This is a genomic window from Sphingomonas nostoxanthinifaciens (assembly GCF_019930585.1).
Lineage (GTDB): Bacteria > Pseudomonadota > Alphaproteobacteria > Sphingomonadales > Sphingomonadaceae > Sphingomonas_I > Sphingomonas_I nostoxanthinifaciens.
Genome location: NZ_CP082839.1, coordinates 681,452 through 796,266, shown reverse-complemented (window position 1 = coordinate 796,266; position 114,815 = coordinate 681,452). Strand labels below are relative to the sequence as shown.

101 protein-coding genes, 1 tRNA gene and 1 pseudogene (1 of these 103 cut by a window edge) are annotated in these 114,815 nt (G+C 66.1%); 52 read left to right on the top strand and 51 right to left on the bottom strand.

Annotation, left to right across the window (positions count from 1 at the left end; all coding sequences use genetic code 11):
• Positions 1-159 precede the first annotated feature (159 nt).
• Positions 160-1,044, bottom strand: a complete 885-nt coding sequence (locus K8P63_RS03610; RefSeq protein ID WP_223798512.1) for a LysR family transcriptional regulator — start codon at positions 1,042-1,044, stop codon at positions 160-162.
• 160 nt (positions 1,045-1,204) lie between these two features.
• Between K8P63_RS03610 and K8P63_RS03605 the strand changes: the two genes are divergently transcribed.
• Positions 1,205-1,882, top strand: coding sequence for a peroxiredoxin-like family protein (locus tag K8P63_RS03605; protein ID WP_223798511.1), 678 nt, complete (start codon positions 1,205-1,207; stop codon positions 1,880-1,882).
• Positions 1,883-1,953: 71 nt separating this feature from the next.
• Positions 1,954-3,069, top strand: coding sequence for an alkene reductase (locus K8P63_RS03600; RefSeq protein WP_223798510.1), 1,116 nt, complete (start codon positions 1,954-1,956; stop codon positions 3,067-3,069).
• Positions 3,070-3,708: 639 nt separating this feature from the next.
• On the opposite strand, the gene K8P63_RS03595 is transcribed toward K8P63_RS03600, so the two are convergent.
• The 3 genes from K8P63_RS03595 to K8P63_RS20925 form a co-directional block, all read right to left on the bottom strand.
• Positions 3,709-6,486: a sensor domain-containing protein gene (locus K8P63_RS03595; protein WP_223798509.1), complete on the bottom strand. Its 2,778-nt coding sequence runs from the start codon at positions 6,484-6,486 to the stop codon at positions 3,709-3,711.
• A 308-nt stretch (positions 6,487-6,794) separates the two neighbouring features.
• On the bottom strand, positions 6,795-9,653 hold the full coding sequence (locus K8P63_RS03590) for a PAS domain-containing sensor histidine kinase (RefSeq protein ID WP_223798508.1): 2,859 nt from the start codon (positions 9,651-9,653) through the stop codon (positions 6,795-6,797).
• A gap of 13 nt (positions 9,654-9,666) precedes the next feature.
• A complete protein-coding gene (locus K8P63_RS20925; protein WP_223798507.1) occupies positions 9,667-9,843 on the bottom strand; it encodes a type II toxin-antitoxin system ParD family antitoxin in 177 nt (58 codons plus the stop codon).
• Between the two features lie 284 nt (positions 9,844-10,127).
• Between K8P63_RS20925 and K8P63_RS03580 the strand changes: the two genes are divergently transcribed.
• Positions 10,128-12,770 (top strand): ATP-binding protein, encoded by a 2,643-nt coding sequence (locus K8P63_RS03580; protein ID WP_223798506.1) that lies wholly within the window; start codon positions 10,128-10,130, stop codon positions 12,768-12,770.
• On the opposite strand, the gene K8P63_RS03575 is transcribed toward K8P63_RS03580, so the two are convergent.
• Positions 12,767-13,117 (bottom strand): response regulator, encoded by a 351-nt coding sequence (locus K8P63_RS03575; protein ID WP_223798505.1) that lies wholly within the window; start codon positions 13,115-13,117, stop codon positions 12,767-12,769. The genes K8P63_RS03580 and K8P63_RS03575 overlap by 4 nt on opposite strands.
• A gap of 249 nt (positions 13,118-13,366) precedes the next feature.
• Between K8P63_RS03575 and K8P63_RS03570 the strand changes: the two genes are divergently transcribed.
• The 3 genes from K8P63_RS03570 (at position 13,367) to K8P63_RS03560 (ending at position 16,943) form a co-directional block, all read left to right on the top strand.
• Positions 13,367-14,128 (top strand): EAL domain-containing protein, encoded by a 762-nt coding sequence (locus tag K8P63_RS03570; protein WP_449618974.1) that lies wholly within the window; start codon positions 13,367-13,369, stop codon positions 14,126-14,128.
• Between the two features lie 258 nt (positions 14,129-14,386).
• Positions 14,387-16,075: a hypothetical protein gene (locus K8P63_RS03565; RefSeq protein ID WP_223798504.1), complete on the top strand. Its 1,689-nt coding sequence runs from the start codon at positions 14,387-14,389 to the stop codon at positions 16,073-16,075.
• A gap of 208 nt (positions 16,076-16,283) precedes the next feature.
• Entirely contained in the window at positions 16,284-16,943 is a 660-nt protein-coding gene (locus K8P63_RS03560; protein ID WP_223798503.1) for a nucleoside/nucleotide kinase family protein, read from the top strand.
• An 18-nt stretch (positions 16,944-16,961) separates the two neighbouring features.
• Here K8P63_RS03560 and K8P63_RS03555 read toward each other — a convergent pair whose 3' ends face one another.
• Positions 16,962-19,256 (bottom strand): tetratricopeptide repeat protein, encoded by a 2,295-nt coding sequence (locus K8P63_RS03555; protein WP_223798502.1) that lies wholly within the window; start codon positions 19,254-19,256, stop codon positions 16,962-16,964.
• On the opposite strand from K8P63_RS03555, the gene K8P63_RS03550 reads away from it, so the two are divergent.
• Both K8P63_RS03550 and K8P63_RS03545 read left to right on the top strand, forming a co-directional pair.
• Entirely contained in the window at positions 19,225-19,878 is a 654-nt protein-coding gene (locus K8P63_RS03550) for a GTP cyclohydrolase II (protein WP_317629344.1), read from the top strand. The two genes, K8P63_RS03555 and K8P63_RS03550, sit on opposite strands and share 32 nt — an antisense overlap.
• Positions 19,868-20,842: a hypothetical protein gene (locus tag K8P63_RS03545; RefSeq protein WP_223798501.1), complete on the top strand. Its 975-nt coding sequence runs from the start codon at positions 19,868-19,870 to the stop codon at positions 20,840-20,842. Before K8P63_RS03550 ends, K8P63_RS03545 begins: the two co-directional genes overlap by 11 nt.
• On the opposite strand, the gene K8P63_RS03540 is transcribed toward K8P63_RS03545, so the two are convergent.
• Together K8P63_RS03540 and K8P63_RS03535 are read right to left on the bottom strand one after the other, a co-directional pair.
• Complete coding sequence (locus tag K8P63_RS03540; protein ID WP_223798500.1) at positions 20,836-22,086, bottom strand: hypothetical protein; 1,251 nt, start codon at positions 22,084-22,086, stop codon at positions 20,836-20,838. The genes K8P63_RS03545 and K8P63_RS03540 overlap by 7 nt on opposite strands.
• Before the next feature lie 349 nt (positions 22,087-22,435).
• Positions 22,436-22,921, bottom strand: a complete 486-nt coding sequence (locus K8P63_RS03535; protein ID WP_223798499.1) for a hypothetical protein — start codon at positions 22,919-22,921, stop codon at positions 22,436-22,438.
• A gap of 166 nt (positions 22,922-23,087) precedes the next feature.
• Between K8P63_RS03535 and K8P63_RS03530 the strand changes: the two genes are divergently transcribed.
• Positions 23,088-23,387 carry a DUF1488 family protein gene (locus K8P63_RS03530; RefSeq protein WP_223798498.1) on the top strand — a complete coding sequence of 100 codons (300 nt, stop codon included), beginning with the start codon at positions 23,088-23,090 and terminating at the stop codon, positions 23,385-23,387.
• Here the strand turns inward: K8P63_RS03530 and K8P63_RS03525 are convergent.
• Both K8P63_RS03525 and K8P63_RS03520 read right to left on the bottom strand, forming a co-directional pair.
• Positions 23,384-23,587, bottom strand: coding sequence for a hypothetical protein (locus tag K8P63_RS03525; protein WP_223798497.1), 204 nt, complete (start codon positions 23,585-23,587; stop codon positions 23,384-23,386). The two genes, K8P63_RS03530 and K8P63_RS03525, sit on opposite strands and share 4 nt — an antisense overlap.
• 70 nt (positions 23,588-23,657) lie before the next feature.
• On the bottom strand, positions 23,658-24,215 hold the full coding sequence (locus tag K8P63_RS03520) for a MucR family transcriptional regulator (protein ID WP_223798496.1): 558 nt from the start codon (positions 24,213-24,215) through the stop codon (positions 23,658-23,660).
• A gap of 230 nt (positions 24,216-24,445) precedes the next feature.
• On the opposite strand from K8P63_RS03520, the gene K8P63_RS03515 reads away from it, so the two are divergent.
• The 3 genes from K8P63_RS03515 to K8P63_RS03505 are packed head-to-tail and all read left to right on the top strand — an operon-like array spanning position 24,446 to position 27,098.
• The gene (locus K8P63_RS03515; protein ID WP_223798495.1) at positions 24,446-24,985 is read left to right on the top strand and encodes a DUF3489 domain-containing protein; all 540 of its coding nucleotides are present in this window, start codon (positions 24,446-24,448) and stop codon (positions 24,983-24,985) included.
• Positions 24,961-25,437, top strand: a complete 477-nt coding sequence (locus K8P63_RS03510) for a DUF2924 domain-containing protein (RefSeq protein ID WP_223798494.1) — start codon at positions 24,961-24,963, stop codon at positions 25,435-25,437. The genes K8P63_RS03515 and K8P63_RS03510 overlap by 25 nt, the downstream gene beginning before the upstream one ends.
• Positions 25,434-27,098: a recombinase family protein gene (locus K8P63_RS03505; protein WP_223798493.1), complete on the top strand. Its 1,665-nt coding sequence runs from the start codon at positions 25,434-25,436 to the stop codon at positions 27,096-27,098. The genes K8P63_RS03510 and K8P63_RS03505 overlap by 4 nt, the downstream gene beginning before the upstream one ends.
• A gap of 252 nt (positions 27,099-27,350) precedes the next feature.
• Here K8P63_RS03505 and K8P63_RS03500 read toward each other — a convergent pair.
• Positions 27,351-27,426, bottom strand: a tRNA-Ile gene (locus K8P63_RS03500).
• Positions 27,427-27,522: 96 nt separating this feature from the next.
• On the opposite strand from K8P63_RS03500, the gene K8P63_RS03495 reads away from it, so the two are divergent.
• A complete protein-coding gene (locus tag K8P63_RS03495; RefSeq protein WP_223798492.1) occupies positions 27,523-28,023 on the top strand; it encodes an Lrp/AsnC family transcriptional regulator in 501 nt (166 codons plus the stop codon).
• 55 nt (positions 28,024-28,078) lie between these two features.
• On the opposite strand, the gene K8P63_RS03490 is transcribed toward K8P63_RS03495, so the two are convergent.
• On the bottom strand, positions 28,079-29,326 hold the full coding sequence (locus K8P63_RS03490; protein ID WP_223798491.1) for a hypothetical protein: 1,248 nt from the start codon (positions 29,324-29,326) through the stop codon (positions 28,079-28,081).
• 220 nt (positions 29,327-29,546) lie between these two features.
• On the opposite strand from K8P63_RS03490, the gene K8P63_RS03485 reads away from it, so the two are divergent.
• Positions 29,547-29,840, top strand: coding sequence for a hypothetical protein (locus K8P63_RS03485; RefSeq protein WP_223798490.1), 294 nt, complete (start codon positions 29,547-29,549; stop codon positions 29,838-29,840).
• Positions 29,841-29,892: 52 nt separating this feature from the next.
• On the opposite strand, the gene K8P63_RS03480 is transcribed toward K8P63_RS03485, so the two are convergent.
• Both K8P63_RS03480 and K8P63_RS03475 read right to left on the bottom strand, forming a co-directional pair.
• Positions 29,893-32,094, bottom strand: a complete 2,202-nt coding sequence (locus K8P63_RS03480) for a S9 family peptidase (protein WP_223798489.1) — start codon at positions 32,092-32,094, stop codon at positions 29,893-29,895.
• Between the two features lie 56 nt (positions 32,095-32,150).
• Complete coding sequence (locus K8P63_RS03475; protein WP_223798488.1) at positions 32,151-33,509, bottom strand: DUF418 domain-containing protein; 1,359 nt, start codon at positions 33,507-33,509, stop codon at positions 32,151-32,153.
• A gap of 176 nt (positions 33,510-33,685) precedes the next feature.
• Between K8P63_RS03475 and K8P63_RS03470 the strand changes: the two genes are divergently transcribed.
• Positions 33,686-34,474 carry an FkbM family methyltransferase gene (locus tag K8P63_RS03470; protein WP_223798487.1) on the top strand — a complete coding sequence of 263 codons (789 nt, stop codon included), beginning with the start codon at positions 33,686-33,688 and terminating at the stop codon, positions 34,472-34,474.
• Positions 34,475-34,519: 45 nt separating this feature from the next.
• Here the strand turns inward: K8P63_RS03470 and rplS are convergent, their stop codons facing one another.
• From rplS to K8P63_RS03400, 14 genes are all read right to left on the bottom strand, one after another.
• A complete protein-coding gene (gene rplS / locus K8P63_RS03465) occupies positions 34,520-34,900 on the bottom strand; it encodes a 50S ribosomal protein L19 (protein ID WP_223798486.1) in 381 nt (126 codons plus the stop codon).
• Between the two features lies 1 nt (position 34,901).
• Positions 34,902-35,633 carry a tRNA (guanosine(37)-N1)-methyltransferase TrmD gene (gene trmD / locus K8P63_RS03460; protein ID WP_223798485.1) on the bottom strand — a complete coding sequence of 244 codons (732 nt, stop codon included), beginning with the start codon at positions 35,631-35,633 and terminating at the stop codon, positions 34,902-34,904.
• Positions 35,630-35,908 (bottom strand): hypothetical protein, encoded by a 279-nt coding sequence (locus K8P63_RS03455; protein WP_223798484.1) that lies wholly within the window; start codon positions 35,906-35,908, stop codon positions 35,630-35,632. The genes trmD and K8P63_RS03455 overlap by 4 nt, the downstream gene beginning before the upstream one ends.
• Positions 35,905-36,285: a type II toxin-antitoxin system VapC family toxin gene (locus K8P63_RS03450; RefSeq protein ID WP_223798483.1), complete on the bottom strand. Its 381-nt coding sequence runs from the start codon at positions 36,283-36,285 to the stop codon at positions 35,905-35,907. Before K8P63_RS03450 ends, K8P63_RS03455 begins: the two co-directional genes overlap by 4 nt.
• The gene (locus K8P63_RS03445; RefSeq protein ID WP_223798482.1) at positions 36,286-36,573 is read right to left on the bottom strand and encodes an AbrB/MazE/SpoVT family DNA-binding domain-containing protein; all 288 of its coding nucleotides are present in this window, start codon (positions 36,571-36,573) and stop codon (positions 36,286-36,288) included.
• A 31-nt stretch (positions 36,574-36,604) separates the two neighbouring features.
• The gene (gene rimM / locus K8P63_RS03440; protein WP_223798481.1) at positions 36,605-37,180 is read right to left on the bottom strand and encodes a ribosome maturation factor RimM; all 576 of its coding nucleotides are present in this window, start codon (positions 37,178-37,180) and stop codon (positions 36,605-36,607) included.
• Between the two features lie 118 nt (positions 37,181-37,298).
• Complete coding sequence (gene rpsP / locus K8P63_RS03435) at positions 37,299-37,685, bottom strand: 30S ribosomal protein S16 (protein ID WP_223798480.1); 387 nt, start codon at positions 37,683-37,685, stop codon at positions 37,299-37,301.
• A gap of 65 nt (positions 37,686-37,750) precedes the next feature.
• Positions 37,751-39,226 carry a signal recognition particle protein gene (gene ffh / locus K8P63_RS03430; RefSeq protein WP_223798479.1) on the bottom strand — a complete coding sequence of 492 codons (1,476 nt, stop codon included), beginning with the start codon at positions 39,224-39,226 and terminating at the stop codon, positions 37,751-37,753.
• 178 nt (positions 39,227-39,404) lie between these two features.
• Complete coding sequence (locus tag K8P63_RS03425) at positions 39,405-40,787, bottom strand: carbohydrate porin (RefSeq protein ID WP_223798478.1); 1,383 nt, start codon at positions 40,785-40,787, stop codon at positions 39,405-39,407.
• A gap of 2 nt (positions 40,788-40,789) precedes the next feature.
• Entirely contained in the window at positions 40,790-43,192 is a 2,403-nt protein-coding gene (locus K8P63_RS03420) for a membrane-bound PQQ-dependent dehydrogenase, glucose/quinate/shikimate family (RefSeq protein ID WP_223798477.1), read from the bottom strand.
• A gap of 163 nt (positions 43,193-43,355) precedes the next feature.
• Positions 43,356-44,225: a LysR substrate-binding domain-containing protein gene (locus K8P63_RS03415; RefSeq protein WP_223798476.1), complete on the bottom strand. Its 870-nt coding sequence runs from the start codon at positions 44,223-44,225 to the stop codon at positions 43,356-43,358.
• A gap of 60 nt (positions 44,226-44,285) precedes the next feature.
• Entirely contained in the window at positions 44,286-44,822 is a 537-nt protein-coding gene (locus K8P63_RS03410; RefSeq protein WP_223798475.1) for an adenine phosphoribosyltransferase, read from the bottom strand.
• Positions 44,823-44,906: 84 nt separating this feature from the next.
• Positions 44,907-45,446, bottom strand: coding sequence for a 3'-5' exonuclease family protein (locus K8P63_RS03405; RefSeq protein WP_223798474.1), 540 nt, complete (start codon positions 45,444-45,446; stop codon positions 44,907-44,909).
• A gap of 27 nt (positions 45,447-45,473) precedes the next feature.
• A complete protein-coding gene (locus K8P63_RS03400; RefSeq protein WP_223798473.1) occupies positions 45,474-45,845 on the bottom strand; it encodes a response regulator in 372 nt (123 codons plus the stop codon).
• A gap of 151 nt (positions 45,846-45,996) precedes the next feature.
• Here K8P63_RS03400 and K8P63_RS03395 point away from each other — a divergent pair, with 151 nt between their 5' ends.
• From K8P63_RS03395 to K8P63_RS03380, 4 genes are all read left to right on the top strand, one after another.
• The gene (locus K8P63_RS03395; protein WP_223798472.1) at positions 45,997-46,344 is read left to right on the top strand and encodes a DUF2946 family protein; all 348 of its coding nucleotides are present in this window, start codon (positions 45,997-45,999) and stop codon (positions 46,342-46,344) included.
• Positions 46,345-46,413: 69 nt separating this feature from the next.
• Entirely contained in the window at positions 46,414-48,603 is a 2,190-nt protein-coding gene (locus K8P63_RS03390; protein ID WP_223798471.1) for a TonB-dependent receptor, read from the top strand.
• Positions 48,587-49,969: a PepSY-associated TM helix domain-containing protein gene (locus K8P63_RS03385; protein ID WP_223798470.1), complete on the top strand. Its 1,383-nt coding sequence runs from the start codon at positions 48,587-48,589 to the stop codon at positions 49,967-49,969. Before K8P63_RS03390 ends, K8P63_RS03385 begins: the two co-directional genes overlap by 17 nt.
• A gap of 150 nt (positions 49,970-50,119) precedes the next feature.
• Positions 50,120-52,465 (top strand): bifunctional diguanylate cyclase/phosphodiesterase, encoded by a 2,346-nt coding sequence (locus K8P63_RS03380; RefSeq protein ID WP_223798469.1) that lies wholly within the window; start codon positions 50,120-50,122, stop codon positions 52,463-52,465.
• Between the two features lie 18 nt (positions 52,466-52,483).
• On the opposite strand, the gene K8P63_RS03375 is transcribed toward K8P63_RS03380, so the two are convergent.
• Complete coding sequence (locus K8P63_RS03375; RefSeq protein WP_223798468.1) at positions 52,484-53,851, bottom strand: NAD-dependent succinate-semialdehyde dehydrogenase; 1,368 nt, start codon at positions 53,849-53,851, stop codon at positions 52,484-52,486.
• Positions 53,852-54,537: 686 nt separating this feature from the next.
• Positions 54,538-55,473 (bottom strand): serine O-acetyltransferase EpsC, encoded by a 936-nt coding sequence (gene epsC / locus K8P63_RS03370; RefSeq protein WP_223799708.1) that lies wholly within the window; start codon positions 55,471-55,473, stop codon positions 54,538-54,540.
• Positions 55,474-55,628: 155 nt separating this feature from the next.
• Between epsC and K8P63_RS03365 the strand changes: the two genes are divergently transcribed.
• Positions 55,629-57,809 (top strand): glycoside hydrolase family 3 C-terminal domain-containing protein, encoded by a 2,181-nt coding sequence (locus K8P63_RS03365; protein ID WP_223798467.1) that lies wholly within the window; start codon positions 55,629-55,631, stop codon positions 57,807-57,809.
• Between the two features lie 79 nt (positions 57,810-57,888).
• A complete protein-coding gene (locus K8P63_RS03360; protein ID WP_223798466.1) occupies positions 57,889-59,352 on the top strand; it encodes an MBL fold metallo-hydrolase in 1,464 nt (487 codons plus the stop codon).
• Positions 59,353-59,359: 7 nt separating this feature from the next.
• Here K8P63_RS03360 and K8P63_RS03355 read toward each other — a convergent pair whose 3' ends face one another.
• The gene (locus K8P63_RS03355; RefSeq protein ID WP_223798465.1) at positions 59,360-61,840 is read right to left on the bottom strand and encodes a glycoside hydrolase family 9 protein; all 2,481 of its coding nucleotides are present in this window, start codon (positions 61,838-61,840) and stop codon (positions 59,360-59,362) included.
• Positions 61,841-62,054: 214 nt separating this feature from the next.
• On the opposite strand from K8P63_RS03355, the gene K8P63_RS20715 reads away from it, so the two are divergent.
• Complete coding sequence (locus tag K8P63_RS20715) at positions 62,055-62,177, top strand: hypothetical protein (RefSeq protein ID WP_263282678.1); 123 nt, start codon at positions 62,055-62,057, stop codon at positions 62,175-62,177.
• On the top strand, positions 62,156-63,922 hold the full coding sequence (locus tag K8P63_RS03350) for a transglycosylase domain-containing protein (protein ID WP_317629343.1): 1,767 nt from the start codon (positions 62,156-62,158) through the stop codon (positions 63,920-63,922). The genes K8P63_RS20715 and K8P63_RS03350 overlap by 22 nt, the downstream gene beginning before the upstream one ends.
• 17 nt (positions 63,923-63,939) lie before the next feature.
• On the opposite strand, the gene K8P63_RS03345 is transcribed toward K8P63_RS03350, so the two are convergent.
• Both K8P63_RS03345 and K8P63_RS03340 read right to left on the bottom strand, forming a co-directional pair.
• Positions 63,940-64,953, bottom strand: a complete 1,014-nt coding sequence (locus tag K8P63_RS03345; protein ID WP_223798464.1) for an alpha/beta hydrolase — start codon at positions 64,951-64,953, stop codon at positions 63,940-63,942.
• A gap of 44 nt (positions 64,954-64,997) precedes the next feature.
• On the bottom strand, positions 64,998-65,648 hold the full coding sequence (locus tag K8P63_RS03340) for a DsbA family oxidoreductase (protein WP_223798463.1): 651 nt from the start codon (positions 65,646-65,648) through the stop codon (positions 64,998-65,000).
• A gap of 170 nt (positions 65,649-65,818) precedes the next feature.
• On the opposite strand from K8P63_RS03340, the gene K8P63_RS03335 reads away from it, so the two are divergent.
• On the top strand, positions 65,819-66,109 hold the full coding sequence (locus K8P63_RS03335; protein WP_223798462.1) for a hypothetical protein: 291 nt from the start codon (positions 65,819-65,821) through the stop codon (positions 66,107-66,109).
• A 72-nt stretch (positions 66,110-66,181) separates the two neighbouring features.
• Positions 66,182-67,651 (top strand): glycoside hydrolase family 30 protein, encoded by a 1,470-nt coding sequence (locus tag K8P63_RS03330; protein WP_223798461.1) that lies wholly within the window; start codon positions 66,182-66,184, stop codon positions 67,649-67,651.
• A gap of 50 nt (positions 67,652-67,701) precedes the next feature.
• Here K8P63_RS03330 and K8P63_RS03325 read toward each other — a convergent pair whose 3' ends face one another.
• Positions 67,702-68,556 (bottom strand): NAD(P)H-binding protein, encoded by an 855-nt coding sequence (locus K8P63_RS03325; protein ID WP_223798460.1) that lies wholly within the window; start codon positions 68,554-68,556, stop codon positions 67,702-67,704.
• A gap of 81 nt (positions 68,557-68,637) precedes the next feature.
• Between K8P63_RS03325 and K8P63_RS03320 the strand changes: the two genes are divergently transcribed.
• From K8P63_RS03320 to K8P63_RS03310, 3 genes are read left to right on the top strand one after another with little or no spacing between them, the layout of a single operon-like run.
• Positions 68,638-69,063, top strand: a complete 426-nt coding sequence (locus K8P63_RS03320; RefSeq protein ID WP_223798459.1) for a winged helix-turn-helix transcriptional regulator — start codon at positions 68,638-68,640, stop codon at positions 69,061-69,063.
• A 9-nt stretch (positions 69,064-69,072) separates the two neighbouring features.
• Positions 69,073-69,675, top strand: coding sequence for an arylesterase (locus K8P63_RS03315; protein ID WP_223798458.1), 603 nt, complete (start codon positions 69,073-69,075; stop codon positions 69,673-69,675).
• Between the two features lie 45 nt (positions 69,676-69,720).
• Positions 69,721-70,230: a helix-turn-helix domain-containing protein gene (locus K8P63_RS03310; RefSeq protein ID WP_223798457.1), complete on the top strand. Its 510-nt coding sequence runs from the start codon at positions 69,721-69,723 to the stop codon at positions 70,228-70,230.
• On the opposite strand, the gene K8P63_RS03305 is transcribed toward K8P63_RS03310, so the two are convergent.
• Positions 70,231-70,590 carry a hypothetical protein gene (locus K8P63_RS03305; RefSeq protein WP_223798456.1) on the bottom strand — a complete coding sequence of 120 codons (360 nt, stop codon included), beginning with the start codon at positions 70,588-70,590 and terminating at the stop codon, positions 70,231-70,233.
• Between the two features lie 118 nt (positions 70,591-70,708).
• Here K8P63_RS03305 and K8P63_RS03300 point away from each other — a divergent pair, with 118 nt between their 5' ends.
• Together K8P63_RS03300 and K8P63_RS03295 are read left to right on the top strand one after the other, a co-directional pair.
• Positions 70,709-71,230 carry an inorganic diphosphatase gene (locus K8P63_RS03300; protein ID WP_223798455.1) on the top strand — a complete coding sequence of 174 codons (522 nt, stop codon included), beginning with the start codon at positions 70,709-70,711 and terminating at the stop codon, positions 71,228-71,230.
• A gap of 83 nt (positions 71,231-71,313) precedes the next feature.
• Positions 71,314-71,517 (top strand): hypothetical protein, encoded by a 204-nt coding sequence (locus K8P63_RS03295; RefSeq protein WP_223798454.1) that lies wholly within the window; start codon positions 71,314-71,316, stop codon positions 71,515-71,517.
• A gap of 1 nt (position 71,518) precedes the next feature.
• Here the strand turns inward: K8P63_RS03295 and K8P63_RS03290 are convergent, their stop codons facing one another.
• Together K8P63_RS03290 and K8P63_RS03285 are read right to left on the bottom strand one after the other, a co-directional pair.
• Positions 71,519-72,835, bottom strand: coding sequence for a M28 family metallopeptidase (locus K8P63_RS03290; RefSeq protein WP_223799707.1), 1,317 nt, complete (start codon positions 72,833-72,835; stop codon positions 71,519-71,521).
• 49 nt (positions 72,836-72,884) lie between these two features.
• Positions 72,885-73,958, bottom strand: coding sequence for a threonine aldolase family protein (locus K8P63_RS03285; protein ID WP_223798453.1), 1,074 nt, complete (start codon positions 73,956-73,958; stop codon positions 72,885-72,887).
• A 172-nt stretch (positions 73,959-74,130) separates the two neighbouring features.
• On the opposite strand from K8P63_RS03285, the gene K8P63_RS03280 reads away from it, so the two are divergent.
• Together K8P63_RS03280 and K8P63_RS03275 are read left to right on the top strand one after the other, a co-directional pair.
• Positions 74,131-75,036, top strand: coding sequence for an ATP-grasp domain-containing protein (locus K8P63_RS03280; RefSeq protein WP_223798452.1), 906 nt, complete (start codon positions 74,131-74,133; stop codon positions 75,034-75,036).
• Complete coding sequence (locus K8P63_RS03275) at positions 75,036-76,052, top strand: LLM class flavin-dependent oxidoreductase (RefSeq protein ID WP_223798451.1); 1,017 nt, start codon at positions 75,036-75,038, stop codon at positions 76,050-76,052. The genes K8P63_RS03280 and K8P63_RS03275 overlap by 1 nt, the downstream gene beginning before the upstream one ends.
• A gap of 12 nt (positions 76,053-76,064) precedes the next feature.
• Here the strand turns inward: K8P63_RS03275 and K8P63_RS03270 are convergent, their stop codons facing one another.
• Complete coding sequence (locus K8P63_RS03270) at positions 76,065-77,264, bottom strand: alginate export family protein (protein WP_223798450.1); 1,200 nt, start codon at positions 77,262-77,264, stop codon at positions 76,065-76,067.
• Between the two features lie 57 nt (positions 77,265-77,321).
• The gene (locus K8P63_RS03265; RefSeq protein WP_223798449.1) at positions 77,322-78,698 is read right to left on the bottom strand and encodes a cation:proton antiporter; all 1,377 of its coding nucleotides are present in this window, start codon (positions 78,696-78,698) and stop codon (positions 77,322-77,324) included.
• A 207-nt stretch (positions 78,699-78,905) separates the two neighbouring features.
• On the opposite strand from K8P63_RS03265, the gene K8P63_RS03260 reads away from it, so the two are divergent.
• The 6 genes from K8P63_RS03260 (at position 78,906) to K8P63_RS03235 (ending at position 83,669) form a co-directional block, all read left to right on the top strand.
• Entirely contained in the window at positions 78,906-79,151 is a 246-nt protein-coding gene (locus tag K8P63_RS03260; RefSeq protein ID WP_223798448.1) for a type II toxin-antitoxin system Phd/YefM family antitoxin, read from the top strand.
• Entirely contained in the window at positions 79,151-79,648 is a 498-nt protein-coding gene (locus K8P63_RS03255) for a type II toxin-antitoxin system VapC family toxin (RefSeq protein WP_223798447.1), read from the top strand. Before K8P63_RS03260 ends, K8P63_RS03255 begins: the two co-directional genes overlap by 1 nt.
• On the top strand, positions 79,648-81,186 hold the full coding sequence (locus K8P63_RS03250) for a tryptophan halogenase family protein (protein ID WP_223798446.1): 1,539 nt from the start codon (positions 79,648-79,650) through the stop codon (positions 81,184-81,186). Before K8P63_RS03255 ends, K8P63_RS03250 begins: the two co-directional genes overlap by 1 nt.
• A 162-nt stretch (positions 81,187-81,348) precedes the next feature.
• Positions 81,349-82,488, top strand: a complete 1,140-nt coding sequence (locus tag K8P63_RS03245; protein ID WP_223799706.1) for a DUF2252 family protein — start codon at positions 81,349-81,351, stop codon at positions 82,486-82,488.
• A gap of 25 nt (positions 82,489-82,513) precedes the next feature.
• Positions 82,514-82,705, top strand: a complete 192-nt coding sequence (locus K8P63_RS03240) for a hypothetical protein (protein WP_223798445.1) — start codon at positions 82,514-82,516, stop codon at positions 82,703-82,705.
• A gap of 115 nt (positions 82,706-82,820) precedes the next feature.
• Positions 82,821-83,669 carry a PEPxxWA-CTERM sorting domain-containing protein gene (locus K8P63_RS03235; protein WP_223798444.1) on the top strand — a complete coding sequence of 283 codons (849 nt, stop codon included), beginning with the start codon at positions 82,821-82,823 and terminating at the stop codon, positions 83,667-83,669.
• 64 nt (positions 83,670-83,733) lie between these two features.
• Here the strand turns inward: K8P63_RS03235 and K8P63_RS03230 are convergent, their stop codons facing one another.
• Positions 83,734-83,988 carry a GCG_CRPN prefix-to-repeats domain-containing protein gene (locus tag K8P63_RS03230; protein ID WP_223798443.1) on the bottom strand — a complete coding sequence of 85 codons (255 nt, stop codon included), beginning with the start codon at positions 83,986-83,988 and terminating at the stop codon, positions 83,734-83,736.
• 146 nt (positions 83,989-84,134) lie between these two features.
• Positions 84,135-84,563: a hypothetical protein gene (locus tag K8P63_RS03225; protein ID WP_223798442.1), complete on the bottom strand. Its 429-nt coding sequence runs from the start codon at positions 84,561-84,563 to the stop codon at positions 84,135-84,137.
• Positions 84,564-84,978: 415 nt separating this feature from the next.
• Between K8P63_RS03225 and K8P63_RS03220 the strand changes: the two genes are divergently transcribed.
• Together K8P63_RS03220 and K8P63_RS03215 are read left to right on the top strand one after the other, a co-directional pair.
• Complete coding sequence (locus K8P63_RS03220; RefSeq protein ID WP_223798441.1) at positions 84,979-86,361, top strand: pyridoxal phosphate-dependent decarboxylase family protein; 1,383 nt, start codon at positions 84,979-84,981, stop codon at positions 86,359-86,361.
• Between the two features lie 11 nt (positions 86,362-86,372).
• Positions 86,373-87,611, top strand: a complete 1,239-nt coding sequence (locus K8P63_RS03215) for an ATP-grasp domain-containing protein (RefSeq protein ID WP_223798440.1) — start codon at positions 86,373-86,375, stop codon at positions 87,609-87,611.
• An 18-nt stretch (positions 87,612-87,629) separates the two neighbouring features.
• On the opposite strand, the gene K8P63_RS03210 is transcribed toward K8P63_RS03215, so the two are convergent.
• Positions 87,630-88,721, bottom strand: a complete 1,092-nt coding sequence (locus tag K8P63_RS03210) for a Gfo/Idh/MocA family protein (protein ID WP_223798439.1) — start codon at positions 88,719-88,721, stop codon at positions 87,630-87,632.
• Positions 88,722-88,870: 149 nt separating this feature from the next.
• Here K8P63_RS03210 and otsB point away from each other — a divergent pair, with 149 nt between their 5' ends.
• Genes otsB through K8P63_RS03195 form a run of 3 tightly spaced genes read left to right on the top strand, consistent with a single transcriptional unit; the run spans position 88,871 to position 92,819 of the window.
• Entirely contained in the window at positions 88,871-89,644 is a 774-nt protein-coding gene (gene otsB / locus K8P63_RS03205; RefSeq protein ID WP_223798438.1) for a trehalose-phosphatase, read from the top strand.
• Entirely contained in the window at positions 89,641-91,422 is a 1,782-nt protein-coding gene (locus K8P63_RS03200) for a glycoside hydrolase family 15 protein (protein WP_223798437.1), read from the top strand. Before otsB ends, K8P63_RS03200 begins: the two co-directional genes overlap by 4 nt.
• Positions 91,419-92,819 carry an alpha,alpha-trehalose-phosphate synthase (UDP-forming) gene (locus K8P63_RS03195; RefSeq protein WP_223798436.1) on the top strand — a complete coding sequence of 467 codons (1,401 nt, stop codon included), beginning with the start codon at positions 91,419-91,421 and terminating at the stop codon, positions 92,817-92,819. Before K8P63_RS03200 ends, K8P63_RS03195 begins: the two co-directional genes overlap by 4 nt.
• A 12-nt stretch (positions 92,820-92,831) precedes the next feature.
• Here the strand turns inward: K8P63_RS03195 and K8P63_RS03190 are convergent, their stop codons facing one another.
• Together K8P63_RS03190 and K8P63_RS03185 are read right to left on the bottom strand one after the other, a co-directional pair.
• Positions 92,832-93,893, bottom strand: coding sequence for a YeiH family protein (locus K8P63_RS03190; RefSeq protein WP_398288344.1), 1,062 nt, complete (start codon positions 93,891-93,893; stop codon positions 92,832-92,834).
• A gap of 7 nt (positions 93,894-93,900) precedes the next feature.
• Positions 93,901-94,971 (bottom strand): ComEC/Rec2 family competence protein, encoded by a 1,071-nt coding sequence (locus tag K8P63_RS03185; protein ID WP_223798435.1) that lies wholly within the window; start codon positions 94,969-94,971, stop codon positions 93,901-93,903.
• 88 nt (positions 94,972-95,059) lie between these two features.
• On the opposite strand from K8P63_RS03185, the gene htpG reads away from it, so the two are divergent.
• The 3 genes from htpG (at position 95,060) to K8P63_RS03170 (ending at position 97,580) form a co-directional block, all read left to right on the top strand.
• The gene (gene htpG / locus K8P63_RS03180; protein ID WP_223798434.1) at positions 95,060-96,946 is read left to right on the top strand and encodes a molecular chaperone HtpG; all 1,887 of its coding nucleotides are present in this window, start codon (positions 95,060-95,062) and stop codon (positions 96,944-96,946) included.
• Between the two features lie 82 nt (positions 96,947-97,028).
• Positions 97,029-97,190, top strand: coding sequence for a hypothetical protein (locus tag K8P63_RS03175; protein ID WP_223798433.1), 162 nt, complete (start codon positions 97,029-97,031; stop codon positions 97,188-97,190).
• A 147-nt stretch (positions 97,191-97,337) separates the two neighbouring features.
• Positions 97,338-97,580, top strand: coding sequence for a PspC domain-containing protein (locus K8P63_RS03170; protein WP_223798432.1), 243 nt, complete (start codon positions 97,338-97,340; stop codon positions 97,578-97,580).
• Positions 97,581-97,625: 45 nt separating this feature from the next.
• Here the strand turns inward: K8P63_RS03170 and K8P63_RS03165 are convergent, their stop codons facing one another.
• A complete protein-coding gene (locus tag K8P63_RS03165; RefSeq protein ID WP_223798431.1) occupies positions 97,626-98,906 on the bottom strand; it encodes a glycoside hydrolase family 130 protein in 1,281 nt (426 codons plus the stop codon).
• A gap of 166 nt (positions 98,907-99,072) precedes the next feature.
• Complete coding sequence (locus K8P63_RS03160; RefSeq protein WP_223798430.1) at positions 99,073-101,373, bottom strand: glycosyltransferase family 4 protein; 2,301 nt, start codon at positions 101,371-101,373, stop codon at positions 99,073-99,075.
• A 247-nt stretch (positions 101,374-101,620) separates the two neighbouring features.
• Here K8P63_RS03160 and K8P63_RS03155 point away from each other — a divergent pair, with 247 nt between their 5' ends.
• The 4 genes from K8P63_RS03155 to K8P63_RS03140 all read left to right on the top strand — a co-directional run bounded on the left by K8P63_RS03155 (position 101,621) and on the right by K8P63_RS03140 (position 106,052).
• Positions 101,621-101,857, top strand: a complete 237-nt coding sequence (locus K8P63_RS03155) for a hypothetical protein (protein ID WP_223798429.1) — start codon at positions 101,621-101,623, stop codon at positions 101,855-101,857.
• Positions 101,858-101,994: 137 nt separating this feature from the next.
• Complete coding sequence (gene cysS / locus K8P63_RS03150; RefSeq protein WP_223798428.1) at positions 101,995-103,440, top strand: cysteine--tRNA ligase; 1,446 nt, start codon at positions 101,995-101,997, stop codon at positions 103,438-103,440.
• A gap of 137 nt (positions 103,441-103,577) precedes the next feature.
• Positions 103,578-104,639, top strand: coding sequence for a non-hydrolyzing UDP-N-acetylglucosamine 2-epimerase (gene wecB, locus K8P63_RS03145; RefSeq protein WP_263282677.1), 1,062 nt, complete (start codon positions 103,578-103,580; stop codon positions 104,637-104,639).
• A 39-nt stretch (positions 104,640-104,678) separates the two neighbouring features.
• Positions 104,679-106,052 (top strand): class II 3-deoxy-7-phosphoheptulonate synthase, encoded by a 1,374-nt coding sequence (locus K8P63_RS03140; RefSeq protein WP_223798427.1) that lies wholly within the window; start codon positions 104,679-104,681, stop codon positions 106,050-106,052.
• Here the strand turns inward: K8P63_RS03140 and K8P63_RS03135 are convergent.
• The 5 genes and pseudogenes from K8P63_RS03135 to K8P63_RS03115 all read right to left on the bottom strand — a co-directional run bounded on the left by K8P63_RS03135 (position 106,049) and on the right by K8P63_RS03115 (position 112,665).
• A pseudogene (locus tag K8P63_RS03135) lies at positions 106,049-107,055 on the bottom strand (NAD(P)H-dependent flavin oxidoreductase). The gene K8P63_RS03140 and the pseudogene K8P63_RS03135 overlap by 4 nt on opposite strands.
• A 90-nt stretch (positions 107,056-107,145) precedes the next feature.
• Positions 107,146-108,030: a DMT family transporter gene (locus tag K8P63_RS03130; protein WP_223798425.1), complete on the bottom strand. Its 885-nt coding sequence runs from the start codon at positions 108,028-108,030 to the stop codon at positions 107,146-107,148.
• A 258-nt stretch (positions 108,031-108,288) separates the two neighbouring features.
• Entirely contained in the window at positions 108,289-110,610 is a 2,322-nt protein-coding gene (locus K8P63_RS03125) for a TonB-dependent receptor (protein WP_223798424.1), read from the bottom strand.
• Positions 110,611-110,926: 316 nt separating this feature from the next.
• Positions 110,927-111,718, bottom strand: a complete 792-nt coding sequence (locus K8P63_RS03120) for a DUF72 domain-containing protein (RefSeq protein WP_223798423.1) — start codon at positions 111,716-111,718, stop codon at positions 110,927-110,929.
• Complete coding sequence (locus K8P63_RS03115) at positions 111,718-112,665, bottom strand: threonine ammonia-lyase (protein WP_223798422.1); 948 nt, start codon at positions 112,663-112,665, stop codon at positions 111,718-111,720. Before K8P63_RS03115 ends, K8P63_RS03120 begins: the two co-directional genes overlap by 1 nt.
• A 194-nt stretch (positions 112,666-112,859) precedes the next feature.
• On the opposite strand from K8P63_RS03115, the gene K8P63_RS03110 reads away from it, so the two are divergent.
• Complete coding sequence (locus tag K8P63_RS03110) at positions 112,860-114,104, top strand: type III PLP-dependent enzyme (protein WP_223798421.1); 1,245 nt, start codon at positions 112,860-112,862, stop codon at positions 114,102-114,104.
• Between the two features lie 113 nt (positions 114,105-114,217).
• Positions 114,218-114,815: the 5' portion of a 1,9-bis(guanidino)-5-aza-nonane synthase gene (locus K8P63_RS03105; RefSeq protein ID WP_223798420.1), read on the top strand. Its footprint extends 452 nt past the window's final position; 598 of the gene's 1,050 nt are visible here — the first part of the coding sequence; its start codon is at positions 114,218-114,220; its stop codon lies off the right edge, out of view.

Sequence of the window (114,815 nt, the reverse complement as noted above, 5' to 3'; positions counted from 1 at the left end):
GCGCAAAGCGCCGGGCGTGAACCGCTCAGTTCAGGGGGGTCAATTTTGCACGCCGATCAGCCCCGAACGGGGTCAACATTGCAGGCCGATTCACACCCTGGCGACGCCAAAAGGCCTTTCGTTCAGACAGGTCTAGCGCTCGGAATTATGCGAATCGCGTTAGCCACGTCGATTCAATGCCTCTTCGGCCAAGGCTGCGAATTGACGGGCTTTTGCCGTCGGCATGCGACCAGCAGGGAAGACGGCCCAGACGTCCACATCACGGATGAACCAGTCCGACAGAACCCGCTCGACGGTGCCGTTCGCGAGTTCGGGCGAGAACATCCAGGTCGACGCGATGGAGAGCCCCATATCGGCCAGCACGGCTTCGCGAACGCCTTCCGCAGCGCTCATCCGCACGCGTCCTCGCATCGCGATCGAGGTGTGAGTGCCATCACGCTCGAACGACCATGTGGTTAGAAGCTGCGTGTAGATGATCGCGTCGTGCGCCGCGAGATCAGCCGGATGCTGGGGACGACCTTTTTGATCGAAATAGGCCGGCGTGGCGACGACATAGAGATGACCGCTGGCGACCTTGCGCGCGACGGCGGCGGAATCGGGCATCGGCCCCATCCGAAATGACAGATCGATCCCCTCGGCGACATGATCGATGACCCGGTCGTCCAGTATCACCTCGATCTCCAAACCAGGATGCTCGGCAAGAAATTTGGGCAATAGCGGCACCAGATGGAGCCGGGCGAATGTGGTTGCCGCCGATATGCGAAGGCAGCCGGCCAGCCCGGCGCCGGCACCGCGCGCGGCCAGTACGGCCTCGTCCGCTTCCTCTATGGCGGCTCGTGCCCTCTCGTAGAAAAGATGTCCCGCCTCCGTCGGGCTCAGCCGTCGTGTCGAACGGATCAGTAAGGCGACCTGCAACCAGTCCTCGAGTTGGGCGATCATCTTCGAGACGGAGGGCTGGCCGACGTTGAGCTGCCTTGCGGCGGCGGAGAAGGAGCCCGTCTCCACAACCCGCACGAACGTCGCCATGGCCTGGTAGCGGTCCACACTCATCTCCTACTTATTCCTGCTGAGCATGGATATTATGCACAGCGCCATTCTTCTAGCGCTGAATTCGCATGGCTAATTCCTCGCACGACGGGAGACGGTCTCCCGGCCCGGCGCGCCGGCGTGGCGGCCCCGGGAGCGCCCGACGAGGAGACAGATCATGGGCCTTCGTGAAAAGCTTGCAGAGTTCAAGGCCAACTTCGAGGCCGGCGGCCCCCCCTACAATGCGCCTGACTGGATCCATGAACCCATGCATCGTGCGACCGACGAACTTGTCGCCTCGGGTGCCGCCGCGAATGCCAGGAAAGCCGGAGACGTTGCCCCATCGTTCGTCCTCAACGATCCCGCTGGCAATGCCGTATCGTCGGACGAACTGCTGGCGAAGGGGCCGCTGGTGGTGACCTTCTATCGCGGCGTCTGGTGTCCCTATTGCAACATGGATCTGCAGGCGCTGGAAGCCGCTCTGCCGGCGTTCCGGGAACTCGATGCCAACCTCGTGGCGATCTCGCCACAAACGGCCCCGAACAGCCGCCGATCGATGCGCGACAACAAGCTGAGCTTCCCGATCCTCTCGGACACGCACAACGCCGTCGCCGACAGTTTCGGCCTGCGCTTCACCCTGCCGGATTATCTGCAGGATCTTTACAAGAACGTGTTCAAGAACGACCTCGCCGTCGTCAACGGCGACGCGAGCTGGACGCTGCCGATGCCGGCCCGCTTCCTGATCGGGCAGGATGGCGTGATCGCCTATGCCGAGGTGAACCCGGATTACACGGTTCGCCCCGATCCCGAAGAGCTGCTGCCAGCCCTGCGCAGCCTCGCCAGGCTGCCTGCCTGACGAGCATATCTTGCCCGCGATCCTCACCCACCAATGGGTGGGGATCGGGTGCCTCCAAAGGTGTCCAAGCCATGTCTCTTCTGTTCACGCCGACCAACGTCGGCCCCTACACCCTTGCCCACCGGGTGGTGCTCGCCCCGCTGACCCGAATGCGCTCCGGCCCCGGCGACGTGCCCGGCGATCTGATGGTTGAATATTATACGCAGCGGTCCTCCCCCGGCGGATTCATGATCGCGGAGGCCACGCCGGTCTCGGTCGGCGGCATCGTCTATGCCGGCGCCCCCGGCATCTACACCGACGCGCAGGAAGAAGGCTGGCGCCGCGTAACCGACGCGGTCCACGCCAACGGCGCGACCATTTTCCTGCAACTCTGGCATGGCGGGCGACAGGCGCATCCCGTTAACATGGGGGGAAAGCAGCCGATCGCCCCGTCGGCGATCCGCTCCCACGAAAAGGCGATCGTCAAGAATCAAACGGGCCGATGGGTCGAGGCCGAGCAGGTGATGCCACTCGCGCTCAAGATTGGCGAGATCGCCGGCGTGGTCGAAGAGTTTCGACAAGCGGCGGAGCGAGCGCAGCGGGCGGGCTTCGACGGCGTCGAACTGCACGCCGCCAATGGCTATCTTCCAGACCAATTCCTGCAGGACAACAGCAACACGCGCGAGGATGCTTACGGCGGTCCCGTGGAAAACAGGGCACGGTTCCTTCTGGAAGTTGTGGAAGCGCTCATCTCGGTGTGGGGCGGCGACCGGGTTGCCGTTCGGCTGGCGCCCAGCGGGACGTTCGGCAATATGGCGGACAGCGATCCGGCCGCGACGTTTGGTTATGTTGCAAACGTGCTCAACCGCTTCGGCCTGGCCTATCTGCACCTGATAGAGCCGCGAATCCGGGGCATCGAGGATGTCGATCCCGGCACGCCGGTTCTCGCCGCCGAGCAACTGCGCAAGGTATTCAATGGGCCGATCGTAGCGGCGGGCGGCTTCACCGCCGAAAGCGCGGAGCGGATCCTGTCAGCCGGTCATGCCGATCTGGTCGCCTTTGGTCGACACTTCGTCTCGAACCCGGATCTCCCGGAAAGATTGCGCCTCGGCTCTCCGCTCAACCCTTATGACCGGAGCACCTTCTACGGGGGCGATCGCAGGGGCTACGGGGACTATCCGGCGGCTTCAATGGAAGTCAGTAGATAGGTTGCCTGAGCGGCGCAGCCATTTGCGCGGTCCTGCGGATGGCCGGCTAAACATTCCCCTTGAGGCTGAAGCCTGAGGCATAGGAAGGGTGAGATTTATCGGCCCCGCTGCAACCGGTCGCGCGCCGACAAGACCCATTTCCGGTCGTTCACGCACACATTCCGCTGCCCGAAACCTGCCGCTTGTTCATGCAAGAGGATTGACCGCTTGAGCGACCCGAGCCGGTCAGCCGGAAACGGCTTATGTTGGGACAAATCTGCCATCCGTAGCGGCCTCGCCAAACGGCGGGTTCAGTCGGTGCCCGCGGGTTCGGGCACCGACGACTTTCCGACGCCTCACGGCGTCCGAAACTCTAACGCAAGCTGCCCGGCAGCTTCAAGTCAGCAAAGACCCAGAATTCGACGCTCAGCCGAATTATCAAGCTTTTCGACTTCCGCCATTCATTCAGCCGTCGGCTTGGCGGCTGTTCCACGGCACACGAAGCATACAACGGAAGCGCATTCGACAAACATGACGAGGGCAGAGGACCATTAGGTACAGCAAAAAGGTTGAGAGCCATGACGCGGGTGAACGGCAGATAGCCGGGTCGTGGAGCACGATGTGCTCGATCTGCGGAACCGGAACAGAAGAAGCTCGGCCTTACCGATCCGCGCTTCTTCCTCGAGCCGGTTCACGGCCCGGGTCATACTTCGACGCAGACCCGCGAGGGATATACTGCGCATTTGCCAAGAGTAGTGCCGTCGCCGCGTCACGGTCGACGGCACGGGAAAACAAGTAGCCCTGGCCGAGCGCGCAGCCGATCTGCTCGACATGGCTGGCCTGCACCTCGGTCTCAATGCCTTCGGCGATCACGCGGATGCCGAGTTGCGTTGCGATGCGATTGACGCCTTCGATGATAACTTCTCCAGCGTCTCCTGGCGTCAAACGATCGACAAAAGACTTGTCGATCTTGAGAATGTCGACGGGAACGGTCATTAGGTGGGTTAGCGAAGCAAAGCCGGTACCGAAGTCATCGAGGGCGACGCGAACACCTTTGTCACGCAGCTGCTTCAACGTATTGGCGACGTTCTGATCCCGTCCTCCCATATAAACGGACTCGGTGACCTCAATAATCACGTGATCGAAGGGGACATCTGCCCTTCCGAACGTCTTAATGAGACGATCGCAGACATTGCCGCCGCTGATGTCAGCCGAAGAGACGTTGATACCAACATGCTGGAAAGGAATTCCCATGTCGAGCCAGCGACGTATATCCGCTGCGACTAAGTCCATCATGTGACCGGTCAGCCTGGCGGCGACATGCACATCGGTTGTGGCTTCATGAAACTCAGCGGCGGAGACGATCCTGTCCCCCACCGTCATTCGGCACAGGGCCTCAAAGCCAACGATCTCCCGCGTGTCGAGGCGGACGACAGGCTGGTAAAAGGCGTGGATTCGGCCCTCATCAAGCGCAATGTCAACGTCTCTGATCGCTGCGAGCCGTCTCATGATCTTCGTGCGGATGCCCGGGTGGTAGCGCTCGAAGAGTCCACGCCCGCTTTCCTTGGCATGATATAAAGCAAAATCCGCATTTTGCCTGACTTGCTCCGGGCTTTCGGTACGGTCGGAGGGCACCGCCCCCCCGATTGTCGCGCGCGGTAAGACCGTATGGCCTTCACAGTTGCACGGTGCAGCAAGAGCCTCGAACACTGCGGTGGCGACGGCGTCGAGATCGCCTCTGGCACTTGAGAAGTCTGCGATGATGGCGAACTCATCTCCTCCCAGACGATACGCTCGATCAGCATGAGAAAGTGCGCCGAGCCGCTTGGCAACTACCCGCAAGAGACAATCACCAGCCTTATGGCCAAATGTATCGTTTACGAACTTGAGATTGTCCAAGTCGACAATCAACAGGCCCCAAGATGTCCAATCGGCATCTTGCAATAAAACAAGCGATGCATCGAATGATGCCCGATTGCGAAGACCGGTGAGCTGATCGACATTGGCCTTGTATTCTTTTTCGGCTTGCCACCTGTCGTGCTCCAGAGCGATGGCGCAAAGACTGACAAGAGTTCTAACAATGTCCTGTTCGAAGAACGAAGGCCCGCGCTGTTCTCGGTAATAGAACGCGAACGTGCCTACGACCTGGCCTTTTCCATTGGGGATGGGACTGGACCAGCATGCCTGAAGCTCGCCCGATATGCCGAAATCCCGATACTTCGCCCAGCGTTGGTCGGTCGAGATGTCGATCGTAACAACAGGACTGTTCAGGTACGCGGCGGTGCCGCAGGTACCGCAATCCGGTCCGATCGCTTGACCATCAAGGGCTTGTGCAAAGCCGTTCGGCAGACTTGGACCACCAATCGGATGCACTTTGCCGGCCGGATCGACGCTGAGCACTGAACAGAGCACGTCCGGGAAAATGCGCTCCACCTCACGACACAGACGATCGGCAATCGCCGTCAATGCCTCGCCGTGTGCGATCATTTGAAGGATGATGTTGCGCAACTCGAGTTCCGCGTTGATCCGCGCAAGCCTATCCTCCGTTTTCCTGCGACTGGTGATGTCCAAGGACGATCCGATGACGCCGATCACCTCGCCGGCTGCGTTTCGCCAGGGCGTTTTGCTGGAAAGCCATATCGCCGGCTCGCCATCCGGCTTGCGAACCTCTTCCTCGATCTGCTCGGCGACGCCGGATGCCATGATCCTCCGATCATTCTCCATGATGACGGCGGCTTGTTCCTTATCGTCGAGATATTCCGCGTCGGTTTTGCCGATGAAGAAGGATTGCGGCTTGCCGATCAGATCGGACGTGCCGTTGTTGGCAGCACGCATTCGTCCTGCCTGATCCTTGGCGTAGAGGACACCGGGGATGGCATCCAGAAAGGCACGTAGCAGGTCCCGCTCGCTCGACAGCGCCTTCTCCGCGCTCTTCTGCGCCGTGATCTCCGTATTCACCCCAAACCAGCGAGCGACCGCACCGGAGGAATCCCGAACCGGTTGGATTCGGGTCAGGAATGGCCGGAAGACGCCGTCCTTTCCCAACAGAGGAAAGGTCATCTCGAAAGGCTGAGCGGTAGCGATCGCGTCAGTCCAGGCGCTCATTACGCTGGGGAGAAGCTCGGGATCGTGAACCGCCTTCCAGCCCCAGCCCTCCATATCCTTGGGTGTGGTACCGCAGTATTCGTGCCAGCGTCGATTGTACCAGACGATATAGCCATCACCGTTAGCGATCCAGCAAAGCGTCGGAATGTTGTCGGCCAGCATCCTAAACACCTTGTCGTCCGGAATCTCGGAAGCGAGCGGGTCGAGCTTATGGGCAAACGCCACTTCGGATCGCCAGAATGTCTGCTCGAAGCGGTCCAATTCTCCCACGGTGTCGCACTTGGGCGCATCTGCCCCCTCACTACTCCCCGTTGAGTTCAAGTGCTCGGCCACCGAATTGCTCCTCGCCAGACCGGCGACGCCGCTACTGCGGAGGCAAACTCCTGACAGTCCGCGGCGTCTTTTCTTTGCGATAACCATTTGACAGTCTTATTCTGTCACTATCCTAGCGGCTTATCGACCGCCTTTAAACCGTGTCTCGTCCATTTTGACCCACTTGTGGTCGTTTTTGGCCTGACCCAAGCCTCCTAACATTGGCCGCTTGTTCATCTTGGCGGGTACGCCATTATGGTCCGGCAAGTGTGTTCAATCATCCAGCCGGCTTCGCGAAAAGTAATGTTAAAAAATCGCAGCACCCGGTGTTACGCCCGTTCTCTATCGGACACGCACGCGAGCACCTTTGCCAGCTCATCGAGCGAGTACGGCTTGTGCAGAAGTTCGAATTCGTGGGTGTCCTGCTCCGCCAGCACATCACTGTATCCGCTGGCCAGAACGACTGGGAGACCAGGTAGACGGCGCTGAATTTCCCGGCCGAGATCGATCCCCGACATGCCGGGCATTACGACATCCGAGAAAACCAGATCGAAGCCGTTGCCGTCATGTCCCAACTCGGCGAGCGCGGCCGTGGCATCGCCGGCCAGCTTCGTTTTGTATCCCAGCTCGTGCAGCGCCTGAGTAGCAAAAGTCCCGACATCGACGTTGTCCTCGACGATCAGAATGCATGCGCCTTTGGGAAGCGGTTTGATGGCCTCATCGCTCTGCACCGGCGACGGCGCTTCGTCGGCTGCCTTCGGGACGTAAAGAGTGAAGGTCGATCCGACCCCCAGCTCGCTTCGGACAACCACCTCACCGCTCGACTGCTTGGCGAAACCGTGGACCTGACTAAGCCCCAAGCCAGTGCCATGCCCTACGCCCTTCGTCGTGTAGAACGGCTCGAAGATGCGATCGGCAAAATCGGGCGCGATACCCGATCCCGTATCGGTGATCGACACGGCGATGAACTTTCCTGGGATGGCGGCATGCGAGCGGATCGCCGGTATGCCATTCGTTTCCTGCACAGCGATCGTCAACGTGCCCTCACCGTCCATGGCATCGCGCGCGTTGACCGCCATGTTGACGATGGCGGTGTCGAACTGGCTCCGATCTGCCCGGACGAGCAGGGGCAAGCTTCCTATCTCCAGGTTGATCGCCACGCGTGAACCGCTCAGCGTACCGATCATATCGCGTAGTTTGCTGATGCTGTCGCAGGCATCGAACGTCTCGGCCTTGAGTGCCTGCCGGCGCGCAAAAGACAGCAACTGGCTGGTCAGCCGGGTCGCCCGATCCGTGGTGTCGGAAATGGCATCGAGGTAGCGGGCGCGCTTGTCGTCGGAAAGCGACGGGCGCCGCAGCAGGTCGAGCGAGCCGCGGATCACCGTCAGCAAATTGTTGAAGTCGTGCGCGACGCCACCGGTAAGCTGACCGACCGCCTCGACCTTCTGGCTCTGGCGTAACGCTTCCTGTGCTTCCGCAAGCTGCGCCTGCTCGCGGAGCCGCTCCGTCACGTCGGTGACGAACTGATAGGCGCCGATCGGCTTGCCTGCAGTGTCTCTAAGGGTGCGGAACCTGATCTCGTAATGTGGCCGATCATGATCGGGGTCGCCGAAATCCTCGACGATGACGGTTTCTTCACCGGACAGCCCACGGCTCCAGGCCGCACGGACTTGTTCCTGATGTTCCGGCTGATCGGCAAGAAGGCTGAGTAGATTATCGCCCACTTTTGGACGTATGCCGTAGATGCGCGCGAGCTCGTTAGCGGCTGCTTCGTTTATGGATAATATATTAAAATCGAAATCTGCGGCCAGAATGATGATGTCGGTCGTCTCGACCAGCGTGGCGAACAGGTTGCGCTCGGCGACCTGCTCCGCGACTTCCTGCTCCAGGCGCTCGTTGAGTTCGCGAAGGCGTATTTCGTTGGCCTTGCGCGCGGTGATATCGATAGCGGTTCCAAGCACCCGGTAACAATTGCCCTCCGCGTCGAACAAGCCGCGGCCTCTCGCCGCAACCCAGCGGATTAGGCCGTCCTCCCTGCCGATCGTGCGATAGTCCATTTCATAGAGCGCGCGGCGATCCGGATCACTCGCCGCGGCATAGGCGGCCAGCGTCGCCTGCCGATCGTCGGGATGGACACCGTTGTAATAGTCTTCCAACGTGACCGGCACGTCCGCCGAGATGCCGAACATGGCCTTGACCCGAGGCGGCCAGAACATGGCGCCCGTCGCCTGATCGACATGCCACTCGCCGATCTCGCCGATGTCCGCAGCGAGCCGAAGCAGCTCTTGGCTCTCCGCCAGCCTTTCCGCCGCCTCGCGCCGTTCCTCCACGTCCATCAGGACGCCTGGGAAGCGCAACGGCGTTCCATCAGGTCCATGTTCGACCCGACCGTTCGCCTCGATCCAGTGATAATGGCCGTCGGCACGACGGACCCGATATTGATGTGCGTAAGAGCCGCCGCGTTCGATCGCGGTATTGATGGCGTCCGATAGCCCGGCCTGATCGTCGGGGTGGACGGTTGCCGTGATCTGGGCGAGCGAAATGCCCTCACGGCCAAGCGCCGGGTCCAGCCCGAACGCCTGGGCAAAAGCCTCATCGATAATGAACTGGTCGCTTGGGAGGTCCCAGTTCCATGTTCCGATGATGGCACCGGCAGCCAGCGCGAGCTGCACCCGTTGCGCGTCTGCGCGCGCGACCTCTTCGCTATCACGCAAGGCAGCCTCGACCTTGCGCTGCTGGGTCATCTCCGTCGCGAGGAGGAGAACACCCGCGAACCCCTCGGCTTCGCCTTGGATAGGCGAATAACCGTAGGTCCAGTAGGTTTCCTCATCCTGCCCGTAGCGATGCATCATCATGGGCAGGTTCTCGATCGCGAAGCCCGTGCCCGTCCGAAGCACTTCCGCGACCTGCGGCGCGAGCACTGGGGCGATGTCCGGCAAAGCTTCCGGCATCGGGCGGCCGAATGCCCAGGGATGACGATCGCCGAGCGCAGCGCTGTACGCGTCGTTGTAGAGTAACCATTGCTCCGGCCCCCAGTACAGCGCTGCGATGCCTTTGGTGTTGAGCACGAGCGACAGCGCCGACCGCAGCGATTGCGGCCAGTTCTGATAGTCGCCCAACTTGGTAGCCGACCAGTCGGTCTCGCGGACGAGTTGGCCTGTTTTCCCGCCCCCGATGATTGGCGGCACTCGGGCACGTCCTTCAGCGTGCATGACGGGCGCCGCCCTTCGCACGGACTTCGTCACGCTCCATCAACAGCCGCAATCCCGAGCGGACGACTTCGCTTGAGCTGCTGTATCTGCCTGACGACACCTGAGCCTGAATATAGGCATCCAGCTCCCTGGTGAGCGCGACGTTTCGGGTGGGTGTGGCGGACATGCCTTTCTGTCCGCGTTCCGTGTGAAGCTGTCAATGATTGGCAACTCAGCATCAAATGCCACAACGCGCCACCACAGTTCCGCAAATGGGTAGCGCGTTGTAATCCGGCAAGTTCGTCGGTCGGGCGATGTCGAAGCTTGCAGTCGTGACGCTAACTTAATCCCCTACACCCCCGCGGTGTGATCGGCTAAGAGTCAGGCAACACGTTGCTTAGGCCATGACCCCTGCCGGTGCGTCGCGGACCTTCCGACATAACCAGCATATCCGCACCGGGCGGGGGACAAGTGGCAGACGGCGAGACGAACATGGGCGGCATCGGGCCGCTGATCGCGAAGACGCAGATGGGACAGGCGATACGGGCGACCGATTGGGCCGTTCATCCGCTGGGCAGTCCCGCGACTTGGCCGATCTCCCTCAAGACTATCCTGACGATGATGGCGGCTTGTCCGACGCCAATGTTCCTCGCCTGGGGCGACGATCTGTCGGTATTCTTCAACGACGCCTATCGCCCGATCTGGGGCAGCCTGCTTCGCGAAGGCCTGACCGGCGCACGCTTTCGCGATGTGTGGGGGCATATCTGGGACGATATCGGCCCACTGGTCGATGCCGCACTTGCGGGTGAGTCCATCACCATGACGAACATGAAGCTCGACATGCAGCGCGAAGGCGTGAGCGAGGAGAGCTGGTGGACCTTCACCTACTCGCCCGTCACCGACGATGAGAACCGCATTGTCGGCATGATCTGCGTTACCCGCGAGACCACCGGCACCTTCGTCGCCGAACGCGAGCGGATCTCAGCCGATGAAGGGCTTCAGGTCGCGCTTTCCGCTGGCACCACCATCGGCTCGTGGGAATGGGACCCGATTACAGATCGCGTGACGGCTGACGAGCGGTTCGCCCAGCTCTACGGAATCAGCACGGCGACGACGGCCGCGGGCGCCGCGTTCAAGGACTTCTTCGCGAACGTCCATCCGAGCGACCGCGAGCGCGTCGCGACGGCGCTGACCCATGCTCGGCGCACGGGCGAGGTGTTCCGCGAGGAGTACCGCATCCTGGAGCGCAGCGGCTCGGTGCGCTGGGTCGCGTCGCAGGGGCAGTGCATCAATGACAAGGACGGCCGCTGCGTCCGCTTCCCCGGCGTCAGCTACGATGTCACGGAGCGCGTCGAAGCAGTTCACGCGGCCGAGGCAGGCCGCGACGAGCGCGACTTCATCGTCGCGCTCACCGCGCGCCAGCGCGAGCTGGAGACGCCCGACACCATCCTGCGCTTGTCCGTGCAGTCACTCGGCCAGCGGCTCGGCGCGGATCGCTGCGGCTTCTATCGTCTGCTGAGCAACGACCGGGTGCGCTACGGTCCGTGCTGGACCAACGGTATGCTCGATCCGATCACCGGCGAGCATGATGCCCTGCGGTTCGGCGAGCGCATTCGTCGCTCCCGCGACACCGGCGAGATACTCACCTTCGCTGACAGCGAAGGCGATCTCTGGGGCGGGCTGGAGCTGTTGGCGGAGGTCGGCACGCGTTCCGGCATCTGCCTGCCTGTGAAGGCTGGAGGTCGCTACAGCGCAGGCTTCTTCCTTCACGGAGCCGAAGTCCGTCACTGGACGCAAGCCGACGTGACGCTGTTCAAGGAAGTGGCCGAGCTGACCATGCAGGCCGTCGAACGGGCGGAGGCGACGATCCGGCTCCAGACCCGCGTCGGTCAGCAGGAGGACGCGCTGGTGACGCAGGCGGGGGAACTGCGCGACGAAACCGCCAGCCGTAACGCGGCCGAGAACCAGGTCCGCCAGCTCCAGAAGATGGAGGCCGTCGGTCAGCTCACCGGCGGCATTGCGCACGACTTCAACAATATGCTCGCTATCATCATCGGCGGCCTCAATCTCATGCAGCGCCGGATCGCCCGCGGCGAGACCGACGTCGCCAGATATGTCGATGCGGCGATGGACGGTGCGACGCGCGCCGCGGCACTGACCCAGCGCCTGCTCGCCTTCTCGCGCCAGCAGCCGCTCGCGCCCGAACCTTTGGACGTAAACCGCATGGTGGGCGGATTGACCGACCTGCTCGACCGCACGCTGGGCGAACGCGTCCGCTTGGAAACCGTTTTGGGGGCCGGCGTCTGGAGAGTCAAAGCTGACCCCAGTGAGCTTGAGAACGTCATCGTCAATCTCGCGGTCAACGCGCGCGACGCCATGCCGGAAGGCGGCGAGCTGACGATCGATACTAGCAACGCGCATATCGATGACGATTACGCGCTGGAGGAGGGGTTGAAGCCCGGCCAGTTCGTGCTGATCGCTGTTTCCGATACCGGGTCGGGGATGCCGGCCGAGGTGATGGCAAAGGCGTTCGACCCGTTCTTCACAACCAAGGGCGTCGGCAAGGGCACCGGCCTTGGCCTTAGCCAAGTGTTTGGCTTCGTCCGCCAGTCGGGTGGCCATGTGAAGATCTATTCCGAGGAGGGACACGGCACGACCGTGAAGATCTACCTTCCTCGTCTCTACGGCGAGGCGCCGGCTCTTGGTCAAGCGCGCCGGCGGGTCGCGCAGCCGAAAGGCGGCTCGCCGACCGAGGTCATCATGGTGGTCGAGGACGAGGATCGGCTGCGAAACTTCACCGTCGAGGCACTGCGCGAGCTGGGCTACACCGTCGTCCATGCCGCGGACGGCGACGAGGCGCTGAGGATGATCGGCGCGGGTCAGGGGGCGACGCTGCTGTTCACAGACATCGTCATGCCAGGGATGACCGGGCGCCAACTCGCGGACATTGCGATAGAACGGATCGCCGGGCTGAAGGTTCTCTACACCACCGGCTATACTCGCAACGCGATCGTCCACAACGGCACGCTCGACGCCGGCACCAACTTCCTCGCCAAACCTTACGGCATCGACGACCTGGCGGCGAAGGTACGCGAGGTACTGGACGCCGCCTAAGCGGGCATCAGCTTGCGAAAGGCGGCGATCACCGCCCGTTCGTTGATTGGCTTTCCGAGCACCACGCCAGGCGGATCACACGGATCGCAGATGTCGGGCGTGCCGGTGATGAAGATTACCGGGATCGGTCCGGCGCGTTCGGTGATGGTCCGGACGGCGTGAGGACCGGTGCCGGTCAGCAGGATCACGTCGGAAAGGATGATGTCGGGCCTGCGAGCTGCGGCAGCCGCCACGGCACCCGCTTCCGTGTCGGCGGTGACGATTGACGTGGCGCCCGCACGCTCGGCGATGTCCGAGACATATTCGGCGAGCAGCCATTCGTCTTCGATGACAAGCACATGACACATCGGAGAAGGTAACGTGTCGCTCTGGCCATCGGTTCATATCTTTGGCTCCACGGCATCCCGGCCAGCCTTGGCAGTTCGACCCAAAATCGGACGTCCAGACCGCGCTCCCGAGATCCCAGCTCCATCCCTTCGTTCAGGTTGAAAGAGCGACCGCTCGGGGCGGGCCACCTAAAAGTCTGGCTCAGCCTGCCGTTCGGCCTAGCTGCTTTCATTCATTATCTTTTAGGGGCGGCCCTTTATCGGTAAGCCATGAAAATGGAACGTATTTGTAGTGAATGCCGCGATGGCGCGGAGTTTGAAATTCCATTCGCCATGGCCTTCCAACCGATCGTCGACGTCCAAACTGGACGAGCGTTTGCCTATGAGGCGCTAGTTCGCGGGGTGGACGGCGCTAGCGCGTATGAGATCCTTTCCAGCGTGAACGAGACCAATCGCTACGCGTTCGATCAGGCTTGCCGGGTCAAGGCGATTGAGACAGCCATGAAAGCAGGCCTCATGCAAAGCGATGCCAAGCTGTCAATCAATTTTCTGCCGAACGCGGTTTACTCGCCGCTCGCGTGCATCCAGCTGACGCTGGCGACAGCGCGTAGAGCCAGCTTGCCCATCGACAGGCTGATCTTTGAATTTACGGAAAACGAACAGATGGGCTCGCCGGAGCACGTCTCCTCGATCATAGACACCTACAAGCAGATTGGCTTCACGGTAGCCGTCGATGACTTCGGTGCGGGACATTCGGGTCTCGACATGTTTGCAAGATTTCACCCAGACGAAATTAAGCTGGACATGGAGCTGATCCGCGGGATCGACCAAGATCACCGTCGCCAAGCGATAGTCCGCGCGATCGTTCGGATGTGCAAAGAGCTGGAAACTCTCGTCATTGCCGAAGGCATCGAGAATGCTCAGGAAGCATCGGCATTACGCGAGCTGGGTGTAAGGTATCATCAAGGCTACTGGTATGCCCGACCGCAGCTGGGCGTACTGCCCAGCATCCATCCTCAGGCCTTCCTATAACTTGCGAACATCCGCTTTGACCAATACTCGCCGTTCACAAGCCGCCCGGCGCTACCCGACTTCTGCCGCTTGTTCAGCTTCAGTCCTTTGACGTGGATTGGCCGCTAGCTAACTAGCAACTTCCGGGCGGTGACCGCTGTGAGCTGCCCTTTGTTGAGCTTGCGCTGGCCCCAAGGCGGCCACCCGCAGTCCTATGGCCACGATCGGGCGTCTAGCTGCACCAGTTGACACTTTGGAGGCTTCGCGCTGCAACCGGCTATGACTTCCCGATGCCTCGCCGGAATCTGCTTCGTCGCGCTCGATCCTACCGCGCCCAAGTTTTTCGGCTTCTCCGAATTTCTCGCCGCCCTCGCCCTCATGGTTCTTGTCTGGACTACAACCGACATCCGCTACCGCTTTCGCATCGCGACCGCGCCCCTCCCTCTCTACCAGATGACCTACTGGGTCGTCGCGAGCGTCGGGTCGCTGACGCTTCTCACGGATCTATGGCGCGCCGGCGGGTGGCTCGTACCGCACGGACGGTTGCTGACCCCGGAGGCCTGGCAGGCCGTCCTCGGCGCGGCGTTCCTCCTGGCCTTCCTCACCTGGGCATGGTTCGCGCATCTGCGGCCCCCTGTTTTCGGACGTCGCAATGCCAGGCGATGCGCCGACTTCCTCTACGCGATGATCCTCAACGGGTCTCCGGGAGACATGGCGACGATCGGGCGCGAGATAATCCGCTCCGTCCCGTCCCTTATCGCCGCGGTTCACACCCCGAAGCATTGCCGCGGGACCGAGGAGAACGATCCCGCCGACCTGCCGGAATGGCAGGGCCTCGCGCATGACATCCTCCTGCTGATCGCCGACCCGCGCTTCTGCCGCTCGCTCGTCGCGTCATCGCCCGGCACCATCCAAGCCGTCTTCTACGAAATGTCGAAGACTCGTAAGCACCGGATCCCGATTGCACAGTTCGGCCGCAACGTCGTGGCGGCGGCCATCGAGAACCGGGACTCGTTCCTCTACCACGAGCAGGACGGCTACGCCTCTGGGCTACTCGGCTACATGAAGCCCCTCAGCCAGGCCGTGTTCGGCGACTATAGCATGGTCGAGGAGATTGGTCGCCTGCTCGACCTCGACTTCAGATCAATGCGGCGGTGGACCGAGACCGAATGGAACGCCTACGCGGGAGCCGTTCTGATCGTTCTCGAGAGTTACGTCGAGCAGGACTTTTGGAACCATTCCTTCGTGCTCTACCGCGCCCTCGACAAAATCGCGGGTGCGGCCGACGACATCTACAAGCTCGACGGCCTCGACGGGGCAAGCTGGGAATCGGATGCGATCCGGCGGCTCCGGGTATCCGTGGACTTCTGCGCCGAGGCCCTGAAGATACTCGACGCCAAGGGGCCGCCAGACCACCTCAGGCTTCGCGTCCGCAAGGAGCATCGGCCCTACGAGACGACGATCTACGATCATCTGGCGTCTCTCATGCTCAAGCTGATCCAGCATGCCGAATCCGTCCGGCAGAGTTCGGACCTGGCTTGGTCGGTCCGGCACAATACCGTCTGGACGCACCTTCTAGGCGGATTGGGAGAACATGGCCGCGCAACGCGCATCGTCCAGTTCAAACTCAGACGGAAAATATACGACGAGATCGTCACCGCCGAGGAATGGCCGAATTATCAGAACATCCGCCTGCTCGGCTTTTGTCTTCATGTGATGGGGCTTAAGGTCCACGAAGGCAGCAACTTCGGGCGGGAATACCGCGCCCTCCATCGAGCGGTCCTCGCATGGACGAAGCGGAACTTTGTCGCGCTGCAGCGACGGGCACCCCAGGTCTTCGAGGAATGCCTACCCGGGGACATGAGCTACGACGAGGAAGGAGCCCGGCTCCTTAGGATTTACGAGGTCAACGCCTTTCGAAGCGCTCCCGAGTACGCCCATTTCGATCTCGACCGGCTGGCCGGATAGCGCTTCGCTTTGCAAAGCAACGGACGGACGCGATTTGCTAAGGGTGTCGGCCGATTTCGACTATTGCAGGCCTACGGTTCACGCCATAAATGCGAAGCTTACGCCGAAATTGTGCGCTGTTTGACTAATTGTGTGGGATGGCCGGAGGGCCGCTCGGCGGACGGCGATTTGGTCAGCACAAGCACCGACAATTATTCAAAGGTGTCGAGTGGCCGAGGATCTCGCCGCGCCACTGCTGCTAGGATTCGTCGGAGCGACCGGTAGCGGAAAGACGACGCTCGCCAGCCGGTTAGTGGAACGACGTAGGTTTACCCGCGTGCACATGGGCCAGCCGATCAAGGACATGCTTGCCGTTCTCGGACTTACATCCGAGCAGCTGACCGGCCCCCCGGAGCTGCGCAGGCGGCCTTCGGCGCTCCTAGGCGGCAAGTCGCCGCGCCAAGCGATGGAGACGCTGGGAACCGACTGGGGGCGACGCATGATCTCCGCGGGCCTCTGGGCGAACGCAGTCGAGGTCAGGATCCGCGCCATGTGGGGCGACTGTCCATCCCCGATCGTGATCGACGACCTGCGGTTTCCGAGCGACTGGTCGGTGATCGAGCGGCTGGGCGGAACCCTCGTGCGCATCGTGAGGCCCGGAGCTGGAGAACCCCGAACCGCTGCCGACCACGTCGTCCATCGTTTTCCCGCGATACGCCCCTCGCTGGCGGCGATTGGCGTTTCCACGCTGCACGAGACCGAATACCATTGGCACGACGCGCCCGCTGACTTCGAGTTGGTGAATGGCTCCACGCCTGAGGCGTTGGAGAGGTCCCTAGCCGACGAGCTTTCGACGCGCGGCATCGACCTTCCGGCGGCTGGCGGCTGAGGGCGGCTCGACGATCGGTTAGATCGGGATTGGATCCGCAACACGACGCGAAGACTCCACTGCGCGGATGAAGGCAGCCGGCCATTCGACACCGAAGCTCTTATATGCCCGCAACGCGTCGGCAGGGTCGATTGCATTGCCACGTAGCGAGCTCAGGATCAGGCCAAGCATGTCGAGGTGCGCACTCTCGAGCGGATGCTCGAACCCCGGGGCATGGATGACACTCGTCGCGGTTTTGAGGGCGTCTTCAGCATCCGGCAAGTCGCCGGCCTGTAGATGCGCGCAGGCGCGGCCGAGAATGCACCAGATCTCGCAGTCTCGGTTGCCCGACCCCCGCGCGAGTGCCTCCGCGTCACGGTAGCATGCCACGGCGTCTTCCAGGCGGCCCCCATGGCGCAGGCTTTCGCCCATCGCGAGTTCCGCGTTTGCGATCTCGCGAACGTCTCCGCTCCGCTTTGCGAAGGCCAACGAAGATTCGGCGGCGGACAGCGCCTCGTCGATCCGGCCGAGTTTCGCCAGCGAACGGGCTACCGATCTTCCGGCCTTGGCGCGTTCGCCCTCGGGCGCCTGTTGGGCGAGGTCAACGATGCGCGCGACGGACTCCGAAATTTCCGATTGCCGGTAGAGGTCGCGGTAGGCCGTGTTGACGACGAGTTCTCTCGACAGCTGGACCGCAGCGTCGTGACCCGCCTCGTTCTCGAGTTTGGTCGATATCGTCCAGACCATCGGGTAGGCGTTCTGGCGAAGCGCGAGCTTCAGGCGGACCAGGTCGGCTTGGGTCTCCTGCAGCTGGCTCCGCCCGGGGAAGCGCGCGACCATCTGCAGGGATTCGTTGGCGTCGCGGTACTTGCCCACGTCCAGGCGGATTTGCGCCGCCATGATGGCGTGGTCGATCACGTCTAAGCCCGCTGAAGCCATCTTGGTGTCCGCTTGCCATGAGGCGTCGACGATTGCCAACGCGGTGTTGTAGCTCCCAGATCGGATCAGGTTGGTTGCCACGCGCGTGATGGTCGAGCCATCGTCGTTCGCGGCGATACGCAACGCGAGCCCCGGCAGGATACCCGCTCCTGGAATCGACAGCATTGCTTCCGACGTGGCCCGGTAGACCTCATACCACGCGTTCTCGGCTTTGAGGAGGTCTGGCTGGGCGAAGCCGGCGCGCCAGCCCTCCCGATAGCTGCTGTTGTAGAACGACAGGCCGTCGTCGCTCGCGACGATCTCGGAGCGACCGAGAAGCTCGTCGATTGCGCTTCCGACATGATCGACCCCGTAGTGTGCGGCGGCGGATTCCACCCATTCCCGTGGAATGTGCGCTTCCGCTCTGGCGAAGGCCATCAGTTCTGCGACGCGCCGTGCCGGGATCCCGACAGCGTTTCGCCGCGCGGTGAACTGGGTGGGGAGTGCTGGAGCTATCGGCAACGGGCGCCCCGCGGCAACTGCTGGAAGGTATTCCCGCAGCCAAACGGGTCTGCCGTGGTTTGTCTTGGCGATCGCCTGATCGACATCCGCTTCGGAGGGAGCCCGCCCCACGATGTCCTCGAACCATTCGGCGATCGCCTGCCTGCCAGGCGCGTCCACCCGCCGGACCACGCCTCCCTTCAGCTCGATCGCCGGGACCATGCGGTTCTGCCAGTCGGTCTCGGTTAGCTTCTCAACGTTCGCGACCAGTACGACCACCCAATGGTCGGGCCTTGCGCTGAGCAGCCAGTTGAGGAAGTCCTGAGCGCCGGCCTCTGCGGTTTCGTAATTCTCGAAGAGCAGGATGACCGGATTACCGAGGTCGGCGACGAACGTCATGAACTCGCGGATGAACCATCGCGCGTTGCCGCTGTTGGCGTCGGCGAGAAGTGCTGCCGTGCTGCCTTCGGAATGCTCGCCCGAGATTTCCTTGGCGACTGCTTCCATGGTGTGCTCGAGGTGCTCGCTCATCTTCTTCATGACATCCTGGAACGCTCCTGCCAGGACGCGTTTGGCAATGCCCGGCGCCCTCGCGAGGATCTCGCTCGCAAGGCCGTCGCTCGATTGAGAGAACGATTTCGGCACCTCGCGGAGGTCGTTGTACAGCCGCGCGAGCAGGAGCTCCTCCGACGGCTGCACCGCGACATCGATCCGGATGTAGACGCGGGCGTCGTCTCTCGAGCCGAAGTCGGCGAAGCGGTCGGCGACCTGAGACTTCCCGATGCCGCTGACGCCGTCGAAACCGAAGGTGGTGCAACTCTCGGCCAGTTGGTGCATGAGCTCGTCGAGCAACTCCCCGCGTCCGTAGAGCTGCTCCCCGTCCATGCGGTCATACTTGCGATCGCGATCGTTCATTGAGGATGTTTTGACCCGGGATATGACTGGCAGGCAATGGCCAAAGATCGGCACACGGGCACCCGTCCGGATACCGACCCCACACGGTGACGTCTTCGCGCAGCTGGCAGAGCTGCCCAGCGGGAACGTGTTGGTCTACACGGCGGGAGAGCCCAGCGACGTTCCGGTCGTCCGGTTCCAGTCGGCCTGCGTTTTCGGTGAGGGGCTTAGGGCCAAGGACTGCGATTGCGGCGTCCAGCTCGACGCCGCCGTCAAGGCGATCTGCGACAGTGGCGGCGTTATGACCTACGCTTGGGAGGAGGGACGAGGAGCGGGGATCGCACGCAAGCTCGACGCAATCGCGCTGCAGCAGGAGAAAGGCGTCAACACCGGCCAGGCGTTCGAGGAGCTGGGGATGCCGATCGAGCCCAGGGACTTCGACAACCACGTCATAGCGCTGCGAAAGGTTTTCGACGGCTTCGAGGTCCGCTTCGCATCTCGCAATCCTGCCAAGATCGCGGCGCTAGGACGCGCCGGAATCGGCGTCTCTGAGCGCATAACCCTGGAAACGGAGATGACTGACGAGCGCGTCGGGTATCTGGCGAGCAAGCTTCCTGCCCTCGGGCACATCGATGAGCCTTGACCGTGACCTCGACGGGGATCCGTTCCGGGTAGACCTGTTCCGGTGTCGGGACGCGGCGCTAGTTCTGGCGCCGTTTCGGGACAGACATGCAGTTCAGCCGTGGACTGACCTCCCCGGGATCGACCAGCTTGTCTTCAAGACGCTGTTCATATCCGTCTGCCATCAGATGAATTGGGACGTGCTGCAGTCTGCGATGGCGGAATGGCTGCTGCCGGACGTGGGTTCGCGGCTAGAGGCACTGGCGGGCACGACCCCTAGGCAGATCGCGGTCCTGCTGCAGGATTATCCGAAGCAGGAGCGGGTGCGGGCGGTTGAGCGTTCCAGAATGCTGCGCGAGACGGCTCGAAGCTTGACGGAAATGTTGGCGGCCGGCGGCCGGTTGAGCAGGCTCCTGGAAAGCCCGCTGCTTGAAGGCCCGTGTGGCTTTTACGAGACGATCGCGACGATCGCCGCCTTCACTGGGGACCCGTTCGACAAGAAGGCGCGTGTTCTCGCACATGATCTGTACCGCGAAGGCATCGTGAAGTTCTGCGATCCCGAGAACCTGAAGCCAGCGGTCGAATACCACCTGATCCGGCTTTACTTGCGGTCGGGACGCGTCGTCCCGGCAAGCGACGCCGTGTGTGATGAGCTTCTTGGCGATAATTGGCCGGCCCGCCCGAGGCTAGTGAAGCTCCTGAGGGGAGCAGTCGACGTAGCGATGCGCCAGACCGCGCTGTATTCCGGCATCGACATCGCGACCCTGAACTACCTGGAATGGCAGATCGGACGCTCGATCTGCGTTGAGGAGCTCGGCCCCGAACTCGCCCCCCTTCACTGCGAAGCGCCGGCGCCCCCCGACATGCCGAACGAGGTGCGTGCACTGGCACCGTGCCGATGCCCCTTCGCCGGGTTCTGCAGCTCGCTGAATGAGCCGGGTTACCCCTGGTTCCGGGAGCCGCAGTTCCAGAAGTCCATCTACTGACGCCGCAGCATCATCACCGATTCCACCGCGGCGCGCGCCGGCGCGGAGGCTCTGGCCGTAGCGCTCAGGCGCGACAGTGTATGCCGTACCGGGAAGTCCTTTCGCGATTCGGGAACAAGTCCGTGCGTCCCCGCGATGTCGGTCAGCAGGTCCGCGACGGGCACCCGCATTTCCTTGTAGTAGGCGTCCTGGACGACAATGATCGCGAGCCCACCCGGCTTCAACCACCGTCGCATCCGGGCGAGCGTCAGGCTCATGTCGTCGAAGTAGTACAGGAACCCCTTCGCGTAATAGCGCTCGGAAGCGTAGCTGCCGTGTGTCCTGACCCGCCGAATGAGGTCCTCGACGCTGTCGGGGAGCCTTGCGTTCGGCAGGGTCTCCCGGATTAGGGGAGTGCCAATCTGCGCCTGACGCAGCGATCTCTCCGCCTCCGGGTCGGCGCCGAGTAGCAATTCGGCGGCTGGAAGATAGTGCCGAATGTAGTCGGTCCTGTTCGGATAGGGCGGCGAGGTCACGATCGCGTCGATCGAGCAGTCCTCCAGCTTAAGGCCTGCGACGTCGCTGCAGGTGACCTTGACGGAAAACTTGTGGTCCGGTTCTTGAAGGCGTGCCGCGTAGGACGCGGCGGCGGTCAGAACCGCGTCTCGCGCAGTCTCGAACGTGGCGGGATCGATCTCGTGGTTGGTGGACCGCTTTGTCCAGGTGGGATTCGACCCCTGAAGGCGCCGGTGGGTCGCGATCCTGATCAGTGATATCAAATGGACGTCGAGAAGCGCCGATCGCGACTCCTCGTCGTCCATCAGGTTGAGAAGCTCAGCCGGCGTGCCCGCGTCGCCAGCCCTGGTTCGGACCGCATAGTCGAATGCCTCGAATTCGGTTGTCGTCTCTTTGCACAGCGTGGATGCGCGAACTCGCTCGATTGCGGCCGAGATTTCGCTCCTGGCCGCGGATCGGAACGCGCAGGATGTGCTTGCAAAAGGATTGAGGTCGTTCAGCAGAAGGTTGACGGGCATCGCGCGACCGGCCTCTCCGAGCGTTCCCATGCCAGCGAACGGGTCGAGTATGGTGCGATGGCCGTTCGCTGAGCAGACTTCGAGTGCATAGCGGGCGAAGTCAGTTGAGAAGGCGGTGTAGAGGCTGGCGAGGCTGCCGTAGCCCCGCTTGTCCGCCGCGGAAGGCTTCGGGTTCGGCGCGGCCGCCAGCGGGTTTGCGTCGCGGTCATTGTATAACGGCAGCGGCTGCAATGGCTTTCCTTTTGATGGATGACCGAGCGACCCGTCCACCGTGCCAGCAGAGGTGAGGATTGCAAGCTGAAGCGGCGAGCCTGACGCTCGTGAGCGTCCGGCCGCGTTTTTTCGTGATGAGGGGAGGCACGAGACTGACTTTGATATCATCGACCGGCTCGCTCGCGAGGAACGGTGGCGGTTGGGTCGGCTTTTCAACTGTCGAACGACCGGGATCGGGCGCATAGCTGTCCGAACGAGGCAGGCCAACGAACGTCCGCCTATCTCAGGTCACCGCCCCAAAGCGGCCGGGCCGCTCACCACCCATAATCGACAGCGCTCCGCTGAGTTTGATCCCCAGCAAACACGATCAGCTATTGCCCGCGGTGCCGCCAAGCGGCTCTTCATGTGTCATGCCGATTGCGTGCCGTGCACGACCGAGATCATCGCTGACTGCGGCCAACGCGAGAAAACAGAGTCCGAACACTGCCATCGTACCGACGGCGAGTGGCACGATCTGACGGCGCCAGGCCATTGCGGGACGTGGGATACGATCGTCGTCGATGCGCGTATCCGCCTCATAGTCTTGAATGACGGTGCCCAGATCTGAGCCCGCCACGGTCCCGGCGATGAACAATCCAAAGACCATGACCATCGTCCCGGCGAGATAGACCGTGGTTGGCGAGCCTGCCGTCACGTGCGCCCCAACGAGCGGGATCGCGACCAACAGCGCGCTCGTGGCACTTATCAGTGACAGCAACTCGCGTCGCTTGGCATCGATCTTTGTCAGCCAAAGCTGATGAAGCGCAAGCTTCTGCTCGAAGCTAAGCGCCCGTCGATCGTCCTCATCGGCCATTACCAGCCCCTTTTCGCGAAGATATGTCGCAGGCAGTCTATGTCCTGCAGCACGACAACAATGTCGTTTTCAAGACAGTGCATCGACGACAACAACGCGACAAAGCTGTGGATAACGATGCACGGGTCTCTCGCTACGTCGGCGCCAGTCGTGCGATATGCGATCGATGGCAGCGTGGTCGCCCACAAACATCCGCTTTGAGGCGGGATCGGTGCGCTACGATCGCGAGGCGCGGATCTTCCGCTTCAACGCGAACGATGGGCTTTCACGTGTGCCCTGCGCCATCTCACAGGCCGCGTTCGAACAACTGACCGGCGTGCGGGTCGATCTGGATAATGCCCGCCATATCTTCACCGATTGGGAGCAGGCGGTGTTCAAGTGGGCGGCGCGGACTTATAACCAGCCCGACCATCCTCCCGGCGCCGCGATCATCCTTGGTCTTGGAACGGGAACTAAAGCCGCTTAAGCGTCACGCGCAGTCAGCAGCGTCGCCGCCTCGAGCAAGGCCGAGATCGTCGCAGCGTCCGCCTGAAGGCGTGTGAGGGCCGCGGATGTCGCCTCGGGCGCTGTCCCGAGCATCGTCACCGCCAGCAGGCTGGCGTCCTCCATGATCATGCCAGCCCGCGTACAAAGCGTCACGATCAGTTCGCGGATATCTTTGTCCATGCCCTCGTCTCCTCAGCCACACTGAGGTCGATAGGCGCCTTGAAGTCCAGACGCAGCTTTCGGACGCCGCTCAGGCAGTCTTGATCTTGAGGCGACGGCGCGTGGTCGATGTCACCGTGTCCGGGGCGGGCGTCGCAATCGGTTCCGCCGCTGGCGCAGCCCCCTTGGCGCGAGTCTGACGCTTGGGCGCTGGCGGTGTTGCTTCCGGCTCGGCGATCGCGCTGGCGCTCCTCTTCCCTAGCCCGAGCGTCTTCGCGATCTCACGCCGCCGTTCGCTATAACCGGATGCGGTCATCGGATAGGATGCCGGCAGCCCAAATGCGGCGCGGTAGCTGTCCGGCGTATAGCCATGCCGGGTGATATGGCGCTTGAGCGTGGTATAGGCCTTGCCGTCGATCATGCTGATCACGCGCTCGGGATCGGCCAGGGACTTGCGTGCGCTGACTGCACCTTTCAGCGGTTCCTCGATCGGGGATGATCCACTTTCGCTTTCGAGAGCTTTGAGCGCACCATGGATGGTCGCGATCAGACCGCCGACGTCGCCGATACGCACCTGATTATTGCCAAGATAGGCCGCGGCAATGTCAGCGGTGATATCGACAAAGTTCAGCGAAGATCCGTCAGCCATGCACCATCTTTCCGATTGAAGCGAGATTATCCCGATCTTTCGAGCGTAAAGATGAACATCTCATACGGCAATATGTCGGAACGACTGGACTTGGTCGGCGAACGGAGCGGAAGTGATCGCGTGAGTCGCAGCCGGTCGCTGGCCGCTGCCGCCCCGATCAGCCGCCGCTGACGGGGCTGTTCCTGGTGGGGGCGGCATCGCGCCGCTCCTTGCGACCCAGGAGCACGACCATGACCCGCCTCTCCGATATCCAGCTGGTTCTCCTATCCTCGGCTGCACAGCGTGCCGATGGCAGCGTGATGCCGCCGCCCGAAGCGGTTGGCGGCCAAGCGGTGCGGATCTCTCGCACCATCCCGATCCTCATCCGCCATACGCTGGTCAGCGAGGCTGAGGTGGCTGACGCCAAGTGCGGTTGGCGGCGCGACGGCACGCGTCATATCGGTGCGTTCATCACCGATGCCGGGCGCGCCGCCATCGGCGCCGAGCCGATCCTGCCAGAAGATCCGGGCGTGGCGCGACCGGACACTGTCGTTCCCATCGTCGGGCAACCGGCCGAGGTTGCCAGCACACCGAAGTCTGGCACGAAGACCGGCCAGGTGTTGGCGATGCTGACCCGCACCGATGGCGCCACGCTTGACGAGCTGGTCGCGGCCACGGGCTGGTTGCCGCACACAACCCGCGCGGCACTGAGCGGCCTGCGCAAGAAGGGGCACGCCATCACCCGCGGCAAGCGCGGCGCGGTCACGTGCTACACGCTCGCGGCCGCCTGACCATGGCGAGCCTCGACGATCGGCTGGCAGCGCTGGCGACGATGTCGCCGGCGCAGATCCGTGCCGAGTGGGGACGCTTGATGCGCGTCCCCTGCCCCGCCATCCCTTTGGACCTGCTGACCCGTGCGATCGCCTACCGTTGCCAAGAGAAGCAGCGTGGCGGGCTGCCGTCATCGGCTGCGCGCGAGATCGGGCGAATGGCACGCCAACTCGAGCGTGGCGATGTTACGGTCGCACGTGGCGATGCGACACCGAAGCCCGGCACCCGGCTCGTGCGCGACTGGCGGGGGCGGCGTCATCAGGTGACCGTGCTGGATCAGGGGTTCCTCTATCAGGATCGCCACTATCGCTCGCTCACCCAGATTGCGCGCGACATCACCGGGGCGGGCTGGTCGGGACCGCGCTTCTTCGGGCTGGTCCGGCGCAGCGACGCCAAAGCGGTGCGGCCATGACGGTCAAACAGGTGCGCTGTGCGATCTACACCCGCAAATCCACCGACGAGGGGTTGGAGCAGGCGTTCAACAGTCTCGATGCCCAGCGTGAGGCATGCGCGGCTTACATTCTCAGCCAGCGTCACGAAGGCTGGACGCTGCTGCCCGACCTTTATGACGATGGCGGGTTCTCCGGTGGCAGCATGGAACGGCCGGGGCTCAGGCAGCTGCTGGCGGACGTCGCAGCGGGCAAGGTCGACGTGATCGTGGTCTACAAGGTCGATCGGCTGACGCGCAGCCTCGCTGACTTCTCCAGGATCGTCGATGTGCTGGAACAGGGCCACACCAGCTTCGTCAGCGTGACGCAGGCGTTCAACACCACCACCAGCATGGGCCGGCTCATGCTCAACGTGTTGCTGTCGTTCGCCCAGTTCGAGCGCGAGGTCACTGGCGAGCGCATCCGCGACAAGATCGCAGCCTCCAAGCGCAAAGGCATGTTCATGGGTGGTCTGGTGCCGTTGGGATATGCGCTCGAGGATCGCAAGCTGGCGCCGCACGTGGCAGAAGCCGCCACCGTCCGACTGATCTTCGAGCGCTATCGCGCGCTGGGCTCGATGCGGGCGCTCGCGCGCGAGCTGGCCAAGCGTGATGTTCGCACCAAGCGTTATGCCTTCCAGAATGGCCGCGAGAGCGGCGGCAACGCGTTCACGCTGGGGCCACTCGCCTATCTGCTCCGGAACCCGATCTACATCGGCGAGGTCCGCCATAAGGGCGAGCGGTTCCTGGGCGAGCACGAAGGCATCGTCGATGCGGCACTGTGGATCGAGGTGCAGGCGATGCTGTCGGGGCAGGCGCCAAAGCGCGTCGAGGTCGAGCGGGCGACCGAGCCGAGCCTGCTCACCGGTATGCTCCATGATGGTAAGGGCCGGCCGATGACGCCGAGCCATGCGGTCAAGGCAGCGCGTGACGGCAGCGGCGGCCGCCGCCGCTACCGCTATTACATCACTCGCCACAGCGATGGCGCCGCCAACGATGGTTGGCGTTTGCCGGCCGCCCCGATCGATGCAGCGGTCATCCATGGGCTGCGAAGCTGGCTGAGCGCCAGCTCCAGCATGATGTACCTTTCGAACGGGACGGTTGATCCGAGGCTGATCGCAGCGGCGAGCAGGCTAGGCGATGAGCTTGGCAGCATGACGAGCGTGCAGCGCAGGGCTGTGCTTACCGAGCTAGATGCCAACGCTGTCATTGGCACCGAGGCTATCACGCTCACGGTCAGCACGCTGCGACTGCTGACGACACTCCGGACCGTTGCTAACGATGCCACCGAAGGGCGCATCACAATCTCGGTTCCTGCCAAGCTGACCCGCCGTGGCAATGAGCTGCGGCTGGCATTCCCGGTGGATGATCGCAGCGCGCCGACTGCGGTCGATCCCGGGCTGGTCAAGCTGCTCGCCGAGGCCGAGCAGGCTTACACCATTCTCACCAGCTGCGGTGCTGCCATCCCGCAGTCGCGACGCGATCACTATGCCCGCATCGCTCGCCTGAAGTTCCTGGCACCCGATATTGTCACCGCCATCCTCGACGGTCGCCAACCAGTATCATTGACACGCCAACATCTGATCAGAGCTTCTGGCATGCCAACGGACTGGCAACAGCAGCGAATCGCGTTCGGGTTTAGATAGCAGCGCATCGAGCAGTACCGAATTGATGCAGGGGCTGCGCGATGCGCGGCCCCTGCTCGTTTCGCATCGCCAGAAAAAGTCAGGTGAGAAATTTAGGGGTCGGAGACCGAGCGCATTTGGCGACGGGAAAGGTCGGTCGAGACGTCTCTCGGCCTGCAGCCTCAAAACGCACTCGTGCAAAGCCCCGGAAATACGGGGAGATTTTGCCGCCGTCGCAACCTACGGGGAAATCGTGACAACTGGCGGACTGGGTGGTGGGCCCGGCAGGACTCGAACCCGCAACCTAGCCGTTATGAGCGGCCAGCTCTAACCATTGAGCTACAGGCCCAGCCGGCGGGCGATACTCCAGGCGCTGCGCCGCTGACAAGCGCCTCACAGCGCAAGCGTGTTGCGCCGCGGCGAAATATTCTTATGCGCAAACCGCATGAGCCGCATCGAAGATACCGCAGCCGGGCCGATCCTGTTCGACTCGCTTGATCTATCCATTCTGGCAATGCTGCAGGAGGAAGGCCGCATCACCAATGTCGAACTGGCGCGGCGGGTTGGGCTGACCGCGCCGCCGTGCCTGCGGCGCATGCGCGCGCTGGAAGAGGCCGGCGTGATCCGCGGCTATCATGCCGATCTGGATCCGGCGGCGCTGGGCTATGGCATCGTGGTGTTCGCGATGGTCAGCCTGCGCAGCCAGGCCGAAGCGGATCTGCGCGCGTTCGAGGCGCATGTCGCGACGTTGCCCGAAGTGCGCGAATGCCACATGCTGAATGGCGAGATCGACTTCATCCTGAAGATCGTCGCGCACGATCTTCAATCGTTCCAGGCCTTCCTCACCTCACGCCTGACGCCCGCACCGAACGTCGCGAGCGTGAAGACGTCGCTGACGATCCGCACGTCCAAGTCGGTCAGCGGGATCCCTGTCGAACAACCCTGAGCGACTGCCGATCGCCGGCGGGAGAAGGCCCGAGCCCTCCCCCGCCGCAACGTCATCAGCCCTGCGTCGGATGGTCGAGGTGGACCACCCAGAAGTCGGCCAGCGCCTTGCGCGCACCGGTGACCTGCGCGAACGCCGCCTTGGCACCGGCCGCGTCGCCCTTGAGCGCGAGCGCCCAGCCGAGATGCAGGTTGACGGTCGGCGCATCGACGCCGCCCTTGGTCAGCGCGAGCTTGTAGAGGTCGATCGCCTTGTCATACTGGCTGTAGCTGACATAGCCGTCGGCCGTGGAGAGCGCGGTCTTGCCGTTGGCTGCGGTGCGCGCCGCCTTGTCGGACTGGGCGAGCGAGGCCTGGTCGGCCGCGACCTTGCCCTTGACGAGGCCCAGCACTTCCGCCGCATCCTTGTTGGTGGCGTTGACGATGCCCTTGGACACGCCCTCTTCCAGCACGACCTTCGCTTCGTTCGGGATGCGCAGATACACGTCCTCGGCATATTCGCGATATTCGGCGTCGCCACCCAGCGCGCCGGCGGCGCGCTCGAGCCGGAAGACGTCGACCATGATGTCGGTCGGCACCTTATTCTGGCTCATGTAGATCGTCATGGCGTCATGCCAGTTCGACTTGGTCGGATAGGCCGCCACCCACTTCTTGGTGAGATCGCCGGTCGCGGCATAGACCGCCGCCGCATCGGGCGAGCTGGCCTGCGTCTTGTAGCCGATCGAGATGCCCTGCTGATACCATTCCTGCGGCACCGGCTTGCCGGCTGCCAGCGTCTGGTCGATCAGGCTGTTGAGCGTGGTCAGCGCCTGCGCCGTCTGGCCATTATTGGCCATCGACGTCACCAGCACAGGGACCAGGTTCGGCTCGGTCGAGCCGGCCTTCTGCGCGGCGGTGAGCGAGGTGATCGCCTTCGACCAATTCTTGGCCTGATAAGCGACCTGACCCTGGACGAGCAGCAATTGCGCCATCTGCTCGGGCGGCGCCTTGTTGCTGGCGATCATCAGGTCGATCGCGTCCGACTGCATCGCCTGATCGTTATTCTGGCGGCTGATCTGATATTCGATCGAGCCGGTCGCGTAGCGATCCTCGTCATTCTGCGCTGCGGCCTTGGCCTCGTTCACCTTGGCGGTGGCGGTGGCGACGTCGTTCGCCTTCAGCGCGGTCTGCGCGGCGGCCAGCGCGTTCTGCACCGCCGGCGTATATTTCGCGGCGGCTTCCTTCTTTTCCTTGGCGAGCACCGGGGTGGCGACGGCCATCCCGCCGATCGCCAGAGCCAGCGCCATCGTGGAAACGATCCTCATCTGCTTCATCTCCTCTTGGCCGGGCTCGCTTGTCCGGCGGTAGAATGGCTGACGTGCCTAATAGGCACGCCGAGCCGGGGCAAGCGCCACGCCTGCCGGTCGGCCACTGAACGCGCAATGTATCCGCCCCGATCCGTTTCGGCCACGACAGATCGATGGCAAGCCTCTAGGATCGCAGCTGCCCACGCCGCGTTAGACGGGGGGCCATAGGAGAACAGCCATGAAGACGATGATGCCGGTGATGATCGCGGGCCTGGCGCTTATGGGTGCCGCCACTGCGCACGCCCAGAGCACCACCACCGCCGACGTCAAGACGACGGCCACCACCACGTCCAAGCCGAAGCTGGGTCACTCGACCGCGACGGTCAACAAGACCACCAACGTCGCCGCGACCAGCGTCGATGCCAAGGGCAACATGGCGACGACCAAGACCAAGACCGGCAAGACGGTCACCTACGATTGCTCGAAGGCGGGCAACAAGACCAAGACCGCCTGCAAGAACCTGAAGAACTGATCGGCGGGTAGCCCCGTGCTCTCCTACGGGGAGCACGGGGCACAGGCCCGCCTCAGGATCCGGGCAGAGCCTTCACGCGCCGATCGAGGAAGCTCTCGATCGTTCGCCAGACATGGCGCTGCGCCGGGGTGGTGAAGGCGTGGGTCTGGCCCGGATAGACCATCTGCTCGAACGGCACGCCCGCCGCCTGCAGTGCGGCGTACATCGCCGTGCCGTTGTCGAACACGACGTTGTCGTCAGCCATGCCGTGCAGCATCAGCAGCGGATCGGCGATCTTCGCCGCACCCGGCACCGCATCCGATGCGTGATAAGGCGCGGGGTCGGTCGCTGGATTGCCGAGATAGCGCTCGGTATAATGGGTGTCGTAAAGCTCCCACCGCGTCACCGGCGCGCCAGAAATGCCGGCGGCATAGGCGCCGGGCGCCGCCTCCAACAGCTTCAGCACCATGTAGCCGCCATAGGACCAGCCATAGACCGCGATGCGGCGCGGATCGACGAACGGCTGCGCCTTCAGCCATGCCAGCCCGGCGAGCTGATCCTGCACCTCGACCGTGCCCATCGCGCGATGGATCTGGCTTTCGAACGCATGGCCGCGATCGGGCGAGCCACGCCCGTCGATCGAGAAGACGATCCAGCCTTTCGACACGAGATATTGGTGCAGCACGCTGTCGCGGCTCGACCATTGCTCGGTCACCTGCCGCCCGGCGCCGGGGCCGTTATAGACCTGCACCAGCACGGGGTGCCGCCCTGCCCCGGCCGGCCGCAGCAATTTGGTATGGAGCACGCTGCCGTCGGCCGCATGCAACGTGCCGAACTGCGGCGCGACGAAGCCCGGCAGATAGGGCGCAAGCGGATGTTCGCCCGCAACCTTGTTCTCCTCGATCCAGGCGAGTCGCTTGCCGTCGGCATCGGCGAGATAGACCTGCGTCGGCTGGCTCGGGCCGGACCGCGTGACCAGCGCGCGGCCGCCGCGGGCGTCCATCGCCACGTCGCTCCACCAGCCGGTGTCGCTCACCCGCTCGGGCACGCCGCCGGCGATCGCGACGCGATAGAGCTGCTGCCCGATCGGATCGTCACGATTGGCGAGGAAATAGACGAGGCCTTTGGCCTCATCGACCGCGACCAGTTTCTTGACCGGCCAGTCGCCGCTGGTGATCGCGATCAGCGCCCCTGCGCGCCAGCGATAGAGATGCGCGAAGCCCGACCGTTCCGACCCCCAGATCAGGCTGCCGTCGCGCAGCACGCGGAAATCGTCGTTGAGGTTGATCCAATCCTTGCCGCTCTCGCTGAGCAACACGTGCGAGGCGCCGGTCGCGGGATCGACCGCGAGCAGATCGAGCTGCGTCTGCGCGCGGTTCTCGCGCTGGACGTAGAGCGTGCTTCCGTCCGGCGCCCACGCGACGCGGGCGAGGTAGATGTCGGGGTCGGCGCCCAGATCGACGCGGACGCGGCGCGAACCGTCGGGCGCCATCACCCACAATTGGACGGCGACATTGTGCGTGCCCGCCGCCGGATAGCGCTGCTCGAACAATTTGGCGCCGTCGGCGCCGATCGACGCACGCGTCACCGCGGGCACTTGCGCCTCGTCATAGCGCTCGACCGCCAGCAACCGATCGCCATGCGCCCACCAATGACCGGTCATCCGCGCCATTTCCTCCTGCGCGACGAATTCGGCCGAGCCCCACGTCACCGTGCCGCCACCGTCGGGCGTGAGCTTGCGTTCGGTGCCGCTGGCAAGGTCGATCACGTAGAGATTGTGGTCGCGGACGAACGAGACGAAGCCGCCTCCCGCCGAAACCTGCGCATCGAGCTCGGTTTCGGGTGTGTTCGTCAGCCGCCGCACATTGCCGTCGAGCGCCGCGAGGAACAGGTCGCCGTCGAGCGGCACGAGGATCGAACGGCCATCGGGCGCCCAGCCATAGCCGGTGATGCCCTTGGTGCCGCCGATGCGCGCACGCTCGCGCCGCATCTTCTCCTCCTCGGACACGGCCGCACCCGAACCGACCTTGAGCGAATCGACCAGCATCCGTGACTTGCCCGTCGTCGTATCGATCCCCCACAGATCGTAGCGGTCTCGATCGTCGGGACGGTTGCGCAGCAATGTCGCCAAACTCCCGTCAGGCGACAGCCGCACCTCGCGTGGCGCCACGCCGGACAGCGCGGGGCTGCCGAAAATGCGGTCGAGGGTGAGCGGCGGGGCGGCGGAAGCGGCGGTGGCGACGGTCATGGCGATGGCGAGCAAGATCCTCTGCATCGCCCCTTCCTACCCGAGGCGCGCCGACAATCCAGCGCCGTTCCAACCGTATGATTTCAGGGACCGACCACGATCGCCGGATCACCGCCGCGCCGATGGCGAAAGCGCTGCACCTTGAGGTAGGCCAGACTGCGCCATGCCCATTCGAGCGGCCCCATCGCGAACAGCCGCATCCAGACGTTGGCGAGCACCAGCAGGCAACCGATCGTCACGGTCGCCGTCACGGCGAGCCCGAACCAGCCGAACCGATCCCACCAGCCGAGCCCGATACCCGGAAACAGGATCCACATGCCGATGATCGTCTCGATCACGTAGAGCGAGAAGGCCGCCTTGCCTGCCGCCTTGAACGGGCTGAGCAAAAGATGGCCGACGCGCGTCTGCATCAGGAAATTGACGATTGCGACGTGGCCCAGAGTCACCGCCAGCCGCGCCGGCTCCTCCAGCATCCAGATGAGCTTGGGCTGCGGCTGGAAGGCGGCGATTTCGTGCACGCCCCACGCGCGCGCACCCATGCCGAAGGCGTAGGCGATGGCGGCCATACCGAGATAGAAACCCGGGGTGCGCTGCCCCTGGATGACGCCCCATTTGAACAGGGCGATGCCGATCAGCATGGTGCAGAAGGCTTCGGCGACGCTGAACAGGTCGGTCGGCGCGACGATCGTGAGCCAGCTTTTCCAGACCATCTGCGCGTAGCCCATGAACGGCCCGCGCCGGGCGCGCGTCTCGTCGGCGAGATCCTTGCGCTCCTTGGCCGACAGGCTCTTGAGCTTGTCGAGCTTCTCCTGCCACGTCTTCAGCGCCGCCTGCTGATCCTTGCTCGGCGCGCGGTGCGCCGCCTGCGCGACATGCGCGGCCTCGACCTTGGCGATCAGCGCGGTGCGATCGACATATTCGGACGCACCCTGCACGACCGAAAAGACGCTCCACAACAGCCCGAGCGCGACCAGCAGCTTCGGCCCCAGCCTTCGGAACGGGAACAGCAGCAGGGCGGCAAGCGCATAGATGTGAAGGATGTCGCCCGGCCACAGCAGCAGGAACACGTCGGCCAGCCCGAAAGCGAGCAGCCACAACGTCCGCCGCATGTAGAGATCGGCCACCGCGACCGGGCCATCAGGCTCCATCGCCTTGGCCGTCAGGATCATCATGCCCGCGCCGAACAGCATCTCCAGCGTGCCGCGCTGCGTCCCTTCGGCGACGACGTTGATGATCGCCCACGCCCACTGATCGGGAACGGTCCAGCCGACCATGCGAATGTGGCCCATCAGGGCGACGATCGGCTCGCCCATGAAAGGGATATTCATGTAAAAGATGCCGAGGATGGCGATCCCGCGCAGCACGTCGAGCACATCGATCCGCGCGCGCCCTGCTATCGGCGCCAGCCTTACCTGATGAATGGCTTCGTCCCGATCCGCCATCGCCCGCTCCTTGCTTCCGCGGGGGCAGGGTGGAACAACGCCGGACGAAACACAATTGCCGGCGAGGCGGCGAGAATCACGCGCGAACGTTGATCCGCGATTCCAGCAATGCCGCTCGTCAATGTCATCTTGGCATGCGACATTGGCCCCGCGATGTTCTGGGGGGAGACGCGTATATGAACGGCGGACTGAAGTCGGCGGCGATTGCGGCAACGCGCAAATTACCGGCGCGCATTCGAAAAGCGGTGGTCAATCTGGGATTTCAGGTCGACCGTGAACATTTCGATCGCATGGCGCACGATCATTCTTTTGCGCCCAACATGCGCTGGGGTCTCGAATTCGCGCGCGGCCGCGGGGTGATGCCGCGCGGCATCGTCGACATCGGTGCATTTCAAGGCGAATGGTCGCTGATGGCGCACGACGTCTGGCCCGAGGCCCGGATCGTCATGATCGAGGCCAACGAAGACAAAAAGGCCCGTCTCGCTCAGGTCGCGACGACGGTCGGCGGCGAACTGAAGCAGGCTCTACTCGGCGCCTCGACCGGCAGCGAGGTGACCTTCCACGTGATGGAATCGGGTTCGTCGGTGTTCGAGGAGCATAGCCCGGTGCCGCGCGACCAGCGCACGCTGCAGACGCACACGCTCGACAGCCTGCTGGCGGGCTTCGAGCATCCCGACTTCATCAAGATCGACGTTCAGGGTTACGAGCTGGAGGTGCTGCGCGGGGCCGCCGCGACGATGGCGCGGGTCAAGGCGATCCTGATCGAGATCGCGTTCTTGGAGATCAACGAGGGCGCGCCGCTCGCCCATCAGGTGATGGGGTTCATGGCCGAAAACGGCTTCGTCGCCTTCGACATATTGGAGCTGCACCGCAGACCGCTCGATCGGGCGATGAACCAGATCGACATCCTGTTCCTGCGTGCGGATTCACCGATCCGCGCGGACAAGCGCCACTGGGCACAATGATGCGGCGGGCGCGGCGGAACCTTCGCCGCGCCCGCGCGCGAAAGATTAGGCCTGCGCGGTGGTGCGCGGGTCGCGACGCTCGGCGATACGGGCTGCCTTACCGGTGCGGCCACGCAGATAATACAGCTTGGCGCGACGCACGACGCCGCGACGTACGACCTCGATCGCGTCGATGTTGGGCGAATAGAGCGGGAAAACGCGCTCGACGCCTTCGCCGAACGAGATCTTGCGGACGGTGAACGACGAGCCCATGCCCTTGTTCGAGCGCGCGATGCACACGCCCTCATAGGCCTGGACGCGGGTCCGCTCGCCTTCGACCACGCGCACGCCGACCTTCAGCGTATCGCCGGGACGGAATTCCGGAATCGCGCGCTTGGCGGTCAGCTGCGCGATCTGCTCGGCTTCGAGCTGCTGGATGAGGTTCATGTCACTCTTCCTCTTCGTGCCGCGCGTCAGAGGGAGGCTGGACCCGAACGCCATTGTGGCGTTCCCAAAGGTCCGGTCTCCGTGACCGTGTATCGCTCTCGGCCATGGCATGGCGCCACGCCTTGATCTTCGCATGATCCCCCGATCGCAGCACTTCGGGGATCGTGCGCCCTTCCCACATCTGCGGTCGGGTATAGTGCGGATATTCGAGGAGGCCGCTTTCGAAGCTCTCTTCGTCCCCACTTGAAGCGGCGCCCATTACGCCGGGAAGCAGCCGAACGCAAGCATCGAGCAGCACCAGCGCGCCGATTTCCCCGCCCGAGAGGATATAGTCGCCGATCGAAACCAGCTCGACGTCGCGCGCCTCGAACAGACGCTCGTCGATGCCCTCGAACCGACCGCACAGGATCGCCACGCCCGGGCCGGCGGCAAGCTCGCGTACCCGCTCTTGTGTTAGCGGCCGCCCGCGCGGGCTCATCGCCAGCAGCGGTACGCCGGGCCGGGCGGTGGCGTCGATCGCCGCCGCGAGCACGTCGGCGCGCATCACCATGCCCGCGCCGCCCCCCGCGGGCGTGTCATCGACCGAGCGATGCTTGTCGGTCGCGAAGTCGCGGATCTGGACGGCGTCGAGACTCCATTTGCCGTCCGCCATCGCGCGGCCGGCGAGGCTGAGCCCGAGCGGCCCGGGGAACATCTCCGGATAGAGGGTCAGCACGGTCGCGGCGAAGCTCATCGTGCGGCAGCCCTTCCGATCCGATCGGCCAGCACCGCCACGATCGCGCCGGCAACCGGCATCCCGGCGAACAGCCGCCACCATTGCGCCACGAGCGGGCCTTCCTCGGTCATCGCCAGCGTGCCCGCGAGCAACCCCGGCGGCAGCAGCACCAGCAATCCATCCGTGATCAATCTGGGCGGGCCGGCCAGCCGCCTCCCCGCTCCCGCGACGCCATAGGCGACCAGCGCGAGGTAGATGGAGACGACCAGCAACAGGACGGTGTCGAGTGTCATGCAGGGGGCAGCGTCCAGTTTTCAACCGTCAGCCCGGGAATGTCGGCGAAGTCAGCTTCGTTATTGGTCACGATGGTCAACCCTAGAGCCAGCGCATGCGCGGCAATGAGGCGGTCATAGCTGCCGCGCCGAAACGGGAGCATTGCGTAGCGTTTCGCTGCAAGCTCGTCGAACGGCAGCACGGGAATACGCCTGCTCAGCGTGTCGAGGACAACAAGCGCTGGCGCCTTCCCATTCCAACTTCCGAGAGCAACTTCGGCAAAAGCGATCGCGGAAATAGCAAGATCGTCCTCATCGCACTGACGGGCATGCTCGACGACGTTATCGTGCCCAGCGAGAAGCAGGATGCATGCGTTGGCATCGAGCAGGTATCGCACCTAGAGAATTGCCTTCCAGCCCGTCCAATCGGGATCGTCCCAGACCCGCGGCTTGTCGTCGAACACGCGAGCCTCTGCAGCCGAGGGCTGAAGATCGGGGAGCGATCCGGCGATGCCCGTAAGATCGATCTTACGCTTCTGCGTTTGTAATGGCTCAATGCGAAACCCGGCCTGCTCCTCGCGCACAATCCGCATCTCGGTTCCTTCGGCGAAGCCAAGCGCTTTCGGCAAGCGCAACGCCACCGAATTGCCCGACTTGAACACTTTCGCGCGATATTCCTCGGCCATCGCCAGCTCCCGTATATACGCCACGTATATACTAACCGACGAAGGCCGCGTCCACCACCAGTCGTTCGTCGTTCCATTCGGGCACGGCGTCGGGGCGCATCGGCACCATGAAGCGCTTGCCGTCGGGCTGCTCGATCTCAAGCACGTCGCCCGCGCCGAAATTGTCGATCAGCACCACCGTGCCGAGCGTGCCACCGTCGGTTGAGACGCACGGCAGGCCGATCAGGTCGGCATGATAATATTCGCCCTCATCCAGCGGCGGCAGTGCATCGCGCGGGACGGTCAGCGCGGTGCCGCGAAGCGCCTCCGCGGCGGTGCGGTCGCGCACCTCGACAAAGCGCGCGATCGCGCCGCGCAGCGACACGACCGTCAGCGCGCCGTCGTTGAAGCTGCGATAGCGGGAGAGGTCGTCAGTGAAGAGCTTGAGCTTCACCTCGCCCCCGATGCCGTGCGCGCCCGCGACCGCCGCAAGCGTCACGGTGCGCGCGGCGCCGCTCGGCTCAGCCCTGGGGGGAGCCGGGCTGGCGGGGGGCGGCGTCTTCGCTGCCTTCGGCCGGTTCTTCGGCGGAGATGCCGCTGCCGGGCTTCGGGGTGGCTGCAAGGTCATCCCCGCTTGCTCCTTCGGCAGGCTCGGGCTGGGTGGGGCTGGGCATGAAACGGCTCCTCTTCGGTTCTAGGCCGAATGAACGCGCGCCTCATGCTCCAGTGCCCACCCGTCTTTATGCTCAGGCCTCGGCGGTTTCTTCGGCCGGGGGATTGGCAGCGGCTTCGGCTGCGGCGGCCTTCGCCGCACGCTCCTCGGCGCGCTCCTTGGCCTTCTCGCCCGGCTCGCCCTTCTTGGGGTTGCTGCGGGTGGAACGCTCCTTCACGCCGGCCGCGTCGAAGAAACGGGCGACGCGATCGGTCGGCTGCGCACCGTTCGACAGCCAATGCTTCGCGCGCTCGGTGTCGAGGATCACGCGCTTCTCGTCATCCTTGCCGAGCAGCGGATTGTAGGTGCCGATCTTCTCGATGAACGAGCCGTCGCGCGGCGAACGGGCATCGGCCACGACGATACGGTAATAAGGGCGCTTCTTGGCGCCACCGCGCGACAGACGGATGGAAACGGCCATGTTCTTCTTCCTTCTCGTTTATAGTTTCCGCCCCCCGGCTTGGCCGGGATGACGACAGGTTCAGTTCAACGCTTCTTCAAAAAATTCTGGAAACCCGGAGGCAGCCCCTGCCCCGCGCCGCCGCCGGGCAATCCCGGCAGACCAGGCATCGCTCCGCCCGCGCCGCCGAGCAGCGACGAGACGTCGGCATCGCCCAGGCCGCCGCCCTTGCCGAACATGGCGCCCAGCTTCGCCAGGCCGCCCATCTTCTTCATCTTCTTCATCATCGTCGCCATGTCCTGATGCATCTTCAGGACCTTGTTGATCTCCTGCACGGTCGTACCGGAGCCCTTGGCGATGCGGATCTTGCGCTTGGCGGCGAGGATTTCGGGCTTGGCGCGCTCCTTCGGCGTCATCGACGAGAGGATCGCCTCCATCCGCACCAGCACCTTGTCGTCGGCGGCGCCGGCGGCCATCGCCTGCTTCACCTGCTTGACGCCGGGCAGCATCGCCGCGAGCCCGGAAAGGCCGCCCATCCGCTTCATCTGATCGAGCTGCGAGCGCAGGTCGTTGAGGTCGAACTTGCCCTCGCTCATGCGCTGGGCGAGCTTCTCGGCGTCCTCGACCTTGATCGTCTCGGCCGCGCGCTCGACCAGGCTGACGACGTCGCCCATGCCGAGGATGCGGCCGGCGACGCGCTCGGGATGGAAGGGCTCGAGTCCGTCGAGCTTCTCGCCGGTGCCGGCAAACTTGATCGGCTGGCCGGTGACGGCGCGCATCGAGAGCGCCGCACCACCGCGCGCATCGCCGTCCATACGGGTCAACACCACGCCGGTCAGCGGCACCTGCGCGGTGAAATTGGCCGCGACATTGACCGCGTCCTGCCCGGTCAGCGCATCGACGACGAGCAGGATCTCGTTCGGGCGCGCGACGTCGGCCACCGCCTTCATCTCGTCCATCAGCGCCTGATCGACGTGGAGGCGGCCCGCCGTGTCGAGCATCAGCACGTCGAAGCCTTGCAGCTTCGCCGCCTGCACCGCGCGCCGCGCGATCTCGACCGGCTGCTGGCCGGCGACGATCGGCAGGGTCGCGACCTCGGTCTGGGAGCCGAGCACCGCGAGCTGCTCCTGCGCCGCCGGGCGATTGACGTCGAGCGACGCCATCAGCACCTTCTTGGCGCCACGCTCCTTCAGGCGCTTGGCGATCTTGGCGGTGGTGGTGGTCTTGCCCGAGCCCTGCAGGCCGACCATCATCACGATCGCCGGGGGCACGACGTCGAGCATCAGCTCGGACGTCTCCGACCCCAGCATCTCGATCAGCGCGTCGTGGACGATCTTGACGACCTGCTGGCCCGGCGTGACCGAGCGCAACACGTCCTGGCCGATCGCCTGCTCGGTCACCTTGTCGACGAAGTCGCGCACCACCGGCAGCGCGACGTCAGCCTCCAGCAGCGCGATACGCACCTCGCGCATCGCGTCGCGCACGTCGCCTTCGGTCAGCGCGCCGCGGCCACGCAGCCGGTCGAAGGCTGCGCCCAGCCGGTCGCTCAACGTGTCGAACATCAGCTCATCCTTGCGTCAAGACGAGCCGCAACGCACAAAGCGCCGGCGGACGAAAACTCGTCGGCCGGCGTACACCCTCCCTCGGGGAGCGTGCTTGATGCATCACGTTCGTCAGGAACGATCGTGGGCGCCTATAGCTCGGGCCGGCATCGAAGGCAAGGCAGGCCGCGGCGGCCGATCAGAAGTCGATCTCTGCACGCCCCGCGAAGATGGTGGCGTTCGGCACGCTCGTCGCCGCGCCCGGATGGACGACATATTGGAAGTCGGGCGTCAGGATCAGGCCGCGCGCCACATGCATGGCATAATTGGCCTCGTAGACCGTCGTCGCGGTCTGCACGCCGGGCGCGGTCGCCGGGCCGGCGAACGAACCGGGCGCGGGGGCGAAGCCGGTGGGCAACGTCATCCCCTCGACGAGCGCCACGCGCTGCGCGTCGGTGAGCGAGTGGCTGATCCAGCCATGAGTTGCGAGCAGCTGGAGGGCATCGGCCGGCCGGGACGGCACGATGCCGCGGGCAACGAGGCCGATAAAGCCATAGTCGCGGAAGATCGCGGTGTCGGGATCGGCATGGGTCCAGCCGCCGAGGAGCATCACCCCATCGGCGCCGCCCTTGCCGATGCGGATCAGCATCTGATCGAAGCTGGCATAATAAGAGACGCTATGGCTGTGCAGCGTCCCGCCGGGCGTCAGATCGGGGCGATCGCTGCTGTCGTAGGTCAGGCCGAGCTTGTAATGCCCCTGCAGCTTGCCGGGACCGAAGCTCGGCGACCAGACCGCCTCGACCGGCACGACATAACCGGTCGTGTTGCTGAGACCCCAATCGAAGCCGGACGGACCGCCGTAGCGCGGCCGCACCTGATAGGCGCCCGCCGCGATCGACAGATGGCCTTCACCCAGCTTCAGCCGGCCGCCCCAGGTCGAGCTCGGATCGACCGAGAAGCTGCCGTCGATCGACTGCCCGCGCGGCTGCGGACACATGCCGAGCGAGAGGAACCCGCAGTAGAGCGGCGAGGTGTTGAAGTCGGCACCGACCGGAAGGCGCCCGAACTTGACGTCGACCCCGATCGGCCCGCCGCTCATATGCTGCAGATAAAGCTGGCCGAGATGGATGTTGGCGTTGCCGGTCGCGCCGTAGATTTCCTGCACGGCATCGAGATCGTCGCCGAGAAAGCTGGAGCTGGCGCTGTAGCCGTGGCGCGACAGGAGCGTGCCGTGGACGCTCCAGCCCTTGAGATTCACCAGCGTCTCCAGGTCGATATCGGCCTGCAATTTCTCCTGATCGGCATAGGCGACGCCGCGGCGCAGGCCGCCGGAGGCGACGCCCGCCGTTTCCGACAGGTAGCTCGCCATCAGGTCGATGCCCGCATCGACCAGCCGCGTGCGCACGCCGCCCCAGTCGCCGAACAAATGCTCGGCCGGCGACGCGTCGCCCGATGCCGCCGCCGTCTCGCCGGCCTTGGCGGTCGCGTCGCTGGTGGGCTGCGCCTGGCTCTGCGCGAACGCCGGACGCGCGACGAGGATGGTGGCCGCGGCAATCGCGGCCGTCGACCACCATCTCCGCATCGTCAGCCCTGCGGCAGCGCGTAGGCGACCAGATAGTCGCCCGTCTTGGTACCGAGGCCACCATGGCCGCCGGCGGCGATCAGCACATATTGCCGGCCGTTGACCGCGTAGGACATCGGCGTCGCATTGCCACCGGCCGGAAGCTGCGTGCTCCAGATCGTCTTGCCGGTGTTGATGTCGATCGCGCGGAACATGTTGTCGGCGGTCGCTCCGATGAAGACCAGGCCGCCGGCCGTGATCATGTTGCCACCGATGTTAAAGATACCGGTCTTCATCGGCAGGTTGGTGTGGGTGCCGAACAGGCCGGTCGCCCGCGTGTCGCCGATCGGGTGCTGCCACACGACCTTGTGCGTGGTCAGGTCGATCGCCGTCAGCGTACCCCATGGCGGCGGGTTGCAGGGGACTCCGAGCGGGTTGAGCCACGGATGGACCATGCCGACATAGGGCGTGCCATATTGCGGGGCGATGCCGTGAGTGTCCGGCTCGTTGCCGCTGCCGTTCCATGCCGGCACCTTGCCGGATGCCTGGAACGGGCCGCGCGGCTTCATCGTCACCATGAAGGGGATGTAGTTGGCATTGGCGATCAGCAGCTTGCGCGTCGGATCGATCGAGGCGCCGTGCCAGTCGACCACGCCGTCGAACGCCGGATAGACGATCGTCTTCTTGAGCTGCGGCGGCGTGAACTGCCCTTCATAATGCGCCTGCCGGAACTGGATGCGGCAGAGCATCTGATCGATCGGGGTCGCGCCCCACAGGTGGTGCTCGACCAGATCGGCCGGGGTGAGCGAGGGCATGCCGACCGGGTAGGGCTGGGTCGGCGACATCGTGTCGCCGGGTACGCCGTCGGTAGGCACCGGCTTCTCGATCGTCTTGACGATCGGCTGGCCGGTCATGCGGTTCAGCACGAAGAACTCGCCGCGCTTGTTCGACTGGACCAGCGCGGGCACCATCTTGCCGCCCATCGGCAGATCGACCAGCGACGGGCCGATCGGCAGATCCATGTCCCACACGTCGTGGTGGGTGGTCTGGTAATGCCACTTGGGTGTGCCGGTGGTGATGTCGAGCGCGACAATCGAGCTGTTATAGGCGTTGTCGAACGGCCGGCGGCCGCCGCCATAATAGTCCGGCGTGGCGTTGCCGAGCGGCAGATAGACCGTGTTCGACGCCGCATCGGCGGTATAGACGCCCCACGCATTGGGCGTGCCGCGCGTCAGCACCGTGCCGTCGCCCGGATGCACCACCTGATCGGGATGGCCGACATCCCAAGCCCAGATGATCTTGCCGCTGATCGGATCGAATGCGCGCACCGCGCCCGAAGGCTCGCCGCGTGCCTGATTGTCATAGACCCAGCCGCCCAGGATCATGCGATCGTGCAGCACCAAAGGCGGCGAGGTGACGAAGTGGAAGCCGGCCGGGACGTGGCCGAGATACTGCTTCAGATCGATGAAGCCGTGCGTGCCGAAATCCTCGCACGGCTTGCCGGTGACGGCGTCGAGCGCCACCACGCGCGCATCGAGCACGGGCGAGATGATGCGCGTCGCGCAGGTGTTGGTCTTGCCCGCCGGCGCGACGTAATAAGCCACGCCGCGGCAGGCGAGGTACACGTCGGGGTTGGTGTCGGCGTGGGGATCGAACTTCCACTTGATCTTGCCGGTCGCCGCATCGAGCGCCTCGACCCAGCTGTGCCCGGTGCAGACATAGACCGTGTCGGCGATCTTGAGCGGGGTCGCCTCGAAATTGAATTCGTGGCCGGCATCGGTGCCGCCGATATCCTCGCCGGGACGCATGCGATCGCCGGTCTGGGTCTGCCACGCCACCTTCAGCTGGTTGACGTTGGCCGGCGTGATCTGGCCGAGCGGCGAGAAACGATCGCCCTTGGGCGTGCGGCCGTAAAAGGCCCAGTCGCTGTCGGGCACGCTGTTGTCGACCTGCCCCGGCAGCGCCGACGCGGTAGCGGTGCCCTCGACGCCGACCGGCTGGAGGAAACCGGCGATCAGCACGACGATCGCGATCACCGAGGCGATCGCGGGCGCAAAGACCGCATATTTCGCAGCAGGACGCTGGGAATCACCCGTGCGAAGCCCACGCCGAACCCATGGCAGCAGCAGCCACAGCCCGAGCACCGTCGGCGCGACGAGGCGCGGCTCGAGGCTCCAGCCGTTCATGCCGACCTCGCCGATCGCCCAGATCACCGTGCCGAGCAGCACGACGCCGTAGAGCCACAAGGCCGCGACGCTCCGCCGAAGCGCGAGGACGCCGGTCGCCGCCAGGCCGATGCCGGCGATCAGATAATAAGGCGATCCGCCCACGGCGATCAGCATTCCACCCCCGACTGCCAGCACGAGGCCGACGAGGAGGAAGACGATACCTGTGAAGTATGGACGGCGAGCGGCGCGTTCGGCCATTGGCAATATCCCGCAAAGGCAAAGGTTTATGCCGTGCGTTGCGAACGTCCGAACGCAGAAGGCGGAACCTGCCGAAGGTTAGGCCGCTGAAGCGCACCTCGCTCCGTTCGGTTTCATGCAAAGTGAAGCCTTTACCGATACCGAAACGGTATCGGCGCCGCGTTCAGGCGGTGAGATCGAGCAATGCGCGCAAAGCGGGGTTGGCGTTGTTCTCCCGCCAGAGCAGGACATTGTCGATCGTCGGGGCGCCCTCAAGCGGACGAAAGGCGATGTTCGGCAGGCCGAGCCGCTGGAGCGACTGGGGCACGAGCGCGATGCCCATGCCTTCCCCCACCAGGCTCGCGATCGTCTGGTGCACCTGCACTTCCATCACGATCCGGGGGACGAAGCCCGCGGCATGGCAATAATCGAGGATCGTCGCGCGCAGGTTGGGCGATAGATCGGCCGGCGTCGTGATGAACGGCAGATCGCGCAGTACGGCCGCCGGCACGATCGCCAACTGGCCGAGCGGATGATCCGCCGGAAGCGCGCAGCAGAGCGGCTCGCGCAGCACGGTCCGCATCGCGAGCCCCCGCATCGGCTGCGGCGCGAACAGGATGCCCGCATCGATGCGCCCGGCCACCACCTCCTCCAGCAACGTCGACGGCAGCATGTCGCGCAGCTGTACCGCGACATTGGGGAAGGCCGCCATGAAGCGGCTGGCAAGGCCTGCTGCGACACTGTGCGCGGCGTGCATCATGAAGCCGATCGAGAGCCGATCCAGCTCGCCGCGATCGATCCGGCGTGCGGCGTCACAGGCGGCATCGACGCGCGCCAGGATCTGGCGACATTCGTCGAGGAACGCCTGCCCCGCCTCGGTCAGGACGATCGCGCGCGGGCGGCGCTCGACCAGCAGCACGCCCAACGCAGCCTCCAGCGCAGCGATCTGCCGACTGAGCGGCGGCTGGGTCACGTTCAGCCGCGCCGCCGCGCGGCCGAAGTGGAGCGTGTCGCCCAGCGCCACGAAGTAGCGCATCTGCCGCAGATCAATCATGATACCGTTTCCGCATGCATGCGCCCGCGTGCGTCCGTCTGCCCGGCCGCGACCCGACGATCAGTGTCCGTCGAATGCCATCAGCGCCGTGACGTCCACCCCCTCCGCGCGGAGCGCATCGGCGCCGCCCAGTTCGGGCAGGTCGATCACGAACGTCGCCGACGACACGATCCCGCCGGCCTGTCGGATCAGCCGCATCGCGGCGCGTGCGGTCCCGCCGGTCGCGATCAGATCGTCCACCAGCAGCACGCGCTGCCCCGGCACCAGCGCATCCTCGTGCATGACGATGCGATCGCTGCCATATTCGAGGGCATAGTCCACCGCGATGGTCGCGCCGGGCAGCTTGCCGTCCTTGCGGATCAGCAGCAGCCCGCAGCCAAGCTCGCGCGCGACCGCTGCGCCGAAGATGAAGCCCCGCGCCTCGATCCCGGCGACGACGTCGATCGGATCGCGCTGCAGCGCAGCCAGCCGCCCGACCGTTTCGGACAGCCCGCGCGGATCGAGCAGCAGGGTCGTGATGTCGCGAAACTGGATACCCGGTTTGGGGAAATCGGGGATCGTTCGAACCAGCGCCTTCAGATCATCGTTGGCAGTCATCTTCGGTCCATCGCAAGGGAAACGCCCCGCTCTAGGCGATCGGCCCGCCGAAGCGAACCTATTCGCGCTTCTCGGCGTGGCTCCCTACCGTTCCGCCAGGCGCCTCGCCGCCGCCGTCGCGGCCTGCCAACGGCCGCGTTCCGCATGCGCGTCGGCGAGAGCGCGATGCACGGGCGCGCTCTGGCTGGCGGTGTCGTCGAGAATTGCCTGTACCTGCGCGACACGCTCGGCCTGCGGCGTATCGCGTGGCAAGAGCCGGCTGACTTCCGCCCTGAGCGCAGCCTTGGCCTCCTGGAGCCGCAAGGCATGTCGCGGCAGGCCCGACGCCCGCAGCAGCACGCTCATCCACTTGCCATCCCACGACGGCGCGCTGGCCAGCAGGTCATGCCCTGTCAGCGCCTCCACCGCCCGCGCCGCGACAGCGTCATGCGGCTCGCCCGTGTCGATCAGCACATGCCGTGCGATGCCGTGGATTGCCTCGGCCTCGGGCGACCAGTCCGTCCACGTACCGGCAGGCCGGATCAGATGGGTTTCGTTCCGCCCATCCTCGAACACCCAGCCGACCTCGATCGGATAGCTCGCCTTGGACAGCGAGGATGCCTCAAAATCGATGAAGACGCGCACTGCGCTTTCCGCAGACGTCTCGACCGGTCATCGCGAAAGGAGGTCGTCAACCTTCTGCGCCAGCGTCTCGATCTTGTACGGCTTGGGGAGGAATTGGCCGTCGTCGGGAATCACGTCCTTCGGCGGAAACGTATCGCCCGACGTCAGCAAAATCTTGATCGTGGGCCAGCGATCATGGACCAGCTTGGCAAGCTCCAGCCCGTTCATGCTTCCCGGCATGCGGATATCGGTGAAGAGCACCTGCACTTCGCCGATCGCCTCGAGGATGCGGATCGCCTCGTCGGCGCTTCCCGCCTCGACGACTTCGTAGCCGGCATCGCTGAGCGCATCGGAGCCGATGAGCCTGACGATCGTCTCGTCCTCGACGAGAAGAACCTTGCGATGCATACTATAACCCACGTTAATCTTCCCAATTTGCAGTCAGTGAACGAGCGCTGGCGCATAAGCGTTCCCCGTCACGCTCGGCTTACTGATCCAAGTTGTTCGCGCCCCGTGGCACGCCTAAAGGCCGCCCGTGGCAAGCGGACGAACCATCGGCAGACCGGGAGCTTTGGCGTCGCTCGCCGCGATGCTGTTCTTCGCGTTCGCGGTGGCGAAGTCCGATCTGATGCAGATCGCCATGGCGGCTCCCGCTGCGACGATCTGCGCGGACATGGCGCCCGGGGCCACGAACATGGCTACCCCACATGCGAGCCACGCCGAGCCTGACCGATCGCATGCGGCCTGTCTGTACTGCGACACGGCTGCGCATCCACCGCTGATCGCCGCCGCCCTGTTGGTGCCCGAGCCGTGGACCGTCGCCTGGATCCCGGCCCTGCCCGCTGCGCCGCACGGCCCGCGCGGGCCGCCGCAACCCCGTGCGAAGGCGCGCGCACCGCCCAGCCTCCTGATCGTCTGACCGCGCGGGGCTCGCCCCGCGCCCGTTTGCACGCGCCGGCGCGATGTCGGCCGATCAGGAAACTCAACGATGCACCGTTTTCCATGCGGCGCGAGCGCGGCCATGCTCGCCGTCGCCGCCACACTCCCATTTTCTGTTGCCCAAGCCCAATTGCCCTCCTGGACGCCATCGACCGGCGACATCATCGTCACCGGCAAGTTCGAGGCGCTCCACCTCGACGACCAAGCGGAGGCGGGCTCGCGGCTCGGATTGTCGTTGCGCGAAATCCCGGCGTCGGTCGAAGTGCTGACGCAGGATCAGCTCCAGCTGCGCGGCCTGCGCACCGCGCGCGAGGCCTTTTCGGATATCACCGGCGCGATCGCGGGCAATGTCCCCGGCAATCCGGCGACGGTTACACTGCGGGGCTTCTCGGGCAATGCCGTGACCGTTTTGTTCGACGGCGTGCGCGCGGGCTCCTCGACCATCGTCGCCCGCGACATCGACATGTGGAATTACGAGCGGGTCGAGGCGATCAAGGGCCCCGCCTCCGTGCTCGACGGCGAGGGCGCGCTGGCGGGCGCGATCAACCTCGTCACCAAGAAGCCGACGCTGGGCCGCCGCTTCGGCGACATCCTCGCGAGCTACGGATCGTTCGGCACCGGCCGGATCGCAGGCGACGTCAATCTGCCGCTCTCCGACACGGTCGCCGTGCTGGCGAGCGCAAGCTATCTGCGCTCGGCGAGCCTGTACGATATCGACGACAATCATTACCGCTCGCTCACCGGGACGGCGAGCCTGCTGTGGCGGCCGACCGACCGGCTGACGGCATCGTTCGCCTTCGACTACAGCTATGACCGATCGAGCGCGACCTATCAGGGATCGCCGCTCGTCCCCGCCGGCTTCGCGCGCGATCCGTCGCGGGTGGTAAGCAGCGCCAACGGCCTGGTGGTCGATGCCGCGACCCGGCATGTGAACTACAACCCGCTGGGCGGCTATCAGGATGCGCGCAGCGAGACCGTGCGCAGCCGGATCGATTATGATCTTGGCGACGGCTGGTCGCTCACCAACGATGTCCAATTCTACCACGCCAAGCGCGCATATCTCTATTCCAACAGCCAGGCCTATCAGGCCACGACCGCGCGACTGGCGCGCGACGTGCGGGAAATCTTCAACGATCAGGACTTCGTCGACGATCGCGCGACCATCGGTCATGACGGCGCACTGTTCGGCCTGCGCAACCGCGTCACGCTGGGCGTCGAATATAACCACACGAACTTCGACGATCCGCGGCGCTTCGGCACGCTTACGGCGGTCGATCCGTTCGCCCCGGTGCGCAGCGCGCTTCCGTCGAGCGATCCGGTCAACTTTCCGGGCGCGGGCAACGCCGTCCTGTTCCGCACGCAACTGAACCAGACGGCCGTCTTCGCCGAGGATGCGCTGAACCTGACGCCCAGCCTGTTGCTGGTCGGGGGGCTGCGCTGGGAGGAGATCGACCTCCGCCGATCGGTCTACGATTACGCCCTGCAGACCACCACGCGCACGGCGCCGGAGTTCAAGCCGATGTCCGGGCGGATCGGCGCGGTCTATTCGATCACGCCGGCGGTGCAGGTCTATGCCCAATATTCCACCGCGGTGGTGCCGGTCGGCACGCTGCTGGTGTTGACCACCGCCAGCGGCGCGTTCGATCTTTCGACCGGCCGCACATATGAGGTGGGCTTCAAGAGCTCCTTGCTGCGCGATCGCGTATCGCTGACGGGGGCCGCCTACCAGATCGGGCTCGACCACATCCTCACCATCGATCCCACCACCAACCTCTCGGTGCAGGGCGGATCGCAATCCTCGCGCGGGGTCGAGGCGACGCTTGGCGCCGATCTGCTTCACAACCTCCATCTCGACGCGGGCGCCGCCTACAGCGACGCGCATTTCGACACGCTGATCGAGGCGGGCGGCGCCAACCGAGCCGGCAAGACCCCGCCCAATACGCCGTCGACCGTGATCAACGGCGCATTGCTCTACAGCGTCACCCGGCTGCCCGTGACGCTGGGCGCGTTCGTGAAGCACGTCAGCCATTTCTACACCGACAACGCCAACAGCTACGATGTGCGCGGGCACACGACGCTCGACGCCTCGATCGCCTATCGGCTGCCGAGCGGAACGGTGACGCTGCGCGGACGCAACCTGACCAACGCGCTGTACGGCGAATATTCGGGCTATCCGGCGACGCAGATCTATCTCGGCGCGCCGCGCAGCATGGAGGTGTCCTATGCCGCCCGTTTCTGATCGTTCGTCGCCGCGGCTCAGCGGCGCGCCGCTCTATCGGGCGATATGGCGCTGGCATTTCTACGCCGGCCTGTTCTGCATCCCCTTCGTCATCTGGCTCGCGCTGACCGGCTCGATCTATCTGTGGCGGCCACAGATCGAGGCGTGGCTCGACCGGCCCTACGCTCACCGCGCAGCCGCCGCCCCGGCCGCCTCGCCCGACGCGCAGGTCGCGGCGGCGCTGCGCGCGGTGCCGGGCGGAACGCTGCACAAATATGTCCTGCCGCAGACGCCCGACGCCGCCGTGCGCGTGCTCGTCACCAGCCATGGCGCCGACCGGCGCGTCTATCTCGATCCGCAAAGCCTCGCCGTGCTGGGCACGGTGACGGAGGAGCATCGACCGATGCGGGTGCTGTTCCACCTGCACGGCGAATTGCTTGCCGGCGCGATCGGCAGCTATCTGGTCGAGATCGCCGCCTGCTGGGCGATCGTGATGCTGCTGACCGGCCTCTATCTGTGGTGGCCGCGCGGGCATCGTGGCCTTGCCGGCCTGCTCTATCCGCGCTGGTGGGCCGGAGGGCGGCTGTTCTGGCGCGATCTTCACGCCAGCGCCGGCCTGTGGGTGTCGCTGTTCGCGCTCGGCCTGATCCTGACCGGGCTGCCGTGGGCCAATGGCTGGGGCAATTACCTCGTCGAGATACGCCAGCTTACCGGCACATCGCGCGGCCCGGTCGACTGGACGATCGGGGGCAAGCCACCCCAGACCGGGCCGATGGCCGGCGCGCATGCCGGTCACGACATGATGACGACGCCGCCCCCGCCGGTGCGACCCGGCGAGCTGGCGCGCGTGATCGCCACGGTGCGGCCGCTGGGGATCGCGCCGCCCGTGCTGATCGCGCCGCCCGCAATGCCCGGTGCGCCGTGGTCGATCGCGTCCGACGCCGCCGATCGACCGCTCCGCAGCGAGCTCAAGGTGGACGGCGCCACCGGCAGGGTCGTCAGCCGAACCGATTTCGGGCAGCGCCACTGGATCGATCGCGTGATCGGCTACGGCGTTGCCGTGCATGAAGGGGCGCTGTTCGGGCTTGCCAACCAGCTGCTCGGCACCGTGACGGCGCTGCTGCTGATCCTGCTTGCCGTCTCGGGCGCGGTGATCTGGTGGCGACGGCGCCCCGTCGGCGCGCTGGGAGCGCCCCCGGCATCGGCAGGCCCGCGCTTGAGGTTGGGCGCGGGGCTGATCGCCGCGATCGGCGCGCTTGCGCTGTATCTGCCGCTGTTCGGCCTGACGCTCATCCTGGTCCTGTTGTTCGAGGCGGGCGCGCCGCGGCTGATGCCCGGCACCGCGCGCTGGCTCGGGCTGCGACCTGCCCGGCCGGCCAGGCGATAGCGCCTCGAACTTCCGCTGCCTTTGGCGACCCGCTTCCGTCTAAAGGCAGGAAGCCGAAGCCTGTTCCAATATGGACTAGATCAACACCTTTGTCCAAAGACAATTTTCAGGAAGAGGCGATAGTACCTGCTTAGACGCGGGGTATATTACATGTTTTCTTTAATTGAGTGCGTAGCACATCAGCACGATTACCGGCTCGTTCTGCTTGCGGCGACGATCTGTGCACTCGGCAACATCACCCTGTTCGTGCTGCTCAAGCGCGCGAGCGAGTGCGTGGAGCTGCGGCGGCGACATTGGCTCGCGGTCGCGGCGATCGCCGAGGGCGTCGGGGTGTGGGCCACCCATTTCGTCGCGATGCTCGCCTATCGCGGTGCGATGCCGATGCGGTTCGATGCCGCGCTGACGATCTTGTCGGCGGCATTGGCGGTGGCGGCGTTCTGGCTCACCTTCCGCATGCTCGGCCGCAAGCCCGATGCCAAGCGGGCCGGCGTTGCCGGGCTGATCGCCACGATCGGCGTCGCGCTGATGCATTTCACCGGCATGGCGTCGATCATCGCGCCGGCCGCGGTGCGCTACGCGCTTTCGCCGATCGCGATCTCCTTCCTTCTCGCCTGGGGCGCCTTCGCCGGAAGCTTCTTCAGCTTCGGCGCACTGCGCGGTTGGCGACGCGTGTTCGCGCCGGCCGGGCTGACCATATTGGCCGTGGTGGCGCTGCATTTCACCGCGATGTCGGCAACCACCCTGGTGCCCGACCCGACGATCGCGGTCACGGCCGGCGACGGATCAGCCGCGTGGCTGATCCCGGCGATCGTCTTCGCAACCCTCGCGCTGATCGGGCTGGTGCTGGCGAGCTCGTTCGTCGAACGGCTGCTGACCGACCTGCGCGGCCTGACCGACGCGACGCTCGAAGGCCTGATGATCGTCCACGACAATGTGATCGTCGAGATCAATCAGCAGATGAGCACGCTGGTCGGCACGTCGTACGGCGCGCTGATCGGCAGCCGGCCCGAAGACTGGCTGCAATTCTCCGACCAATCCGAGGTCACCGGCGATCGATCCTCCACGACCGAAGCCGTGATCCGCAATTCGAGCGAGCCCGAGAAGATCGTCGAGGTCGCGATCCACGAGATCGAATATCGCGGGCGTTCCTGCCAGGTGCTCGCCATCCGCGATCTGACGCAGCGCAAGGAGGCCGAGCGTGAGGTCGCCTATATGGCATCGCACGACAGCCTGACCGATCTGCCCAACCGCGCCTGCCTGAACCGTGCGCTGGCCGAGGCGGCGCGGCGCACGCGGCATACCGACGGCTTCGCGCTGCTGGCGCTGGATCTTGATCGCTTCAAGGCCGTCAACGACCTGTTCGGCCACGCGGCCGGCGACGACATCCTCAAGCGGGTCGCGGCGATGCTGAAGGCCGTCGTCCGGACCGACGACATCGTGGCGCGGATCGGCGGCGACGAGTTTCTCATCCTCCAGCGGCATGTCGAAGACGATGAGAGCGTGCGCCGGCTGACTGCGCGCATCCTCGACAGTTTCGCGCGCGAGATGGACAGCGCGCTCGATCCGACTGCGGTGGGCGTCAGCATCGGCGCCGCCGTCTTCCCGCGCGATGGCTCGGACCCCGAGACGCTGCGCCACAATGCCGATCTGGCGCTGTATCGCGCCAAGCATGAGGGGCGCGGCACCGCCTGCTTCTTCGATCCGGGGATGGACCAGCAGGTGCGCGAGCGGCGCGCGATGGAACACGACCTGCGCCATGCGCTGCAGCGGGACGAGTTCCATCTGGTATTCCAGCCGCTGGTTTCGACCGCTTTCTCCGCGACCGTCGGGTTCGAGGCATTGCTCCGCTGGACGCACCCGGAGCGCGGCAATGTTCCGCCCGATCTGTTCATCCCGGTGGCGGAAGAGACCGGCGCGATCCTGCCGATCGGCGAGTGGGTCTTGCGCGAGGCGTGCCGGTGCGCGGCGGGGTGGAGCGAAAACCTGTCGATCGCCGTCAACGTGTCGCCAATCCAGTTCCAGGTCGCGAACCTGGCGGCAGTGGTTCGATCGGCGGTCGAGGATAGCGGGCTGGATCCGCGTCGCCTGGAACTGGAGATCACCGAAAGCTCGCTGCTGCGCAATCGCGAGACGACCCTGACGACGCTCCACGCGATCAAGGCGATGGGCATCCGGATCGTGATGGACGATTTCGGGACCGGCTATTCGTCGCTCAGCAACCTGCAATCGTTCCCGTTCGACAAGATCAAGATCGACCGCAGCTTCATCGCCGCGCTCGCCAAGGACGATGCCGCGCGATCGATCATCCGCGCGATCGTCGGCCTGGGCAAAAGCCTCAATCTGCCGGTCGTGGCCGAGGGCGTCGAGACGGACGAGCAGCGCCGCATGGTCTTGGAAGAAGGGTGCCCGCAGGCGCAGGGCTACCTGTTCGGACAGCCGCACCGCCTGAGCGATCGCGTCGAGAAGCTCGAGATCACGACCCGCAGCCAGGCGTAGCCCGGCCCGGCATCGCGTTCAGGGTGCGCGAAGCACCGTCTTGAGGTTCATGAACTCGTGCAGCCCGAAGGGGCCGAGTTCGCGGCCATGGCCCGATCGCTTGATCCCGCCGAACGGCGCCTCCGGTGCCGAGGCGAGCATCTGGTTGATCGCGGTCATGCCGGCTTCGATATCGCGGACGAAACGCTCCTGCTCGGCGGCATCCGCGGTCCATGAGGACGATCCGAGCCCGAACGGAATGGCGTTCGCGATCCGGATCGCCTCGTCGATATCCGCGGCCTTGAACACCATGGCGACCGGACCGAAGATTTCCTCGCCCATGAACGCGCTGTCGAGCGGAACGTCGGTGAGCACTCCGGCCGACATGTAGGCGCCCGCACGATCCAGCTTTTCCGCGCCGAGCAGGAGCGTCGCGCCCTGTCGTTTCGCATCCTCGACCTGTTCGAGCACGGTATCGCGCTGCGCGATGCTCGACAGCGGCCCCATGTCGTTGTCCGGGTCGAGCGGATCGCCGATCGCCAGCGCCCGCATCGCGGCGACGAACCGCTCGAGAAACGCATCGTAGACATCCGCATGGACGATCATCCGCTTGGCGCAGATGCACGACTGCCCCGCATTCTGGACGCGCGCCTTGACCGCTGCGGCAACCGCTGCGTCGAGGTCAGCGGACGGCATGACGATGAAGGGATCGGATCCGCCCAGTTCGAGCACCACCTTCTTCAGGTTACGACCCGCTTGTTCGGCGACGGCAATCCCGGCCCCCTCGCTTCCGGTCAGCGTGACGGCAACGACGCGCTTGTCGGCGATGATGTCGGCCACGGCGTCCGACCGGATCGCGATGTTCTGGAACAGTCCTTCGGGGCCGCCCGCCTCCAGCACCATTTCTTCCATGAGCGCCGCGACGCCCTGCACGATGCTCGCATGCTTCAGCAGGCCGACATTGCCGGCGAGGATGGTCGGGGCGAGAAACCGCACCGTCTGCCAGAACGGGAAGTTCCACGGCATGATCGCCAGCACGGCCCCTTGCGGAAGCCAGCGGATTTCGGCGGCCCCGCCGCTGCCGAGCGCGATCGTCCGGGGATCCAGCATGGCCGGTCCCGCCACGGCATAGTGGCGGAAAGCGGCGATGCACTTCTCGACCTCGCTCACCGCCGATGCCAGCGTCTTGCCCATCTCGGCCGTGGCCATGCGCGCCAGCCGATCCTTGTTGGCCTCGTACCTATCGGCGATGGCGTTCAGCAGATCGGCGCGGGCGGCGAGCGGCGTCTCGCGCCACTGTCGGTATGCTGCCACCGCGCGATCCAGCTTGCTGTCGACCTCCGCCTTGCTCAGTTCGGCATAGGTCGCGATGTCCTCGCCCGTCGCGGGATTGACGCTCGTGAACATGGCGGCTCCTTGAATGGGGGCGATCCGAAGGCAAAAATGCACTGGCCCAAGGCCTGAATGCGGACAAGCTCGGAGCCGAGCAATCCGTTCCGACGGCCGCTTCGATGTGGAAGGACGCCTGCGACCTATGCCGCCCGCGTGCGACTCGTTGCCGGAGCCGCAAGCCCGATCGCTTCGGAGGGCTGATGTTCCGTGTAGAGAAAAGTCGAACGGGCCCGCAGGCTTGTGCAAAATCCTTGCAAGCAAAGGCATCGCAAAGGGCAACCCGATGCTATTTACTTGACCATTCGATTGGCACTTCTCGCTAACCCATGTGAGTGAAGAAGATCGCGCGGCACGACATAAGTCCAGTGTTTCCGGGGACCGGGGGGTTTTGTTCCGGGAACTGCGTCCCGTCGGCTTCCGAGTCGACGGGACGTCACGTTGGCTGCCGGGGTCGCTCGGAAGCCGCGAGCGGTGCATGCACCTTCACCTTCCGATACTTTCGCTCCGCTACGCGCTCTCGCCATGCATGTTAGGGACGCTGCCGCTGCGGCGTGCCATCGTCGCGACGTCTCCCAGGCGCGCCTGGAGCTTCGGGAGAAAGTGCCCCGCCGGATTCCCCCCCCGGCGGGGCGCGCCGAGCGACTGCGGCAAACCCTGTCTTTAAGCTCCTGCGACCCGAACGGACCATGCGGAGTGCTCGGCTACTCTCGGCTCGGCCGCGCCTGATTGACGATACCGCCTGCGGGCACGCTTTCGGTGAGCCAGACATTGCCGCCGATCACCGCGCCGCGCCCGATCGTGATCCGGCCGAGCAACGTCGCGCCGGCATAGATCACGACGTCGTCCTCCACGATCGGATGGCGCGCCAGCCCGCGCTGGACCTGCCCGTCGGCATCGGAGGTCGCGCCGCGCGATCCCAGCGTCACCGCCTGGTAGAGGCGCACGCGCCTGCCGATAATCGCGGTCTCGCCGATCACCACCCCGGTGCCGTGATCGATGAAGAAGCTTTCGCCGATGCGCGCGCCCGGATGAATGTCGATCCCGGTGCGCACGATCGCGACTTCGGAGATGATCCGCGCAACCAGCGGCGCACCAAGCCCGTGCAGAAGGTGCGCGAGCCGATGATGGATGATCGCGAGCACGCTCGGATAGCAGAGCAGCACCTCGTCCACGCTGCGCGCGGCAGGATCGCCGGCGAACGCCGCCTCCACGTCGCGGTCGAGCAGTTCGCGCAGCGCCGGCAAGGCATCGGCGAAATGGCCGATGATCCGCGCGGCCTCCTCATCGACACGCTCCGGCGCGCTGTCGCGCAGCGAATAGCCGAGCTCGAGGCGGATCTGGCCGTAGATGCGGCTGAGCGCCATACGGAGCGTCTGCTCGACGAAGGCGTCCTCATTCTCCAGCCGGACGAAACTCGGGCCGAGCCGTAGCGGGAACAGCGCGCCGCACAGCGACGCCATGATCTTCTCGATATCGTGGCGCGACGGGAAGCCGACCGCGCCATGCTCCGCATTGCGCCGGTGCGCGTCGCGCCACCGCTGCCGTGCCGCGCGCAGCCCGGCCAGGATGTGATCGATGTCACCATAAGTGCCGGCGGGTGCCTCGCCGGCGCTCGAAAGGTCGTTTCCGCTGTGCATGGTGCCCGGTATCGCGCCGGCATGCAGCGACAAAGATAGATTTCCTATTCATCCGCTAGAGTTTTCCGTGGGGCGTCGATCCGATTGCCGCGCCAGAGGCGGCGGGCTAGGTAGCGGCGAAGCGGCCTGCAGGTTGATCGGCCGGTGGAGAGGACATGCCCAAGACGATGCCCGCGCGGCTGCTCATGTCGGCCGCCGCAGCTTTGCTTTTGACCGGCGCATCCCCGCCGCCCGCCCCATCGTTCCGCAACGCCGATCTGCCGCCCGACCAGCGCATCGCCAATCTGCTCTCGCTGATGACCGCCGACGAGAAGATCGACGCGCTCAGCACCGAATCGGGCGTGCCGCGCCTCGGCGTGCCCAATTTCGGCGCGTCCGAGGGAATCCACGGCGTGCAGCAGCGCGGCGACGGCAAGGTCCGCCAGACGCCCATCCTGACGACGCAATTCCCGCAGCCGCCGGGACTCGGCGCGACATGGGATCCGGATCTGGTGCGGCAGGCGGCCGGCGTGGAGGGCCGCGAGGCACGCTGGATCTCGCAGACGCCGGTCTACGATCGCCAGATCATGATGCTGTGGGGCCCGCAGGCCGATCTGGCGCGCGACCCGCGCTGGGGCCGCAGCGAAGAGGTCTACGGCGAGGATCCCTTCTTCAACGGCAGCATGGCCGCCGCTTTCTCGCGCGGGCTGGAGGGCGACGATCCGCATTACTGGCTGGCCGCGCCTTTGCTGAAGCATTTCCTCGCCAACTCGAACGAGAATGACCGGACGCGCACCAGCTCCGATTTCGACGACCGACTGTTCTGGGAATATTATTCGGTGCCGTTCCGCATGGCCTTCCAGGATGCGGGCGCAAGCGGCGTGATGGCGTCGTACAACAGCTGGAACGGCGTGCCGATGGCAGTGAACCCGGTGCTGCGCCGCGTCGTCATCGATCAATGGCATGTCGACGTCGTCTCCAGCGATGGCGGCGCGATCAAGACCCTGTGGAAGGATCATCACGCCTTCCCCGACCAGGAAACCGCCGCGGTCGCCGCGCTGAAGGCGGGCGTGAACCAGTATCTCGACGTCTATCGCGACGAGCTGCACGCCGCGCTGGCCAAGGGCACGATCACGACGGCGGATCTGGACGAGGCGCTCGCGCGCAAGTTCCGGACAACGATCAAGCTCGGCCTCCTCGATCCGCCCGAGCGCGTGCCCTACGCCGCGCTGCACGACGGCACGCCGCCGTGGGAGAGCGACGCCCATCGCGCGGTCTCACGACGCGCGGCGCTGGAGTCGCTGGTCCTCCTCAAGAATGACGGCGGCGCGCTGCCGCTGCGGGCGGGCGCGGCGCACTCGATCGCGGTGATCGGGCCGCGCGCGAACAACGTCTATTGGGATTGGTATGGCGGCTTCCCGCCTTATTCGATCACGCCGCTCGCCGGCATCCGCGCGGCGGCCGGACCCGATGTGAAGATCAGCTACGTCGCCGACGATCGGAACAATGCGGTCGCGGCGGCGGCGAAGGCGGCGGACATCGCGGTGGTGGTGGTCGGCAACGATCCCACGTGCGGGCCGGACATGGCGACCGCCTGGACCGACAACGGCACCAAGCCGTGCGCCGACCCTGGCGACGGCCGGGAGGGACGCGACCGCGAGACCTTGGCGCTTGCGCAGGAGCAATTGGTGAAGACCGTGATGGCCGCCAATCCGCGCACGGTGATGGTGCTGGTGTCGAGCTTCCCTTTCACGATCAACTGGTCGCAGCAGAACGTGCCGGCGATCCTCCACATGGCGCACAGTTCGCAGGACGAGGGCTGGGCGATCGGGCAGGCGCTGTTCGGCCGATACAATCCCGGCGGCCACGAGGTGGTGACGTGGCCGGCATCGATGGATCAGCTGCCGCCGATGATGGATTACGATATCCGCCACGGCCGCACCTACATGTATTTCAAGGGCAAGCCGCTCTTTCCGTTCGGCTTCGGGCTGAGCTACACCGGCTTCCGTTACGCCAATCTGCAGGTCGACCGGACGCACCTCGCCCGCGACGGCACGGCGACGGTGAGCGTCGACGTCACCAACACCGGCGCCGTCGCTGGCGATGCCGTGCCGCAGCTTTACGTGCGGCACCCCGCCTCGCGCGTCGCGCGCCCGCCGCTGCAATTGGAGGGCTTCCGCCGCGTGACGCTGGCGCCCGGCGAGACCAGGACCGTGACGATCCCGCTCAAGGCCGCGCAGCTCGCTTACTGGGACGCCGCGCGCCACGCGCTAACGGTCGAGCGCGAGCGCGTGGAGCTGATGATCGGCGCGTCATCGGCCGACATCAGGCTGCGCAAGAGCCTCAACATCGACTAGTTTCGGCGCACGGTGAGCGCTATCATCTTCGACGCACGGAGCATGTGAAATCCGGCGAACAATCCAGGAGAGGGAAGAGATGCGAGCCATCCGGACCGGGGCGACCTTGCTGGCAGGCGCGGCGGCGTTGCTGGCCTACGGGCCGGGCATCGTGACGCGCGCCGATGCGGCCACCGCGAAGCTGCCGGCGCCGACCATCTTTCCCGCGCCCGGCCGCTATACCAACACCACCGGCGTGCGGCTGCTGGAGGCGACGCCCGGCACCGAAATCCATTATACGCGCGACGGCAGCGTCCCGACATCGAGCAGCCCGATCTTCGACCAGCGGACGGCGTTGTTCGTCGAAGGCCGCTATGACGGCGAGAAGGGCGTCACGTCGCACGACACGATCCGCGCGATCGCGACGAAGCCAGGCGCGGCCGACAGCGACGTCGCGACCTTCGGCTACGAGGTCGCCCGCCGCGACCACACCGCTTATGTCTCGGAGGAGGTCGCGCCCGGCGTGCGCATGATCCGCGATGCCGACAACGACAAGATGTTCCTGATCCGCGGCACCAAGGCCTATGCGCTGGTCGACAGCGGCATGGGGCACGGCGCGCTGCGCGACTACGTCGCCCAGTTCACCCACGGCCTGCCGGTCATCTGCATCTGGACGCACAGCCACGGCGACCATGTCGGCCAGGCCGATCAGTTCATCGCCGGCTCGACCGAATATGTCGGCGCGGCGGACCGGCCGGCGGTGGCGGACCTGCTCGCGAAGCGCGGTGTGCCCGCCGCGCAGATCGCCGCCAACCTGAAGCCGATCGGCGATGGGGACCGCGTCGATCTCGGCGACCGTGCGCTGGTCATCTACACCGTCGCCGGCCACACGCCGGGCTCGCTCGTCGTGCTGGATCCGGCGAGCGGCAATCTGTTCACCGGCGACACGTTCGGCAACAATTCGCCGCTGCCGCCCGACGTGATGTGGATGCAGATGGATCAGCGTCCGCTCGACGAATATCTCGCCAATCTCCGCTGGGTGCGCGTGCGGCTTGCCGGCAAGGTCAGGCACATCATGACCGGGCACAATGATCGTCCGCTCGACGGCACGGCCTATCTCGACAATGTCGAGCGCGGGATTCAACGCGCGATGGACGAGGGCCGCGCCGCGCTGGTGCCGTCCTATCGCCCCGCCGGGATCCACCAGATCGTCGTCGGCGATTATATGCACGATCGCGACTGGTTCGGCGTCAACATCAACGAAGCGGCGTTCCTGCCGGCCGAACCCGCACTGATCTCCAGCCTGAGCGCGCTGGAGGTTTCGGGCGGCACGCTGACGACGCGCTTCAACCCGCGCACGACCAATTATCGCGTCGCCGGCGCGGGTCCGTTCGTGCTGCGGCTGCGCCCCTCCGCCATCAAAGCGACGATGACGGTGGACGGCCGGCCGGCAATACCGGGCCAGCCGGTCACGGTCCGCTCGCCCAATGCCGCGCATCCGGTGACGATCGTTGTCACCGCGCCCGACGGCCGCACGACCTCGACCTATGCGGTGACCGACTGAGCGCGCCTTACCGGACTTCGGCCGCGACGGCGGCCGCCGCCCGCGCGGCGAGGATATAGGCCGAGGTCGTGCTGACCGTATATTCGTTCTCGAACCACAGGAATGGCCAGTCGGTCTTGGCCTCGGGGAAGTCCGGTTTGACGATCAGCACGCCCGGCTCCAGCCCGCCGGGGATGAAGCTATAGTCCGCGCGATTGTGGCCATAGCCGATCAGCTTGGACGCGGTGCCGACGGTCGACACGAGCGACAGGTTGTTGGCCGGATGTCGACCGAGAATATAATCGATCGCATCGAGCGTGTAGTTGCCCCCCACCATCTCCGGGAACGCCTTGTGGAGCAGGTACATCGTCATGCCGAAACTGACGACCTGGTTGGAGCCCGCCCACGTCCCATCGGCGATCGGGACGCCGAAGGGGTTCTTCGCCCGATCGACGTCGACCTTCGCCTTCATGGCACGCACCAGCGGCACCAGCTGCGCGCGATAATCGGCATCCATGTACGGGATGGCGCGAACCGCCGCGCCGCCGATCCAGCCGAAATCCTGACGGACCTCCGGCATGAGCTGGCGCAGGCGATCGGCGTAGATCCGCTCGCCTTTGCTGGTGATGAGCAGCTCGATCGTCGCCGCGACATTGGCACCGTCGGCCGAGCGCCGCGACGTCGAATCGTCGCGACCGTCGCCGGCCTTGATCGGCCCGTTTTGCTGCTTCGCCCACAATGCCTTGGCCGCGGCGAGCGCCTCGGCCGCCATTGTCGGATCGGTCGGCGCAAGCGCGCGACTGGCACCGGCCAGCCCGGCGACCGTCATCAGGTCGTTGGCCGGCAGATCGGTGGTGAAGGCCCAGCGATCGTCGGGCGTGCCCGACGCCCCACCCTTGCGCTCGGCTGGCTTCAGCCTGGGATCGTAGAGCAAACCGTCGGTCTGCGATCCGGAGTCACCCAGATGCGCATATTGCCTCAGCGCCGGATCGACGATCCCGACGATGGCATGACCGAACGTCCGGTACTGCGCGAGCAACTGAAGCGTGCCGTGACGGATCTGCTGGACCGCATCCTCGACGCCATCGGGCTTGCGGATCTCGACCGCGCGCGCCGCCTCGTCGACGCTGGTCTCGTCCCAGTCGAGCCCGAACAACTCGCGCGCCCAGACCAGATCGCGCACCACCATCGTATTTTCTGGCGTCTGGATGTCGTAATCGCCCGCATCCTGCCAGCCACCGACCGCAAGGCCGGGAATATGCTCGCCCGCCTTGAACGGTGAATCGAGATTCGGCCCCATCTTGTAGCCGTCGAAATGCACGTGGTTCGGCGGCGCCTGGCGCGCATCGTCCAGATGCGACGGCGCCGACCAGACGCGATATTGCTCGCGAATGCCGACATGATCCATCTGTTCGGCCAGGAAGGTGTCAAGCGACGCCTGCCAGATGCGCCCATAGGCGTCGTCGGCGATGCGGAACGGATTGGTCGTGCTGCCGGCATAAAAGATGGCGTAGATGCCCGGCTCGCGCACGCTCGAGAAATCGAACGCGGCATAATCGTAGCGCGTCCAGCGGCCGCGCGGCTGGAGCTTGGCGCGCAGCACGGTCTGCTGCCGGCCATCGGCGCCGAGCCGGACCAGCGCGGCCTCGGCCGGTGCCTTGAAATTCGGATCGAGCTCGATCAGCGCCACCTTGGCCCGGCCCGGCGTGTAACCCGCCTGGTTGAACGAGATCACCGGAGGGCGCACCCAATCCTTCACGATGTTCGGGCGGACGTGCCAGACGACGGCATTGTCCTTCGCGCCCGCCGGGATGAGCGAGCGCACCACGAACCAACCATTTTGCGCACGGTTGCGTGCGTCGTAGAGCGCGAGCGGAGCGCCGTCCGACGTGATCGTCACCCGCGTCAGCGGATCTTCGGGCGCAAGCGTGATCGATGCGCCGCCCGACGCGAGCGGCAGCGGACCGCCCGAGCCGTCCTTGTCCATCGGGCCGGTCGGGTGGCGCGGGAACAGGCCGGGGCCCGTATCCATCAGATAGGTCTTGCCGAAATAAGCGGTGGGCAGGAAATCGAGGTTGAAGCCGGCCTTGCCCGCGAGGCTTGCCGGGAGCGGCTGATCGAGATCGACCGCGATGCGGAAGCCATCGCCCTCGGCGGTGACCTTGACGCTGTAGCTGAGGTTCACATCCTTGTACGCCGAGCGCACCACCACCTGATTGGGCTCGCTGCCCAAGCTGCGGCCGATGAAGGCGGGCACCGGCGCCCATTGCTCGGGCGTGCGGTCGAGCCGCACCGCGCCGTCGGTGGCGATACGGTCGCCATGCAGGATCAGCTGGATGCCCGCATTCTTCTCGTCGAAGAAGATCGGGCTGAACTGGTTCTGGTCGACGATGACGGTCAGGCCCTGCGTCTCCAGCGTCTGCGCCGGGGTGACCTTCAGCGGCTGGGCACAGGCGGTATGCACGCAGGCAACCATGCTCGCCGACGCGAGCAGAATCCGTTTCAGCACGATGTCCTCTCCACACGCATTATAGCGCTATCATTTTGGCCATCGTTGAGCTTCGCGCAGAAGCGGTCAACCTAAATCGCGCTGGCGCCGGGTTATTCGCATCCGGCCACGATGAAGCCTGAGCCCGGAAGGGCGCGTCATTTTGACTTTGCCCGATGTGCTATGCTCATATAATACACCGAAATGCTGCGCGAGCCTTGGGAAAGTCTGGACGATGTCCCGCCGGTCGGTCTCGATCGTCGGCAACCCGTTCGTGCCGCAGCCCCAGGCCCGACTGACCCGCGTCGGCATGGATCGCGCCGATGGTGGATCGTCATGGGGGCGCTGCCCCTACTGATCCTGATCGGCATCGTGACGGTCACCTGGCTCGCCATGGTCGCGCCGCCGTCCCGCACGGCGCGGCCGATCGTTCCGCCCAGCGTCAGCCTGCTGGCCGCGAACGGCAGCCTGATCTCGCGCAAGGGTGCCATCACCGACGCTGCCGTCGATGTCCGCGCGATGCCCGCCCATGTCGGCAACGCCTTCGTGGCGATCGAGGACCGGCGCTTCTACCAGCATCACGGGCTCGATCCGCGCGGGCTTGCCCGCGCCGCGTGGCACGATGCGCGCGATCGTCAGGCGCGCGAGGGCGGCAGCACGATCACCCAGCAGCTCGCGAAACTGGTCTACCTCAATTCCGACCGGACGGCGCTGCGCAAGGTGCGGGAGGCGCTGATCGCGCTGTGGCTGGAAGCGTGGCTGAGCAAGGACCAGATCCTCTCGCGCTACCTCTCCGACGCTTATTTCGGCGACAATGTCTACGGGCTGCGGGCGGCCGCGCGCCATTATTTCAGCAAGCCGCCCGAACGGCTGACGATCGGCGAGGCGGCGCTGCTGGCGGGATTGATGAAGGCGCCCTCACGCCTTGCGCCGAGCGCCAACCTTGCCGGGGCGCAGGAGCGCGCAACGCTGGTGGCGCAGGCGATGTGGCAAGCGGGCTTCATCGATCGCGCCCAGGCGGACGCGGCATCGGCCCGGCTGCACCTGAGGCCCGCGCCCGAGCCGACACAGGCCACCTATTTCAGCGACTGGGTGCTCCCCGCGGTCCGCACCGCGCCGGGCGATGCCTATGCGCCGCGGATCGTGCGGACGACGCTCGACGCGCGCCTGCAGCATCTGGCCGAAGCGGCGACGGCGCAGATGCGCCTGCCTGGCGCCCAGATCGCGCTCGTCGCGATGCGACCGGACGGGCGGGTGGTCGCGATGGTCGGCGGGCGGAACTATGCCGCCAGCAGCTTCAACCGCGTGACGCAGGCGCGACGCCAGCCGGGCTCGACCTTCAAGCTGTTCGTCTATCTCGCGGCATTGCGCGCGGGCATGTCCCCGGACGACATCGTGGAGGATCGCCCCGTCACCATCGGTGGTTGGTCACCGCACAATAGCGACGGGCGCTATCTCGGCGAGATCCCGCTGCGCGAGGCCTTCGCGCGATCCAGCAACGTCGCCGCGGTCCGGCTCACGCAGAAGGTGGGGCCGGCGGCGGTGGCGCTCGCCGCATCCGACCTCGGCATCCAGAGCCAGCTGCAGACGGATCCGGGAATCGCGCTCGGCACGTCAGGCACGACCTTGCTCGAACTTGCCAGCGCTTATGCCGCCGTCGCCCGCGGCAGCTATCCCGTGCGTCCCTACGGCCTGCCCCCGGCCCATCCGACCGAAGAGCAACATGCATTCGACGGCCGCGAGCGCGCCGGCCTGCTCGATCTGCTGGCGGCGGCCGTGAATACGGGCACGGCGCGCGGCGCCGGCCTCACCACCCAGGTCTATGGCAAGACCGGAACGTCGCAGGACAATCGCGACGCACTGTTCGTCGGCTTCGCCAGCGGGCTGGTGACCGCCGTCTGGATCGGGCGGGACGACAACCGGCCGCTGCCCGGCGTCGCCGGCGGCGGCCTGCCGGCGCATGTCTGGCGCACCTTCATGGCCGGCGCGATCGGCGCACGCCCGGCGCGGGCGCAGGTGCCCCAGTCGGTCGATCCCGATGCGGGGCTGGACGGGCTGATCCACTCGGTGGTCGAACGGCTGAAGAGCAGTTTCCACTTCTGACGCGCGGAGGGAACCGCCTAGCCGGGAACGTACCCGCGCCACAGCCACGCCAGCGCCTGTGGCAGCGTCTGCGCGATCACGTCGCCATCGACGTGCACGGCGTCTTCGGCGACGACATAGCGATAATCGTAACCCTTGGCCGCGAGCGCAGCCGCCATCCGATCATTCGCCATCGGCCAATTGTGGAAGCTGTCCGCCGGATCCTGCCAGTGCAGGTCGTGGCTGCCGACCTCCATCCAGATCCGGATCGGCTTGCGCGGGCTCTGCGGGATCAGGCGCGCATGATATTCCCATGCGCCGTGCGGCGTATCCGGGCTCGGCGGCGATGCCTGGTTCACGAAGGTGCCCGAATAAGACAGCACCTTGCGATACCATTCTGGGTGGAACCACGCCATCGAGAAGGCGGCGGCGGCGCCCGAACTGCCGCCCATCGCCGCACGGCCTTCGGGATTTCGGGTGAAGCGGACGCCGTAGAGCTGCGTCACGCGCGGCAGCACCTCCCGCTCCACGAACTCGGCATAGCGGCCCGACATCGTGTCATATTCGAGCCCGCGCTCCGACCCCTGCGCGTCGCCGCCGCCCGACTGAATCATGACCGCGATCATGGCGGGCACCCGATGCTGCGCGATTAGGCCGTCGAGCGCCGCCGCGACCCGCGCCGCATAATCGCGCCCATCCTGCACCACTATCAGCGGCGCTGCCGTCCCCGGCCGATAGCCCGCCGGGATATAGACGAAGACCTCACGACGGTAGCGCCCTGGCTCCGATTGCTGCTCGGCCGGTGCGGCGAGGCGATTGCCATAGGCGTCACGGCGGCGCGTCGTCGCATTGTCGAGCTGCCGGATACCGGGAAAGATGCGGCTTTCGCCCGAGGTCATGATGAAGCTGCGGATCGTGCCCTTGGGGCGACCCGCTTGCGCCGTCATCTCGGGCGCGTCAGCGAATGGCGGCGCGGTGCGTAGACCGTCTGCGCGCGCCAATCCGGGCGCAGCCACGAGCGTGATTGCCAGAATCCGGAAAATCGCCCGCATGCATCCTCCCCTTCCCGATCGGTCGCGGTGGTTGCGACCCGGTATCATCCCAGCTCGGCGACGATGCCTCGAAGCGCCTGCTCGAACGCCTCGGGCGGCTGACCGCCCGAGATCAGATAGCGCTCGTTGATGACGACGGCCGGCACCGCATTGATCCCCCGCCCCTGCCATAACCGTTCGGCCGCACGAACCTCCGCGGCATACCGATCGGTCGACAGGACGTCCCGCGCCTGCGCGGGATCGAGGCCGACCGCCGCCGCCGTCGCGACGAGTTGCTCCCGATCCGATGGATCACCACCGTCGGTGAAATACAGCTCAAACAGAGCGTGCTTCAGCGCCGACTGGCGACCCAACGTTTCGGCCCAGTGCAACAGGCGGTGGGCATCGAACGTGTTGTAGATTCGGCGATCGTCGCCGCCCGCCATCGTGAACCCCAGCGCTGCGGCCCGATCGCGGATCATCGCGCGGTTCGCCGCGAACTGTTCGGGCGTGGAGCCGTATTTCTGCGCGATATGCTCGCCGAGATTCTGACCCTCGGGCGGCATGTCCGGATTGAGCTCGAACGGGCGGAAGACGATTTCCGCGTCCACCACGTCGGACGCGCGCGCGAGCCCTTCCTCAAGGCCGCGCAGGCCGATGACGCACCATGGGCAGGAGACGTCCGACACGAAATCGATCTTCAGGTGGGTGGTCATCCGGGCTCCTTAGACTCTCGGTGTGCGATCATGGGCGCGGGGGCGACGCCAATCCACTGTCGAACGACGAGACGGTCGGCCGGCAAGGGTGGTGGAACGCCGGAGTATCTGCGCCGTTCGGCATCCCGTCATCGATCCATGACCTTCGCCCGACCACCCAAGGAGCAACCATGATCCGTACGTCCGCGCTTATCGCCGCAGCCCTGGCCACCGCCGTTCCGTCCGTGGCTTTCGCCGATACGCGCGTGTATCACGGCACCAGTCACCGCTATCATTACCGCTGCAAGCGCAGCAAGGGCACCACCGGCCTGCTGGCGGGCGCGGGCGCCGGCGGATTGGGCGCGGCCGCGCTGGGCGCCGGCCCGGTCGGGCTTGCGGCCGGCGTGATCGGCGGCGGCCTGCTCGGTCGCCATCTCGACAAGCGCCACGACGCAGCCCAGAATCGCCGCAACGGCTGCTGACGCGATCAGGGCTGCCGGTCGCTCGGCCGGCAGCCCTGATCAAATGGCGGCTCGATTCCAGGAGAGCTGCCAATGACGATCCCTACCGCCGGCGCACCGGATCGCCGAACCGTCGTTCGCGGCGCAGCGGCATTCGGCCTGGTTGCGGGATTGCCCGGCATTGGCTGGTCCGAGGTTCGCTCTCCGTCGCCGCTGCAGTGGATCGTGTCGACGCAGGCCACGGCGTGGCAGCCGGGACAAGGCGCGGCCATCCTCCCCGCCACCACCGAGCCGGCCGACATCAACGTCGACGCGCAGGCCCGCGCGCAGACGATCGAGGGCTTCGGCGCCTGCTTCAACGAACTCGGATGGGACGCGCTTCAGCGTGTGGCACCGCCCGAGCGCGCGGCGATCATGACGGAATTGTTCGGCCCCGATGGCGCGCGGTTCAATTTGTGCCGCATGCCGGTCGGCGCCAACGATTTCTCGCGCGACTGGTATTCCTATGACGAGACGCGCGGCGATTTCGCACTCGACCATTTCTCGATCGCGAACGACGAGACCAGCCTCGTGCCGTTCATCGCCGCCGCGCTCCGCCATCAGCCGAAGCTGCGGCTGTGGGCGTCGCCGTGGAGCCCGCCGACGTGGATGAAGCGGAACGGCCATTATGCCTCCGTCCCCAACCGGCCGGGCTGGCCCGCCAACGGCCTGCGGCCCGACCAGATCGGGCACGAGGGCACGGACATGTTCATCCTCGAGCCGCGCTATCTCGACGCCTATGCGCGCTATTTCGGGCGCTTCGTCGATGCCTATGCGGCCAAGGGGATCCGCATCGGGATGGTGATGCCGCAGAACGAGTTCAATTCCGCCCAGCCTTTCCCGAGCTGCTGCTGGACGGCGCAGGGGCTGGCGACGTTCATCCCCTATCTCGGGCGGGAGATGGGCAAGCGCGGCGTGGAAATCTTCTTCGGCACGCTCGAACGCGCGAATGACGGGCTGCTGCAGACCGTGCTCGACGATCCGGCGGCCGCACCATTCGTGAAGGGTGTGGGCGCGCAATGGGCCGGCAAGGGCGCGATCGCGGCAATCCATCACGATCACCCCAAATTGCGCCTCTACCAGTCCGAGCAGGAATGCGGCGATGGCCGGAACGACTGGCGCTATTGCCGCTACACCTGGTCGCTGATGAAGCAGTATCTGCGCAACGGCGCGACCGGCTACGATTACTGGAATATCGCGCTGGCGGAAGGCGGCGTCAGCCGCTGGGGATGGGCGCAGAATTCGCTCGTCACGGTCAACCAGAAGAGCGGCGCGTGGCGCTTCAACCACGAATATTGGCTGCTGAAACACCTCAGCCATTTCGTGCGGGAGGGCGCGGTGCGGATCGAGGCGGTCAGCTGGACCGGCTATGACGATGCGCTGGCTTTCCAGAACCCCGACGGCTCGACCATCGTGCTGGTCCACAATCCGCTGAGCGAACCCATGCCGCTGACGATCGGCGTCGGCACGAAGCAGATCCAGGCGACCCTGCCGGCGGACTCGTTCAGTACCTTTGCGATCTAGGCAGGCGGGGATATCGGGTGGCATCCCCGAAGCCGCAGGCCCGGCCCGCCCTAGCCGGCGAGCGCCGCCTTCACGGCATCGATCAGCGGCGTGGCGGGGCGGCCGATGAGCCCGCTGAGCGCGTGGCCATCGTCGAACAGCACGTCCTGCGCGGTCTTCGCACTGGTCTCGGCGAGGACGGCGGGCCACGGCGCCGGCAGCCCCATTCCCTCCAGCGCTGCGCGCAACGCCGCCTCCGGCATGTCGACGTAATTCATCGGCTTTCCGCTCACCTCGGCGAGGGTGGCCGCATAATCGGCGAGCGTGAAGGCATCGTCACCGGCCAGCTCGTAGGTGCGGCTCGCGTCGATCCCGCCGGCCAGCACGGCCACCGCGGCCGCGGCATAATCCGCGCGGGTCGCCGCCGATATCCGGCCCTCGCCGGCGCTGCCGATCACGGCGCCGTGCGCGACCTCGGCCTTCGCGCTCATCGTGTAATTCTCGGTGTACCAGCCGTTGCGCAGCAACGCGTATGTCACGCCGCTATGCGCGATCACGGCTTCGGTCGCGCGATGCTCGACCGCGAGATCGAGCGGATTGCGGTCTGCATGAAGGATGCTCGTGTAGGCGACGAAGCCGACACCCGCCGCGACGGCGGCATCGATCACGGCGCGATGCTGGACCTCGCGCCGGCCGACATCATTGGACGAGATCAGCAGCAGCCGCTCCACGCCATCGAGCGCTGGAGCCAGCGTCTCGGGCGCATCATAATCGAACGCGCGGACGATCACCCCACGCTGGGCAATTTCGGCGAGCTTGGCCGGATCGCGCACCAGCGCCATGATCTTGTCCGGTTCGACCGTTTCGAGAAGCCCGTCGAGGACGAGGCGGCCAAGCTGGCCCGATGCTCCGGTGACTGCGTACATGAGATGCTCCGTTGATGATGGCGGAGCGCCAGATAGTCGGCTAACTTACGCAACGTAAGTACGCACAAGAAGGTAAGTATGATGCTGGAGCGCACCTCCACCCGCATCGCCGATCGGATCGAGCGCGGCGACGTGTTCGAACCGCATTGCCCCTCGCGCGGTAACCTGAAGCACGTCACCAGCAGCTGGGGCGTGCTGACGCTGATCGCGCTGCGGCCCGGCACGCTCCGCTTCAGCGAATTGCGGCGCAGGGTGAACGGCGTCAGCGAACGCATGCTCGCGCAGACGTTGCAGCAATTGGAAGGGGACGGCATCGTCCTGCGCAAGAGCTATCCCGTCGTGCCGCCGCACGTCGAATATACGCTCACCGAACTGGGCCAGGAGGCTGCGAGCCACGTCGAGGCGCTCGCCGACTGGATCGAGGATCGGCTGACCGACCTGCTGGAACGCCGAAGCGGCGCGGGCGGCGACGCGCCGCCCGATGCCAAAGCGGCCGCCGCTTCCTAGATAGGATCGGTGAACACCGCACGATCGTCCTGCCAGCGGGCGCCCTTCCTCCTCGCCCTCGGCGACAGCCTGACTGCCGGCTATGGTCTGGCTACGCATGAAGGGCTGACGGCGCGCCTGCAGGCCTTGCTTCGGGACGAGTGGCCGGATGCCCGCGTGCACAATGCCGGCGTTTCCGGCAATACCACGTCGGATGCGCTGCAGCGCCTGCCGCGTGTCCTGGCGAGCCTGACCAGCAGGCCCGATCTGGCGCTGGTGGCGCTTGGCGCCAACGATCTGCTGCGCGGCACGCCCCCTGCCCGCACCCGCGCCAATCTGGACCTGATCGTCGAGGAGATCGGCCGCTGCGGCATTACCGTGCTGCTCGCGACGTTCGAGCCGCCGCCGCTGCTTGCCGGTTTCGCCGGAAACTATCTCGGCATCTACGAACAGATCGCCGCCAAGCATCGCGTGCCGACCTGCGGATTCTTTCCGCCCGGCGTGCTCGGGCATCCGGACATGGTACTCGCCGACCGTCTCCACCCCAATGCGCGCGCGATCGAGCGGATCGCGCGCTTCCTGCTGCCCCCGATCGTCGCGGCATTGCGGACGTCGGCAGAGCGGGCGGCCTGAGCGATACGCGCGAGCGGGCTCTGGCATTTCTGCGCGGACTGCGGAATGATGGGTCGGTTCGTGTCAGGAGGGACCATGAGCAGACAGGAGAGCGCGGTCGAACGCGCGCAGCGCCTGACGGCGGAACTGGCGCAGGAGCTGGCGCGGATAAGCGAGCAAACCAGCGCCATGCGACAGCTTCTGGAGCGGGATGCGCACCGCGCTCCACTGGACTATCCGGCGGAGGCACGAACCTTGTTCGACGATCGCCGTCGCCGCGCGGATCATTTCGATCCGAGCATCTTTGGCGAGCCCGCCTGGGACATGATGCTCGATCTTCTCGGCACGTACAAAGCCGGCCGGAGCGTGCCCGTAAGCAATTGCTGCGCGGCCGCCGCCGTCCCGAGCGACACGGCGATCCGCTGGATCCGTCATCTCGAACGGCGCGGATTGGTCAAGCTGCTTCCGGACCCGTTCGACGAGCGGCAGCTTTATGCGCAACTCACCGAAAACGGATTGGCCAGGATGAAAACGTATCTCGATACCGTGCCGCCACGATCGGAAGCACGCGCCTGATCAGGCGACCTGGACGTCGAACGCGAACCATGCGCGTTCGCCATAATCGTACAATTGCACCTGCCGATCGGTCACGTCGGCCGAATAGGCGCTCGACGAGCCTCGATCATGACCGCGCGCCGTGGCGCCGTCGATCTCCATCGACACGAAGCTGCGGTCGCCAGCGTCGTAGAGCTCGGGCAGCGAACCGCCAAATTTCGCCTGACGGTCGCCGTCGAAGCCCTGCAGGTGGATCCCCTGAGATTCCGCAGCGATCCGCAAATGCCGGCCGGCCGCGTGATCGTAGATGCCGGCGACCTTCCTGCCGATTATCAAGGCATGAGCGGCCGCAGCGACCATGGCGCGAATGTGAGGGAGCATGACATGCCCTGGCATCGCGGAAGCCGGGAAATCAAGCGGTCATGCTGCGGTCGCTCGATCGAGCCGCGGAACGCGGGTCGCCTCTGGCCGGTTGTGCCGATCCATAGACGGAGCGGACATGGCGAACCTCGCGCAGATCGACCCGCGTCTCGACGACGTCGAGCAGACCTGCCGTGTCGTGATCGAAACGCCCAAGGGCAGCCGATCCAAATATACCTACAATCCGGAGCTCGAAGCGCTGGAACTGGCGGGGCTGCTCCCGGCGGGAATGAGCTTTCCGCTCGATTTCGACTTCATTCCGGGCACCCTTGCGGAGGATGGCGACCCGCTCGACATCCTCGTGATCGGCGACGAACCGAGCGCTCCGGGATGCGTCGTCATGGTCAAATTGTTGGGCGTGATCGAGGCCGAGCAGACCGAACGGGGCGTCACGGTGCGCAACGACCGGCTGGTCGCGCGAACGTCGCTGTCGATCAACTATCGCGACGCGGCGAGCATCGACGATCTCGGCCAACCCTTCGTCGAACATCTTGGCCGCTTCTTCGTGAACTTCAACGAACTGAAGGGAAAGCGCTTCGAGGTGATCGGCAGCGGCGATGCGTGGCGCGCGATCGACCTTTTGAGGCGCGCACGGACCTGAAAGGGCGCCGGCCGCTGGCAAGATCCCACGTCGGCTTGTATGATGCCAGGCGAAACGCGCTCTGAAATCGGCACCGGCGGACAGTGGCAAACGATCTTCGATCACGGCTCGATGCGGCGGCGAACGGCGCCCAGCGCGCGGATGTCTCGCTGCGGTTCGGCAACAAGGTGACGTTCGACGCCGGCGCGACGATGACGGCCGGCGGCCTGCTGGCCGTGGCCGTGCTGGTATCGACGATCCTGCTCTCGACGTCACTGCTGGTCGGGTCCGCCCGCCGGAAGCGCTGACCTATTTGACCGCGCCCGGCGCCGGGCGCGGCGGCACGCCCGCAAATGTGACCAGGCTTTCCGCACCCCCGTTGAGCGCCGCCACGCCGAACAGGTGATCGTCGATGTTCACCCCGACGAGGTCGAGCGAGGTCGCCGATGCGGGCACATCGCGCTGCTCGGTCCACGCGAAGCCATCCGCCCGCCGCCACCGCACGCGATAGCCGCTTGCCCCCGGTACGGCCGCCCATGCGACGCGGGTATCGTCGGCCAGTGCGCCGTTGATCGTGACGCCGGTGGGCGCGGCTGGTGCGCTCGCCAGCCGACGCGCCGTCGCGACGTTGAGCGCGGTCACCTTCGCCAGATAGGGGAAATCGACGAACGCGACCGTATCGCCGTAAAGCCGCCCATGATCGGTACGGACCAATTGGTGCTGGCGATCGTAATTCTCGGTCGCCTCGGTGAAGCGCACCGCGGGGTAGCCCGCTTCGAGGAAGGGGATGTGGTCGCCGCCGCGCTGGAACCGGTCCGGCCGGCGAACCGCGATGACGTCCAGCCCGATCGCCTTATGCTCGGCCGCGACTGCGACGATCGCCTTGGCGAGCGCACGCGACGGTGAATCATCCTCGCCGCCGATCGCGCGCTGCTGCTTGATGCCAGCAGGGTCAGCGGACCCCTCGATGCCCTCGCTGAAGACGCGCACGACATGGTCGACATGCTCGCCGCCGATGCCGTGGGTGTTGCCGACGATGTCGTTGTTGAGCACCGCGGCCACCTTCCAGCCGCGCGCCTTGGCAGTGTCGGCCAGCAACTTGCCGCCCCACAGACCCTGCTCCTCGCCCGACAGCGCCGCATAGACGATCGTCGCCGGAAACTTCTCCTTCGACAGCAATCGCGCCGCCTCGATCACCAAGGCAACGCCCGAGGCATCGTCGTTCGCGCCGGGCGCGTCGGTCGTCGCGTCCATCACGTCGTTGACGCGGCTGTCGATATGCGCCTGCACGATCACGACACGATCCGGATCGCCCGTCCCCTTCTGCACCGCCACGACGTCCTCGATCCGCACGCCGGCCGGCGCGCGTGGGCCCGACATGGTGGCCCCGACCGTCTCGATCGCAAGGCAATGCCCGCAGGCCGCGCCGATCTCCTCGAAGCGGCCCGCGACCCAGCGCCGGGCAGCGCCGATGCCGCGCTTCGGATCGGTCGTCGTCGACAAGGTGTGGCGCGTGCCAAACCCGACCAATGTTGTGACGCTGGCGCGCAGGGCGGCCGGATCAGGGTTTGGAGCGGGAGCGGGAGCGGCGGCGATCAGCAGCAGGGCAACGAGCGGATATTTCATGCCCGCGAGACTGGGCACATCCTGTCCGCTCCGCAATCCCCATCGTCGATCATGCGAGGAAGGCTTCGACCCAGTCCGCAGCCTCGTCGATCGAAACATGGTCGGAGCCGTCGCCGATCGCGATTTCCGCCATGCAATGGCCGGCGAGCGCGGTCGGCTGGAAGCCGCCGAACAGCCAGACCCTGTGATCGTGCGCGAACGACCGGTTGCGCTCGGCCAGCGCCGCCGGATCGCCGCGCATCCAGATCTGGAAGGCGTTGGTGTGCGGCACTGCGGGTTGCAGGATGATCCCCGGCACCGTGCCGAGCCGGCTCGCCAAGGCACGCGCTCGCGCGACATAGTCGACCATGCGCGGCAATTGCGTGTCCAGCCCGATCAAGGCGGAAATGGCCTGCGGGTAAGCGGTGTAAAGGTCACCGCCGTAGCGCGTCTTCCACGCCGCGAGCGACGCGACGAACGCGCCCGATCCGGCCACCAGCGCGCCGCCGAGACCGCCCAATCCCTTGTAGAACGACACGTAGATGCTGTCGGCGAGGCTCGCCAGCCGTGCGGGCGAAACGCCGTAGCCGGCCGCCGCCTCCCATAGCCGCGCGCCGTCGAAGTGGAGCGGGACGTCGGCCGCACGGCACCAGTCCGCAATCGCCACCAGCGCGTCGAAATCCGGCAGGAGGTAGCCCGCGCGCCGCAACGGCAGCTCGACCACGACCGCCGCCAGCGGATCGGCGATACGCTGGAGATCTTCCACCCCGAACGGTGCGTGGCGGCCGAGCCGGATCGCGTTCAAATGCCCGACCCGCTCCATCGCATTGGCCTCGTCATGATCCAGATGGCTGAGTGGATGGACCACCACGTTGCGGGTGCCGCGCGCCTCGGCATAGGCGCTCAGCACGCTCAGTTGCGCCGTGACGCCTTTGATGAAGAAGCGTCCGCTCGGCTTGCCCAGCATTTCGACCGCGCGGCGTTCGAGCAAACCGATCGCGCCGCCCTCGCCATAGACGTCCGCGCGCAGTTCGGCGGTGTCATGCGCCGCCAGTCGCTCCAGCATCGCGCGCGGAGCGACGGGCAGGTGATGCGACAGGAAACGGGTGCAGGCCGCCTTCGCCTCGTGGTCGGCCTCGTTCATGCCATCCTCATCGGCGAACCATCATCGTCAACATACTGCCTTTCCATCCTACGCGTCCGCTTTAGCCTTGTGCGCCGGGACGCACGAGCCGCCTTGCTCTCGACCTTCGCCGACAGAGCCCGCTAGACATGCCAATGCCTTCCGATTCTTCGCCCATGGAGACGCTTCGCGCGTGACCGACCTCGCCATCCTCTTCGAGCATCCCGCCTGGTTCGTGCCTTTGTTCGACGCGCTCGACCGGCGCGGCGTCAATTATCGCGCGCTGCGTTCCGAAGGCGACTTCGACCCGGCGGACGGGTACGCACCCGCGCCGCTGGTGCTCAACCGCATGGCGATGTCCGCCTTCCTGCGTGATGCCGAGCATCCGATCTTTTGGACCGGCGCGCTGCTTTCCCATTGGGAACGGGCCGGCGCGCGCGTGGTCAATGGATCGCCGGCGCTCGCGATCGACACGTCGAAGGCGCGCCAGCTTTCACTGCTGGCGGGGCTCGGCCTCGCCATTCCGGCGACCCGCGTGGTCCATCGCGCGGCCGACGTCGCGGCGGCGGCCGACGCGGTCGGTTTCCCCTTGGTCGTGAAGGCCAATATCGGCGGCGCCGGCGCCGGCATCGTCCGCTTCGACTCGCGCGACGAGCTGCGCGCCGCGATCGCCGACGGCGGCCTGCCCACCAGCATCGACGGCGTCCTGCTCGTCCAGGATTATGTGCCCGCCCGTGATGGTACGATCACGCGGATCGAGACGCTCGACCGCGCCTATCTTTATGCCATCGATATCGCCGGGGGCGGCGCGTTCGATCTCTGCCCGGCCGACGCCTGCCAGGTTCCCGGCAGCGCGATCACGATGCGGGCGGCCGAGCCACCCGCCGCCCTGCGCGATGCGGCGGAGGCGATCGCACGCGCGGCTCACCTCGATCTCGGCGGCATCGAGGTAATGATCGACGATCGCGACGGCATCGCCCGCTTCTACGACATCAACGCGCTCTCCAATTTCGTGGCGCGGCCGCTCGACGTGCTCGGCTGGGATCCGCACGAGCGGCTGGTCGATCGGCTGCTCGGCTGGATCGGGGAGACGCGTTGATGCGCTACGGTTTTTGGATGCCCGTCTTCGGCGGCTGGCTGCGCAACGTGCCCGACGAGGGCATGGAAGCGAGCTGGGACTATGCCAAGCGCCTGACGCAGACTGCCGAGCGCTGGGGCTACGATTTGACGCTGATCGCCGAACTCAATCTCAACGATATCAAGGGCATCGAGCAGCCCGCGCTCGATGCCTGGTCGACCGCCGCCGCACTCGCCGCCGTGACCGAACGCCTGGAGCTGATGGTCGCCGTGCGCCCGAACTTCCACCATCCGGCATTGTTCGCCAAGGCGGCTGCCAACATCGATCGCATCGCCAACGGGCGGCTGTCGCTCAACGTCGTCTCGTCCTGGTGGGCGGACGAGGCGCGGCAATATGGGCTGCAGTTCGACCAGCACGACGATCGCTATGCCCGCACCGCCGAGTGGCTGCAGGTGGTCGACGGGTTGTGGACCGAGGAGCGCTTCAGCTTCGCCGGCGAGTTCTACACGACCGAGAACGCCATCTGCGCGCCGAAGCCGGTCGCGCGCCCGATCGTCTATGCCGGCGGCGAGAGCGAGAAGGCCAAGCAGATGATCGCCGCGCAGTGCGATGCCTATGTGATGCACGGCGACCCCGTCGACGCGGTCGCGCCGAAGATCGCCGACATGCGGCGACGGCGCGGGGAGGCCGGCGGCGCGCCGATGACATTCGGCATGGCGGCCTATGCGATCGTCCGCGACAGCGAGGCAGAGGCGAAGCGCGAGCTGGAGCGGATCACCACCGTCACCGACCTGCCGTCCGGCTACGACAATTTCGACCAGTGGCTGTCGGGTACGCAGTTGGAACGCGAGTTGAAGCTGCAGGAATATTCGGTGTCGAATCGCGGCCTGCGCCCGAACCTCGTCGGCACGCCCGAGCAGCTAAAGGAGCGCATCGCCGAATATCAGGCGGCCGGGCTCGACCTGCTGCTGCTCCAGATGAGCCCGCAGGCCGAGGAAATGGAGCGCTTCGCGCGGCAGGTGATGGGCACGCTCTAGTCGGTCGGCTCGTCACATCGCCCATTCGACCGACAGCCAGAATTTGCTGGTGTCGGTGGCGAACGCGTCGGCGACGTAACGGGCATAGCGGACCGAGACGGACGTGCGCCGGCGCTTGATCGTGCCGAGCAAATCCCACTCATTGCCATAATGCTGGCTCAGCCGGTCGCTGTCGAAGCGATGATAGGTCGCCTGCAGGTCGAACGCGTCCGCCCAGCCCAGCGTCTTCCAGCCGTAGCCGAGCGTCGCGTAGACATCGCGTATCCCGTTCGGCGGCGTGGTGGTGAGCTTGTCCGCCCAGCCCTGAAACGGGAACAGCGAGGCGAGCGGCGTCTGCACACTCGTCAGGGCGATACCTTTATCGGCGCCGAGCACCTCATAGCCCAGCTTCGCGCTCGCCGCCGACAAGGCGACCGACCCTTCCAGCAGCCAATAGTCGGCTGAATAACGGTTTGGATTGCGGTGATAGTCGCTCTGGTTCGCCCAGCTTGCCGCATAACCGAGCCGAAGCTTTCCCGCTTTCCGGTTGCCGGCGAAGCGGATGCCGTAGGTCTGACTGGACAGCCGATAGCCCTGAACCGCAGCCTCGTCCTGATCGACGAGATAGGCGAAGCCGGTCAGCGTGCCGATCGCCGCGCCGTAACTGGCTAACGCGAAGACGTTATCCCCGCTCACGGCCTGCTGGCGGGCACCCGTGCCGTGGATGCCGTTCACCGTGCGGTCGCTCCAGGCAAAGGCCAAGTCGGCACTTAATCCGCGCGAGGTGCCGATCTGGGCCCGCACGGCATCGAATGTCTGCTGATTCTGGCGGAAGCTCGACGATCCGACGAATCGCTGGTCGGTAAGCTCGATCAACTGGCGACCGGCGGTCACGCTAAAGCCCGGCGCCGCATAGCGGATCTGCGCGCGGTTCAACTCTGCATTACGGGGATCGGCGATCAGCGCGTAATGCGTCTTGCCGTTCGTCCCGTCATTGTAGCCGGTGTCGATCGCGGCGGTCGCCTCGCCCTCGACGAGCGCGGACCAGCCGCCCTCCGAAAGCTGGACCCCCGGCCGCACGCGCAGGGTCAGCGCGTGGGCGATATCGGGTAGAGCATTCTGCGACACCTCCTCGTATCGCAGGCGTGCATTGAGCAAAGGCGTGACGGCAAGGTCCTGCGCGGTGGCCGCGCCGGAGACCAGGGCCGCCGCCAGCAGGGCGAGCGACTTCATCCGTGCATTTCCCGGTAAACGGGGCCCCGGCCGCGGCCGGGGCCCAGGGGGAGAAGGCTAGACCGCGGGGGCGGGCTGCGTGGCGGGAACCGGGCCGAGTTCGCCCCGCGCGCGGGCCTTGCGGCCGTAGACGAGCTCGAACAGCGGCGTCGCCATCACCGTGGTGACGATCGCCATCAGCACCAGCATCGAGAACAATGTCGGCCCGATGATGCCCTTCTGCAGGCCGATGTTGATGATGATGAGCTCCATCAGCCCGCGCGAATTCATCAGCGCGCCGATGCCGAGCGCGGTGCGGTTATCCTCGCCCATCGCGCGCGCAGCGAGGTAGCAGGCGCCGAACTTCGCCGCGATCGAGGCGACCAGGATGCCGAGCGCGATCAGCAGCAGCGCGCCCGAATTGACCATGTCCATGCGGGTGTTCAGGCCCGAATAGGTGAAGAACATCGGCAGCAGCATCACCACCGCGAGCGGCTCGACCTTGCGCCGTATCTCGGCCACGAACAGGCCGCGCGGCATGAACACGCCGATGATGAAACCGCCGAAGATGCCGTGGATGCCGATCGCGTCCATGAAGAAGGCCGACAGGCAGAACAGCACCAGCGTGATCGCGAGGACGGTATGGCTCATCTCGCCACGTGCCTCGACCGCACGACCGAGCGGCGCCAGCAGACGGCGACCGAAGGCCAGCAGGAAGGCGAAATAGAGGATCGCACCGCCGATCGCGACGATCGCGACGCCGGGGCCGCCGCCGAAGGTCGCGAGCACGACCGCCAGCACGCACCACGATGCGGCATCGTCGAACGCGCCCGCGGTCAGCGACAATGTACCCAGCGCGCTGCCCGACAGTCCGCGCTCGTTGATGATGCGCGCGAGCATCGGGAAGGCGGTGAGCGCGATGCAGGCGCCCATGAACAGGGTCGCGCTGCCGCGGCCGATCGTCGGCGCGAACAGCCCGGGGACGCCGAGCAGGAAGGGCGTGATGAGCGCCGCGATCAGGAATGGCGCTATCACGCCCGACGCGGAGACCGCCGCCGCGCTGGGCCCCTTCGCCTTGAAGTGATCGAGGCGAAGCGTCAGCCCGACGATGAACATGTAGAGCGCGACGCCCAGTTGCGAACCGGCGTAGAGGACGTTCTTGGTCTCCTTCGGAAACAGCGCGCCCTGCGCGTCCGGCCAGAGCAGCCCGAGCAGTGAGGGGCCGAGCACGACCCCCGCGATCATCTCGCCCACCACCTGCGGCTGCCCGAGCAATTTCTGCCCCAGCCATCCGACGATGCGGCAGGTGAGGATGATGATGCCGAGCTGGAGGAAGAAGTGGATGCTGTAGTCGCCGGGCGCATAGCTTTTCGCCACGGCCGGCACCGCCGCGCCGTGCGCGGAAAGCAGGCCACTCACCGTCGTCGCAACGCTGTTCATCAGGCTGCCGTCCATCATCGCTCCCCTCGTGCGGGCGCTTCTCACGCTCCGATGTAGCAAGCCTGCCGGGTCGCGATCCGGCTTCGCAAGCACGCATTTTCGCCGGCAAGCGGATTTCTTGCGGCTCTGGCGCTTCTGTTGCCGGGGCGCTACAACGTAGCCACGTACCTACAGCAATCACATGTGCAAAGTAGGTATGTACCCACGGGAGCGGGGGGCCGGATGAGACTGATCAGCAGCCGCGAGTTCAATCAGGACGTCAGCCGGGCAAAGCGCGCAGCGCGAATCGAGCCGGTGTTCGTCACCGATCGCGGCAGGCCGACGCACGTGCTCCTCAGCATCGACGCCTTCCGACGGCTGAGCGGCGATACCGAATCGGTGGTCGAACTGCTCGCAGCGTCGGCCAATTTCGAGGTCGAGGCGCGGCCGGCCGACGCGACGTGGGCACGCGGGGGGACGCTCGACTGATGTACCTGCTCGACACTTTCGTCCTTGCCGAACTGCGCAAGGCCAAAGCGGGGCAGACCGACGCCGGCCTCACACGCTGGGGCGCAGGTGTGGGGCGCGAGCGGCTGTTCATGTCGGCGATCAGCCTGCTCGAACTTCAGTCGGCGGTCGCGGAGCTCGCGCGCAAGGACCGCGCCGCCGGCGAGGCCGCAGAGGCATGGCTGGGCAATCAGGTGATTCCCGCCTTCGAAGGCCGCATCCTGCCGGTCGATGCAGCCGTGGTGCGCCGCCGCGCGAAGCTCGGCTATTCCGATCCGCGCGATGCGCTGATCGCGGCCACCGCGCTTGAGCATGGCCTGACGCTGGTGACACGCAACGTGGCCGCATTCAGGATCGGGCGGGTAAAGCTGCTCAACCCCTGGGGGTTCGAACCGCCGGTGGAGGAAGAGGATGCTGACTGGCGACAGGCCTCGCGCGCCGGGCCCGCATGGCTTAAAAACCTGTTCGTGAGGGGCTGATGGCCGAGAAACGCTCGATCCTGATCGTCGGCGGCGGCACCGCCGGGTGGCTGACTGCCGCCTATCTCGCGCGGTTCCTTGCGCTCGGCCGCAATCCCCACCTCGACATCGCCGTGCTGGAATCGCCTGAAATCGGCACGATCGGCGTCGGCGAAGGCGCCTTCCCCACTATTCGCGCCACTTTACAGTTTCTCGGCATCGACGAGGCGCGTTTCGTGCGGGCGACCACGGCGACGTTCAAACAGGGCATCCGCTTCAACGACTGGCTACACGCACCGCACGACGGCGGCCGCCACTCATACCTCCACCCGTTCGAGGCACCGCTTTATGCCGACGGCGCCGGGCTGGTGCCGTATTGGCTGCTGCAGGACGAAGCCACGCGGCCGCCTTTCGCCGAGGCGGTGACCATCCAGAATCGCGTGGCGGAGGGTCGCCGCGGCCCCAAGCGCCTCGGCGAGGAGGCGTTCGGCGGCCCGCTGAGCTACGCCTACCATTTCGACGCGCATCGCCTCGGCGAGGTGCTGGCGGAGCGCGCGGTCGAGCTCGGCGTGCGGCATATCGCCGACACCTTCGATGCAGTCGCGCTCACCGCCGATGGGCAGATCGACCATGTTGCGACGCGCGCGCACGGGCGGTTGACCGCCGACCTCTTCGTCGACTGCACCGGGCTGCGCGCCGGGTTGATCGGCGGCGCGCTGGGCGAGCCGCTTCACTCCGTCCGGGAGCATCTGTTCGTCGATCGTGCGGTCGCCTGCAAGGTGCCGTACGCGCGCCCGGACGCCCCGCTGGAGAGTGTGACGATCGCCACCGCGCACGAGGCCGGCTGGACATGGGATATCGGGCTGGCGGGCGCGCGCGGGATCGGCACGGTCTATTCGAGCATGCATCTGTCCGACGATCGCGCGAGCGATATCCTGCAAGCCTATGTCGGCCGCGACGTCCCGATCGAACCGAGGATCCTTTCGTTCGAGCCCGGCTATCGGGCGCGGAGCTGGATCGGAAATTGCGTCGCGGTCGGCCTGGCCGCCGGTTTCCTCGAGCCGCTCGAATCGACCGGGCTGGTGCTGATCGAAGCGGCGGTGGCGATGATCGCCGAGCTCTTCCCGCACAACGGGCCGATCGACGGGCCATCCGCGCGCTACAATCGCCTGATGAGCGGGCGGTTCGAGACGATCGTCAATTTCCTCAAGCTCCATTATTGCCTGAGCCAGCGCCCCGAGTCGTTCTGGCGGGACCATGCTGATCCGACGTCCATCCCGCCCGCGCTCGCCGAGCTTCTCGCGCAATGGCGCTATCGGCCGCCCAACCGCTTCGACTTCACCCTCGATCTGGAGAGCTTCGCCTTCTTCAACTATCAATATATCCTCTACGGAATGCGCTTCCGCACCGAACTGGCGCGCGGGCGGGACGAATATCCGTTGGGCGAGGAAGCGGAGCGGCTGTTCGCTCGCATCCGCGCCTTCGGCGAGCATGCCGTGGCGGATCTGCCGCTCCATCGGGCGCTGATCGACGAATTCGTGCGCGCCGCCCGCACCTGACGCCGGTGGTGGCCGACTGCGTTCGGAAAGGTCCGTAACCCGCATTCCGGAACCAAAGCGTGCCGCACGCGCTCGCTGGCCAATCTTTAGGAGCGACGTGTGGGAAAGAGCCCGAGCCCGAGCGAGCGAGCCGATCTGCTGCAGGGCAAGCGCACGCTGAAGATGGCGCGCTCCGCCCACGCTTATGTGCGCGGCAACACGGCAAAATTCTACGAGTGGCTCGCAGACGCGCCGGCGGCACGACGACTGCCCGAAGGGCCGGCAATCTGGATCTGCGGGGACTGCCATCTGGGCAATCTCGGCCCCATCGCCAACGGCAATGGCAAGGTCGAGATCCAGATCCGCGATCTGGATCAGGCGGTGATCGGCAACCCGCTGCACGATTTGATCCGCCTCGGCCTCTCGCTCGCGACCGCCGCGCGAGGATCGGACCTGCCCGGCGTCACCACCGCGCGCATGATCGAGCAGATGGTGGTCGGCTATGAAGCCGCGATGGCCGATCCCACGAGCGGCGACACCGGCCCGGAACCGGATGCGGTGAGGACGGTCAAGCGGCGCGCGCTGGGGCGCCGCTGGCGCCACCTGGCCAAGGAGCGACTGGAAGACGTCGATCCGTCGATCCCGCTCGGCAAGCGATTCTGGCGGCTGGAGGCCGACGAATATGAAGCGATCGAAGCCATCTTCGATGATGCCGCGGTGTCGCACATGATCCTCTCGCTGCGCCATCGGGAGGATGAACAGCGCGTGCGCATGGTCGACGCGGCTTATTGGATGAAGGGCTGCAGCTCGTTGGGCCTCACCCGCGTCGCCGCGATCGCCGAGATGCGCGACGAATCCGGCGACCGCGAATATGCGCTGGTCGACATCAAGCAAGCGGTGGCGCCGATCGCGCCGCCCGCCCGTGGCGCGACGATGCCGCAGGATCAGGCGGAGCGCGTCGTCGCGGCGGCGCGCGCGCTGTCCCCCTATCTTGGCGAGCGGATCGCGGCGTCGCGCGTCCTCGACGCATCGGTGTTCGTGCGCGAGTTGATGCCGCAGGATCTGAAGCTGGAGGTCGATCAGTTCAGCACCGAGCAGGCGATCAAGGCAGCCCATTATCTCGCATTCGTGGTCGGCAAGGCGCATGCCCGCCAGATGGGCGCCGACGACCGGCGCACGTGGCGCGTCGAATTGAACCGCAGCCGCAAGGACGAGATCGATGCCCCGTCGTGGCTGTGGGAAAGCGTGGTCGCGCTCGCCGGGCAGCACGAGGCCGCCTATCTCGAACATTGCCGCCGCTACGCACTGGCCGCCGCGGAGTAGGCCGCCGGCCGATCCGGACTGCAGTGTGATCGAACCGTTCCGGTCGTCGGGCACGACCCTTGGCGACCGGATTTTCGCAGCAGTTCCGATGGTTAACAATTGCAGTTTTATCGCACCCGCCCCCGCCGCGCCGGCCATCGCGGCGCTGATCGAAAACTCCCGGAAAACCCCCAAAAATGGCGCGACCGATCCGTGGCTAAAGTTTTGGCCAAGGTGACAACATGGATATCCCAAGATTATCCTACGATATTGATGTTGATCATCTTGCGGAAAAGGCAGATAAATTTTCCGACTCATGGTGAGTCATGGTCGATTCTTGGGGGGATACCTAGATGGCGAAGAAATTCGCGCTGCTCACTGGAGCAGCGCTCGCGGTCGCATGTCTGAGCGCGGTTCCTGCGGAAGCCGGGGGCAACATATTCCTGACCGGCCACGATGCCGATTTGCACATGTACTTTGGATCGAGCGCGGCGCAGACCGCCCTGGTTTCCGAGCTGAGCTTCGTGCGGAACGGGTCTTCACTTCCCGTGCTGCTCTTCGACAGCACCGCTTCGGGCTATAGCTACGAATTCGGGAGCGATCTGACGACGCTGGGTGTGAGTTACACTCTGGTGGATCCGGCGACGACATCGATCACCGACGCCATGTTCGATGTCACCAAATATTCGGCGATCGCGATCGCGTCGGATATCGATTGCGGCGGCTGCGATCTCCGCGCGTCGGATGTGGCTGCAATCTCGGCGCATGCCACTGCGATCAGTGCCTTCTTCAACGCCGGCGGCGGCATTCTCGGAATGGCTGCGGCCGACGATCCGCTGGGCTATGCCTATGTTCCCGAAGCGGCGGTGAACGGCGGCGGCAGTCCGCCATCCAGCGGCTTCGTCGAGACCGCCGAAGGCACGGCGGCCGGCCTGGTCGCCGAAAATGGCGATCCCACTCACAATTACTTCCCCACCCCCGGCACGGGTGGTCTGTCGAGTGCGTATCAGGTTGCCGAGACCAACACCGGCAACGTCGAATCGATCTTCGTGAAGAATGGCACGATCAGCTGCACCGGTCCGTCGTGCACGATCACCAGCGGCGTGCCCGAGCCGGCCTCGTGGGCGATGATGCTCAGCGGCTTCGGCCTGCTCGGCGGTGCGATGCGTCGCCGCCAGCGGACGACCGTCAGCTTCGGCTGATCGGCGGCATTCGCTGCCCAAAAAAAGCGGGGGCGCATCGATTGCGCCCCCGCTTTTTTATCGATCAGCGATAGCGCCAGCCGCCATGCCAACGGTCGCGGTGATGCCAGTAGCGATTGCCGTCCCAATAGCCGCGGCCATGATAGTAATTACCGACAATCAGGCCGCCGGGCGCGACCACGACCGGACCGCCGTTCGGGCGGCAATGGCCATAGGGCCCGCGATGGCCGCCGGGACCGCAGCCCTGAGCGGCATCGGCTGCAGTGACTGCGCCGAACGCCACGCAGGTTCCCAAAGCGGCAAGAAGTATCTTCTTCATGACAACCTCTTCGTCTGATGCCCGATGGTGTCGCCACCGGATCGGGCCTGGTTGGACGGGATAAACAGCTTTGCGGCGATCTGGTTCAACGGAAGGATCGCCGGGAGCTCGGCGCGGCCCCGCACACCGCGCCAAAAACTGAAGCCTCAGCGGCGGCCGTCGCCCCAGCCACCGCGATCACCGCGATCACCGCGATCGTGATCGCCATAATCATAACCGCCGCGATCGTAACCGCCCCGATCGTACCCGCCGTAGCCGCGCCCGCGATCCCAGCCATTGCCGCCGCGATAATCGTCGCCGCGATAGCCGCCATGGTCGCGATAATCATAGGCATAGCCCGGCGCATAATCGTACCCGCCGTAGACGACCGGTGCAGGCGGCGGCGCATAATAGCCGACCGGCTCCGCATAATAGCGATGCGGGTGATCCGATGCGATCGCCGCGCCGATCGCGAGGCCGGCAATACCGGCGAATATAGCGCCAGTACCACGATCGGCCTGAGCCGGCGCGGTTGCAGCAATCGTGCTGCCGGCAAGCAAGGCGGCGGCAACGGCACCTTTGATAACCCCACGCATTGTCCAACTCCTTCGTGCTCGTTTTTGAGCGTGGGAGAAGGATTATGCGATTCGAGTTGAACGACTTGGGAATGAGTTCAGCAGCAATCGTTCAGCTAGGTTGGAAAATCACAATGCGCAGCGACAGGGGGCAGCGACAGGCTGATCGCGGATCGGTGCCGCGGCGCCTTAAACACTGATTAACCACGCGCTTGGCATATGCACATCGGCGAGGTCGGCGATGCAACGCAGCCAGATCCCGCCGGGCGGCACCATTGCGCAGGTAGGGAAGCAGATGCTCTTGCAACGGCAGCGAACGCAGATCGCGCGCGCAGAAGCAGAGCCGGTTGCGCCCGATAACCGCGCCGATGAGATTATCGCTCCGACGACGTTGGACCCCCAGGATTGGGGGGCGCTGCGGCGGCAGGGGCAGCGCATGCTCGACGACATGTTCGATCATCTCGAAGGGCTTCGCGACCAGCCGGTATGGCAATGCGCGCCCGACGATATCCGCGCGTCGATGCGCGCGCCGCTGCCGATCGAGCCGACCGATCTTCAGGCGGTCCATGCCGATTTCAAGGACACGATCCTGCCCTACGGCAGCGGCAATACTCATCCGGGCTTCATGGGCTGGGCGCAGGGCGGCGGCACCGCGGTGGGCATGCTCGCCGAGATGCTGGCCGGCGGCCTGAACGCCAATCTGGGCGGGCGGGATCACATGCCGATCGCGGTCGAGCGCCAGATCGTCGCGTGGGTGCGCGAGATCTTCGGCTTTCCGGCCGCCGCCGACGGCCAGTTCCTGACCGGCGCGTCGCAGGCCAATTTCGTCGCATTGCTGATCGCACGGACGCGCGCATGCGGCGCCGGCGTGCGGACGCAGGGGGTGAGCGGGTTCGGCCAGCTCGTCGCTTATGCCTCGTGCGACGTGCATGGCTGCGTTCCGCGCGCGATGGAGATGGCGGGGCTTGGCCGCGACGCGCTGCGGCTAATCCGCACCGACGAATGCGGCCGGATGGATAACGATGCGCTGCGGCGCCAGATCGCGCGCGACATGGCCAAGGGCCTGCGCCCGTTCATGATCGTCGGCACCGCCGGCACGGTCAATGTCGGTGCGGTCGACGATCTGGCCGGGCTCGCGCGGATCGCCGCCGAATTCCGGCTGCATTTCCATGTCGATGGCGCGCTCGGCGCGCTCGGCATCCTGTCCGACGATCTCGCGCCGTTGTTCGACGGGATCGAGCTGTGCGACAGCTTGGCGTTCGATTTCCACAAGTGGGCGCAGGTGCCCTACGATGCCGGCTTCCTGCTCGTGCGCGACGGCGCGTGGCAGCCGGAGACGTTCGCGTCGCCCGCCGCCTATCTGGCGCGCGCGGAAACCGGACTCGCCGCTGGCGACTGGTGGCCGTGCGACCGCGGCCCCGATCTCTCGCGCGGGTTTCGCGCGCTGAAGACGTGGTTCACGCTCAAGACCTATGGCGTGCGCGCGCTCGGCGCCTCGATGGCGACCAATTGCCAGCTGGCGCGGCTGACGGCCGATCGGGTCTCAGCCGAGCGCGATCTCGTCCTGGCGGCGCCGGTCTGCCTCAATATCGTCTGCTTCAGCTACGCACCGGGCGGCGTCGAAGCCGATCCCGGCATCAACGGCCGGATCGTCCAATATCTGCACGCGGCAGGCGAGGTCGCGCCATCGTTGACGACGCTCGACGGCGTGCAGGTGATCCGCGCCGCGTTCGTCAACCACCGCACAACCGCGGATGACGTCGATCGCCTCGTCTCGGGCGTGCTCGCCGCCGGCGCCGCCCTCCTCTCTCGCGCTTAAGGAAGATCGTCTTGCCGGAGAAGCCGCGCACACGCCCCGCGATCGACCCCAGCACCCGCATCCTCGGCCAGCATCGCGTGCTGCCGATGGCGTTCGATCAGGTCGACATTTCGGCGCTGTGGCAGAGCCTCTCCGACCGCGTCGCGGCGAAGGACAATGTCGCCGCCGCTCTGGTCGACATGTCGATGCTGCTGCAGAGCCATTCGCAATCCGAGGCGGCGCTGACGCTGCTCAAGGAGGCGATGCGGTTCCAGCGCGATTATTGCGTCGTGCACGGCGACGGCAGCGGGCTGCGGCTGCTCGCCTTCGTCACGCCCGGCGACTTCATGGCCAACACGCCGCTCGATTTCCTGCTCAACGGATCGAATGCGGTGCTGTGGCTGCACCATGTCGACAGCACCACCACCGATCTCGACAACCTCCCCGAACACGACGTTGCGTTCGTGGCGATCGGCGAGGCCAATCATCACGGGCCGATCCTCGCGCGGCTGGAGGAATTGCTCGCGGATTTTGACGGTCCGATCATGAACAACGACCCGGCGCTGATCTCGACGCTCACCCGCGACGGCGTCAGCGACATCCTCGCGAACGAGCCCTCGATCCTCGTGCCCGCAAACCGCCGCGCGCCGCGCGCCGCGATGGCCGCAGTGGCGGAGGGCGCCGATCCGTCCGCGCTGCTCGGTGCGGATTTCCCGCTGATCGTGCGGCCGATCGGCACCCATGCCGGCCACGGAATGGAGTATATCGACGGCGCCGCGGCGATCGCCGCCTATCTCGAGACGACCGACGCGGCCGATTTCTACGCTGCGCCCTTCGTCGACTATCGCGGTGCGAACGGCTGGTTCAGCAAGCAGCGCATCGTCCTGATCAACGGCAAGCCCTTCCCCAGCCACCTCGCGCTTTCGGACCACTGGATGGTCCATTATCTCAATGCCGGCATGAGCGACGATGCGCGCAAGCGCGCGATCGAAGCCGACTGGATGGAGAATTTCGACAGCGATTTCGCGGTCCGGCATCGCACCGCCTTCGAGGCGCTCTACCAGCGCATCGGCCTCGATTATTTCGGGATCGACTGTGCCGAGCTGCCCGACGGCCGCCTGCTGGTGTTCGAGCTCGACGTGGCGATGGTCGTCCACGACATGGATGACGCGACCATCTTCCCCTACAAGAAGGTGGCGATGCAGCGGCTGTTCGACGCGTTCATCGACGCCGCCGCCCGCATCGCCTCCCCCGCCCTCATCGCGGCGTGACGGCCGGGACGGCCGGCATTACAGCCGCACCGTCCGCCCCTCACGCGCCGAGCGGTAGATCGCCTCGACGATGCGCATGTCGCGCAGCCCCTCGGCGCCCGACACGATCGGCTCGCGATTTGAGCGGATGCAGTCGACCAGATGATCGAGCTGGCCCGCCCATTGCGTCGGTCCGGGGCCGGGCGGCGGATTGATGATCTCCTGCTCGCGCCCGTCCTTGCCCAGCCACATGCGGTTGCCATTGTAGCGCGTGCCCGGTTCAAGCTCGATGCGGCCCTTGTCGCCCATCAGCAGGATATGGTTCTGGTTGGCGCTGTACATCGACTGGCAGCTGCCGATCGCGCCGGACGGGAATTCCAGCGTCCAGTCGATGATGTCCTCGACCTCGTGGAAGCGCGGATCGCTGCGGTCCGTCGATTCGCGCGCGGTGACCGCGACCGGCTCCTCACCCGTCATGTAGCGCGCCGCCTGCAGGCTGTAGACGCCCATGTCCATCAGCGAGCCGCCGCCCGACAAAGCTCGCTTCAGCCGCCATGCCTCGGGGTTGGTCTGGACGAAGCCATGCTCGGATCGGACGTAGCGGATCTTGCCCGCCGCGCCGGCGCGCGCGAGCCGCGTCGCCTCGAGGTTGAATGCCTCGAAATGGCAGCGATAGCCGATCATCAGCTTGCGGTTGGCGGCCTTGCACGCGGCGATCATCGCCTCGCACTCGGCGACCGAGACCGCCATCGGCTTCTCGCACATCACATGCTTGCCGGCCTTGGCGGCGCGGATGACATATTCGGCATGCATCGAATTGGGCAGGCAGACATAGACGATGTCGATGTCGGGATTGTCGCGGATGCGGTCGAACTCGGCATAGGAATAGATCGAGCGTTCGGGCACGCCATATTTGGCCGCCGCCGCGCGCGCCTTGTCGCGATCGCCGCTGACATAGGCGACGAGCCGCGAGGACCGGCAATTGGCGAATTGCGGCGAGATGACGCCGAGGCCGTAGACCCCCAGCCCGACGATCGCATAGCCCAGCTTGCGCTGGGGCGCCGCCGCCCGGCCCGCCCCGGCGGCGAGCATCGTCGCCCCGGCCAACATCGTGCGCCGATCCAGTTCCATCATCCTGCTCCCCTGCGGTGATCCCGCTGATCCGAAGTCTACGCGGGCGACCGGGCGCCGCAAGAGGCCAGTGGTCCTAAGCAGCTCATCGCGACCGTTGCGGTGCAGCATGGGTTGGAACGGCGCGGCGGATCGTGCATTAGGGATGCATGCTAGCGCCCAGCCAAGCGGTTGCGCCGGTCGTCGATCGGCCGCCGCCCCCGCCGCTCCTCGCGAGCAATAGTCTCTTCCTCGATTTCGACGGGACGCTGGTCGAGCTTGCCGAGCGGCCCGACGGCGTGATCGTCGGCGCCGATCTGCTCGCCTTGCTCGATCGCCTGATGACCGCGCTCGACGGGCGCTTGGCGATCGTCAGCGGCCGTTCGATCCGCCAGCTCGATGCCCTGCTCGGGCCGGCCGCCGCCGCGATCACGCTGGCCGGCAGCCACGGCGCCGAACGCCGCACGCCGACCGAAGGCTATGTCGCGGCCGACGGCGCCGCATCGCTGCACGACGTCGCGCAGCGTTTCGAGGCCTTTGCGGAGGCGCATCCGGGCGTGATCGTCGAGGTGAAGAGCCACGGCGTCGCGCTGCATTACCGGCTGGCGCCGGAGCGCGAACCCGCCGCGCTCGGGCTCGCGGCGCGGATCGCGGCCGATGCCGGGCTCATCCTGCAGCACGGCAAGATGATGGCCGAGGCGCGCGTGGCGGGCGACAAGGGCGCGGCACTCGCCGCGTTGATGCAATTGCCGGGCTTCGCCGGATCGACGCCGTTCTTCTGCGGCGACGACGTCACCGATGAGGACGGTTTCATCGCCGCCCGCGCGCTTGGCGGCGGCGGCATCCTGATCGGCGATCCCCGCGACACCGCGGCATCGTGGCGCCTGCCCGGCGTCGCGGCGCTGCACCGCTGGCTCACCACCTCGCTTTCGGAGCTTCTATGACCGCCGACCTCAACCTGTGGCCGATCGGCAATTGCCAGGTCTCCGCGCTGATCGACAGCAAGGGCAGCTTCGTTTGGGGATGCGTGCCGCGCGTCGACGGCGAGCCGGTCTTCTCCGCTTTGCTCGGCGGCGACACGCCCGAGACCGGCTTCTGGTCGATCGAGCTGCAAGGCAGCGCCACCACCACCCAGCGTTACGAGCGCAACACCCCGATCCTGAAGACCGTCCATGACGACGGCGCGGGCAACGTGGTCGAGATCATCGATTTCTGCCCGCGCTTCGAACATGACGAGCGCCTCTATCGCCCGACCGCGTTTGCGCGGATCGTCCGGCCGGTGTCGGGCAGCCCGCGCATCCGCATGCGTCTGCGCGCCGCGCGCGACTGGGGCCATGCCGCCGAGCGCACCGTCGGCACCAACCACATCCGCTACCAACTGGGCGAACAGACGCTGCGGCTGACCACCGACGCGCCGGTCGGCCACATCCAGGAGGAAGGCTGGTTCCGCGTCGAGCGCGCCATCCACTTCTTCCTCGGACCGGACGAGAGCTTCATCGGCGTGCTCGGCCAATCGGTGCGCAACATGCGCGGACGCACCAAGCGCGAATGGCGCCACTGGGTGCGCGGGCTCGCCACCCCGCTTGAATGGCAGGAAGTGGTGATCCGCGCCGCGATCACGCTGAAGCTGTGCCAGCACGAGGAGACCGGCGCGATCGTCGCGGCGCTCACCACCTCGCTGCCCGAACATGCCGATAGCGGGCGCAACTGGGATTATCGCTACTGCTGGATCCGCGACGCTTATTACACGGTGCAGGCGCTCAACCGGCTGGGCGCGCTCGATGTGCTCGAAAGCTATCTCGAATATCTGCGCAACATCGTCGACGATGCGCGCAACGGCCATATCCAGCCGCTGTACAGCGTATCGGGCGCGACACGCGTGCCCGAACGGCTGGAGCCGTCGCTGCCCGGCTATCGCGGCATGGGCCCGGTACGCGTCGGCAACCAGGCTGCCGAGCAGATCCAGCATGATGCCTATGGCCAGATCGTGCTGTCCAACGCGCAGGCCTTCTTCGACCAGCGGCTGCTGCGCATGGGGGGCGTCGAGGATTTCCGCGCGCTGGAGGAAGTGGGCGAGCTCGCCTGGACGGTCTATGACAAGCCCGACGCCGGCCTGTGGGAGCTGCGCACGCGCGCGCACGTCCACACCTATTCGGCGGCGATGTGCTGGGCGGCATGCGATCGGCTCGCCAATGCGGCGCACGCGCTGGGGCTCGAGGATCGCCGCGCCTTCTGGCAGGAGCGCGCGGACACGATGCACGCCGCGATCGAAGGCGCGGCGTGGCGCGAGGAAACCCAGCGCATCTCCGCCACGTTCGGCGGCGACGATCTCGACGCCAGCATCATCCAGCTGCTCGACCTGCGCTTCCTGCCGCCCGACGCGCCGCGCTTCCGCTCGACGCTCGTCGCGGTGGAGGAAGGGCTGCGACGCGGCTCGCACATGCTGCGTTACGCCACCGAGGACGATTTCGGCCTGCCGCACACCGCGTTCAACGTCTGCACCTTCTGGCTGATCGAGGCGCTGTCGGCGACCGGCCGGGCCGAGGATGCGCGTGCCTTGTTCGACGAGATGGTGTCGCGCCGCACGCCCGCCGGGCTGCTGTCCGAGGATATCGATCCCGCCACCGGCGAGCTGTGGGGCAATTACCCGCAGACCTATTCGCTGGTCGGCCTCATCAACTGCGCGATGCTGCTGTCAAAGCCGTGGAGTTCGGTGCGGTGAGCCGGCTCATCATGATCTCGAACCGCGTGCAATTGCCGTCGTCAGGCGGCAATCAGGGCGGGCTGGCGGTGGCGCTGCAGGCGGCGTTGCGCGACAAGGGCGGCATCTGGTTCGGCTGGTCGGGCGAGACGACCGAGCAGTTTACCGGCGAGATCCATTATCGCGAGGCGAACGGCGTCACCACCGCGACGATCGACCTGGAGCAGCAGGACGTCGACGAATATTATGACGGCTTCGCCAACCGTACCCTGTGGCCGCTGTTCCACTATCGCATCGACCTGACCGAGTTCGAGCGCGACTTCAACAGCGGCTATGCACGCGTCAACCGCCGCTTCGCCGAGACGGTCGGCCCGCTGATCGAGGCCGACGACCTCGTCTGGGTGCACGATTATCACATGATCCCGCTGGGCGCGGAGCTGCGCGAGCAGGGCTGCGCGAACCGCATCGGCTTCTTCCTCCACATTCCGTGGCCGCCGGCCGACATGCTGCTGTCGCTGCCGAGCCATCGCGAGCTGGTCGAGGCCTTGTTCGCCTACGACGTGGTCGGCTTCCAGACGCAGGACTGGCTCGACAGCTTCCTCCATTATGTCGAGCGCCAGCTCGGCGGCACGATCGCCGAGGACGGCACGGTCACCGTCGGCGAGCGCAGCGTGCGCGTGTTTGCCGATCCGATCGGCATCGAGACGGCGAGCTTCGAGGAGGCCGCCGCCGCCGCCCCCGCGCGCCACGCGCAGGAGCGCATGTATATGAGCGCGACCGGGCGCACGCTGATCGTCGGCGTCGACCGGCTCGATTATTCGAAGGGGCTGGAGGAGCGCTTCCTCGGCTTCGAGCGGTTCCTGTCGCTCCACCCCGATTTTCGCGGGCTGGTCTACATGCTGCAGATCGCGCCGCCGAGCCGCGAGAATGTCGAGACGTATCGCGCGATCCGCGCCGGGCTCGATGCGCTGTCGGGCCGCATCAACGGCGAATATTCGGATATGGATTATGTCCCGATCCGCTACGTCAACAAGGGCTTCGCGCGCGATGTGCTGGCGGGGATCTATCGCGCCGCGCGCATCTGCCTCGTCACGCCGCTGCGCGACGGGATGAACCTCGTCGCCAAGGAATATGTCGCGGCACAGGATCCGGCCGATCCCGGCGTGCTGATCCTGTCGAGCTTTGCCGGCGCGGCGGCGCAACTCAAGGACGCGCTGCTGGTCAATCCCTACAGCCCGGAGGAGATTGCCGACGCGATCGCGCAAGCGCTCGCGATGCCGCGCGCCGAGCGCGTCGCACGGTGGGAGAAGATGATCGACATCGTCCGGCGCGAGGACGTCACCTGGTGGTGCAACCGCTTCCTCGACATGCTGGAGCGCGAGCCGGCACCGCGCGCACCGCTGCACCAGCTGGGCTGAGCCTCGTCCGCGTCAGCGGATGATCGTCAGCGCGGCCGTCAGTGCGAGTACGAGTGCGACCACGGTCGCCACGCCGATCGCGATGAACGGGCGCGGACCATTGCCGAGCAGTTGCTGCATCGGCGAGCGGATGCCGGTGGCGGTGACGGCGCAGGCGAGACAGCCGGTCGCGAGCCGCTGCGCGCCGTCCGCCGCAACGGGGGGCACCACGCCGGTCGAGTTGATCGCGGCCAGCACGAAGAAGCCGATCACATACCACGGCAGCGGGCTCGCGCCCTTCTTCCGCTCGCCATCGGCGGGGAAGAAATACGCGACCACCGCCATCGCCGGCGCCAGCAGGGCGACGCGGGTGAGCTTGACGATCGCGGCGGTCTGGCCCGCGCCGGGCGAGAAGGAATAGCCCGCGCCGAGCGACTGGGCGACGTCGTGGATCGCAGCACCCAGCATGAAGCCCGCCTGCCGATCGTCGAGCCCGACATGGTGCGCGATGATCGGATAGAGGAACATCGCGAACGCGCTCAACGCCGAGATGCCGACCAGCGTCAGCGCGAGCTGCGCCTGGCTTATCCGCCGCTCGCCCAGCACGCTCGCAAACGCCATCGCCGCCGATGCGCCGCAGATCGCGACCGATCCGCCCGCGAGCACGCCGAATGCGGCCGAGAAGCCGAGCCGCCGCGCCGCGATCACGCCCGCGCCGAGCGTCGCCGCCACGATCACGATCACCGCCGCCAGCGCCGGCAAACCAAGCCCGGCAATCTGCATCAGCGTCACCCGCACACCGACCAGCACGATCCCCCAGCGCAGCAAGGCGCGCGAGGCGAAGACCAGCCCCGGCGCGAGCCGCGCGTCGGCATTGAGGAAGTTGAGCGCGAGGCCGATCAGCAGCGCCATCAATGTCAGCGGCGCACCGTAATGATCGGACAGATAACCGGCCGCCAGCGTCGCGGCGAGCGTCACCGCCAGCCCCGGCAGATGATCGATCGCGCGCACCGGCTTCGCCGGCAACGGCATCAGATCGCCGTAGAGATCGGCCGCCATCACCTGACGGCCGACGCGAAACTCCTCGGCACCCATTCAGCGCTTACCCCGCATAACGCTGCGCGGCACCCGTACGCGGGTTCCGCACGGTGATCGCGCCGGTCTTCTCGACCGCGATCTCGAGCGGCAGGTGCGCGTCGGGCATCGATGTCGGATTGACGATATTGGCGTCGGGCGCATTCTTGTCGGGGCTGCGCGTGGCGACATGAAGCTGCCACACCACCGGCTTGTGCGGCATCTGCGCGACGCGATCGAACGTCTCGCCGTCGGCGCCCTTGGTCGCGCCGTTGATGAAGAGGATCATGCGCGGCGACAAGGTGTCGAGGAAAGGCTGGCTGCTGCTGTTGCCGCTGCCGTGATTGTCGGCGACCATCAGGTCAACCGGGCCGATCAGGTTGACCGGGCAGACGAGCTTGTTCTCGACCTGCCACGTCGTGTCGCCGAGCGCGAGGATGCGCGCCTTGCCGTAGCTGAGCAGCACGCCGAGCGACTTGGGGTTCTCTATACCGCCGTCATTCGCCTCGTTCTGTGCGGTCGCGCATCCCACACCGGGCGCGCCGCCGCCCGGCAGCGGCTGCGGCGGCACCGCGCCGTCGCCGTCGATCGCGGTCAGCACGAGATCGTCGATGCGAATCTGCGTGCCGGGGGTGAGGCTGCGGCGCGGATGGCTGCCGATCGCCGCCAGATATTTCGGATAGAAATAGGCCGGCGACTGCGGCTGCGCGGCGCCCCCATCCTTGGGCAGCTCGCGATTGACGCCGTGATCGAGGAAGGTGCCGATCGGGAAGGAGGCGGCCAGCTCCGCCACCCCACCGACATGATCGGCATGATAATGGGTGACGAGCACGTAATCGATCTTGCTGAGGTGCGCGGCCTTGGCGGCGGCGACGATCTTCTGCGCGCTGGTCGGCGGCGGCGCGACGCCGGGGGCCGCGGGCGGGTTGCCCTGCCCCGCTTCCCAGCCGGTATCGATCAGCAGCGAATGGCCCTGCGGCGTGACGTAAAGCACCGCCGCCCCACCCTCGACGTCGATCGCGGTGATGTGGAGCGGCGCCTCCGTGCGCACGGCGGTGGCTGGCAGCAGCGCCGCGAGAAGGGCGAGGGCGATGCGCATTGGAAAATCCTCCCGACTTGAAAGGGCCGCCGGCTGCCGCCATCTGCGCGCCCAAAGCACCCCCGTGAAGAGGATGATCCGACCCGCCATGACGACCGCCACCGACGCCGCGCCCGCGACCCGCTCCTTCGAAGCCGATGTCGCGAAGCTGCTGCACCTGATGGTGCATTCCGTCTATTCGGACAAGGACGTCTTCCTGCGCGAGTTGATCTCCAACGCGGCCGATGCGTGCGAGAAACTGCGCTACGAGGGACTGAGCGACCCGGCCTTGCTGGGCGACGGCGCCGCGCCCGCGATCACTGTGACGCTGGATGCCGAGGGGCGGCGCCTGTCGATCGAGGATAACGGCATCGGCATGGACGAAGGCGAGATGGTCGAGGCGCTCGGCACGATCGCGCGCTCGGGCACCAAGGCGTTCATGGACCGCATCGCCGCCGCTCAGGACGGAGAAGGCAGCCAGTTGATCGGCCAGTTCGGTGTCGGCTTCTATTCGGCCTTCATGGTCGCCGACCGGATCGAGGTGCTGTCGCACCGCGCCGGCAGCGACGCCGCCGCGCGCTGGGAATCGGACGGCCTCGGCACCTATACGGTCGGCCCGGTCGATCCGGCCGAGGCGCCGGCACGCGGCACGCGCGTGACGCTGCACCTGAAGGAGGAGGCCGCCGACTACACCCAGGCAGCCAAGGTCGAGCGCACGATCAAGACGCAGTCGGGTCATGCGCCGGTGCCGATCTTCATCCGCGACACGCCCGAGGCCGAGCCGCGGCAGATCGCGGACGGCGCGGCGCTGTGGACCCGCCCCAAGAGCGAGATCAGCGCGGACGATTATGCCGAATTCTACCGCAGCAATGCCGGCCAGTTCGACGCTCCGGCGCTGACGCTGCATTACCGCGCCGAGGGGCGGCACGAATATACCGTGCTCGCCTTCGTGCCCGAGACCAAGCCGTTCGACCTGTTCGATCCCGAGCGCAGCGGGCGGATGAAGCTCTACGTCCGCCGCGTGTTCATCACCGACGAGGCGGAGATCCTGCCGCGTTACCTGCGCTTCGTGCGCGGGCTGGTCGATTCGGCCGACCTGCCGCTCAACGTCTCGCGGGAGATGATCCAGCAGAGCTCGGTGCTCAGCGCGATCCAGAAGGGCGTCACCAACCGCTTGCTGTCCGAGCTGGAAAAGCTGGCGGAGAACGAGCCCGAGCGTTTCCTGGCGATCTGGGACAATTTCGGCGCGGTCATCAAGGAGGGCCTGTACGAGGATTTCCAGCGCCGCGAGCAGCTGCTCGGCCTCGCCCGCTTCCGCACCACCGCGAGCGGCGACGGCTGGCGCTCGCTCAAGGACTATGCGGCAGGGCTCAAGGACAATCAGACCGCAATCTATTATGCGGTCGGCACCGATCTCGACCGGCTGGCGAGCTCGCCGCAACTCGAGGGCTTCCGCGCGCGCGGGATCGAGGTGCTGCTGCTGTCCGATCAGGTCGACAGCTTCTGGGTGACCGGCGGCGCCGACCATGACGGCAAGCCGTTCAAGTCGGTGACGCAGGGACAGGCCGACCTGAGCCTGATCCCGCTTCCCGACAACGCCGCCGCCCCTACCGAGGCATCGGATGAGGTCGGTCGCTTCATCACCTTCGTCAAGGATACGCTCGGCGAGGCGGTGTCCGACGTGCGTGCGTCGAATCGCCTGACCGAGAGCGCCGCCTGCCTCGTGGCGCCCGAGCATGGCATGGACCGTCAGCTGGAAAAACTGCTCGCCGGCGCGGGGCGCCTGCCCTCCGCCGCCAAGCCGGTGCTCGAGCTGAACCCGCACCACGCGCTGATCGACAGCCTCAGCCGGCTTGACGACGGCGACGCCGGCCTGCGCGAAGATGCCGCGCACCTGCTGTTCGACGAGGCGCGCATCGCCGACGGCGAATTGCCGGCCGATCCGCGCGCTTTCTCGGCGCGGCTGGGGCGTATCCTCGCCCGCGTCAGCGGTTGAACGCACGCCGCCGATGCGAGCGGAATGTTAACCCTAACCGTGGATAAGCATCCCATCGACCCGGAAGCGATGGGAGGAAACGATGCTTACAGTAACCGTAGCGGCCGCCCTGATGATGGCGGCGATCGTCGCCAAGGCGACCCGTAGCCGGTCCAAGGCGAAGGGCCCGTGCGACAATTGCGCGGACCACCAGACCGAGTGCGAGCAGTGCGCGCTCGATCATTGCGGTTGGTACGCCTGGTAATAAGTTCGGCGATTACGCCACGATCTGGCACGATTTACCAAGCCGATCGTGGCTGAACCGCCATTTCTGCTCTGAACCTCAATTGGCACGGACCCTGCAACAAGGGAATCGAACCGCGGCGATGCCGCCCCTTGTCAGGATCGAACAATGCAGACCACCATCACGCCCGTCGCCGACGCGCCCACCGTCCAGCGCGACAACATGCTCGGCATCTGCCACTCGCTGGGCGAGACGTTCGGTTTCAATCCGCTGTGGCTGCGCATCGTGCTGGCGGCATTGCTGCTCGCGAGCGTCGAGGTCGCGCTGGCCGTCTATGCCATCTGCGGCGTGGCGGTGCTGGTCGGCCACCTGCTCGCGCCGCGCAAGGCGATGACACCCACCTTCATCTGACCGTCCGCCAGCGGACAGCCCGTCCGTTTCCGGACGGGCCGCCGCTCAGCGCATCGAATTGACGAGGCTGGAAATCGGCACGAAGGCGAAGGCGACCGAGCTGTCCGCGACGCCATAAGGCAGGAACAGCAGATCGCCGTGGCGCATGCCGCCGCAGCTATAGACCACGTTCGGCACATAGCCTTCGCGATCCTCGTCCGCCGGCGACAGCAAGGGCTGCGTCATGCGGCCGAGCACCTTCGACGGATCGTCCTTGTCGAGCAGGATCGCGCCGACCGAATATTTGCGCATCGCGCCGACGCCGTGGGTCAACAACAGCCAGCCCTCGTCGATCTCGATCGGCGAGCCGCAATTGCCCAGCTGCACCATTTCCCACGGATATTTGGGCGTCAGCAACAGCTCGCCCTCGCCCCAATGGTCGATGCGGTCGGAACGGATGATGAAGACGTTCTCGCCGTCCTGGCGGCCGATCATCAGATAGTCGCCGCCCACCTTGCGCGGGAACAGCGCCATGCCCTTGTTGCGCGCCGCCGGCCCGCTCATCGGCGCGAGCGTGAAGGTGCGGAAGTCGCTCGTGCGCAGCAGTTCGGAGCGGATCACCGCGCCATTATAGGCGGTGTAGGTGCCGATCCACTCGACGCGGCCGTCGTCGTGGGTGAACTCGACCAGCCGCATGTCCTCCAGCCCCTTGGACTGAGCGGCGGTCATCGGGAACAGCACGGTGCCGGACAGCGAGCTGTCCTTGTGGCGGTGCACCTCGATCGCGCCGTTGCCGACCTCGTGCGCGCTGTCAGCAGCGGTCGCGAACGGTGGCTCGGGCATCAGCTCGACATGCGCGCCCGGCCCGAGGATCCCTTCGCGGAACGCGATCGACGAGATATGCCCCTCGCCCACCGCGCGCAGCGACATGGCGATGCGGATCGCGCCGTCCGACAGGCCTGACTGGTCGGGATGCGGGATCACGCTGGGGTTCATCAGCGCGGCGGCGGCATAGCTATATTCGTGGCAGAAATAGGCGCCGATCAGCTGCTTCTTAATCTCGGAAATGGCGTTGCCATCCAGCTTCAACGCGGTTTCGATCTGCGCATAGCGCGTCATGAACACCGAGCGCGTCTGCCAGTGGCGCGCTTCGAAATCGCGCAGCACCAGCTCCAGCTCGATATCGGCCTCGTCCTCGTTCATCTCGAGCACGGCATCGGCGATGCGGCGGACACGGCCTGGGCGCCCCGGCAGCGAGGCCGCCTCGATCGGAATATGAAACGGTCGCACGACGACGCGTGCTGGATCGGCCTGCAGCCTGAGCGGGCTGTGGATCACGTCGAGCAAGCGGAAACCCCCGGGATGCTGTTCAGGTCATTGCCGGTCCAACCGGCGCTCGCGGTGCGCACGCCTGCGGCGTCGCACCATCGCTCATCCTTGGACGGCGCCGCCGCCCGGCGCAATCCCTGCCAGCATCTCGGTTGCTATATCGTTAACGACAAATGATTTCCGGTCAGCTCGCAGCGGCGATCACCGCCTGATCGGATGCCGGAACGCCGACACGGACGCGCTGACGCCCCATCAGCCCGGCGCAGGCGAACTGATAAGCGAGGATCGATTCAGCGCCCTGGTTGAGATTGACCCGATCGCTCATCAAGCCGTCGAAGCAACCGCCGTCGTCCTGCGTCGTCATCGGTAGGTCGAGATCGTTCTCGCCGAGATACCAGTCATGCCCGCGCCACGCGACCTGCAGCCAGCGCGGCTGGCCGGTAATCTCATGCGCGAACAGCGCCGCGTCGACCGTCGCCCATGCTTCCAGCGGCTGCTGGTCGTAGGGGAAAGGCTGGGCGTAGGGGCGGCCGAAGCTGTCGGTGCCGACTGCACGGAACTGGCCTTCGGCATTGGTCTGCTTGCCGTCGAGCCAGTCGAGCGCCGCGAGGCCTTCGTCCAGCATCGCCTGATTGCCCAGCAGATCGCCCGCACGCATCAGCGCCTCGGGCAGGCGGGCATTGTCGTAGGCCAGCACCGGCTCGAACCAATTCCACTCCTCGCGACGATTGGCGCGGAGCTGCGCGAGCAGCCGCTCACCAAAATCGGCGACCAGACGCCGCGCGAGCGGGTGATCCCGATATGCGCGCAGCACCGCATCGGCGCCCAACAATGCGAAAGCCCAAGTGCGCGGGCTGCCGAGCTCCAGCGCATGCGGTGCGACCTGATCGAACAGATGCATCGCCCAGCGGCGCAGATCCAGCGCACGCGCTTCGGCGGCGGTGACGCCGATCGACCATAAGGAGCGGCCGAAGCTGTCCTCCGATCCCTCGGCCTCCAGCCAGCTCCGGTCGAACGCCATGAAGTTGCGGAACCGGCCGCGCTCACCGTTCCAGGCATGCTGGACGAACGACGCGTAAACCTTGGCAAGCGCATCGGCGCGCGTGGCGTCGGCGCCCGTGACACGATGCATCAGCATCAGCGCGCGGCAATTGTCGTCGACGCAATAACCGTGGTTGCGATCGGGAATGGCGAAGATGCCATGCTGGATCATGCCGCAACTGTCGGTCATCCGCTCGATCGCATCGAGTCGCGGCGGCGTGGCGGCGCGCTCGGCGCGACGATCGGGGCGCAGGCGCACCGGGCGCTTCGCCACCGCCTCCTCGCAGATCGCAAGATAGGCCTCGGCCAGTTTCTGCCACACCATGCTGCGGCCGACCGCATAAGCGCGGCTGCCGATCGTCTCCAGCGCCGCCGGATCGTCGAGCATCGCATTGATCGCGCTGGCGAAGCCGGTGCTGTCGCCGAACGGCACCAAAGTGCCCAAGCCATCGGCCAGCAATTCGCTCGCATGCCAGTAAGGCGTCGACACGACCGGTCGGCCAAGCGCGACCGCGTATGAAAGCGTGCCGCTCGTGATCTGCGTCTCGGTCAGATAGGGCGTGACATAGATGTCGGCCGACTGCAGATAGTCGAGCAGCGCCTCCTGCTCGAGGAAGCCGTCGATGAACACCACGGCGCCACCGACGCCGAGTTCCTCCGCCAGCGCCATCAGGCTCTCGCGATAGGCCTCGCCCTCGCGCGCGACGAGATGCGGATGGGTCGCCCCCAGCACCACGTAGAGTGCGTCGGGATGGCGCGCGACGATCGACGGCATCGCCCGGATCAGCGTCTCAATGCCCTTGTTGGGCGAAAGCAGGCCGAAGGTGAGCAGCACGCGCCGGCCCGAAAAGCCGAACCGCGTCTTCATCGCCTCGGTCGATGCGAGCGGGCGATCGGGCACGCCGTGCGGCACGACCGCGATGCGGCTGCCGGGAATGCCGTGGACGCGGCAGAGGATCTCGCGCCCCTTCTCGGCCATCACGATCAATTTGGACGCACGCCGCGCCAGCGCCTCGATCACCGCGCGCTGGTCGCCATTGGGCTGCTCCAGCACCGTGTGCAGCGTCACCACCACCGGCGCCTCGACCCGGTCGAGCAGCTTGAGCAGGAGGAGCCCGGCATGGCCGCCGAAGATACCGTATTCATGCTGTACCAGTACGACGTCGGCGCCGCTCGAATTGATCCGCTGCGCAGCGATACGATAATCAGCCAGCTCTTCCTGGCGGATCTCGCAGGTCACTTCGGGGCCATAGGCGTAGGTTTCGCCCGGATCGGTCATGGCGTAGAGATCGAGCGTGAGCTGCGGGAAGGCAGCGTGGAGCGCCTGATGGACGTCGCGCGTGAACGTGGCGAGGCCGCACAGACGCGGGGGCGAATTGCCGATGATCGCGATGCGCTTGATCTCGTCGTGCTTGATCGACGGTGCCTGCCCCGGTTGGCTCATATTCGTTCCCGATCTCCCTGGTCGAAGCAGGCAGTTCGAAACCCGCCATGCCAACCGATTTCTGTCGATTTATTAATGCGTGAGCGAGGTTAAGGTTGCATGGAGCGGTGGTGCAGCGCAACATGGCGACGCGGCCGGCTGAGGTGCCGCCGACATTTTCGGCGTTGACGCTCCTTTCGGGGGCGTTAATGGAGACGACCGGGACGGCATTCGGGCCGGGCCCGTAATAATATGTGGAGCAGTTAGAATGAAGAAGGCTGTCTTTGTTCTCGCCGCTGCCGGCCTGATGTCTCTGGCCGCTTGCAGCAAGCAGACGCCGGCGGAGAACGCGACCGACGCAACGGCGAACGCGCTGGATAATGCCGGCGAGAATCTCGAGGATCTGGCTGCCAACACGTCGAACGACGCTGCGGCCGCGACCCTCGACAACGCTGCGGACAACATGCACGCGGCTGCCGACAACGTCGAAGCCAACAAGCAGTAATTCGCGGCCGCCTCACGGCGGTTCGAACGAAGCGGGCGTCCGGTCATCCGGGCGCCCGTTTTCGTATGTGCGCCGCCGGTCGATCGCCGGCACGCGGAGGGTGACAGCCATGGCCCGCCGCGGCTAACGGAGCGGCGATGAGCAGCGCGCCTTTCTCCCTCTTCAACAGCATGACCCGCTCGATCGAGCCGTTCACCCCGATCGATCCGGCCAACGTGCGGCTCTACACATGCGGGCCGACCGTCTATAATTACCAGCATATCGGCAACATGCGGGCATTCCTGTTCGCCGACACGCTCGGCCGCGCGATCCGATGGAAGGGCTGGCCGACCACCCACGTCATCAACATCACCGATGTCGGCCATCTGACCTCCGACGCCGATGCCGGCGACGACAAGATGGAGACAGCGGCGGCGCGCACCGGCCGCTCGATCTGGGACATCGCCGCTTATTATACCGACGTCTTCAAGCGCGACGTCGCGCGGCTCAACATCGTGCCGCCCGCGCGCTGGTCGGTCGCGACCGACCATATCGCGCAGATGGTCGCCTTCGCCGAGAAGATCGCGCCCGTCCATTGCTACGAGCTCGACGGCGGCCTCTATTTCGACGTGTCGACCGTACCCGATTATGGCCGGCTCGCCGGCGTGCGCCCCGACGAGCGCGAGAGCCGCATCGATCCGGTCGCGGGCAAGCGCAACCCGCAGGATTTCGCGATCTGGCGCCGCTCGCTGCCCGGCGAGAATCGGCAGATGGAGTGGGACAGCCCGTGGGGCCGTGGCGCGCCGGGCTGGCATCTCGAATGCTCGGTGATGAGCCTCGAATATCTCGGGCCCGCACCGTTCGACATCCACACGGGCGGGATCGATCATCGCGAGATCCACCACCCCAACGAGATCGCGCAGAACCAAGCGTTCTGCGGCTGCGCCGACAGCGGCGCGCATTTCTGGATGCACAATAATTTCCTGGTCGAACGATCGGGCAAGATGTCGAAGTCGAGCGGCCAGTTCACGACCTTGCAGACCTTGGTCGATGCCGGCGTGCACCCGCTCGCCTATCGCCTGATGTGCCTGTCGGCGCATTATCGGTCGGAGCTCGAGTTCAACGGCGAGGCGGTCGGCGCCGCGGTCACGCGGCTCAAGCGGACGGTGATGGCAGTGGAGAAACTGCGCGCCGCAGCCGATGCCCAGGCGGACGATCTGCCCGCACCGCAGATGGATGCCTTGCTCGCACGCTTCGACGCTGCAATCGGCGACGATCTCAATACACCCGTCGCGCTGACCGTGCTCGACGAGGCGGTCGCGACCAAGGCGAAGGGCAAGCGCGCGCAGCTCGCCGCGATCGCGCGCATGGACGAGGTGCTCGGGCTCAACCTGCTCGCGCTTACCCGCGCCGACCTGCGCGTCGCGCCCGCCAGCGCCACGATCACCGCCGAAGCGATCGCGCAGCGGCTGGACGAGCGCAACGCCGCCCGCGCCGCGAAGGACTTCACTCGATCTGACGCGATCCGCGACGCGCTGGCGGCGCAGGGCGTCGAGGTGATGGACGGCGATCCGCTCGGCTGGGAGTGGCGACCGACGCTCTGACGGCTTGATTAGTCCGAAATGGATTAGTTATGGTCCGAGTCGCGCGTTGCGACGAGGGGCATGTGAGCACAATGATGGGCCGGCGGCCGCTTCGGGTCGCTTTACTGGCCGGAACGCGACCGGAAGCGATCAAGTGCATGCTCTTGATTCTCGCAGCGCGCGCCGACCAGGACTTCATCTTCTCCTTTATTCACACCGGTCAGCACGGGGCGATGTTCGACGACGCGTTGCGCCCGTTCGGGATCGTCGTCGACGAGGCGTTGCACCTGCGCCTGCAGGGGCTGTCGCCCGACGAGCAGGCAGACCGCATCCATGGCGCGCTTCCTGCGCTGCTGACGTCGATCGATCCCGACATGGTGCTGGTGCAGGGTGACACGACCAGCGCGTGGGCTGCCGCCCACATCGCGCACGACATGGGCATCCCGCTGGGCCATATCGAGGCGGGGCTGCGCTCTGGCGATCCCGATTTGCCGTGGCCCGAAGAACGCAACCGGCGTGCCATCGACAAAATTGCCGATTTGCTGCTGGCGCCGAGCGAAGGTGCAGCCGCCAACCTGCGCGAGGAGGGCGTCGGCGGGCACATCGTCGTGACCGGCAACACCGGCATCGACGCGCTGATGTACATGAGCGGCCGCGTACCGGCGCGCCTGGAAGAAGACGGCATCCAGCGGATCGTCGTGACATGTCATCGCCGGGAGAATTGGGGCGCTCCGGCCACCCGCATCGCCAGCGCCGTCCGAACGCTCGTCGATGGCCGCTACGATCGCCGGGCAACGGTGGTGCTGCACGACAATCCGAACGCGGCAGACCCGTTGCGCGACGCACTGGCCGACAGCGACAATGTCGAGCTGATCCGCTCGGTCGCCTATCCTGAAATGGTCGCCCGCCTGAAGAGCGCGAGTCTTGTTCTGTCCGACTCGGGCGGCCTGCAGGAGGAGTGCGCCGCGCTGGGCGTGCCGCTGCTCGTCCTGCGCTCCAATACCGAGCGGCCGGAGGTCATCGCCAGCGGCAATGCCCTGCTGGTCGGCTCGGGCACGCGCGAGATCGTCGATGCCGCCGAACGATTGCTGTCCGATGCCGCCGCGCATGCGGCGATGTCCATCCCCGCTTTTCCTTATGGGCGCGGCGAGGCGGCACGGCGAATCCTCGACGCGCTGCTGTTCTTCCCGTTCCCCCGTATGCGTGACATGCCGGCCTGATTGAGCTAGGGAGCCGCCCGAAACACGAGAAAGACGATCATGGCGACGAACTGGACGCCGGAAAGCTGGCGCCAGCACGAAGCCCGCCAGCTCCCGGATTATCCCGATCAGCAGGCACTGGCAGCGGCGGAGGCCGAGCTCGGCCATTATCCGCCCCTGGTGTTCGCGGGCGAGGCTCGCGCGCTCACCGCCGATCTCGCCAAGGTCGCGGCCGGCCAGGCCTTCCTGCTGCAGGGCGGCGATTGCGCCGAGAGCTTCGCCGAATTCCACCCGAACAACATCCGCGACACGTTCCGCGTGATCCTGCAGATGGCGGTGATCCTGACCTATTCGTCCAAGCTGCCGATCGTGAAGCTCGGCCGCATGGCGGGCCAGTTCGCCAAGCCGCGCTCGACCAACATGGAAGAGGTGAACGGCGTCTCGCTGCCCTCCTATCGCGGCGACAACGTCAACGACATCGCCTTCACGCCCGAGGCGCGGATGCCCGATCCGCAGCGGATGATCCGCGCCTACAGCCAGTCGGCGGCGACGCTCAACCTGCTGCGCGCCTTCGCGCAGGGCGGCTATGCCAACCTCCAGCAGGTCCATGCGTGGACGCTCGATTTCATGGGCCGCAGCCCCTGGGCCGCGCAATATCAGCAACTTGCCGACCGCATCGGCGAAGCGCTGTCGTTCATGGCGGCGTGCGGCGTCAGCCCGGCGACGGTGCCGCAGCTCCAGTCGACCAGTTTCTACACCAGCCACGAGGCGCTGCTGCTCCAGTATGAGCAGGCACTGACGCGCTCCGACAGCCTGACCGGCGACTGGTACGACACCAGCGCGCACTTCCTGTGGATCGGCGACCGCACGCGCTTCGTCGGCTCGGCGCATGTCGAGTTCCTGCGCGGCGTCGGCAACCCGATCGGCATCAAGTGCGGGCCGAGCCTCGAGCCCGACGATCTGCTGCGGCTGCTCGACGTGCTGGATCCGGCGCGCCAGCCCGGCCGCATCACGCTCATCACCCGCTACGGCCACGACAAGATCGAGAGCGGCCTGCCCAAGCTCGTCCGCGCGGTGAAGCGCGAAGGACGGCCGGTCGTGTGGTCGTGCGATCCGATGCACGGCAACGTCGTCAAGGCGGCGAACGGTTACAAGACTCGCCCGTTCGAGCGGATCCTCGCCGAGGTGCGCGGCTTCTTCGCGGTGCATCGCGCCGAGGGGACGCATGGCGGCGGCATCCATGCCGAGATGACCGGCCAGAACGTCACCGAATGCACCGGCGGCGCGATCGCGGTGACCGAGCAGGGGCTCGCCGACCGCTACCACACGCATTGCGACCCGCGCCTCAACGCCAGCCAGTCGATCGAGCTCGCTTTCCTGCTGGCCGAGATGCTCAACCAGGAAATGCGCCAGCGCGAGCGCGTGGCCGCCTAACGGCGCGCCGCCGCAAGCTCGCGGATCAACGTCGCCACCAGATCGGCCGCGGGCATGGCGCGCGCGAGCGGCGCGCCCTGCCCCGCCCATTGCGCGCCGAAGCCATGCTCGCCCGTCGCACGCGCGGCGGCGTGGAGCGCTTTTCCCGCATCGTAGGCGATCGGATAATCGGGCGGTGGCGGGCGGCCCTCGCATCTTCCAGCGCAGTGAAACAATTGGCCAGCGCGCGTGCCGGGCGGCCCGATATCAGCGCTGTCATCCGCGTATGCCTGCCCGCCGGGCCGGTCAGCGCCTGCCGATAGGCCGGGTCCGCCGCCGACTCCGCGCAGGCGATGAAGGCGGTGCCGAGCTGCGCCGCCTCGGCACCCAGCGCCAGCGCGGCGGCGATGCCCGCGCCGTCCATGATCCCGCCCGCCGCGATCACCGGCAGCGTGCCCTGTCGAACGAGCAGCCGCGTCAACGCCATCGTGCCGAGCGCATCGTCAGGTGCTGCAGGATCGAAGACGCCGCGATGGCCACCCGCCTCGATCCCCTGCGCGACCACGGCATCGAGCCCGGCGCGCGCGACCTGCTCGGCCTCGCTCGGGCCGGTCGCGGTCGCCAGCAGCAGCGCGCCGGTGGCTTTTAGCGCGGCGATCGTCGCGGCCGACGGCAGGCCGAAATGGAAGCTGACCACCGGCGGCTTCGTCTCGACCAGCATCGCCAGCATATCGGGATCGTCGGCGAAGCTGCGGTAGATGGTTCGGAGCGCGGCGGGCGGCTCGGCGCCGTATGCGGCGAAATGCGGCCGCAGCCAGTCGAGCCACGCCGTCTCGCGCGCCGCATCGGGCTGCGGCGTCGCATGCACGAACAGGTTGACGTTGAACGGCCGATCGGTGCCCGCGCGCACGGCATCGATCATTGCCCGCGCGCCTGCTGCATCGGTCGCGCCGATGCCGATTGAGCCGAGACCGCCCGCATGCGACACTGCCGCCGCCATCGCCGGCGTCGACACGCCCGCCATCGGCGCCTGCACGAGCGGGACGACCAGACCGAGACGATCGCAGAAGGTCACGCGCGCCCGATGCGCCGCCGGCCGGCCCGGCGCAAGCGATCAGGCCGGGTCGACCACCGCCTCGCGCCGCCGCACCCGCGCAAGCAGCACCCCGCCCAGCGCCAGTGCGAAACCGACGAGCTGGAGCGGCAGCAATGTCTCGCCGAACAGCAGCCATGCCTCCAGCGCGGCGAGCGGCGGCACCAGCAGCAGCAGCGCGCTGACCCGCGTCGCGCCCTGGTGGCGCACCATCCAGACGAGCAGGGACAGGCCGGTCACCGACAGGCCGAGCACCGACCAGGCCAGCCCCGCCCACAGCGCGACGCCGCCGTTCCAGCGGGCATCCCCCGCCAGCAGCGACGCGAGCAGCGCCACGCCCGCACCGGCCGAATTCTGGACGGCGCCCGAGACGAGGATCGGATCGCCCGCCAGCTCGCCGCGCTGGATCATCGTGCCCGCCGCCATCACCGCGATCGAGACGATCGCCGGGATCACGGCGATCAGCGGCATGCCGACCGAGCCCCGCGCGATCAGCGGCTCCAGCACCAGCACGACGCCCGCCAGCCCGATCGCAAGGCCCAGCCAGCCCTTGCCCGGCAGCCGCTCACCCAGCAGCGCGAACGATGCGACCGCGATGATGAGCGGCTGCGCCGCGCCGAGCAGCGACATGATCCCCGCCGGCATCCCGCGCGCGACCGACCACCAGCTCAAGCACAGATAGAGGCCGTTGAGCAAAGCGCCCGCGAGCAGATGGAGCATCAGCCGCCGCCCGCGCGGCAGCGTCTCGCGCCGCATCGCCGCCAGTGCGGCCAGCACCAAAGCGGTCAGCGCCATCCGCGCGAACAGGATCGGCTCGGGCGCGGCATGCGGCACCATCAGCCGCGCGACGATGAAACCCGTCGACCAGACGAGCACGAACAGGATCGGAGCGAAGGCGGCGAACATCCGCAGCCTTTGCCAGCCGGATGCCGGCAGGTCGACTGATCGATGCGCCGCGACGTGTTCGCGCCGCGCACACGAAAAAGCCGGTGACGCAATCGCTGCGTCGCCGGCCTTCATGTTCGCCGCTTCGTCTGCGCGACGACAGCAATATTCGTCATTCCCGCGCAGGCGGGAATCCATTCACGCAAACGGTCCGCTCTTTGAGCGACCGCTCGGCCTATGGATCCCCGCCTGCGCGGGGATGACGGCTAGATCTGCACCTTACCGGAAGCGCGCGCCGAGCGAGACGCCGATGATGCGCGGATCGTTATAGACCGCCGCCATGTAATTCTCGATCACGCCCTTCAGGTTCTTCGCGTTGGTGATGTTCCGCGCGAACACTGCCACCTGATACTTGCCGCCGGCGAAGTCGTAGCCGAGCTTCGCGCCCGCCTCGAAATTGCCGTTCGAGTTGAACTCGAGCGTCTTGTACAGCACGAACTGCGTATAGCCCTGCAGGTTGAAGTCGCTCTCGATGAACAGCTTCGACGAGGCGGTGACCGGAATGTCGTAATGCGCGCTTAGGTTGATGTTATACTTGGGCGCGTTGGGCAGCGGATCGCCATTGATCTGCGCGTAGGTGGTGCCGCGCACGACGATCGTCGGATCGAGCACGGTGCAGACGACCTGGCCGTTGAGCGCGCATACCTGCGCGTAGACGTTCTTGTCCTTGATCTCGCTGTGCAGGTAGCTAGCACCCGCGCTCAGCGTCAGGTTGCGCACCGGCCGCACCTCGAGCTCGGCTTCGGCGCCATAGGCCACGGCCTTGCGCGCGTTGAACAGCACGCCGTTGCCGTTGGCGTCGTTGCCGTTGAGCTGGATGTTCTTCACCCGATAGCCGAAGCCGGTCAGGTTGAAGTGGACGCGGTCGTCGAGCAGCTTGGTCTTGATGCCGACTTCGCCCGACAGGTTCTTTTCCGAATTGGCGGTCGTGAACGGCGAGCCGAACACCGCCGAGCGGCCCTGGATCGTCGGCCCGCGGAAGCCGTCGGCCACGCGCGCATACAGGCTGATCGCCGAGCTGGCGGCGTACAGCGCGCTCACGTCCCAGCTCGGCTCCTTGCCGACCAGCTTCACGTCGCGCGGCGCGGTCGCCGGGAAGTTGACTGTCGTGCCGGTCGTCGCGGCCTGCAGCAGGGTGGTGTGCTTGCGATCCTCGGTATAGCGCGCGCCGCCGGTGATCGTCAGCTTGTCGAGCGTGTAGCTGATCTGACCGAAGCCCGCCCACGACGTGTTGACGTCGTGCAGCACTACGTAATTGCCGGGATTGTTGGTGTTGCTGTTGGCGGCGACGAACGGCGCGGTGAGGAAATAGCGACGCTGGTCGAACTCGGTGATGTCGCGGCTGTCGAAGTAGAAGCCGCCGACCTGCCACTTGAAGGCGCCGTCGTCCTGCGAGGCGAGGCGCACTTCCTGCGTCCACTGGCCGAGGCGGCGGATGCGGCCCTGCGATTCGCCGCAATCGATGCAGCCGCCCGCTGCGGTGAGCGGCAGCTGGCGGAAGCCGCCGTCGGTATCACCGCGGCTATAGCCGTGGGTTGTCTCGTAGGCGGTGATCGAGGTCAGCTTGGCGACACCGAGGTCGTAGCTCGCATTCACCGAGCCGCCATAGGTGTGATAGGCCTGCGGATTGTTGTCCGCCTCGTCGAACGCGACCGAGGTGCGCGATGCGTTCGAGACGTTGGTGCCCTTGGTCAGCGCGTTGCGCAGGAACAGGGTCGAGGTGCCCGAATAATCGCGCGCATGGCCCGATGCGAGGATCGACAGGCGATCGGTCGGCGTCAGCAGCAATTGCAGGCGGACGTCCTTCTCGTCGAAGCCGCCCATCACGTCCTTCTTGGGGCTGACGGTGCCGTCGGCGCTGGGGCCGGTATAGGTGTTGTCGACATAATTGTCGCGATGCTGGACGAGGCCCGACAGGCGGAACGCGATCTTGTCCTGCACGATCGGGCCGCCGATGCCGGCGTCGAGCGTGGCGGTGTTGTAGGTGCCGTAGGTCGCCTGCGCCTGGCCCTGCCACGTCTGCGTCGGGCGGGCGGTGTCGAACTTGATGATGCCGGCGGTGGTGTTGCGGCCGAACAGCGAGCCCTGCGGGCCGCGCAGCACCTCGACCTGGTTGACGTCATAGACCGGGTTCGACTTCAGCACGACATGCTCGAGGACGACGTCGTCCTGGATGATCGTCACCGGCTGCGACGCGCCGAGGTAGAAGTCGATATTGCCGAGGCCGCGAATGTAGAAGCGCGGGAAGATGCGGCCGGTGGTCGATTCGACGTACAGGCTGGGCACACGGCCGGCGAGCGTCAGCAGCGTATCGTCGCCGCCGCCGGTATAGTTGCGCAGCTGGTTGCCGCTGATGACGGCGACCGACACCGGCACCTTCTGGAGATTCTCTTCGCGCCGATTGGCGGTGACGACGATGTCGCTGAGCGCGTCGCCCTGCGGCGCGGCGGCGGCGTCCTGCGCCAGCGCGGTGCCCGAGCCGCCCATCGCGAGCAAGGATGCGCCAATCAGCAGCGCGGAGATGCGGAATGTGTTCGTCATGATGTCCCCCATTGATGACGCACGACCGGACAGCGCTCCCCGGAGGGGCGCTGCGATGCGGTCGCTTCAATCTGTTCTGTCGAGTTCGGCCGAGTGCCTCGGCTGCTGATGGGTCCGCTATTGGCCTAATAAGTCGGGATCAAGACACCCGTCCGGCGGCCGAACATTGCGGTATCCCAATGTTGCGCACGTGCAACATCATAGGATGGGGATGGCCGGGCGGCCCCTCCGTCATCCCGGACGTGATCCGGGATCCCGCTTCTCCGTTGGGTCAGCAAAGGAGGCGGGCCCCGGAGCACGTCCGGGGCGACGATACTCACACCCGCTCGAGCAACGCCATCGCGGCGGCCGGCGCGCGCACCTTCGCGCCGTTGATCATGAAGACGAACACGTCGCGCGGGCCCGATGCAGGCGCGGGCGGCTCGATATAGCGCAGCCCGTCGGGCGCCTCCCCGGCCGCCCAGCCCTTGGCGACCTCCGCCCAGCGGTCGAGCGCAGCCGCGTCATAGCCGGTCGGCACCTCCTCGTGCGCGTCCTGCAGGCGCGCATAGACGAACGGGCCGGTAAGGTCTGCGAACTGCGGATGATCCTGCGCATCGGCGACCACGATCGCGACGCCGGCGGCGCGCGCGATCGCGACGAAGGCGGGGGTGCGGAAGCTTTCGTGGCGCGGCTCGATCGCATGCGTCAGCGGCACGCCGTCGACCGCCTTCGGCAGCAGATCGAGGAACGCGCCGAAATCGTCCGGGTCGAACTGCTTGGTGCCCATGAACTGCCACAGGATCGGCCCGAGCTTCGGCCCCAGCTCCGACAGGCCTTGATTGACGAACTTCGCGATCGATTCACCCGCCTCCGCCAGCACCTTGCGGTTGGTGCAGAAGCGCGACGCCTTGACCGCGAAGACGAAATCGTCGGGCACGCGCTTCGCCCAGTCGGCCCAGGTGGCGGGCTTCTGCGTCGAGTAATAAGTGCCGTTGATCTCGATCGCGGTGACGTGGCGGCTGGCATGCTCCAGCTCGCGCGTCTTGGGGTGGCCCTTGGGATAGAAGGTCTCGCGCCACGGCTCGAACGTCCAGCCGCCGATACCGACCCGGATTGCGCCCGCCATCACTTTTCCTCCTGCAACACCGCCGCGAACGCCGCCGGATCGATGTTCGATCCCGAACAGACGATCACCGTCTCCGCGCCGTCGTCGGTCAGCCGCCCGGCGAGCCACGCGGCGAGCGCGACCGCCCCGCCCGGCTCGACCACCAGCCCGTGCGCGAAGGCGAAGCGCATCGCGGCGCGGATCTCCGCCTCGCTCACCGCTACGCCGCGCGCGCCGGCGGCATGGAGCGCGCCGAAGGTGATGTCCGCCACGCGGCGCGACTGGAGCGCGTCGCACGCGGTCGGCGGCGCGTCGGCCGGCACCTCGACGATATGGCCGAGCTCTAGCGAGCGGCGCATGTCGTCCCATCCCTCGGGCTCGACCACGACGATCTCGGCGTCGGGCAGGGCAAGCGCGATCCCCGCCGCCAGCCCGCCGCCGCCGCACGGCACAATGACGCGCGCCGGCACGTGGCCGAGCGCCGCGGCGATCTCCAGCCCCGCAGTCCCCTGCCCCTCGACCACGTCGACATCGTCGAACGACGGCACCAGTACCGCGCCGCGCCGCGCCGCCAGATCGGCGGCGATCGCCTCGCGGCTTTCGGTCGCGCGATCATAGGTGACGATCTCGGCGCCGAGCGCGCGCGTGCCGGCCAGCTTCACCGCCGGCGCATCGGCCGGCATCACGATTATCGCCGGCATCTCCAGCAGCCGCGCCGCGCGCGCGACGCCCTGCGCGTGATTGCCGGAGGAAAAGGCGACCACCCCGCGCGGCCGATCCTCGGGCGCGATCTGGACCATGCGATTGTAAGCACCGCGCAGCTTGAACGCCCCACCGCGTTGCAGCGATTCGGCCTTGATCCAGGCCTGCGCCCCGCCATGTCCCATTGGCAGCAGCGGCGTGCGCGTCACGACTCGCATGACGCGATCGAGCGCCTGTTCCACGCCCTGTCGGGACGGTTGCCTCATGTTACTAAGTCCTTGTTTTTGCACGGCTCATCCAACAACCGTGCGACCATTTTGCGTGTGGTTCGATTGCAACTTTACAGGGGGGGCACCCCTCCCTATGTAGCGCGTCCGCTGCCCCATGGGACTTCCACCGCAAGGCAGTGAACATCAACTGTAGACCGTGGGCTTGCCTGCGGCATTGGAGGTCCCTTGATTTGCACAAGCATCATAGCGCGCTGGGGCTAGCTGCCACCCCCGTCAAGACCGTCGCCGGTCTCGATATCGCCAAGGAGCGCCCGGTTCAGCCGGTCACGCTCGTTCGTCCGCACGCTGCGCATCGCGCTGCCCGGTTCTTCGTCGAGAAGTTCCAGGGTCGCTCGCTGTACGCGGTGAAGGCGAACCCCTCGCCCGATCTGCTGCGGGTGCTGTGGGAAGGCGGGATCACCCACTATGACGTCGCCTCGATCGCCGAGGTGCGGCTTGTGGCCGAGACTTTGCCGCGGGCGACGCTCTGCTTCATGCACCCGGTGAAGGCCGAGGAGGCGATCACCGCCGCTTACCACACCTATGGGGTGCGCACCTTCTCGCTCGACTCGATGGAAGAGCTTGAAAAGATCGTCCGCGCGACCGCGGCCGAGGACGGCACGGCGGCAAGCGACCTCACGCTCTGCGTGCGGCTGCGCGTCTCCTCCGATCACGCCAAGCTCAGCCTCGCCGCGAAGTTCGGCGCGGTGCCCGGCGAGACCAAGGAGCTGCTGTTCGCGGCCCGCCAGGCGGCGGACGCGCTCGGCATCTGCTTCCACGTCGGCAGCCAGGCGATGAGCCCGCAGGCCTATGTCCAGGCGCTCGCCCGCGTCCGCGCGGCGATCGTCGAGGCGGCGGTCACGGTCGACGTGATCGACGTCGGCGGCGGCTTCCCCTCGGTCTATCCGGGCATGACTCCGGCGCCGCTGGAGGCCTATTTCGACGCGATCCACGATGCGTTCGAGGCGCTGCCCGTCAGCTATTCGGCCGAATTGTGGGCCGAGCCGGGCCGTGCGCTCTCCGCCGAATATTCCAGCGTGCTGGTGCGCGTGGAGCGTCGCCGCGGCGACCAGCTCTACATCAACGACGGCGCCTATGGCGCGCTGTTCGATGCGGCGCATATCGGCTGGCGCTTCCCGGTGACGTTGGTCCGCGAGGGCGGTTCGGATGCGAAGCCGATCCCGTTCAGCTTCTACGGGCCGACCTGCGACGATATGGATCACATGGCGGGCCCGTTCCTGCTGCCGGCCGATATCGGGCCGGGCGACTATATCGAGATCGGCATGCTCGGCGCTTATGGCTCGGCCATGCGCACCGCGTTCAACGGCTTCACCAATGGCGCGACGATGATCGCCGCCGACGAGCCGATGGCGAGCCTCTACGTCGAGGCGGGCGAAGCGCTCGATACGCGGACGGCCAACGTCTTCAAGCTGTAACGCAGCGGTATAATTGAAGGTTTTCGGCGGGGCGGCGTGTCGCCCCGCCGCTTTTCGGGTTTCCGCGTCCCCGCAAACGACGACGGCGGTCTCACCGCAAGGAGCGCACCTCCATGAACACCCCGACCAACGACACCCGGAAGGCCGAGCTGCTCTCCACCACCGTCGAGCATATCGACATCACCACCTTCGACGCGCGCCCGATCGTCGACGCGATGGCGAAGATGAGCTTCACCAGCCGCGACCTCGGCCGCGCGACCAGCATCTACAACCAGATGCTGGCCGATCCCGATTGCACGATCTTCCTCGTCATCGCCGGCTCGACCTCGGCCGGCGGCTGCATGGACCTCTATGCCGAGCTGCTGCGCAACAACATGGTCGACGGCATCGTCGCCACCGGCGCGTCGATCGTCGACATGGATTTCTTCGAGGGCCTCGGCCACAAGCATTATCAGGCGCTCGACGTGCCCGATGACGATACGCTGCGCTCGCTGCTGATCGACCGGATCTACGATACCTATATCGACGAAGAGCAGCTGCAGGATTGCGACCACACGATCTACGCGATCGCCAACTCGCTCGAGCCCAAGCCCTATTCCAGCCGCGCCTTCATCCGTGAGATGGGCAAGTATCTGGTCGAGCACGGCAAGAAGGAGAGCAGCCTCGTCAAGCTCGCCTACGAGCATGACGTGCCGATCTTCTGCCCGGCGT

What these genes read in the sequence shown, in the direction of transcription:
- K8P63_RS03605 (WP_223798511.1), top strand. Translation starts at nt 1,205, where the DNA reads ATGGGCCTTCGTGAAAAGCTTGCAGAGTTCAAGGCCAACTTCGAGGCC.
- K8P63_RS03600 (WP_223798510.1), top strand. Translation starts at nt 1,954, where the DNA reads ATGTCTCTTCTGTTCACGCCGACCAACGTCGGCCCCTACACCCTTGCC.
- K8P63_RS20925 (WP_223798507.1), bottom strand. Translation starts at nt 9,843, where the DNA reads ATGTCCGCCACACCCACCCGAAACGTCGCGCTCACCAGGGAGCTGGAT.
- K8P63_RS03575 (WP_223798505.1), bottom strand. Translation starts at nt 13,117, where the DNA reads ATGTGTCATGTGCTTGTCATCGAAGACGAATGGCTGCTCGCCGAATAT.
- K8P63_RS03570 (WP_449618974.1), top strand. Translation starts at nt 13,367, where the DNA reads ATGAAAATGGAACGTATTTGTAGTGAATGCCGCGATGGCGCGGAGTTT.
- K8P63_RS03565 (WP_223798504.1), top strand. Translation starts at nt 14,387, where the DNA reads ATGACTTCCCGATGCCTCGCCGGAATCTGCTTCGTCGCGCTCGATCCT.
- K8P63_RS03550 (WP_317629344.1), top strand. Translation starts at nt 19,225, where the DNA reads ATGCGGTCATACTTGCGATCGCGATCGTTCATTGAGGATGTTTTGACC.
- K8P63_RS03555 (WP_223798502.1), bottom strand. Translation starts at nt 19,256, where the DNA reads ATGAACGATCGCGATCGCAAGTATGACCGCATGGACGGGGAGCAGCTC.
- K8P63_RS03545 (WP_223798501.1), top strand. Translation starts at nt 19,868, where the DNA reads ATGAGCCTTGACCGTGACCTCGACGGGGATCCGTTCCGGGTAGACCTG.
- K8P63_RS03535 (WP_223798499.1), bottom strand. Translation starts at nt 22,921, where the DNA reads ATGGCCGATGAGGACGATCGACGGGCGCTTAGCTTCGAGCAGAAGCTT.
- K8P63_RS03530 (WP_223798498.1), top strand. Translation starts at nt 23,088, where the DNA reads ATGGCAGCGTGGTCGCCCACAAACATCCGCTTTGAGGCGGGATCGGTG.
- K8P63_RS03525 (WP_223798497.1), bottom strand. Translation starts at nt 23,587, where the DNA reads ATGGACAAAGATATCCGCGAACTGATCGTGACGCTTTGTACGCGGGCT.
- K8P63_RS03520 (WP_223798496.1), bottom strand. Translation starts at nt 24,215, where the DNA reads ATGGCTGACGGATCTTCGCTGAACTTTGTCGATATCACCGCTGACATT.
- K8P63_RS03515 (WP_223798495.1), top strand. Translation starts at nt 24,446, where the DNA reads ATGACCCGCCTCTCCGATATCCAGCTGGTTCTCCTATCCTCGGCTGCA.
- K8P63_RS03505 (WP_223798493.1), top strand. Translation starts at nt 25,434, where the DNA reads ATGACGGTCAAACAGGTGCGCTGTGCGATCTACACCCGCAAATCCACC.
- K8P63_RS03495 (WP_223798492.1), top strand. Translation starts at nt 27,523, where the DNA reads ATGAGCCGCATCGAAGATACCGCAGCCGGGCCGATCCTGTTCGACTCG.
- K8P63_RS03490 (WP_223798491.1), bottom strand. Translation starts at nt 29,326, where the DNA reads ATGAGGATCGTTTCCACGATGGCGCTGGCTCTGGCGATCGGCGGGATG.
- K8P63_RS03485 (WP_223798490.1), top strand. Translation starts at nt 29,547, where the DNA reads ATGAAGACGATGATGCCGGTGATGATCGCGGGCCTGGCGCTTATGGGT.
- K8P63_RS03480 (WP_223798489.1), bottom strand. Translation starts at nt 32,094, where the DNA reads ATGCAGAGGATCTTGCTCGCCATCGCCATGACCGTCGCCACCGCCGCT.
- K8P63_RS03475 (WP_223798488.1), bottom strand. Translation starts at nt 33,509, where the DNA reads ATGGCGGATCGGGACGAAGCCATTCATCAGGTAAGGCTGGCGCCGATA.
- K8P63_RS03470 (WP_223798487.1), top strand. Translation starts at nt 33,686, where the DNA reads ATGAACGGCGGACTGAAGTCGGCGGCGATTGCGGCAACGCGCAAATTA.
- rplS (WP_223798486.1), bottom strand. Translation starts at nt 34,900, where the DNA reads ATGAACCTCATCCAGCAGCTCGAAGCCGAGCAGATCGCGCAGCTGACC.
- trmD (WP_223798485.1), bottom strand. Translation starts at nt 35,633, where the DNA reads ATGAGCTTCGCCGCGACCGTGCTGACCCTCTATCCGGAGATGTTCCCC.
- K8P63_RS03455 (WP_223798484.1), bottom strand. Translation starts at nt 35,908, where the DNA reads ATGACACTCGACACCGTCCTGTTGCTGGTCGTCTCCATCTACCTCGCG.
- K8P63_RS03445 (WP_223798482.1), bottom strand. Translation starts at nt 36,573, where the DNA reads ATGGCCGAGGAATATCGCGCGAAAGTGTTCAAGTCGGGCAATTCGGTG.
- rimM (WP_223798481.1), bottom strand. Translation starts at nt 37,180, where the DNA reads ATGACCTTGCAGCCACCCCGAAGCCCGGCAGCGGCATCTCCGCCGAAG.
- rpsP (WP_223798480.1), bottom strand. Translation starts at nt 37,685, where the DNA reads ATGGCCGTTTCCATCCGTCTGTCGCGCGGTGGCGCCAAGAAGCGCCCT.
- ffh (WP_223798479.1), bottom strand. Translation starts at nt 39,226, where the DNA reads ATGTTCGACACGTTGAGCGACCGGCTGGGCGCAGCCTTCGACCGGCTG.
- K8P63_RS03425 (WP_223798478.1), bottom strand. Translation starts at nt 40,787, where the DNA reads ATGCGGAGATGGTGGTCGACGGCCGCGATTGCCGCGGCCACCATCCTC.
- K8P63_RS03420 (WP_223798477.1), bottom strand. Translation starts at nt 43,192, where the DNA reads ATGGCCGAACGCGCCGCTCGCCGTCCATACTTCACAGGTATCGTCTTC.
- K8P63_RS03415 (WP_223798476.1), bottom strand. Translation starts at nt 44,225, where the DNA reads ATGATTGATCTGCGGCAGATGCGCTACTTCGTGGCGCTGGGCGACACG.
- K8P63_RS03410 (WP_223798475.1), bottom strand. Translation starts at nt 44,822, where the DNA reads ATGACTGCCAACGATGATCTGAAGGCGCTGGTTCGAACGATCCCCGAT.
- K8P63_RS03390 (WP_223798471.1), top strand. Translation starts at nt 46,414, where the DNA reads ATGCACCGTTTTCCATGCGGCGCGAGCGCGGCCATGCTCGCCGTCGCC.
- K8P63_RS03385 (WP_223798470.1), top strand. Translation starts at nt 48,587, where the DNA reads ATGCCGCCCGTTTCTGATCGTTCGTCGCCGCGGCTCAGCGGCGCGCCG.
- K8P63_RS03380 (WP_223798469.1), top strand. Translation starts at nt 50,120, where the DNA reads ATGTTTTCTTTAATTGAGTGCGTAGCACATCAGCACGATTACCGGCTC.
- K8P63_RS03375 (WP_223798468.1), bottom strand. Translation starts at nt 53,851, where the DNA reads ATGTTCACGAGCGTCAATCCCGCGACGGGCGAGGACATCGCGACCTAT.
- epsC (WP_223799708.1), bottom strand. Translation starts at nt 55,473, where the DNA reads ATGCACAGCGGAAACGACCTTTCGAGCGCCGGCGAGGCACCCGCCGGC.
- K8P63_RS03365 (WP_223798467.1), top strand. Translation starts at nt 55,629, where the DNA reads ATGCCCAAGACGATGCCCGCGCGGCTGCTCATGTCGGCCGCCGCAGCT.
- K8P63_RS03360 (WP_223798466.1), top strand. Translation starts at nt 57,889, where the DNA reads ATGCGAGCCATCCGGACCGGGGCGACCTTGCTGGCAGGCGCGGCGGCG.
- K8P63_RS20715 (WP_263282678.1), top strand. Translation starts at nt 62,055, where the DNA reads ATGTCCCGCCGGTCGGTCTCGATCGTCGGCAACCCGTTCGTGCCGCAG.
- K8P63_RS03350 (WP_317629343.1), top strand. Translation starts at nt 62,156, where the DNA reads ATGGGGGCGCTGCCCCTACTGATCCTGATCGGCATCGTGACGGTCACC.
- K8P63_RS03345 (WP_223798464.1), bottom strand. Translation starts at nt 64,953, where the DNA reads ATGCGGGCGATTTTCCGGATTCTGGCAATCACGCTCGTGGCTGCGCCC.
- K8P63_RS03340 (WP_223798463.1), bottom strand. Translation starts at nt 65,648, where the DNA reads ATGACCACCCACCTGAAGATCGATTTCGTGTCGGACGTCTCCTGCCCA.
- K8P63_RS03335 (WP_223798462.1), top strand. Translation starts at nt 65,819, where the DNA reads ATGATCCGTACGTCCGCGCTTATCGCCGCAGCCCTGGCCACCGCCGTT.
- K8P63_RS03330 (WP_223798461.1), top strand. Translation starts at nt 66,182, where the DNA reads ATGACGATCCCTACCGCCGGCGCACCGGATCGCCGAACCGTCGTTCGC.
- K8P63_RS03325 (WP_223798460.1), bottom strand. Translation starts at nt 68,556, where the DNA reads ATGTACGCAGTCACCGGAGCATCGGGCCAGCTTGGCCGCCTCGTCCTC.
- K8P63_RS03320 (WP_223798459.1), top strand. Translation starts at nt 68,638, where the DNA reads ATGCTGGAGCGCACCTCCACCCGCATCGCCGATCGGATCGAGCGCGGC.
- K8P63_RS03310 (WP_223798457.1), top strand. Translation starts at nt 69,721, where the DNA reads ATGATGGGTCGGTTCGTGTCAGGAGGGACCATGAGCAGACAGGAGAGC.
- K8P63_RS03305 (WP_223798456.1), bottom strand. Translation starts at nt 70,590, where the DNA reads ATGCTCCCTCACATTCGCGCCATGGTCGCTGCGGCCGCTCATGCCTTG.
- K8P63_RS03300 (WP_223798455.1), top strand. Translation starts at nt 70,709, where the DNA reads ATGGCGAACCTCGCGCAGATCGACCCGCGTCTCGACGACGTCGAGCAG.
- K8P63_RS03290 (WP_223799707.1), bottom strand. Translation starts at nt 72,835, where the DNA reads ATGAAATATCCGCTCGTTGCCCTGCTGCTGATCGCCGCCGCTCCCGCT.
- K8P63_RS03285 (WP_223798453.1), bottom strand. Translation starts at nt 73,958, where the DNA reads ATGAACGAGGCCGACCACGAGGCGAAGGCGGCCTGCACCCGTTTCCTG.
- K8P63_RS03275 (WP_223798451.1), top strand. Translation starts at nt 75,036, where the DNA reads ATGCGCTACGGTTTTTGGATGCCCGTCTTCGGCGGCTGGCTGCGCAAC.
- K8P63_RS03270 (WP_223798450.1), bottom strand. Translation starts at nt 77,264, where the DNA reads ATGAAGTCGCTCGCCCTGCTGGCGGCGGCCCTGGTCTCCGGCGCGGCC.
- K8P63_RS03265 (WP_223798449.1), bottom strand. Translation starts at nt 78,698, where the DNA reads ATGGACGGCAGCCTGATGAACAGCGTTGCGACGACGGTGAGTGGCCTG.
- K8P63_RS03260 (WP_223798448.1), top strand. Translation starts at nt 78,906, where the DNA reads ATGAGACTGATCAGCAGCCGCGAGTTCAATCAGGACGTCAGCCGGGCA.
- K8P63_RS03255 (WP_223798447.1), top strand. Translation starts at nt 79,151, where the DNA reads ATGTACCTGCTCGACACTTTCGTCCTTGCCGAACTGCGCAAGGCCAAA.
- K8P63_RS03250 (WP_223798446.1), top strand. Translation starts at nt 79,648, where the DNA reads ATGGCCGAGAAACGCTCGATCCTGATCGTCGGCGGCGGCACCGCCGGG.
- K8P63_RS03245 (WP_223799706.1), top strand. Translation starts at nt 81,349, where the DNA reads ATGGCGCGCTCCGCCCACGCTTATGTGCGCGGCAACACGGCAAAATTC.
- K8P63_RS03235 (WP_223798444.1), top strand. Translation starts at nt 82,821, where the DNA reads ATGGCGAAGAAATTCGCGCTGCTCACTGGAGCAGCGCTCGCGGTCGCA.
- K8P63_RS03230 (WP_223798443.1), bottom strand. Translation starts at nt 83,988, where the DNA reads ATGAAGAAGATACTTCTTGCCGCTTTGGGAACCTGCGTGGCGTTCGGC.
- K8P63_RS03225 (WP_223798442.1), bottom strand. Translation starts at nt 84,563, where the DNA reads ATGCGTGGGGTTATCAAAGGTGCCGTTGCCGCCGCCTTGCTTGCCGGC.
- K8P63_RS03220 (WP_223798441.1), top strand. Translation starts at nt 84,979, where the DNA reads ATGCTCGACGACATGTTCGATCATCTCGAAGGGCTTCGCGACCAGCCG.
- K8P63_RS03210 (WP_223798439.1), bottom strand. Translation starts at nt 88,721, where the DNA reads ATGGAACTGGATCGGCGCACGATGTTGGCCGGGGCGACGATGCTCGCC.
- otsB (WP_223798438.1), top strand. Translation starts at nt 88,871, where the DNA reads ATGCTAGCGCCCAGCCAAGCGGTTGCGCCGGTCGTCGATCGGCCGCCG.
- K8P63_RS03200 (WP_223798437.1), top strand. Translation starts at nt 89,641, where the DNA reads ATGACCGCCGACCTCAACCTGTGGCCGATCGGCAATTGCCAGGTCTCC.
- K8P63_RS03190 (WP_398288344.1), bottom strand. Translation starts at nt 93,893, where the DNA reads ATGGGTGCCGAGGAGTTTCGCGTCGGCCGTCAGGTGATGGCGGCCGAT.
- K8P63_RS03185 (WP_223798435.1), bottom strand. Translation starts at nt 94,971, where the DNA reads ATGCGCATCGCCCTCGCCCTTCTCGCGGCGCTGCTGCCAGCCACCGCC.
- htpG (WP_223798434.1), top strand. Translation starts at nt 95,060, where the DNA reads ATGACGACCGCCACCGACGCCGCGCCCGCGACCCGCTCCTTCGAAGCC.
- K8P63_RS03175 (WP_223798433.1), top strand. Translation starts at nt 97,029, where the DNA reads ATGCTTACAGTAACCGTAGCGGCCGCCCTGATGATGGCGGCGATCGTC.
- K8P63_RS03170 (WP_223798432.1), top strand. Translation starts at nt 97,338, where the DNA reads ATGCAGACCACCATCACGCCCGTCGCCGACGCGCCCACCGTCCAGCGC.
- K8P63_RS03160 (WP_223798430.1), bottom strand. Translation starts at nt 101,373, where the DNA reads ATGAGCCAACCGGGGCAGGCACCGTCGATCAAGCACGACGAGATCAAG.
- K8P63_RS03155 (WP_223798429.1), top strand. Translation starts at nt 101,621, where the DNA reads ATGAAGAAGGCTGTCTTTGTTCTCGCCGCTGCCGGCCTGATGTCTCTG.
- cysS (WP_223798428.1), top strand. Translation starts at nt 101,995, where the DNA reads ATGAGCAGCGCGCCTTTCTCCCTCTTCAACAGCATGACCCGCTCGATC.
- wecB (WP_263282677.1), top strand. Translation starts at nt 103,578, where the DNA reads ATGCTCTTGATTCTCGCAGCGCGCGCCGACCAGGACTTCATCTTCTCC.
- K8P63_RS03140 (WP_223798427.1), top strand. Translation starts at nt 104,679, where the DNA reads ATGGCGACGAACTGGACGCCGGAAAGCTGGCGCCAGCACGAAGCCCGC.
- K8P63_RS03130 (WP_223798425.1), bottom strand. Translation starts at nt 108,030, where the DNA reads ATGTTCGCCGCCTTCGCTCCGATCCTGTTCGTGCTCGTCTGGTCGACG.
- K8P63_RS03125 (WP_223798424.1), bottom strand. Translation starts at nt 110,610, where the DNA reads ATGACGAACACATTCCGCATCTCCGCGCTGCTGATTGGCGCATCCTTG.
- K8P63_RS03120 (WP_223798423.1), bottom strand. Translation starts at nt 111,718, where the DNA reads ATGGCGGGCGCAATCCGGGTCGGTATCGGCGGCTGGACGTTCGAGCCG.
- K8P63_RS03115 (WP_223798422.1), bottom strand. Translation starts at nt 112,665, where the DNA reads ATGAGGCAACCGTCCCGACAGGGCGTGGAACAGGCGCTCGATCGCGTC.